Origin of the sequence: Kribbella sp. CA-245084 (assembly GCF_050942355.1) — a bacterium.
GTDB lineage: Bacteria > Actinomycetota > Actinomycetes > Propionibacteriales > Kribbellaceae > Kribbella.
In genome coordinates, this window is sequence record NZ_CP192053.1 from 7,182,168 (window position 1) to 7,295,330 (window position 113,163).

A 113,163-nucleotide genomic window follows, 5' to 3' on the forward strand; every position below is an offset into this window, starting at 1 on the left:
ACCCGGAGCCCCGGACCGGTCTCATCGACCGCTTCCTGGTCGCCGCGTACGACGCAGGCATGCGACCGCTGCTCTGTCTCACCAAAACCGACCTGGCCGACCCTGACCCGCTGCTGTCGATCTACCGCCCGCTCGGCGTCGAGTCGGTCGCCACGCACCAGGGCGGCGACCTGAGCGAGCTCCGGGAGCAGCTGCACGACCGGACCAGCGTCTTGGTCGGCCACTCCGGTGTCGGCAAGTCCACTCTGGTCAACGGCGTGATTCCCGGCGCGGACCGGGCGACAGGCATCGTCAACGTGGTCACCGGGCGCGGCCGGCACACCTCGACGAACACCGTCGTACTGCAGCTCCCTGACGGCGGCTGGCTGATCGACACCCCGGGTATCCGGTCGTTCGGTCTGGCGCATGTGGATCCGGACCGTCTGATCAACGCGTTCCCCGACCTGGCAGAGCTCACCGCCGACTGCCCGCGCGGCTGCACGCACACAGGTGACGCACCGGACTGCGCCCTCGACGAAGCCATCCGCGAGGGCCGCGCGGACCCGGCCCGAGTGGACTCGTTCCGGCGCCTGCTGGCGTCTCGCGAAGGCCGCGAACTCAGAGACGCGCCGGAGCCTACTTAGCCGGCAGCTGGCCCTCCCAGACCGCCCGCGCACCGGCGTCACCGGTACGCACGGTCTGCCAGATGACCAGCACCGCGATCACCACGACCGCCGCCTGCGTCACCAGCTCCAGTGGGCGGCTGTTCGTTGCCTTGTCCCCCTTCACGCCGGCCAGCAGCAGGAAGGCCGCGATGGCAATGACCGTGAAGATCAGGGCGTACCAGAACAGCAGGTTGCCGCGCTTCTCGTGCAGCTGGATCGCCTTCGACAGCGTCGGCACCGCCTCCACGAACGCCTGGCCGCTCTTCTTGGCCACGTAGGCGCACACCAGCACCCCGACACCCAGCACCAGCGCCGGCCAGCGCAACAGCCGGCGCCACTTCGGCACCACGGCGAAGGCGATCAAGGTCAGCGCGGCCACGGGCAGCAGCACGACCGTCAGATGGATCACGAGCACGTGCAACGGCAGGTCCCCGAAGCGCTCGAACATGGACAGCCTCCATGGGAGTCGTAACGACGTGGTCAGACACTAAGGCATGCCGCCGTGAGACCGGGTGACATGCCTCTAGCACGTTCAACGACCCTGTTCGGTTCAATTCGCGCCGCAACCGATCCGCAACAGTTCCCGGACGGCCGAGCCACGGGAGCGGGGGTCAGGTTAGCCTTCCGGCATGCCTTCGCACACGGATGACCTGCGGCTCGCCCACATCCTGGCCGACGACGCGGACTCGACCACGATGGACCGCTACAAGGCGCTCGACCTGCACGTGGCCACCAAGCCCGACCTCACCCCGGTGAGCGAATCGGACAAGAAGGTCGAGGATGTGATGCGCAAGACGCTCTCCCGGGCCCGGCCGCGGGACGCGTTCGTGGGCGAAGAGGACGGCACCAGCGGCTGGGGCGTACGCCGCTGGGTGGTCGACCCGATCGACGGCACCAAGAACTACATCCGCGGCGTCCCGGTCTGGGCGACGCTGATCAGCCTGATGATCGAGGACCAGGTCGTCGTCGGCGTAGTCTCCGCCCCGGCACTCCAGAAGCGCTGGTGGGCGTCGTACGGCGACGGCGCCTGGACCGGCCGCGCGCTGCACTCGTCGCAGCCGTGCCGGGTCAGCGACGTGAGCAAGATCGAGGACGCCTCGCTGTCGTACGCGTCGCTCAAGGGCTGGGAGAAGCTCGGCAAGAAGAACCAGTGGGCCGACCTGATGGACTCGGTCTGGCGGACCCGCGCGTACGGCGACTTCTGGTCGTACATGCTGGTCGCCGAGGGCGCGGTCGACATCGCCGCGGAGCCGGAGCTCAACCTCTACGACATGGCCGCGCTGGCGATCATCGTCGACGAGGCCGGCGGCAAGTTCACATCGGTCGAAGGCGCTCCGGGCCCGAACGGCCCCAACGCCGTAGCCACCAACGGTCGCCTGCACGACGAAGTACTCAAGCGCCTCGAGTGATCCTGCCTTGGAGGAACTCCGCCTCCACCGGATTGCTCGTGAACGCCAACGCCTCTTCGTACGCCGCCCGCGCCTCTTCTGTTCTCCCAGCGCGCCAGAGCAACTCCGCGCGGGTAGACGCCAGATACGGGTACGTCGCCAACGCCGGATCGTCCGGCAACTCGGCCAGCGCCGCCTGTGGGCCCTCGACGTAGCTCAGCGCCACGACCCGGTTCAACGCGACCACCGGCGACGGCCAACGGGCCAGCAACACGTCATAGAGGCCGAGGATCTCGCCCCAGTCGGTGTCCTCCCACCGCCGCGCCTCCGCATGGACCGCGGCAATCGCGGCCATCACGGCGAACCGCCCGACGGTCGCCGCTGGCCGGCCTGCAAGGGCCTCCGGCACCAACTCCAGCCCCTCGGCGATCAGTCCCTGATCCCACCGCGACCGGTCCTGGTCCTCCATCAGCACCAAGCGGCCGGACTCGACCCGCGCTGCCTCTCGCGCCTGCGTGAGCAACAGGAGCGCGAGCAGACCCGCCGTCTCCGCGCTGTCCGGCAGCAGCATCCGCATCATCCGCGCTAGGTCGATCCCCCGCCGGGCGAGGTCCGGCCGGGTCAGGTCATCGCCGTCGACTGCTGTGTGTCCTGCCGTGTACACGAGGTGCACCACGTCGAGCACAGCCTCGATGCGCTCCGGAAGCTCCGGCGTACGAGGAATGCGGTACGGGATACCCGAGCGCGAGATCTTCTGCTTGGCGCGGGTGATGCGGGCCTGCATCGTGGCCTCCTTCACCAGGAAGGCCTTCGCGATCTCCGCCGACGACAGGCCGCACACCAGCCGCAGAGTCAGCGCGACCTGCGCCTCCTGCGCCAGGGCCGGGTGGCAGCACGTGAACACCAGACGCAACCGGTCATCCGGAAACGTCCCGTCCGGAACGTCCTCGATCGGCACCAGCAACGGCAGCTTCCGGCGAGCAACGTCAGCTCGCCGCCTCAACTCCAGCGCCCGCCGCGTGGCGACGGTCGTCAACCACGCGCCCGGCTTGCGCGGCACACCTTGTTCCCGCCAGTGCACCAGCGCCTTCGCGTATGCGTCCTGCACGCAGTCCTCGGCCAGCTCGAGGTCTGCTGCAACGCGAGCGGTCGCGGCGAGCACGGAGGCCCACTCGCTCGAGTGCGCCTCCGCGACCGCCTGCGCTACCTCTTGGGCGTCCAGGTCAGCCGCCGTTGACCAGCGGGCGGACCTCGACACCACCCATCGGCGACGGCACCTGCTTGGCGATCGCGAGCGCCTCGTCCAGGTCGGCCGCCTCGATGATGTAGTACCCGCCCATCACTTCCTTGGTCTCGGCGAAGACGCCGTCGGTGACGACGTACCCGCCGTTGCCGTCGGAACGGATCGAGGTCGCGGTCTCGCTCCCGTCGAGCTGCCCGCCGCCGCGGATCGCGGATCCGTTGGCCTCGGCAAACGCTTGATGGTTCTTGTGGTTCTGCTCCATCACCGACCCGTCGTCCGCGGCCCACTTCGCCTCGTCGTCGTAGATCATCACCAGGTACTTGCCCACTCGGGGTCACCTCTCTCGTCCGCTGTCGGATACAGCATCTACCACTCCGATGCGCGACCCGGGCCGGAATCGACAGCACCTGCCGAGAATTTCGCGACCACGTATGGTGGCCGGTATGCCCTTGACGTACCCCATCGCGGAGCAGACGCTCGACAACGGCCTCCGGGTCGTCGTGAGCTCGGACCGTGCCGTCCCGATCGTCGCCGTCAACCTCTGGTACGACGTCGGGTCGCGCCATGAACCACCGGGTCTGACCGGGTTCGCGCACCTCTTCGAGCACCTGATGTTCCAGGGGTCGCGCAACGTCGCGTCCGGCCAGCACTTCAGCCTGCTGGAGACCGCCGGCGCCAGCCTGAACGCGAGCACGTTCTTCGATCGCACCAACTACTTCGAGTCGCTGCCCAGCGGCGGTCTCGACCTCGCGCTCTGGCTCGAGGCGGACCGGATGGGCTACCTGCTCGACGCGGTCAACCAGGAGAACCTGGACAACCAGCGCGACGTGGTGAAGGAAGAGAAGCGGCAGAGCTACGACAACCGCCCGTACGGCGATTCGTACGAGCGGCTCGTCCGGCTCGCGTTCCCCGAGGGCCACCCGTACGCGCACATGACGATCGGGTCGATGGAAGACCTCGACGCCGCTTCGCTGGAGGACGTGCACGCGTTCTTCCGCAAGTACTACGGGCCGAACAACGCCGTACTGACGATCGTCGGCGACGTGTCCGAGGACGACGCGTTCGACGCCGCCAAGCGGTACTTCGGCCACCTGCCCGCGATCCCCACGCCGCCGCCGGCGCCGGACGGGACGATCGGGCCGATGACCGACGTACAGCGTGACGACGTGGAGTCCGACGTACCGTCCGACCTGATCACGATGATGTTCCGGCTGCCGGTGGACGGTACGCCGGAGCTCGACGCGGCCGGGCTCGCGCTCGACATCCTCGCGGCCGGGCAGAGCGGCCGGCTGAACCGACGGCTGGTCCGCGACGAGCAGATCGCGCAGTCGGTGTCCGGCGGCGCGCTGCCGCTGATCGGCGGCGTCTCGTTCGGGACGCTGACCGGCATCGCGTCGGATGGCATCGACCTGCAGAAGGTCGAGGACGCGCTGCTCGAGGAGATCGAGAAGCTGGCCACCGAGGGCGTCTCCTCGGACGAGCTTGCCACTGTGCAGGCGCAGGCCGAGCGGGACTGGCTGGAGCAGCTCGCCACGTGCGCCGGCCGGGCCGACGAGATCTCGCATCATGCATTGCTGTTCGGCGATGCGAACCGGATCAACAACCGCATCGACCAGGTCAAGGCCGTGACCGTCGAGCAGGTGCAGGCGGCCGCCTCGAAGTGGGTCCGAGCGGCCGGACGGGTGCAGGTCAGCTACCGCCGTCTGGAGACCGCGGCAGAGACGGCAGGAGAGCAGGAATGAGCCAGGTTCTGACCACCCCACCGGCCGTCGGCGCACCGCGTCCGTGGAAGTTCCCGGAGGCCGTGACCACGCGGACCAGCGTCGGTGCGCCGGTGCACGTCTTCGACCGCCCCGGGCAGTACGTCGCCACTGTGCGCGTCACGATCGCGATGCCGTTGATCGCGGAGCCGCGTGAGCTCGAAGGCGTCGCGACGATCATGTCGCGGACGCTCGACGAGGGCACCGAGCTGCATTCGGCCAACGAGTTCGCGGCCGCGTTGGAGCGGCACGGAGCGGCGTACGGCGTGGATGTCAGCTCGGACGCGCTGCACGTGGAGATCTCCGTACCGGTATCGCATCTCGCGCCGGCCGTCGCGCTGCTCGCCGAGGCGATCACGCGGCCCGCGTTCAACCAGGCCGATGTCGGTCGGCACGTGACGATCCGCCTCGGCGAGATCAACCAGGAGCGCGCCAACGCCGGGTACCGGGCGCGCGAGGCGTTCGCGTCGCATCTGTTCGACTCGGCGACACGTCGTTCCCGCCCGACCGCGGGTACGCCGGACACGATCCGGCCGCTGACGAACACCGAGGTCGCGGACTTCTACCGCCGGAACATCGGGCCGGAGCGGGCCGAGATCCTCTTCGCCGGCGACGCGACCGGGGTCGACGCCGCCGCGATCATCGACGAGGCCTTCGCGGGCTGGACATCCGGCGCCGGACCGGTGGGCGAGACCCCGGAGCCGATCTACCTTCCGGGCAACCGGGTCGTGCTCGTCAACCGGCCGGGCTCGGTGCAGAGCCAGCTGCTGATCGGCTGCGCCGGTCCGGACCGGCGCGACCCGGGGTGGGGCTCGGCCGCGGTCGCGAACCACGTGGTCGGCGGGACGATCACCTCACGCGTCGACACCGTTCTGCGCGAGGAGAAGGGCTACACGTACGGCACGCGGACCAGCTTCGCCGCGCCGCGCAAGGGCGGGACCTTCAGCCTCGGCGGCGCCGTACGCACCGAGGTGACCGGCGCCGCGATCGGTGACGCGCTGCGCATCCTGCGCGAGGCCCGCGACGGCCTCACCGAGCAGGAGGTCCAGGAGGCGAAGGACAGCCTGATCCGCACCGCTCCCCTGCGCTACGAACAGGCCGATTCGGTCGCCCAGCAGGTCGGCAGCAACATCGCCAACGGCGTACCGATCGACTTCGCCGACACCTATCTGAGTCAGATCGCGGCAACCACCGCCGCCGAGGCAACCGACGCCTACCGCCGGTACGTCGGAACCAACGGCCTACTGGTCGTCGTCGTAGGAGAAGCCAAGGACGTCCGCCCCCAACTGGAGGGCCTCGACCTCGGCGACCTGATCGACCTGGGCTGAGCTTCATCCTCTGCCCCGGGAAACGTCCGGGGCAGAGGGCCTTCGGGTCAGCTGCTGATGTAGTTGGAGAGTTGTTCCTTCTCGAACTCGAGTTCGCCGATCCGGGACTTGACCACGTCGCCGATGCTGACCAGCCCGGAGAGGTTGCCGTCGACAACGACCGGGACGTGCCGGATCCGGCGGTCCGTCATCAGTCGCATCAGGTTGTCGATCAGGTCGTCCGGCGTACAGGTGTGTACCTCGGCCGTCATGATCGCGCTTACGCGCACGTCACCCGCGTCCGGCGTACCGTTCCAGAGCCGGACAACGTCACGCTCCGACACGATCCCGGACACCGTCGACCCGTCCGCACTGACCACCACCGCGCCGATGTTCTTCTCGGCCAGCAGTGCGAGCAGCTCGGTGACAGTGGCTTCTGGGGAGATGGTGACGACCTGATTGCCCTTACCGCGCAGTACGTCGTTGATCTTCACGGAGCCTCCTGCAGATCGAGGACCAATACCCCAAGGTAACGGCATTCCCCCCATCACACCCAGTGACAACGAAGGACATGTAGGTGTAGAGGATTACCTACGCAGCCTGCGTATAGTCGAGCGACGGAGGAGGCGAGCGTGGACCTACTCGAAGTCCAGCGGGTGGTTGAGCGACCGGACCAGCACTCTCTCGGCATCCGGGTGATTACGCCGTTCCGTGGCATGTTGGCCAAGCGGAACGAACTGCTCGACGAGCTGTTCGCTTGGCTTCGGACGGCGGGTGTCGACGACTCCGGCATGTTCTTCCTTCGGCTGCACGTGATCGACATGGCCGGGCCGATGGATCTCGAAGTGGGCCTGATGACGCCGGAAGCGCTGCCCGGCGACGACCGCGTCCGGCCGGCCACGCTGCCGGCCGGGCGGTACGCGACGCTCACGTACCGCAACCACTCGCTCCGCGCCAACCGCGCTCTCCTCGACTGGGCCGCCGACGAGCAGTTGGCCCTCGATCGCCGCGAGGTCCCCGAGGGCGATCTCTTCGTCTGCAGGTACGAGGCGTTCCGCACCGATCCCCGCACCGAACCGCGCAAGACCAAGTGGGAGGTCGAGCTCAACCTCCGCCTCGCCGACGCCTAGGCCGCTCTGCTCTCCGAAAACAGCAGGTCGGGCCGGCCCGCCAGACCATAGGATCGCTGGGTTCGGCATGGTGGAGGGGGCGCGGTGGGGTTCCGGCAGGATCTGGCCGTACTGCGGCATCGGGACGTGCGGGTGTTCATCTCCGCGCGGTTCATCTCGATCCTCGGGTCGACGATCGCGCCGGTGGCGCTGGTGTTCGCAGTACTAGACATCTCCGACTCCGCCGGCGCGGTCGGCACAGTGCTCGCGGCGCGCAGCATCCCGAACATCGTCTTCCTGCTGATCGGCGGCGTCATCTCCGACCGGCTCCCGCGCGACCTCGTACTGGTCGTCGCCAACACGGTCAGCGGGCTCACGCAGGGTCTCGCCGCCACGCTCGTACTCTCCGGGCACGCGACCATCTGGCAACTCGCCGCGATCGAAGCGGTGAACGGGATCGCGGCGGCGTTCGTGATGCCCGCAATGACCGGCATCCTCCCGTCGATCGTCGACCGCAGCGAACTCCCGCAGGCGAACGCGATCGCCGGCTTCGCTCGCTCGACCGCGATGATCGGCGGCGGCGCGGTCGCCGGCGTGATCGTCGGGCTGACCGGTCCGGGCGTCGGGCTCGCGGTCGACGGCGCGACGTTCCTGATCGCCGCCGCGCTGCTGTCCCGCCTGACCATCCCGCGGATCGAACGCGCCGCCACGTCGATGCTGACCGACCTGCGCGACGGCTGGAGCGAGTTCGTCTCCAGGCAGTGGGTCTGGGTGATCGTGCTCGCGTTCGGCCTGCTGAACCTGATCTTCACCGCCGCCTACCAAACCCTCGGCCCGGTGATCGCGGACCGTACGTTCGGGCGAACCGGCTGGGGCCTCGTCAGCGCCTGCTTCGGCGCCGGACTAGTTGCCAGCGGCATCATTATGCTCCGGCTCAAACCCCGCTACCCGCTGCGTACGGGCATGCTCGGCATGCTGCTCACGGTCCCGGTCATGCTGTGCCTGGCGCTCTTGCCATACACCTGGGCGATGGCGATCGCCGCGTTCCTCCTCGGCGTCGGCTTCGACATCTTCGGCATCAGCTGGGACACCGCCCTCGGCCAGCACGTCCCGATCGAGAAGCTCTCCCGCGTCTCGTCGTACGACATGCTCGGCTCGTTCATCGCCGGCCCCGCGGGTCAGCTCACTGTCGGATACGTCGCTGCGCTGGTCAGCGTCAAAGCCGTCGAACTGTACGGCGCTGCCTTGTTCGTCCTGATCACCGTGATCACGCTGGTCGTCCCATCGGTCTGGAACCTGCGTCGTGTCTCGTAAGCGCTGTAGCTCGAGCGATAGCGGTGTCGAGGTGCGTGCCTGGGCGCCGATAGCGTCGAGCTACAGCGCTTACGAGACACTAAGGTGGATGTGTGAGTTCAATCGTTCCGGGTCCGCAGAAGAAGATCGGCGAAGAGATCGACGCCGCCCGCTCCGGCGCGAAGCCGTTGAGCGCCGGCGACCTCAACGCGTCAGCGCCACCGCAGGAAGAGCTGACCGGGCTGGACGACTGGCCCGAGACCCTGCGATCGACCGTCGAGGCGGAACACGACCGCGTCACCGCGCTGGCAACCAACCGCCGCCGCACCGCCGACGGCGTACTCCCTGAGGTCGTCCAGCGCCTTGACGAGCTACTCAGCCAACTCGCCGACCGCCTCCAGGCCGACAAACCGCGCCGCTTCGGCAAGTCCTCTTCTTCTGACGACGCTGCACTCGACGACATCGCCGAGCTCCTCGGAATCCCCGCCGACGAGGTCCCCACGTCAACCGGCCGAGGCGAACACCGCGCCGCCCTCCGCACCATCAAACAACTCCGCTCCCAACTCAAAGAGCTGGAAACCACCAAGGAACACTCAAAGCTCACCCGCCTGGTCACCTTCGTGGTCCGCCTGGCCGTAGTCACCGAAAGCGCCCCCGAATCAACCGCGCCCTTGGCACCCATCGCCTTGGACCGCTACGCCCAGTCCACCCCAGACCCCCAGTGGAACTGGCCCTTCGACCAAAAACTCACCTTCTGGAAGAAAACCCGCGCCACCCTCACCACGGACTGACACTCACCCGTCCACGACCCGGCCGCACACGGGGACGTCTGAGGGGTCAACCCCCAAGCCGGTCGGTTGCCCCCTCGAATCCACACCGAACAACCGACCATCTCAAGGGTTGACCCCTGAGACGTCCCGGCTTCCGCGAGCCAACCGGTCCCGCGGCAGCACCTATCCGTGGGCGGGCCTGGGCCACTGACCAACCAACCCGCTCCGGGCCGTCGCACCCTCAAGTCCATCCCCGAGCCGGCCGAAAACCCCCGTTGATCAGTGACCCACGTCCGCTCCGCGGCTCTGGTGGTTGGGTTCAGCCCTTGATTGCTCCGCCGAGGGCGAAGGCGCCGCCGAGTTTGCGGGAGAGGAGCAGGTACAGGAGCAGGACGGGCATCGTGTAGATGAGGGAGTACGCCGCCAGTTGGCCGTAGTTCGGTTCGCCGTACTGGCCGAAGAACGTGAAGATGCTGACCGAGGCCGGCAACCGCTCAGGCGACAGCAGCAGCATGAAGGGGACGAAGAAGTTTCCCCACATGCCGATGAACGTGAAGATCAGCACCACCGCGATCCCCGGCCACATCAGCGGCAGCACGATCGCCCACAGCGCCCGCATGTTCCCGGCGCCGTCAACCCACGCCGCTTCCTCCAAAGAAAGCGGTACGCCGTCCATGAACGTCTTGGTCAGCCAGATCGCAAACGGCAACGCCGACGTCGCCATGAACATGATCGTGCCGCCCAGCGTGTCCACCAGGTTCAGCTGCACGAACAGCCCATACACAGGCACCATCACCGCAGTGATCGGCAACCCCGTGCAGAACAACACGGTCAGCAAGAACGGCCGGTTGAAGCGCGTCTTGAACCGCGACAACGGATAAGCCGCGAGCACCGCGCAGATCATCGTCAGCAACGCCGCCCCGCCACACAGCACGATCCCGTTCAGAACGGGCCGGTACGTCGTGTCGGTGTTCAGCACCGCCTTGAAGTTCCCCAACGTCGGATGCGTCGGGAATTCGACCCGCAGCCCCGCCGTCCGGTTGATCGATGCGAACAGCACCCACAGCAACGGCAGGACGAACAGTACGCCGATGGCCAACAGCACCAGGTTCGACGCGAGCTTGCTCATCCGGTCGCGGGCAATCATGCTGCCTCCGAGTTCAGTCCACGCAGGTAGATCAGCGAGAAGACCGCGCCGATCGCCAGCATCACCAGTGCGATCGCTGTGCCGTAGCCGATCTGGGAGAAGCTGAACGCCTGCTCGTACATGTACAGCGGCAACGTCTGACTCTTGGTCCCCGGGCCGCCCCGGGTCATCGCGTAGATGAGGCCGAACACGCTCAGCGTCTGCAGCGTGATCAGCATCAGGTTGGTCATGACCGCACGGGTGATCATCGGCAGCGTCACGAACAGCAGTCGCCGCCAGCCGCCGGCGCCGTCCATCTCCGCGGATTCCTCGATCTCCTTGGGGATCTCGCTCAGCGCGGCGGAGTACACCAGCATCGAGAACGCCGTACCGCGCCAGATGTTGGCCAGCGACACCGCGATGATCGGTGCCCCGTACAACCAGTCCTGGCCGGGCAGGCCGACCGCGTGCAGTATCACGTTCAGCGTGCCGTCGTCGTTGAAGAACGCGCTCAGCAGGTACGCCGCGACGATCTCGGGCAGCACCCACGCGCCGATGACCGCCGTACCGACGAAGTTGCGGACGGTCTTGGTCGACTTCCGCATCAGCAGCGCGAGTCCGAGGCCGAGCGTGTTCTGGCCGATGATCGCGGAGATCAGCGTGAACACGAGCGTCAGCCAGATCGAGTTCGTGAACGCGCCGCTGGAGAACGCCTTGCGGAAGTTGTCCAGCCCGACGAACTTCACGTTCGCGGCACCGGGTCCGGTGAGCGCCATGTTCGTGAACGCGGCGTACACGCAGTAGATGATCGGGCCGGCCAGGAAGACCAGCATCAGTCCGATGGCCGGCGACAGCGGCAGCATCTTGACTAGTTTGGCCCCCCGCGGCCGCCGGCTGGGGGTACCAGCGGCGGCCGTGGAGGACGGAGCGACAGTCGTCGTCACAGGGGAGAATCCTCCGAGCTACTGGCCAGTGCTCTTCGTCGTCGTACTGTCCTTGCCGCCGACGATGCCCTCGACCGCCTGGTCGTAGTTCTTCGCCGCCGCATCAGGCTGGGACTGACCCGTCATCACCGATTCCATCGCGGTGATGATCTCGTTCGAGACCTTCGGGTACTCCGGCAGCGCCGGCCGGTACACCGTCACCGAGACGAGGTCGGTGAAGAACTGCGTGCTCGCCGAGGAGGACTTGTACGCCGCGTCGGAGGCGACGTCCTTGCGGACCGCGATCTGCGCGCCGTCGGTGGCGTACTTGGCGGCGTTCTTCTGCGTCTGCAGGGTCTTGATGAAGTCCCAGGCCGCGTCGGGGTTCTTCGACTTGGCCGGGATCGCCCAGGTCCAGCCGCCGGAGAGGCTGACCTTGCCCTTGCCGCTGCCGTCCTGCGTCGGCATCGCGGTCTGGCCGAGCACCGTGCTCCACTGCGGCCACGGCTTGGCGCCGGACTTCAGCCAGTTGCCGTAGATCCACGAGCCGTCCAGGTCGATCGCCAGCTTCTGCTGCGGCAGCAGCTCGGTGCCGACCTTGCTGCCCATGTTCGGGCTGAGCGCGTCCTTCGGCGACGGCGCCAGGCCCTCGGAGAAGACGGTCTTGACGAAGTTCAGCGAGTCCTTGAAGCCCTGGCTGCCGACGACCCACTTCTTCTGGTCGTAGTTGTACAGGGTGTCCTTGGTGCCGTAGAGCAGCATCTCGAAGCCCTGCATGGCCGAGGCCTCACCCATCGGCTTGCCGGAGTACATGTTGAACGGGATCACGCCCGGCACCTTCTGCTTGATGGTGCGTGCCGCGCTGAGTACGTCGTCCCACGTCTTCGGCTGCCAGTCGGCGGGCAGGCCGGCCTTCGCGAAAATCTGCTTGTTGTACCACAGGGCCCGAGTGTCGGTGCCGTCCGGTACGCCGTACGTCTTGCCGTCCTGGCCACGCGCCGCGCCCTTGGCGGTGTCCTCGAACTGACCCCACTGGTCCCACTTGCCGATGTAGTCGTCGAGCGGCTTCAGGTACCCCGCGGTGATGTCGGAGTTGATCAGGAAGGTGTCCTCGTAGACGATGTCCGGCGCCGTGTTCGGCGAGCGCATCATCAACTGGATCTTGGTGTAGTAGTCGTTCTCGCTGGCAACGACCGGAACGATCTCGACCTGGGATCCCGGGTGCGCGGCTTCGTACTCGGTCTTCACGCCGGTGAGGAAGTTCTTCATCACCACGCCCGGACCCCACTGCTGGTACGCGATCTTGATGTGCGCGGGTCCGGAGCTCTGCGAGCTGCCGGCCTCCGGCTGCTTGGTCGTCGAGCCTTGACTACAGGCCGAGACCCCCAGCAGCAGCGCGCCCGCGGCGGCCGCTGCTATGAAACGTTTCCTTGTCACCATCAGGTCCACCTTCGGGCGATCGTTGTCATACCGGTACCACGGCCCAAACCCTGCGGGCTTTCCCGCGACCGTAGGAGCCTCGAGCAACCGAAGTCAATGCTTGACAGACAACGTTGTCGCAGCAGTCAGGCAGAAACGCGGTGACCAGGGTGTAACGATCCGATCACCGCGCTGTCATACCTTCACTTTGTCAGGCTGCGACGGCGGAGGCCTCATGTCGAGCCGGTACGGCGCGTCCTCGCGTGCGGAGCGATCCGAGTGCGCACAGCGCCAATCCGCCGACCAACCAGCAGGCCAGTACGACGAGTGGTCTGGCCGCTCCGGCGCCGTCGAAGAAGCTCACGGACCGTAGCGCCGTACCCGCGGCTCCGGGCGGCAGCAGCTGTCCGAGGGTGCTCCAGCCGTTCGGCAGCATCTCTGGGGCGCTCGTCATCCCGGAGAGCGGATTGCCGAGCAGCATCATCGTCGCGCTGCCGAGCGCGAGTCCCGCCGTACCGATCAGCCACTCGAGTCCGAGCAAGGTGAGGCTGATCGCGCCGATCGACAGTGCGATCACGCCCGCGTTGCCGAGGTAGCTGCCTTCGAACGAGCCGAGCCAGAACTGCAGTACGGCGGCCAGCGCGAGCCCACCGGTGATCGCGAACGCGACAGCGCCGACCACCCGCTTCGCCCCGGGCCGCACCAGCTGGGTCAGCGCGGCGGCCGCGATGATTCCGCCGAGCACGAGCGGCAGCGCACCCGCAGCCAACCCGGCGCCCCGCGGATCATCCTTCGGCAGCGGGACGATGTCCGTGACCTTGGCCCGGCCATCCAGCTGACCGGCCAGTTGGGTCAGGAGTTGCGCAACGACCGGACCGCCCGCGGACGCCGTGAGCACCTCGGGTTGGGCCGAGTCCAGCACGATCGCGCCGTACACGTCCCGGTCCTCGATCTGCTGCACGGCCGCCTGCCGGTCCGGTACGGCGGTGATGTCGAAGCCGCCCGGTACCGCCTGGTCGAGCCGGGCCCTGACCTGCTCGACCGCCGGCGTCGGACCGGACACCGCGATCGGGACGTTCCGCGGTTCGGACCGCGCGGACGGCCAGGCGAAGGCGATCAGGAACACCGTGAGGACCGCGGTCAGCAGCACGATGACGGCGATCAGGGGCGGCCGGCGACGTTCGGCCGCGTGCGCCTCAGTGGTCATGACGGGAACTCCTTCAACGAATAAAACCGAATGTCCGTTCTTTATAGACTCCCCAGGGCCCGGCGACTTGTCAAGAACGGACATTCGTTTTATGTTTCGAGCGTGCCGAAGGTCACCGAGGAGCACCGCCTGGCTCGCCGCGAGCAGATCGTCGCGGCGGCCCGTGTCTGCATGAACGCGGAGGGCTTCCACAAGACGACGATGGCCGACGTCATCCGCGAGTCCCAGCTGTCCGCAGGCGCCGTGTACGGCTACTTCAAGAGCAAGGAAGAGATCGTCGCGGCGATCGCCGAGGACGCGCTGAGCACCGTCGACGAGCTCTTCGAGAACCTGCTCGCCTCCGATGAGCCGCTGACTCCGCTGGCCGCGCTGGAAGCCACCGTCGACCAGGTGGTGCGGGTCGCGGGCGCGCCGGCTGGAGACGTCACCCGGATCGCCGTACAGGCCTGGGCCGAGGCCCTGCGCAACGAGGAGATCCGCGGCATCGCGAAGGGCAAGTACTGCAAGCTTCGCGGCCATTTCCTGGTGATCGCCCGGCGCGCGCAGGCCGACGGCACGCTCGACCCGGATGCCAACCCCGAGCATGTCGCCCAGGTCATGTTCAGCATGATCCCCGGCTTCGTCCTGCAGCGGCTGCTGATCGGCGACGTCACCCCGGCCACCTACAAGGCCGGACTGCGGGCACTACTGCGTTCATAGGGCGCTCCTGAGAGGTGGAGTTTCACCCACCCCGTACGGTGGTCCAGCACCATGGGGCGGTACGCCGTTGCTCCGTAGCGTCGACGGCATGAGAAAGCGGAAGCAGGAAGCAGTCGACGGGACCGGATACTCGGTCGTCCTGCAGGACGTACGACGGGTCTACGGCCGTGGCGGCAACACCGTCACCGCCCTCAACGGGATCTCGATGAAATTCGCCCCCGGCACCTTCACCGCGGTGATGGGTCCGTCGGGTTCGGGCAAGAGCACGTTCCTGCACTGTGCGGCCGGGCTCGACCGGCCGACGTCGGGCACGGTGCTGATCGACGGCCTGCCGCTGGCCGGGCTGAGCGAGCGCAAGCTGACCGAGCTCCGCCGCGAGCGGATCGGGTTCGTGTTCCAGTCCTTCAACCTGCTGCCCGCGCTGACCGTCTGGCAGAACGTCTGCCTACCGCAGGAGCTCGACGGCCGGCGCGTGAACAAGGCCGCCGTCCGCCAGGTCCTGGAGCGGGTTGGTCTCGCCGACAAGTACAAGAGCCGCCCGGGTGAACTGTCGGGCGGCCAGCAGCAGCGCGTCGCGATCGCCCGCGCCCTCGTCGCCCGTCCGGCCGTGATCTTCGCCGACGAGCCGACCGGCGCGCTGGACACGCAGACAGCAGCCGACGTACTCGAGCTCCTCCGCGAGCCCGTTCGTACGCAGGGACAGACAGTCGTGATGGTCACCCACGATCCGGTCGCGGCGTCGTACGCCGACCAGGTCGTCTTCCTGGCCGACGGCGTACTGGCCGGCAGCCTGTCCGAGCCGACGGCCGAGCAGGTCGCCGACCGGATGACCCACCTCGGCGCGCGGTCCAACCTGCAGGTGGTGGCGGGATGATGCGCCAAGCCATCCGCACCTTGCGCCACCGCAAGAGCGGATTCATCGCCACGTTCGTCGCGGTCGTCTTCGGTACGGCGATCGTGATGGCGTGCGGCGGCCTGATGGAAACGGGCATCCGCTCCAACGTCGAACCCCAACGCCTGGCCGGCACCGCACTGGTTGTCACCGGCAAACAATCCCACCTCCGCCCCGGCGAGGAAGACGCCACTCCCCTGCCGGAACGCGTCGGCGTCCCGGTCGACGCACTAGCGAAAATCCGTTCCACAGAAGGCGTCTCGTCCGCCATCGGCGACTACACCTTCCCCGCGGTCGGTCCGTCGGTTGCTGAAGGCCACAACTGGTCCAGCGCATCCTTGGCCCCGTATCACCTCAGCACCGGGCACGCACCAGGCTCCGGTCAGGTAGTTGTTTCGTCCGGCAAGCCCGGCGATCACCTCACCCTCATCGTCAACGGCGAACCGAAGACCTTCACGGTCAGCGGAATCGCCCCGACAGCAACCAGCAACGCCTTCTTCTCCAACCCGGACGCCGCCCAGTTCGCGCGCAACCCGGAGCGTTTCGCCGACGTCGGCGTACTGGTTGCCCCCGGCACCAACCTCGACGACGTGAAGGACCGGCTGAAGGCAATCGACAGCAACCTCACGGTCCGCGAAGGCGTCGACCGCGGCCTGGCCGAGCACCCCGACGCCGAGTCACACAAGACCGCCCTGATCGCGGTAGCCGGCTCGTTCGGCGGCATCGCAACCATGACGATGATGTTCGTCGTCGCCTCGACGCTGGCCCTGGCGGCACAGCACCGCGAGCGCGAGTTCGCTCTCCTCCGCGGCATCGGTACGACGCCAGGGCAGGTCCGCCGGATGATCCTCGGCGAAGCGCTCCTCGTCTCGCTGCCGGCCGTGGCGGTAGGCGTCATCCCAGGCACCTTCCTAGGACGATTCCTCTTCGACCAGCTCAGCACCCACGGCGTCGCGTCGTCGGTGATCGAGTTCTCGCAAGGCTGGATCCCGTTCGGCGCCGGCGCCGGTGCCGCCGTACTCGCAGCCATCGGTGCAGGACTGATCGCGGCCCGCAAGTCCGCGAAGATCCGCCCGATCGAGGCGCTGGCCGAGGCCTCGCTGCAGCGGAAGTGGTTCAGCTGGATGCGGCTGCTGTTCGGTCTGCTGTTCCTCGGCGGTGGACTCGCGCTGCTCATCGTCACCGCCACGGTGATGACCGGACCGCTCGCTGGCTCGACTGCGGGCCCATCGATCCTTTGCTGGGCAATCGGTGTCGCGCTGCTCGGCCCCTTCTGGACCAAGGCTGTGCTCGCGTTCTGGCGGTGGCCGGTGCAGGCACTGACCCGGGTCAACGGTCGGCTAGCGATCCGCAACCTGTCGGCGCGCTCGGTCGCGATGTCCGCCGCGGTGATGCCGGTAATGCTTGCCGTCGGCATCTCAACGGCCAACCTGTACATGCAGACGACGCAGGTACACGCGTCCTCTGAGGCGTTCACCCGGGATCTGCGCGCAGATGCCGTAGTGGTCTCGGATGCCGGTCTGTCGCCGGCGCTGCTCCAGCAAGTCCGCGCGGTACCGGGTGTCGCGAGTGCGTCGGCGTACGTGCGGAGCATCGGTGCGGTTGACGACCCGCGCAATTCGCCGTTCGACGAAGACGGTGCGCCGGTGATCGGCGTGGACGCCCAAGGCGCGAACGGTACGGCGCCGGTCCGGCTCACGAACGGATCGCTCGCCGGGCTGACCGGTTCGACTGTGGCGATCCCGGACTACATGGCCACGAAGACGGGGCGCGGGGTCGGGTCCGAGATCGCGATGACGTTGGGCGACGGAACGCCGGTGAAGCTGCGGGTGGTTGCGACGTTCGCTGCGGAGCGCGGGTACGAGACGATCATCATGCCCGCGTCGTTGGTGGCCGCTCACACGACGGACGGTCTGACCAAGCAGATCCTCGTCCGCGCCGCACCGGGTGCCGACGTACGGCCGGGGCTGGCCAAGCTTGCGGCGGCTCATCCGACTGTCCAGGTCGCAGACCGCAGTACATTGGTCGCCGCGAACGCGGAAGATCTGCAGACGCAGGCGTGGGTCAACTACATGCTGGTCGGAATGCTGATCGCGTACACCGCGGTATCGGTCGTCAACACGCTCGTTTCGTCGACGCTGCGCCGCCGCCGCGAGTTCGCCCTGCAACGGTTGACCGGCTCGACGCGACTACAGGTCCTGCGGATGTTGTGGACCGAAAGCACCCTGGTCACCCTCGCCGGAGTCACGCTGGGGACGGCGGTAGCCCTCGCCTGCCTGCTCCCCTTCTCCGCGAAGGTCTCAACCAGCGCGCTCCCCACCGGCCCACTGTGGATCTACGGCGTCATCGTCGCAGCCGCCACGATCCTCACCTTCGGCTCCACCCTCCTCCCCGCAACCACAACCCTCCGCCACGCCCCCACCCAACCCAGCTACAACGACTAACCCTTCACAGCAAGACAAGTCAGCAACAACGGCAGCGGATCCCCGGGCAGACGCCACAACCCATCGGCGCCCTGCACCATCCCGGGGCTCCGCTGCCGCAGATCCACCGGCAACTCATCAAGCCGCACGATCCGCAGTCCGGCACCAGCCAGCGCGTTGACCAGTCCGCCGACCGTCCAGGGCCAGGTGGTCTGGACATGCTCCGACACCGCCTGTCCGGTGTAGCTGGTGTTCACCTGTCGGTCGACGGCCCCCGTCCGGAAGTACGACGTACGCACCCGGAGCTCTCCATCGACCATCGACAGCATCGGATGGAACTCGGCAAGGAACAGCACTCCGCCGGGCCGAAGCATGCGAGCCACCACCCGCGCGAACTCGTCGAGATCCGGCAGCCAGACCAGCACCCCGTACGTCGCCACCACCACGTCGTACGACGCAGGCTCGAGTACGTCGGCCACGTCGTACACATCCGCCTGGACGAACCGCGCCGGTAGCCCGACCTCATCCGCCAACCGCCGCGCCACCGCCACCGCTTCCGCGGAGAAGTCCACGCCAGTGACCTCGGCGCCGAGCCGAGCCCACGACAATGTGTCCAGCCCGAAGTGACACATCAGGTGCAGCAGCCGCTTCCCGCGGACGTCGCCGAGCGCCTCGACCTCGAACGCCCGCAACGAACTACGCCCGTCCCGAAACCCGTCGACGTCGTAGAACTCCGACGACACGTGCACCCCGGCCCGCACGTCCCACGCGGTCCGGTTCCGCTCGACGCGCTCGCGATCGTCCATCCACCGACGATGGCACAACGCAGGGCTATCGTGCAGGCGTCGGTTCAGCCACCGGCTGCAGCGCGATCGTTGTCGCCTGGATGATGCCGGCGTTGGCGCGGATCCAGCTGGAGAGGACTACCTGCAGGTCTTCGAGGTCTCGCTCCTCCAGGATTACACCGGGGACTGGCACGCTTGCGCCGAGTTCGGCGAGGACCGGGCGGAGGTGTTGATCCGCGAGGAGCTTGTGGCTCGGGGCCGCGGAGACGGTGACCGGCACGACGACCGATCCCGCCAGCGCCGAAGGCCGGAGTACGTCGAGGAAGCTCTTCAGCAGACCGGTGTAGCTGCCTTTGTAGACCGGGGTGGCGACGACGATCACCGAGGCCGACGAGACCAGGTCGATTGCGTTCTGCAACTCCGCATGATCGTCACCTTGGAAGATCGCCGGCGCGAAGGTCACCAGGTCGATCAGCTCGTCGATCCGGTACGGCGTACCGAGCTCGGAGGCCAGCAACTCCGCGACCGACGCCGCGGCGGCCGCCGTCCGCGAACCCGCCCGTGGATTGCCGACCACCGTGACGACGGACTGCGGCCAGACCGGCGCATCCTCGGACCCGGCCTGGGGCACGACCTGCGACTCGAACGCGACTGAGGGCATCTGACCCAACTCCTGAGGCATCGGCAGTGATACCTCGAGCGTAGTCAAAGTCGAGCGCGCTACTTGACTTTCTCAGGATTTGAACGCCCGCGCAGCTTCACGACCACGAACCACACCACCGCGGCGACCGCACCGGCGATCACCAGCTTCTGGAACACCCCGACCGACGACTCGACCAGATGCCACCGCTCACCGAGCTGGTAACCGGCCAGGATCAGCAACGAGTTCCACACCAGGCTCCCGAGCGCGGTCAGTGGCAGGAACAGTGCCACCCGCATTCGCTCCACCCCGGCCGGCACCGAGATCAGGCTGCGCACGACCGGGACCAGCCGCCCGATCAGCACCGCCTTGGCGCCGTGCCGCAGGAACCACTCCTCAGCCTTGTCGATATCTGCCACCTTCACCAACGGCAGCTTCCCGGCGATCGCGCGCGTCCGATCGCGGCCGAGCACCCCGCCCACGCCGTACAGGGCGAGCGCACCGACGACCGACCCGAGGGTGGTGAACACGATCGCGCTGATCAGCCCGAGATCACCCCGGGCCGCCGCGAAGCCGGCCAGCGGCAGGATCACCTCGCTCGGCAACGGCGGGAACAGGTTCTCGAGCGCGACCGCGAGCCCGGCCCCCGCCGGCCCCATCCGCTCCATCAGATCGATCGCCCACCCGGCCACTCCACCGGTCGGCTCCTGCGTCGCCTGCAGCGCGGTCATCATCACCTGATTCGTCGTCGTCATCATGGGTGCGACGCTAGGTCCGCGAACACGCCCTACGCACTGGAGCCACCCACCGTACCGACCGGGGGAAAACCCCCGCTGTGCGAGCATTTGCCACCAATAGAAAGGGTTTTGGATGACAGTCGAGCACGCCCCCCGGACCAGCACGTACCCGTCGCGCGAAGAGCTCGGCCGGGCCGCGGCCACCGCAGCCGCCGAGCAGATCCGTACGGCGATCGCGGCGACCGGACGTGCGCGGATCATGCTTGCCGCCGCGCCGAGCCAGACCGCGACCCTTGCGGCGCTCGCCGTGCAGCCGGACATCGACTGGAGCCGGGTCGAGTGCTTCCACATGGACGAGTACGTCGACCTGTCGGCGGACGCCCCGCAGTCGTTCCGGAACTGGCTGCACCGGAGCTTCCTCGATCAGGTGCCTCAGGCAACGTTCCGTCCGCTGGCGCCGGAAGCAGGTCCGGACAGCTACGCGGATCTGATGGGCGACGAGCCGTTCGACCTCGTCCTGTTCGGGCTCGGCGTCAACGGCCACCTCGCCTTCAACGACCCACCCGCCGACTTCGACGATCCGCGGGCCGCGAAGATCGTCGCGCTGGATGAGACCAGTCGCCGCCAGCAGGTCGACGAAGGCAACTTCGCCGCGATGGACGACGTACCCACGCACGCCGTCACGGTGACGATCCCCCGCCTGCTCAACGCGCGAGCGCTGGTCGGTTCAGTCCCCGGATCGGTCAAGCGACAGGCCGTCAACGACACACTGAGCCAGCCGATCAGCCCGGACTATCCCGGTACGGCGCTGCGCATGCACGCCGACGTACAACTCTTCCTGGACAGGGAATCAGCCGACGCCGAGGTGTAGACCGCCGGAGGCATCCACGACCTGACCCGTGATCCACCGCGCCTCGGGTGAGGCGAGGAACGCGACCACGTCGGCGACATCCTCACCCGTGCCCAGCCGGCCGAGCGCGGTCTGACCGACGATCAACTCGGACAATCCCGGCGTCTCGAAGATCGCGCCGTTCGCCTCGGTCCGGGTCGCGCCGGGCGCCACCGCATTCACGGTGATGCTTCGCCGGCCGAGCTCCTGCGCCAGCGTGCGCGTCATCGTCTCGACCGCGCCCTTGGTCATGGCGAACGAGGTCTGTGTCGGGTTCGCCATCCGGGTTGCGACCGACGAGATCGAGATGATCCGGCCGCCGTCAGCCAAGATCGGCAGCAGCCGCTGGATCAGGAAGTACGGCGCGCGCACGTTCACCGCCATCAACCGATCGAACGCCTCCTCCGAGTCCGTCCCGATCGGACCAGCCGGCTGCGCGGCCGCGTTGTTCACCAACACCTCCAGCCGACGACCGGACAGCCCAGCAGTCAGTTGCTCGACCACCGCGTCGACATCGCCCGGCACCCCGAGCTCGGCGCCGATCACGAACCCACGACCGCCGATCCGCTCGAGAGTCTCCTCGGCCCCGGCCTTGTCCTGGTTGTAGTGCACCGCCACGTAGCTCCCCGCCGCGGCCAGCCGCTCCGCGATCGCCCGCCCGATGCCACGCGACGCACCCGTCACCAACGCAACCCTGTCATTCATGTTAGAAACTATCATGTTGTTAGTATCTACCACATGAGCTTGAGGGACCGCCAGCGCGCCGACACCCGGCAACGCATCCAGCGACAGGCACTCCGCCTGTTCAGCGACCAGGGGTACGACGCGACCACCGTCAACGAGGTCGCCGACGCGGCCGGCGTCTCGGCGATGACGGTCTACCGGAACTTCCCCACCAAGGAAGACCTCGTCCTGTACGACGACTTCGACGAGCAGGCCGCCGCGTCGATCGCCGAGCTCCCGTCAACCGGTTCCCTCACCGACCGCATCGGCCGCGCCGTACTGGCAACCATCGAGCGCGCGAACACGGACCTGCTCCTCGTCCGGCTCCAGCTGATGAGCTCGACCCCCGCCCTCCAGGCCCGCCACCTCGACAGCCAGTTCCGCCTGCAAGAGGCGTTCGTCCAAGCGATCTGCGCCGACGACCCGACCCTCGAGTACGCCGCCCGCGCAGCCGCAAGCGCCTGCCTAGGCGTAACCCACACCGCCCTACTCCGCTGGGCCGCCAACAACGGCAAACCCAACCTTCCCGACCTCTACAACGAGGCCTTCACCGCAGTCTTCGGCCACGCGCCTTAAGGGCGATGGGCACGAACGATCAGGTCAGCGGCCTCGTGCGCGATCCGATGCCGCTCGGCCTTCGTCAACGGCTCGGTCCCCTGCAACGTCGCCACCCGTCCTTCAGCGAGGGCCAGATAGGTCAGCTGCCGAGTAGCTAGCTCAGGATCAGGAACTCGCAGCAGACCTCTCGCGTCACACGCCCGGAGGTAGTCGGCGATCACGGCCGCGCGTTCACGCTTGCCGGTCTTGTCGCGCCACAGCCGCTGCAGTTCCGGGTGATGCGGCAGCTCGGCGATCGTCAGCCGATGCAACGCGGCGATCGGCGGCGACAGCACACCGTCGAGGACCAACTCGACGGCCCCGGTCAGATCGGCCAGCGGATCGCCGGTATCCCGCAGTACCGGGCCGAGCGCGGCATCCTGCTCCCGGCGCGTCTCCTCGATCACCGCCAGGAAGAGCTTCTCCTTGTCCCCGAAGTGCCCGTAGACGGTCTGCTTGCCGACGCCGGCCTCCGCCGCGATCGCGTCGACGCTGGTCCGCTCGTACCCCTGCGCGAGAAACAGCTTCGTGGCCGCGGCGAGGATCGCCGATCGCTTCGCCGGCGACTTGACCCGGACCGGCGGCCGCCCGGGACCGACCGGAGTCTCAGAGGAGCTCACGACCACCACCTTACTTGACTAGACGGTTCAGTCTCATCTAGCTTCAAACGAGACTGAACCGTCAAGTCTTGTTTGGAGCGCCTCCCATGCCCGTTGCAGAGACCACCCGGCTCGAACCGCGGCTGATCCGCCTCGCCTTGGTGCTGTCCCTCGGCGCGGTCGCCGCCCAGCTCGACACCACGATCGTCAGCGTCGCGATCAACCGGCTCGCGCACGAGTTCGGATCGCCGCTGTCGACGATCCAGTGGGTCACGACGGCGTACCTGCTGGCTCTGACCGCCACGCTCCCACTGACCGGCTGGGCCGTCGCCCGGTTCGGCGTACGTCGGATGTGGGCGTTCTGCCTGGTCGGCTTCGGCCTGGGTTCATTGCTGTGCGCCGGGGCCTGGTCCGCAGGTGCGCTGATCGGGTTCCGGGTGCTGCAGGGCATCGGCGGCGGAATGATGTTGCCGCTGATCCGGATCGCCCTTGCCGGCGAGGCCGATCAGGCCACCATGGGTCGGCTGATGACCTTCGTCCTCGTGCCCACCCAGCTCGCCCCGGTCGCCGGGCCGGTGCTCGGCGGTCTGATCATCGGCACGCTCGACTGGCGCTGGGCGTTCCTGATCAACGTCCCGGTCACGCTCGCGGCCCTCGTGCTCTCGCGCAACCTGGTCCAGGGCGAGGCGGCCCGCACCCGCCCGTCCCTCGATGCCCGTGGGCTTCTACTCCTCTCCCCCGGGCTCGCGATCCTGATCTACGGCCTCACGTCGTACGGCGAATCCGCCGCCGCACTGGCCGGAGTCGGTGTCGGCGTCGTCCTGCTTCTTGGGTACGCCGTGCACGCGCTGCGGAGCGCGGCGCCGCTGTTCAACTTGCGGCTGTTCCGCAACCGATCCTTCAGCGCATCCGCGGTGCTGGTGTTCATCTTCGGCGGATCGCTCTTCGGCGCCATGTTGCTGCTACCGCTGTACTACCAACGGCTGCGCGGTGCGAGCCCGCTCGAGGCCGGACTACTGCTGGCGCCGCAAGGCCTCGGCGCGATCGTCGGCACCCTGTTCGTCGGCCGGATCCTCGACCGCACCGGCGCGACCCGGATGATCATGCTCGTCGGTCTGACGCTCGCTGTCGCGGGGACGGTGCCGTTCGCGATCGCCGGCCCGAGTACGCCGCTCGTCCTGCTGGCACTCGCTCTCGTCGTACGAGGAGTCGGGCTGACCGCATCCCTTCTGCCGTCCATCACGGCGACGTACGCGACGCTGCCGAAGACGGAGTACGCCGCCGCGACGACCGGGGTCCGGATCCTGCAGCAGATCGGCGGCTCGCTCGGTACCGCCGTACTCGCGGTGATCCTGCAACGCGGATCGTTCCCGACCGCGTTCTGGACGGCGATCGGGATCACCGCCGCCGCAGCGTTCGGCGCCGCGGCGTTCCCGGGCCGGCGGGAAAAGTGAGAGGCCGGGTTATATTCCTGGTATGGCAACTACGTTCGAGGTGTTGGCGGAGCCTCGGCGGCGGGACATTCTCGATCTGTTGCGGGCCGGGGAGCGGCCGGTGGGCGAGCTTGTCGACGCGCTGTCGCTCAGTCAGCCCGCGGTGTCGAAGCACTTGAAGGTACTGCGCGACGCCGGGCTGGTGGAGGTCCGTCACGACGCCCAGCGCCGCTGGTACCGCCTCCGCCCGGCGCCACTGGCCGAGATCGACGCCTGGCTGGCGCCGTACCGCGATCTGTGGCACAACCGCCTCGACGCGCTCGAGGCCCACCTCGACCGGATGGAATGAGCGACGGCCCGGAGTTGGGTCCGGGCCGTGCTGAATCGGGACGGCGAGAGGTCAGGTGAGCTCTGGGACGCGCAGATGGGCGACGGCAAGCTCGAACTCGCAGACGTCGACGACTTCCGCGCCGGCGTCCTTGGCGGTCGCGGCCCGCATCGAGGCGGCGGCTTCGCGGTTGCTGTCCATCGCCTCCTGGCTGTCGTACGTCACCGACGAGACCGTCCGGCCGGAGGTGCGATCGACGAGCAGACTGGCGCTGCAGAAACCCGCCAGATCCTCGAGTCCCGGCAACAAGGCCAGCCGGTAGACGTCGATCGCCCGGCCGAGGTTCGCCGGATCGATCCGCACCCAGGTCGCCCGCACACGCGCGCCGTCGACCGAACGGTGGTCACGGTGCAGTACGGCGATCTCCCACTCCTCCACCTCCGGACTCCCGCCGCCGAGCGTCGCCGCGATCCGGTCCCGGACCGGCCTCAGCTGTTCGTCCGTGGCCCGCATCGCCTCCTCCGTCCGCCAGGCACTGGTCGCGATACACCGGCCGGACTCCCGGTCCGCCAGCATGGACAGCCCGATACAGCCGTCCAGCTCGGCGAGCATCGGCATGACTTCGTCGCGCATCCGGGCGATACCGGCATCGATCGACATCGGCAGAGCACGGATCGTGGTGGAACGCGCGTACACGATCCACCCCCTTACCTTCGGGGCAGCACCCCGGCGGCGCCGCCGGACGCTTCCCACAGTCCTCCGCCCGCCCGGCCCGTGCAAGGGACCCGATGATTGACTGTCCCGATGGGAAACCCGGGCAGTTCCGACGCCGAGCTCGGCCGGGCGCGCGCCGCCCGCTGGTGGGTCCGCGGACGGCGCGTCGGATCGATTGAGCGGTCCGCGCGCTTCATCGACGACGTCGGTTTCGCGCTGCTCTTTCCGGCCCCGCGAGCCGTCGTGCCGTCACTGTGGGAGGCGGTCGCGGGCGAGGACGAGGAACCGTTCGGCAGCGGCATGGGGACGAACGAGCAACGCGTCTGGACCTGGAAGGACGAGCTCCCCCGGCGGGGGCTTGCCTGGTACGGCGCCTATCTCGGCGGCCGTGGAACGTTCCTGTCGCCGGAGCTCCTGAACGCGCTGTACCCGGCAGCGGGCGACCCCAGCGACCACCTGTCCCTGGACCTGTCGCCGGCAGCTCATGAGATCGCCGATGCCATCGCCGCCGAACCGTTGCCGAGCGCGACCCTGCGATCCCTGATCGGCGATCGTGGCCGCTATCAACGGGCGATCACCGAACTGCAGCGGAACCTGCTGGTGACCACCGCGGGTGTGCACGAGTCCGCATCCGGCTGGCCGGCCGCGCTGATCGCGCTCACCTGCCGGCAGTTCGACGTCGGCGGCTCGGCGGATCACGCGCTCGCGGCCGGGCGGTTCCTGAACACGATGCTCGCGACCACGCCCGGCGAGCTGGCCCGCGCCTTCCGGTGGCCGGTGGCGCGGGCGCGAGTCCACCTCGACGAACTGGTCACTGCGGACCGCGCGACCGTCGACGGCGCCCGGTACGTCTGCTGTTAGTGCTCGGCGACGTCGAAGACGTTGCCTTCCGGGTCGGCGAGGGTGATCCAGTGGGTGCCGTACTCGTTGTGCTCGTCGACGCGCTTGGCGCCGAGTCCGACGAGGCGGTCGACCTCGGCGGCCCAGTCGGTGGCGGCGAGGTCGACGTGCAGGCGGTTCTTGCCGTTGCGCGGCTCGGGGACCTGCAGGAACATCAGCGTCGGCCCGTCCGCTGCCCGGTTCACGGTCGCGAAGAACTGGTTGCCATCAGCATCGACCTCGGTGGAGAGCACGCCGGCCCAGAAGGTGGCCAGGGCCGCAGCGTCGGTGCAGTCGAAGGCGATGTTCTCGAGGGAAATAGACACGTTTCAGCCTTTCAGTACAGGGATCCGCTGGATCGGCCAGCAGACTTCGGTTCGGTAGTCGGCCGGATCGGGCACGTCGCCCGGGCCGATGCGGTAAAGCTCTCTGATCGGGCCGGGTGCGACCTCGCAGTACTCCGCGACGTGGCTGCCGAGCCCGCCGTACGTGCGGTCGAAGTCGGTCATCGGTCCGGCGTGGACGGCGATCGCGAAGTACCCGCCGGGCAGGTCGACGAGCTCCACCCCGTCGGCCGGCGGCTGGTCGGGCGCGACCGGGAGGAACGCGACGACCTCGCCCTTGTCGTCGGTGAAGAACTCGTCGCTGTACGTCGCCCCGGACGTCGCCCGGATGTCGCCGGTGACTGCTCCGAGTCGCCCGAAGGCAAACTCGAACCACGGGCCGAAGGCGTCGCGTACGACGTCACCCCGGACGCCGTACGCACGGAACGACGGGATGAACCGGTACTCGACGTCAAGCACCGGGTGACCGGGCGTCAGCAGTTCACGCAGCGACACGACCACGTCACGGGTGTGCTGAAGCTCCTGCTCCATCCGCTCGAGATGCGCCCGCAGCCGCTCCTCCCGCGCCACGCCGTCACCGGCGTCGACCACTGCCTGTACGTCGGCCAGCGGCATCCGCAACTCACGCAGCCGCCGGATCAACTGCGCCGTGTCAACCTGCGCAGTGCTGTACCGCCGGTACCCCGACGATGCGTCAACCGAGACCGGCGCGAGCAGCCCGATCTCGTGGTAGTGGTGCAGGGTCTTCACACTCAGATGCGTCAGGCGGGAGAACTCCCCCACCGTCACCGTCGCCGTCATGCGACAAGCTTCCACCCTCCGGTAACCGGAGAGTCAAACAAAAGCCCGCCCGCGACGCTTCGCGTCGCGGGCGGGGTGAAAGACGGAATGCGCAGCGAGCCCAGACCGGCTCGGCTCAGGAGCCGACGAGCCCGCCACGCAACCGGCCGGCTGGCCGGCCCTTGGGCCGGCCAGCTCTGTGGGGGTCAGCCGCGGTAGCGGCCGATTACCTTGGTGAAGTCCCAGGGGTTTTGGGAGATGCCGGAGCAGCTGTCGGCGCTGCCGCCGGTGCAGGGGCGGTCGCGGTTGACGGACCAGTAGGTGAACCGGGCCAGGTGGTGCTGCGACGCGTAGGACAGCATCGTCTCGAAGTCGGAGACGTTGACCCGCTCGGCGTTGTCGGTGATGCCGTTCATCGACGAGATGCCGATCTTCCGGTACGCGGCGTCGTCACTCAGCCCGTACGCCGACTTCACCTGGTTCTTCAGGCCCTCGGCCGCCTGCACCGTCAACGAGCCCATGTTGTTGGTACCGCCGCCGAAGTCGAACGGCATGATCACCCAGCCGTCCAGGTTCAGCCCGGAGGCCGCACCGCGCCGGATCAGGTCCTGACCGTTCCCGTCCGGACCGGACGTGGTCGTCCCGAACGTCAGGTACGTCGTGATACCGGGGTTGTTCTGCTCGATGATCTTCAGCGCGTCGATCACCTTCTGCCGCGGACCGGCCTGCGCGATCTCCTGGTCCTCGATGTCGATGTCGATCGCCTTCAGCGACAGCGCGTTGATCACCTTCTGGTACGCCGCCGCGAGCTCACTCGCCGATCCGCAGCTCTGACCGAGCTTGTTGCCCGACCAGCCGCCGATCGACACCACGACATCGCCGCCGTTGGACCGGATCGTGTTGATCGCCTGCTGGTCCACTCCACCGGTCAGCGACCGGCCGCCGTCCCACTGCGGGTTGCAGTAACCGTTGGACAGGATGAAGGCCATCGTGAACCACTTCACCCCGGACGCGTTCATCACGGTCGCCGGGTTCGGCGGGTCACCCCAGCCTTCATACAGGTACGGCGCGGCCGCCATCGGCGCGCCACCCGCCGGCGGAGGTCCGTCGTCGCCGGCCGGAGCGTTCCACTTCTGGTTCGCCGCGCCCGTGCAACTCCACAGCTGCAGCGGCGTACTGTTCGCGGAGTTGTTGCCGGTGACATCGAGACACTTGTTCGCCTGCGGGTTCACCAGGTCCCGACCAGACGTGTACGTCCACTGCTGCGCCGCCGACCCGTTACAGGTCCACAACTGGACGCGAGCGCCGTTGGCCACCGAGCCACCCGACACATCGAGACACTTGCCGAGGGCACGCAACGTTCCGTCGCTCGACCGGCTCCACTGCTGCGCGCCACTCCCGTTGCAGTCGTACAGCTGGACCGGCGTACCGTCCGCGCTGTTCGCCGCGGCCACGTCCACGCACTTGCCGGCCAACCCCGTGATCGCGCCGGTCGCCGCCTGGGCGGCGGGAGTTGCTGTGATCAACAGACCGGCGCCGAGCACCAGGACTCCGGCTGCTGCCGTCATGCGCTTCATGACACGCTCCACTTCTGGTTCGCGGCGCCAGTGCAGCTCCACAGCTGCAGCGGCGTACCGTTCGCGGAATTGTTGCCAGTGACATCGAGACACTTGTTCGCCTGCGGATTCACCAGGTCCCGGCCGGACGTGTAGGTCCACTGCTGTGCGGCGCTGCCGTTGCAGCTGTACAGCTGTACGCGAGCACCGTTCGCGACGGAGCCGGCGTTGACGTCGAGACACTTGCCGAGGGCACGGATCGTCCCGTCCCCGGGCCGGTCCCACTGCTGCGCCGTCGTACCGTTGCAGTCGTAGAGCTGCACCGCCGTACCGTCCGCACTGTTGGCGCCGGCAATGTCCATACACTTGCCGCCCAGGCCGGTGATCTGACCCCCGCCGCCACCGCCACCGCCGCTTTGCGTGCCGGACCAGGTGAAGGTCGCCGACGTCTTGGTCGGCAGCGTGTAGGTGAAGGACTGCGAGCCCCAGTTCACCCGCACGGACTGCGAGCTGCCGGTGGTGTTGAAGGCGATCAGTGACTTCGAACCGTCCGGGTTCTTCCAGGCCACGTTCTTCACCGAGCTGTTCGCGGTCGAGTCGATCCGCAGTGCGCCCGGCTTCACGAACTTGGTCAGGTGGCCCATCGTGTAGTACTCGACGGTCTTGGTGACTTGACCGCGCTGGCTGTCGTTGCGGTGCACGGTGACGAGGCCGGTGCAGACGTTGCAGCCCGCGCCGACGAACGGCAGATGATCCTCGTCGAGCGCGATGCCCCACTTGACCCACGACTTGTCCCAGTTGCGGGTGTAGTCGATCAGGTTGTTCATGTCCTCGACCTGCTGGTTGGTGATCCACGTACCGCCCGAGTGCTCGGTCATGTACGCGTTCACGTTCGGGTACTGGTTGTGGATCTGCGTCTGCAGGTTCACGTCGCCGCCGTACCCGTGCCAGGCGATACCGCCGAAGTTCGGATCGTTGCGCAGGGCTGCGTCCGCGATCGGGACCGACCCGAGGTCGTTGTAGTTACCCCAGTTGTAGTCGAGGATCAGCACCTTGGTCGTCAGCCCGGCGGCGTGCAGCGCCGGCATCAGGTTGTTCTTGGTGAACTCCAGCAACCCGGAGCCGTTCCAGTTCATCGACGCGTAGCCGGTGTTGTCGTTACCGCAACAGGTCGGCTCGTTCTGCACCGAGATGTAGTCGATGTGGTTGCCCTGGGCCTCGTTCTGCTGCAGGTACTTGACAAAGTACTGCGCGTACGTCGGGTAGTACTGCGCCTTCAGCCAGCCGCGGTGGACGAAGTCGTTGTTGTCCTTCATCCAGGCCGGCGCACTCCACGGCGAACCCATCACCTTGACGGCCGGGTTGAGCTGCCGGGCCTGCTTGGTCAGCGGTACGACGTCCGCGAGGTCGTGCTGGATGCTGAAGTCGTTCAGGTCGCAGCACGTGTCGTCGTAGGAGTAGTTGAACCGGGCAAGGTCCGAGGCGCCCATCGGGTTGCGGATGAAGGCCAGGCCGATCCCGTCGACCGGGTCGAACAGGTCCTTCATCACCTGGTTGCGGGTCGCGGCCGAGATCGTGTTGCTGCTGTTCAGCAACCAGGCGGAACTGTCGGCGAACGACGCGCCGCCGCCTTCGAAGGACTGGTACGTCGTGTTCTCGTTGACCGTGATCGTCTGGTTGGCCGATCCGCCGGCCGGGCCGAAGCTGACCGGGGTCTGCTGCTGCAGGCCGCGGGTGACGTTCTGGCCGGCGCTGTCGTTGGTGGTGGTCAGCCAGATGTTGACCTGCTCGCCGGCGGCCTGCGCCGGTGGAGCGGTGCCGATGCCGAGGCCGGCGGCGGCCGCGCAGAGCGCAGCGACCACGAGCGGCAGGAAGCGTTTCATGGGGCGGTTCTCCCTTTGTATAAAGGAGTTTGGGGCGGTGTAGTTGCCGGCGTCTGCCCGCGCCGCAACTGGTGGTCAGCAAGAGGTAACCATCCGTGCAAACCGGTGTCAACGTCGAAGCCGAGACTTTTTTCAGATCTTTTATTTAGTCCCGGGGTTGACCTGAGAGCGTTCTCACGGCACGCTGCGGTCCAATTCCTGCCCTCATTCAGACGCCCCCGAAATGAGGTACTCATGAAGCGTCCCCGCATGCTCGCGTTCCTCGCGATCGGTGCCGCACTCGCCGGCACCGCCCTCCTCCAGCCTGCTGCCACAGCGCATCAGCAGGCCGCCGCCGCAACCACGGCAACGGTCTGGGAGGACAACTTCGACGGCCCCTCCGGCCAGGCCCCCGACCCCGCCAAGTGGCGGTACGACACCGGCGGCGGTGGCTGGGGCAACAGCGAACTCGAGTACTACACCAACAGCACGCGCAACTCTGCCCTCGACGGCAACGGCAATCTGGTCATCACGGCCCGCCAGGAGAGCGGCGGTTTCCAATGCTGGTACGGCCCGTGCCAGTACACGTCGGCCCGGCTGCTCACCTCACAGACCTTCACCCAGACGTACGGCCGGTTCGAGGCGCGGATCAAGATCCCCCGCGGCCAAGGGCTTTGGCCGGCCTTCTGGATGCTGGGCGGCGGCAACTGGCCGAACGACGGCGAGATCGACATCATGGAGAACATCGGCAAGGAGCCGGCCACCGTCCACGGCACGATCCACGGACCGGGCTACTCCGGCGCCGGCGGGATCGGTGCCGCGTACAACCATCCGAACGGCTGGTCGTTCGCCGACGACTTCCACACCTTCACCGTCGACTGGGCGCCGGACTCGATTACCTGGTACGTCGACGGCGTCCAGTACGAGCGTCGGACACCGGCCGACCTGAACGGCAACACCTGGGTCTTCAACCACCCGTTCTTCATGATCATGAATGTCGCGGTGGGCGGCGGCTGGCCGGGCAACCCGGACGGCTCCACAGTGATGCCGCAGACCATGACCGTCGACTACGTCCGCGTCTCCACGCTCGGCAGCTCGGGTGGCGGCGGCTCGCAGATCACCGGCCTGGCCGCCAAGTGCCTGGACGTCGCCGGAGCGAACGCGGCCGACGGTACGACGGTCCAGCTGTACGACTGCAACGGTACGAACGCCCAGCAGTGGAGCCGCCCCGGTGACGGCACGATCCGGGCCCTGGGCAAATGCCTCGATGTCGCGAACGCCGGAGTTGCCGACGGCACCAGAGTCCAACTGGCAACGTGCAACGGCAACGCGGCTCAGCAATGGACCTACACCGGCGGGCACGACCTGGTGAATCCGCACGCCAACAAGTGCCTCGATGTCACCGGCAACAACTCCGCCAACTCGACACCGACGCAGATCTGGACCTGCTCCGGCGGAGCGAACCAGAAGTGGACCGTCTAGCGAGGTAGTGCGCCACCGTCGCGTAACAACCGCACCACGGGAAGGGTCGCGGCGCCGAGTGCTACGGCGTCGCGGCCCAGCTCGCACAGCACGATGGACACCTGCGCGTACGGCCGCCTGAGGGCGTGCTTGCCCACCTCGACGCGCAACTCGTCCAGATGCTTCTCGCCGAGCAGCAGACCGGCCCAGCCCCCGAGCACGATGCGCTCGGGGTTCACGAGGTTGACCAGGTTCGCGAATCCCGCAGCCAGGTAGCCGATCGTGTCGGCGATGATGGTTGCTGCCGGCTCCGAAGTCGACGACAGCAGCTCGACGAAGGCAGTTTCCTCGTCACCCTCGACGACGCCACCGGCCTCTCGAAAACGATCGAGCACGCCTTCCGCGCCGACGTACGCCTCAAGGCAGCCCAGCGCGCCGCAGCGGCACTGGCGGCCGCCGTACATGATCGTCATGTGGCCCCACTCGCCGGCACTGCTGCGGGTGCCGCGGTAGCTGGATCCGCCGGCTACAAGGGCGGAGCCGACACCGGAGCCGACGAGCGCCACGACCGCATCAGTCGCGCCGCGGCCCGCGCCGAAGTACATCTCGGCCTGGCCGAGCATGTTCGCCCCGTTGTCGACGTGCACGGGGATATCGGTGCCCTCAGCAAGCATCTCGGCAAGCGGAACAGCTTCCCAGCCGAGCGTCTGCGCGTCGACGACGGCGTTGTCCTCGACCACACCGGCGACCGCGACCCCGAGCCCGAGCACCTGCTGGGGCTGTACGCCGGACGACGCGATGACGCTCGAAAGCCCTTCCAGTACGTGCTTCACGACCTCCGCCGGGGTCGGCGTGCTGATCGGGTGATCGGCGCGGGCGAGCACGTTCATCGCCAGGTCGAACAGCTCTACCCGGACGCGCGTCTCGCCGACCTCGGCGCCGACGACGTACCGGAACGTTGGGGCGACCCGCAACAACACGCGCGGCCGGCCGCCCTCGGACTCGACCGAGCCGGCCTCCTCGACCACGCCCTCGGCGATCAGCTCCGCGACCAGGTTGCTCACGCTCGCGGCGCTGAGCGACGTCCGCACGGTCAGCTCCTGGCGGCTCAGCGGGCCCTCGCGGTAGATGCTGGTGAGGATCACCGAGCGGTTGGACCGGCGCATGTCACGCACCGTGGTCCGGCGTACTTCCATCCTTACCTCACCCTGCCCGGCCCCGGGCGGGCCACTCGGACCCGAGTCCATCATGCCGCCCGGCAGCACGGAAGAGCTCCCTTCTTCCAAGTCGTGAACTAAGACTCGATTCGTTACCGCTCCGTGATTGACGGTGACTTGCGCTCTCGGCTTTGATCTACGGAACCGCTTCCGAAACCGGTTCCGACCGGCAAACCGCCCAGCAGCCCCGACCGCCCGAGGGGAGATTCAGCGTGTCCATCACCATCGCCGATGTCGCGGCCCGTGCCGGTGTCAGCAAGACGACCGTGTCGCGTGTCCTCAACGGCAAGGGCGAGCTGGACCTGCGGACGGCCGAGCGGGTCCGGCAGGTGATCGACGAGCTCGGGTACGTACCGAGCGCCCGCGCCGTCGGCCTGGCCCGCGGCCGGACCCGGATCGTCGGAATGCTGGTCCCGTCGCTCACCTGGCCCTGGATGGGCGAGGTGCTGCAGGGCGCGGTCGACGTGGTCGAGAGCGAGGGGTACGGCCTGCTGCTGTTCACCTTCAACCGGGGTGCGGAATCCATGCAGCAGTTCGCCTCCCAGGTCTCGTCGCAGTCGTTCGACGGCCTGCTGGTGATCGAGCCCGAAGGCACGCTCACCTTCATCGAGCAACTCCACGCGCGTGGTCTGCCGGTGGTCCTCATCGACGACCGCGACAAGCGCCCGCAGTTCCCGTCCGTTGCCACCACGAACTACGCCGGCGGCGAGTCCGCCGCCCGGCACCTGCTGGAGCTCGGTCGCCGCCGGCCACTGGTGATCACCGGCGTCGAGCGCTTCGGCTGTACCCACGAACGCCTGGACGGCTTCCGCGACACCTACGCGGCCGCCGGGATCGAGCTCGACCCGAGACTCGTGTTCGAAGGCGACTTCACCCATGAGAGCGGGCGCCGCGGCGTCCAGTACGCGCTCGACGAACGACTCGACTTCGACGCGGTCTTCGCGCACAACGACCTGTCCGCCGGCGGCGCCATCCAGGCCGTCCGGGAGACCGGGCGGAACGTGCCGACCGACGTGTCGGTGGTCGGGTTCGACGACATCCCGTACGCCGAACACACCGAGCCGCCGCTGACCACGGTGCATCAGCCGATGCGCCAGATGGGTCAGGCCGCGGCCCGGATGCTGATGGGCTACTTCGGCGGCACCCCGCTGCCGGACGAACCCCAAGTGCTGCCGACGACGCTGATCGTCCGCAGCTCAACCGCCCCGAAGGTCACCTCGAGGACCAGACCCGCCCCGAAACACCGGTCCCACTAAGGCTCCGGCGGCGGGGCAGCTGCCCCTGTTCCGCCGCCGGCGCACTCCCCCGATATCTATCCGTTAAGGCGTCCGCTCTTCCCATGAGAGCGTTCTCACGCCACGATGCACCTGCTCACGCGGCTCAGGCGTGAGCATCCGCCAACAGATACACAGGAGGAACCGATGCGAGCACGACGTACCGTCGCGCTGGCCCTCACGGGCTTGCTCGCGGCAGCCACCCTGGCTGCCTGCAGTAACGGGGACGGGAAGACCGAAAGCAGCGGGTCGAGCAGTGGCGCGACCGTGCTGAACATCGGTATGCCGAACGGGCCGCAGACCGAGAACCACAACCCGTTCCTCGGCTCCTCCGCCGGCGCCTCCTTGGGCTACCGCTGGATGATCTTCGAGCCGCTGGTGATGATCAACGGGATCAAGCCGGCCGAGCCGGGCAAGCCGTGGCTGGCGACCGAGTGGAAATGGGACGCCAACTTCACCAAGCTCTCGCTGACCATCCGGGACGGCGTGAAGTTCTCCGACGGCCAGCCGATGACCGCCGACGACGTCGCGTACTCGTTCCAGCTCCGCAAGGACAACGAGGCGCTGAACACCGACGCGATCCCCTACGGCACGATCACCGCCTCCGGCAACAAGGTGGACCTGACCTTCACCCGGTCGCAGTTCACCAACCAGAACAAGATCCTAACCGTGTTCGTGGTCCCGAAGCACCAGTGGTCGACGCTCAAGGACCCGACCCAGGACACGCTGAAGAACCCGATCGGCACCGGCCCGTACACGGTCAAGTCGTTCACGCCGCAGACCACCACGCTGACGCTGCGGGACTCGTACTGGCAGGACCTCCCGAAGGTCAAGGAGCTGCGGTACACGTCGTACAACGACAACAACGCGCAGACCACCGCGCTGGCCAACGGCTCGTCGGAGTGGAGCTTCGTCTTCGTCCCGAACGTGAAGGCCGTCTACCAGGACAAGGACCCGAAGAACCACAAGCTGTGGTTCCCGGCGAACCTCGGTATCCACGGTCTGTGGATCAACACCACCAAGAAGCCGTTCGACAACCCGGCGCTGCGCCGCGCGATGAACCTGGTGATCAACCGCGACGACATCTTCCAGCAGGGTGAGGCCGGGTACTTCTACCCGAAGGTCGAGTCCGTCACCGGTATCCCGACCCCGGCCGGTGACTCGTTCATCGCCCCGGAGTACAAGGACAAGAAGCACGCGGTCGACGTCGACGGCGCGAAGAAGGAGCTCACCGACGCAGGCTTCAAGCTCGAGGGCGACGTGCTGAAGGACCCGACCGGCAAGCCGGTGACCCTGACGCTGACCGACCCGGCCGGCTGGTCCGACTACCAGACCGACCTGGAGATCATCAAGGACAACCTGTCCACGATCGGCATCAAGGCCAGCATCGACAAGGCCAACCAGGACGCCTGGTTCAAGAACATCGACACCGGCAACTTCGACGCCGCGATGCACTGGACCAACGGCGGCGCGACGCCGTTCGACATCTACCAGAACATCATGGACGGCAAGATCCTGAAGCCGGTCGGCAAGGGCGGCGTGAGCGGCAACTACGGCCGGTTCAACAGCCCGGAGGCGACCAAGGCGCTGGACCAGTACGCCAATGCCGCGGACGACGCGACGCGCACGGCCGCGCTGAACACGCTGCAGAAGATCATGGTCGAGCAGATGCCGATCATCCCCACCTCGGCGTCCAACGTCGGCGGTCTCTACAGCACGAAGAACTGGGTCGGCTGGCCCGATGAGCAGAACCAGTACGGGCCGGCGCAGCCGACCCAGCAGAACGCTCTGCAGATCATCCTCAACCTGAAGCCCGCCGGCAGCCAGTGACTCACCGACCGCGGCGCCGGCTTCGGCCGGCGCCGCGGTCGCCATGAGGGGAGACTTATGACGGTCACCGAGACCGAGGTCGTTCTGGAGGCCGAGGGCCTCACCAAGCACTTCCCGGTACGACGCGGCGTCCGCGATCTGCTGTCCCGCGAGCACAAGGTCGTGCACGCGGTCGACGACATCAAGCTCACGCTGCGCCGGGGCCGGGTGACCGCGCTGGTCGGCGAGTCCGGATCGGGCAAGTCGACGGTCGCACGGCTGATGGCCCAGCTGTACGGGCGTACGGCCGGTGACATCCGCCTGCACGGCGAGTCGGTCACGGTGCACGGCGGCCGCAAGTTCCGCGCGTACGCGCGCCGCGTGCAGATGATCTTCCAGGACCCGTTCGCCTCGCTGAACCCGACGCACACCGTGCGGTACCACCTGACCCGCTCGCTCAAGATCCACGGCCGCGCGGGTGAGCTCGAGCAGAACCTCCGCGACCTGCTGGAGCGCGTCCAACTCACGCCGCCCGAGCGCTACCTCGACAAGTTCCCGCACGAGCTGTCCGGTGGCCAACGGCAACGGGTTTCGATCGCCCGCGCGCTCGGCGCCGATCCCGAGGCGCTGCTCGCGGACGAGCCCGTCTCGATGCTCGACGTGTCGATCCGCCTCGGCGTACTCAACCTGCTGCGCGACCTGAAGGAGCGGCTCAACCTCGCCATCCTCTACATCACCCACGACATCGCCTCGGCACGCTACTTCGCCGACGAGACCTTGGTGATGTACGCCGGTCGCCTGGTCGAGGGCGGCGAATCGGAGACCGTCACGCAGAACCCGGCCCACCCGTACACGCAGCTCCTGATCGACAGCGCGCCCGACCCCGACCGGCTCGGTGAGCTCAGTACGCCGGAGGACCAGGCCGGCGGCGAACCGCCCAGCCTGATCGCACCGCCGACGGGCTGCCGGTTCCACCCGCGCTGCGTGCACGCGATGCCGAAGTGCTCGACCGAGCTGCCGCCCCGCTTCGAACTGCCCGCACAAGGTCATTGGGCCGCGTGCTGGCTCTACGAAGAAGGGGCTGCTCGATGAAGTTCCTCCTGCAACGGATCGCGTTCTACGTCTTCACCGCGTGGGCCGCGCTCACCATCAACTTCTTCATCCCCCGGCTGATCCCCGGCGACCCGGTCACCTCGCTGATCAACAAGTACCAGGGCCAGATGAGCACCGACGCGATCAACTCGCTGTACGTGCTGTTCGGCCTCGACAAGAACGCGTCGCTGTGGAGTCAGTACGTCGACTACTGGGGCCAGGTGTTCCACGGCGACCTCGGATTGTCGTTCACGTTCTTCCCGACCCCGGTCGCGGACATCCTCAAGCAGAGCCTGCCCTGGACGATCGCGCTCGTCGGCATCACGACGTTCGCCAGCTTCATGATCGGTACGTCGCTCGGCGTGGTCGCCGGCTGGCGGCGCGGATCGATCATGGACGGATTGTTGCCAGTGACAACGTTCCTGTCGTCGATCCCGTACTTCTGGCTCGGTCTGCTGGCGATCACGCTACTGGCCGGTCCCGGCAGCTTCTTCCCGTCGTCCGGAGGCTATGAGCCCGGACTGGTGCCTTCGTGGAACGCCGAGTTCATCGGTAGCGCCGTACAGCACAGTCTGCTGCCGGCGCTCACGATCCTGATCTCGTCGGTCAGCGGCTGGATCCTGACCATGCGGAACATGATGGTGACGGTGGCGTCGGAGGACTACATCACCGTCGCGCATGCGAAGGGTCTGTCCGAGCGCCGGGTGATGGTCAGCTACGCCGCCCGCAACGCCCTGCTGCCGAACGTCTCCGGCTTCGCGCTGTCGCTCGGCTTCATCGTCGGCGGCACGCTGCTGGTCGAGATCGTCTTCTCCTACCCAGGCATCGGCTACAACCTGTTCCAGGCGGTCGGCGCCAAGGACTATCCGCTGATGCAGGGGGTCTTCCTGGTCATCACGCTGTCGGTCCTGGTGGCCAACCTGCTGGCCGATGTCGCGTACCTGCTTCTCGACCCGCGTACCCGGAAGGAGGGCTGACGTGTCCGCACCAACCAGCACCATCACCGCGGTCACCCCGGAAGGGCCGGAAGTCGCGGCTGCACCTGCCAAGCGCCGCCGGCTGCGGTTCATCGCCAACCCGAAGGCGGCCACCGGCCTGGTCGTGCTCGCGTTCTTCTGTCTGATCGCGATCATCGGCCCGTGGGTCGCGCCGTACGATCCGTCGGCTCGCAGCAGTGACCTCATCCAGCCGCCGTCCGGCAAACACTGGTTCGGTACGACGCACCTCGGCCAGGACATCTTCAGCCAGGTGCTCGTCGGCACGCGCGGCGTGATGTTCGTCGGCCTGCTGGCCGGCCTGGTCGCGACCGCGTTGTCGATCCTGATCGGTGTCAGCGCCGGCTTCCTCGGCGGCGCCGCGGACGACGGTCTGTCCGCGTTGTCGAACGTCTTCCTGGTGATCCCGGCCCTGCCGCTGATCATCATCGTTGCCTCGACCATCCCTTCGGCGGGCGACCTGATGGTTGCCTTGGTCATCGGCTTCACGTCATGGGCCTGGGGTGCTCGAGTGCTCCGCGCGCAGACGTTGTCGTTGCGACGGCGGGACTACGTGGAGGCCGCGCGGGCGACGGGTGAGAGCACGTGGCGGCTCATCACGTTCGAGATCATGCCGAACCTGACCGCGATCATCGCGTCCGGTTTCGTCGGCACCGTGATCTTCGCGGTCATGTCCGAGATCACGCTGGCGTTCATCGGCATCTCGACGATCTCCGAGTGGAACTGGGGCACGATCCTGTTCTGGGCGCAGTCCCAACAGGCACTGGCCCAGGGCGCCTGGTGGTGGTTCGTCCCGGCCGGCCTCGCGATCGCGGTCCTCGGTACGGCGTTGTCGCTGATCAACTTCGGGATCGACGAGTTCGTGAGCCCGCGGTTGCGCTCGAGCGGTCACACGAAGGTGAAGACGAAGGACGGCCATTCGGTGCGGATGCGGGTCGGGTTCACGCCGGTTCTGTCGTCATCGCGTGAGCCAGTGACGCCCGTCGTACAGCGTCGTGCTGAGGAGGAGGTCGCGTGAAGACGCCGGTGCTGGAGATCAAGAACTTCCATGTCGACTACGGCCTCGGCTCCGAAGCTGTCCAGGCTGTTCGCGACGTCACGCTGACGCTGCACCGCGGCGAAGTACTCGGGCTGGCCGGCGAGAGCGGTAGCGGTAAGTCGACTTTGGCGTACGGCGTGACGCGCCTGCTGCCGCCGCCCGGCGTGATCAGCGGCGGCTCGGTGGTCTACCATCCGCCGACCGGTGACTCGTACGACGTGATGGCGCTGACCGACGCGGAACTGCGGAAGTTCCGCTGGGCCGAGACGTCGATCGTGTTCCAGGGCGCGATGAACTCGCTCAACCCCGTGCACAAGATCTCCACCCAGATGATCGACGTGATCAGGGCGCACGAGCCGCAACTGCCTCCTTCGGCACGGATCGCCCGGGCGCAGGAGATGCTCAAGCTCGTCGGGATCTCGGCCGACCGGATGGACGCGTACCCGCATCAACTGTCCGGCGGCATGCGGCAGCGGGTGATGATCGGGATGGCGCTCGTCCTCGAACCACAGGTCGTGATCATGGACGAGCCGACCACCGCGCTCGACGTGGTGATGCAGCGCCAGATCCTCGCGCAACTGGTGGAGCTCCGGGAACGCCTCGGCTTCTCGGTCCTCTTCATCACGCACGACCTGTCCCTCCTGGTCGAGTTCTCCGACCGGATCGCGATCATGTACGGCGGCCGCATCGTCGAGCAGGCTCGCTCGGTCGACCTCTACAAGGACTCGCTGCACCCGTACAGCGAAGGCCTGCTCAAGTCGTTCCCGGCCCTGCGCGGGGAACGCCGGGAGCTCGCCGGGATCCCGGGCTCCCCACCGGATCTTCGTGGCATGCCTACCGGGTGTTCGTTCCATCCGCGCTGTCCGCAGGCCTTCGAGCGCTGCTCCGCGGAGATTCCTGTTCTCGGGGTCCCGGCGGCACGCAACGACCCCACCCGATCCGTCGCGTGCTGGCTCCCTGGCCGCGTTCCCGTTGTCTAGAAGGGTTGATATGAGCACAACGTCTGTCTCGGGGGCGGCCGATCTGGTCGCGGGACTTCCGTCCGGATTCCGCTGGGGCGTCGCGACATCGGCGTACCAGATCGAGGGTGCGATCACCGCGGACGGCCGCACGCCGTCGATCTGGGACACGTACTGCCAGGTGCCCGGTGCGATCGACAACGGCGACACCGGAGATGTTGCCTGCGACCACTACCACCGGATGCCGGCCGATGTTGCCTTGATCAAGGATCTCGGGTTCGACACGTATCGCTTCTCGGTCGCGTGGCCGCGGGTGCAGCCGCGCGGCAAGGGTCCGGTGAACCCGGCCGGTCTCGGTTTCTACGACCGGCTGGTCGACGAGCTGCTTGCCCAGGGCATCGACCCGTGGGTGACGCTGTACCACTGGGACCTGCCGCAGGAGCTCGAGGACGCGGGCGGCTGGCCGGTACGCGACACGGCGTACCGGTTCGCGGAGTACTCGATGCTGGTGTTCGACGCGTTGAAGGACCGGGTCGACACCTGGACCACGCTGAACGAGCCGTGGTGCTCGGCGATGCTCGGGTACGCGTACGGGGCCCATGCTCCGGGACGGCGCGAGTACCCGGCCGCGATCGCCGCCGTACACCATCTGCTGCTCGGTCATGGGCTCGCGACTTCCCAGATGCGGGCGGCGGCGCCGCGCAAGTTGGACATCGGCATCACGCTGAACGTGGCGACGGCGTACCCGGCCTCGGATGCGGAGCCGGACGTCGACGCGGCGCGGCGTGCGGACGGGATGGGGCGGCGGATCTATCTCGATCCTCTGGTCCACGGTCACTATCCGGCCGACGTCGTCGCTGATCTCGCGCGTGAGGGTGTGTCGTTGCCTGTTGTCGAAGGCGATCTGGAGATCATCTCGGCGCCGATCGATGTGCTCGGGGTGAACTACTACTTCAGCCAGAAGTTCACCGGGTACGCCGAGGACGGCAGCACTGTCGACGCAAACGGTCTGCCGGTCAGTCGCGACGTACCGCTCGGCAAGCCGCGCACTGCGATGGATTGGGAGATCGTGCCGGAGGGCTTCACGGACCTGCTGGTGAGCATCGCCCGCGACTACCCCGGTCTCCCGATGGTCATCACCGAGAACGGGTCCGCCTTCGAGGACGTCCCCGACGCCAACGGCTTCGTCGACGACACCGACCGTACGGCGTACTTCACCTCCCACCTCACCGCCGTAGCCAACGCCATCCAGCAGGGCGCCGACATCCGCGGCTACCTCGCCTGGTCCCTGATGGACAACTTCGAATGGGCCTACGGCTACGTCAAACGCTTCGGCATCGTCCGCGTCGACTACGAAACCCAGCAACGCACCCCGAAGGCCAGCGCAGCCTACCTCAAGGAGCTGGCGGCCCAGCACCGAGCGCGCTGAACATCTCGTCCCAGTGGGTGAACAGTGTGCGGCCGTGACCCTCGCCGGGGCGGAGGATCAGCGTCGCGTTCGGGATCCGTTGGGAGAACCAACGAGCATGTGAGGGCGGCACCATCCGGTCGGTGTCGCCGTACCACAACCAGGTCGGGACGGTGAGGTGCGTGGGATCCACATCCCACGCACCTCCCCACGCCACGTTGTCACGCGCATAACCGTCGTACGACGCCAGCGCCTCGCGTGCATCGGCCGCCCACACCACGCGCGCCTCCGCATCCAGCCAGCCGAGGTCCTCGCCGGGCGCTCCCTCGAAGAACGTGTCGACCATCGCGGTGTCGTCGAGCGCCAGCATCCCGTCGAAGGCCTGCGCGCCTTGTCGCCGGAAGCCGTCCAGCGCGCCGGCGACATCACCCGCGTCCACCAACGCGAGCAGCGGCAGGTCCGGGTCATTCGGATCTGCCGGATCGATCGACCGCCACGGCCCGACCCCACCCGCAAGCCCGACCGCCGTCACGCGTTGCGGATCCGCGAGCCCGGTGGCGATCGCGTACGGCCCACCACCCGAAGCACCGAGTACGGCGAACTCACCAACGCCAAGCTCATCGGCGACGAGCAGCGTGTCGTGGCCAACCGACGCCAAACTCGGTGACGCGTACGTCGACCCGCCGTACCCAGGCCGACTGACCGAGATCAACCGAACGCCGCACCGCTTGGCAGCCGCATCCCCCAACACCCCCTGCAACCGCCCGGACGGGGTCCCAGGCTGGAAGACCACCGGCGTACCGGCCGGCTCGCCGCCCTCCCACGTCTCGACGACGCGCTGGTCCGCGAGCACGATGCGTTCTGATCCAGTCAAATTGCTACCTCGCCGGTCCCGAATGGACAACCTCCGCATGACCCTACGACTACGCTAACCAGTTCAGCGGGGACTGTGGAGAAATCGTGGAGATCGCGCCTCCACCCGTCCTCCATGCCGTCTCCAAGTCATTGACCACCGTCGCGCGCAGAGTCGTCCCATCAGAACTGAGATGGGGGCGAAATGTACGACGTCGTGGTGGTGGGGGCACGGTGTGCCGGGGCGGCGACCGGGAGACTGCTGGCCGGGATGGGCCACGACGTCCTCATGGTCGACAGGACGCGGCTGCCGAGCGACACGCTGTCGACGCACGGTCTGATCCGCGGAGGCGTCGTCCAACTCTCCCGGTGGGGGCTGCTCGATCGCGTCCTGGGCAGTGGCGCGCCGCCGATCACACAGGTCCTGTTCGACATCGAGGGCGATCCGAAGGTACGGCGAATCAAGCAGCGCGCCGGTGTGGACCTGCTGGTCGCACCGCGACGCCGGGTGCTCGACAGCCTGCTCGCCGACGCCGCGGGGGAAGCCGGCGCGCGACTCCGGACCGGTGTGACCGCGACCGGTGTGCTGCGGACAGACGACGGAAGAGTCAACGGAATCGCCGGCCTTACCACGAAGGGCGATTACATTGAGCTGCTCGCCCGGATGGTCGTCGGCGCAGACGGCCGCGGGTCACGCATGGCCGGCTTCCTCGGTGCGGAGATGCTGGAGCGGTTCACCTCGCCCTGTGCAGTCTTCTACACGTATGTGACCGGTCTCCGCCCGGACACGTATGAGTTCCACATCGCATCCGACGCCTTCGCCGGGGTCTTCCCGACCAACGACGGCGAGGCGTGTGTCTGGTTGATCCGCCCGACTCCGCTGCTGGAACCGATCCGGACCGCGGGCGCCGAGCGCGCGACAGTCTTCGTCGAACAGCTGGAGCTCCTGGTCCCCGACCTCGGTCGCCGGGTGCGCGCCGGCCGCATCACCGCGCGGCTGCGCGGTACGGCGAATCTGCCGAACTACCGTCGCCAGGCGTACGGCCCGGGATGGGCGCTCGTCGGTGACGCCGGGTACCACCGGGACCCGATCACCGGTCACGGCATCACCGACGCGTTCCGGGACGCGGAACTGCTGGCGACCGCGATCGACCGGAGTCTCCGTGAGCCGACGAGTGAGCCGGCCGCACTGACGTCGTACCAGGAAAGCCGTGACGCGATGGGGCGCGAGGTATTCGACCTGACGCGTGCGCTGACCGCCTTTCCACCACCGGCGCGCTTCGTCGAACTCCAGCTCCAGCTGAGCGACGCACTCGAGCGCGAGGCCGAGCAGCTCGCCGGATTTCCCGGCCCCAGAGCAAACCTTGCTGCCTGAAAGGAAGAGCATCATGACCGCAACCACGACCGACAGCCATCGCAACGGGGTCGACACCGCCACGTTGTTCGCGACCCTCGACGCCGTCAAGGCGCAGCCGGAGATCGCCCGGTTCCAGTTCCGCGCCACGAACCGGTGGATCAGCGGCACGCACAACCGCGGCACGATCAACGCGTTCTACGGCGCGGGACAGGAGAACACCCGTCCGGCGGACTTCACCTTCGACGCCGACCACCCGCCGGTACTGGTCGGTGGCGACAACGGCCCGACGCCGGCCGAGCACCTGCTGCACGCGCTGGCCGCCTGCCTCACCAGCGGTCTCGCGAACATCGCCGCGGCCCGGGGCATCGATCTCGAGGAAGTCACCTCGACCGTCGAAGGTGACATCAACCTGCTCGGCATCCTCGGCCTCGACCCGGACGTCCGCAACGGGTACGAAGCGATCCGGGTCGTCTTCCACGTCAAGGGCGACGCCGAGGCGGAGAAGCTGAAGGGCCTGGTCGAGCAGTCGAGGAACCGCTCGGCCGTGTACGACGTGATCACCCACGGCGTCCCGGTGTCGATCGACGTGGCGACCGCCTGATCACAGCGCGCGGAACACCGCTTGCGGCTCCACGCCGCCAACCACCTGCTCGCCGGCGAGCTCGGTCACGACACCGGAGCTGGCGAGCAGGTCGCGCACCGCCGACGTCAGCCACAACGAGCCCGGCGCCGCCTGGTCGGCCAGTGCGATCGCGGTCAGTACGCCGTACGCGTCGAGCTCGGTTTCATCGCGCGGCACCTCGGCGATGGTCACACCGAGTCGGGCGGCTCCCCGAAGCTGAGCCAGTCCGGCGCGAACGGCCGTCGCGGGTCCGTCGAACAGCACCACCACCCGGCCGGCCGGACCCGAGCACGGACGACCACCGGCCGCGACCAGCCCTGCCGCCACGTCGTCGGCTCCTGGCCCGGCCGGCACCGCCACGGCGGCAAGCGCCGACGGGCGATGCTCGGGTCCAGGCAGCCCGCGCAGGAACGGCTCGATCGCATCGAGGATCTGATCGGGATCGCCGGAGACGAAGTGGTCCTCGCCCTCGATGAACTCCAGCCGGGCGCCGGGAATGCGGTCCGCGAGGAACCGGGCGCCCTCGGGATCGACGAGCGCGTCCCCGAGCCGCTGGAGCACCAGCGTCGGGACCCGCACCGCGGGCAGCGCGTCCCGGACGTCTACCAGCGCGTTCATGTCCATCAACGCCCGTACGGTCGACGGCGTCGCCGCGGCGCGCATGCGTCGCCCCCACCACTGCTGCATCTGCTCGTCGGCGGAAGGGCAGCGCATCAGCATGTCCGCCTCCCAGTCCCAGCCACCGACGAGCTCCTCGGTGTAGGCCTGCCAGTACTCCCGTTTCAGCGCCCAGGGATAGTCCTCCGACCAGATTCGCTTGGCGTACGTCCCGTACAGCACGAGCCCGGCGACCCGTTCGGGATGGGCCGCCGCGCACAGGATCGCCATCGGCCCGCCTTCGGAGTACCCGACGAGCACCGCCCGCTCCGAACCGACGGCATCCATCACGGCCAGGACGTCGTGCATCCGCGTCTCGATGTCCGGGATACCGGTCGGCCGGTCCGACATCCCCGTGCCCCGTTTGTCGAACCGGATCAACCGGCCGTACGACCCGAGCCGATCCAGGAAGTGGGCGTGCCGCGGGTCGGCCCAGTCCAGCTCGAGATGGGACACGAACCCCGAGATCAGCACGATGTCGAGCTCGCCGCCACCGGTCACCTGGTAGGCGATGTGCAGGCCGTCGCTGACGGTGTAGCGGATCGGCTCGCCCGCCCCGAGTACCGGCTGCGCCTCGACCGGCGCGACGAACCGGTAGCCCCGGCCGTGCTGGGTCCGGATCATCCGCTGACTGTGGCCGTCGTCGCCGAGCGCCCGCCGGACCTGCTTGATCCGGCTGGTGACGGCCGTCTCGCTGACGAAACGGCTGCCCCACACCCCGTCCATCAGTTCCGCTTTCGACACCACCCGATCACGGTGCGAGACGAGATAGGCCAGCACGTCGAAGGCCTGCGGCTCCAGCGGCACCGGAACACCGCCCCGGCGTACCTCGAACAAGGCCGGGTCGAACTCCAGGTCGCCGCCGAACGCGAGCACCACACATCGACTATGACGGGTCTGCCTTCCTGCGTCACCCGGTCGAGCGATGCCGGCGTGAAGGCCGCAAAGAATCCGCCGGCGCCGCGAAGTACGCTGCGGACACACATCCGCCTGACCCCGCATCCGTCAGGAGTCTCATGAACCTCCCGCTCATCCCGGCACCCGCGACGACGACCACCCACGACGGCACCTTCGTCGTGACCGACGGTCTGGGCGTCGTCGTCCAGTCTCCTGAGCTCGCCGGGCTCGCCGAGCGCTTCGTCGCCGACGTCCAGGTCGACGCCGGTATCGCGCTGTCCCCCGGATCGGCCGGCATCACCGTGCTGATCGACAGCGACGGCATCGACGGCCTGGCCCCCGCCGCGGGTCTTCGGGCCGACGGCAACGCGAGCGCCGACGAACGCTACGGGCTCGAGATCACCAGCGAAGGCGTGTTGGTCTGGGGCCCGACGGCGGAGGCGGTGCACCGTGGGCTCACCTCGCTCCGCCAGCTCATCTCGACTGCCGCCGCAGACGGTACGGCGGTGTTGCCGGCCGCCCGCGTCGTCGACGGGCCCAGGTTCGCGTGGCGTGGGTTGTCGCTTGATGTAGTTCGGACCTTTCACCGGCCGGATGAGGTACGGCGGGTGATCGACATGCTCGCGCTGTACAAGCTGAACGTGCTCCACCTGCACCTCACGGACGACCAGGGGTGGCGCGTTGAGGTACCTTCTCGGCCGCTGCTGACCGAGGTGGGCTCGATCGGCGCGATCGGTGATCGGCCGGGCGGCTACTACACGCAGGCGGAGTTGGCCGAGCTCGTCGCGTATGCGGCCGATCGGTACGTGACCGTCGTACCCGAGATCGACATGCCTGGTCACACGTCCGCGGTGTTCAAGGCGTACCCGTCGCTCGGGCCGGACGAGATCCGCAGCGTCGACCTGGGCAACGGCGACAGTCTGCAGCTGAACACGCTCGACCCCGGCCGCGACGAGACGTGGACGTTCGTCGGGGAGGTGCTGGATGCCGTGATCCCGCAGTTTCCGCAGAGCGCGTACGTGCACATCGGCGGAGACGAGACCTGGGGCATGGCCGATGAGGACCACGTGGCTTTCGTCGAGAAGGCGGCCGCGCTCGTCCGCGCGCGTGGGAAGAAGGTCGTCGGCTGGCAGGAGATCGCTCGCGCCGACCTCGACTCCGCGGATGTCGTGCAGTACTGGCTGGATCTCGACGTCGACTCGATGGTGCAGAACCCCGACCTGCCGACGCCGCCCGAGGACCTCCTGCCGATCCTGGTCGAGGGCCTGCGCAAGGCGAAGTACGACGCCCCGAAGGCGCTCGAGCAGGGCACCAAGCTGATCGTCTCGCCGGTCACCTGGCTGTACTTCGACCGCCCGCACGCCGACGCGTCCTCGGACCCGGACCAGGAGGAGGCGCGCAAGCACCTCGGTCTCGAGTTCTACGGCGCCGCCTCGATCGAGCACGGCGTCTCGTGGGACCCGGTCGACAGCATCCCCGGCATCGACTCCGCCGACCAGGTAGCCGGCGTCGAGGCCGCCATCTGGTGCGAGTCGATCGTCACCTCCGCGGACCTCGAACTCATGCTCCTCCCCCGCCTCCCCGGCGCCGCCGAAAAGGCGTGGGCCCGGCCTGGCACCGAGTGGACCGACTACGCGAACCGCCTCGGCCGCCAGTCCGCGAGCTGGCGCAACCGCACCTGGACCTGGCTTCAGTCCACCGAGGTCGACTGGACCTAGCTCCCGCAGCCCGGGCCGCTGCGGACCTGCAGCACTCACCAACCCCAGCGGAGGGCCGGCGCCGACTCGGCGCCAGGCGTGGGCCGGCGGGTCCCTCGGGCTTTGGCGAGTGGTACAGGTCCGGCGTGAGTCCGCGCCCGCAGGTGCCGGATCTGCAGGCCATCACAATCGGCTGCCCAGGACCGGGTGCGGCGGGCAGTCCCGGGAGTTCGGTGATTGTGATGGCCTGGCGATCCGCCCCTGGCCCGCGGAGGTGGGTGGACCGCTCCCGGTCCACCCACCTCGTCAGCAGGTTGCGGTCGGTGCTGCCCAGTCGGCGCGGTCGTTGTAGCCGCCGTCGCCTGCGTCGCCGACGACCAGGTCGAGGACGCGTACGCCGGTGAGGTCGACGTCGAACTGCTTCGGGGTGAAGCGGTCGACGGTGCCGCTGTCGAACAGGACCTTGCCGTCGCCGACGACCTGGAAGGTGGACGTGCCGCCTGCCGTGTCGACGTTGCTGACCACGTCGTCGATGCCGGCCACACCGGTCAGCCGCGAGCACGACTTACCGAGGTAGTAGCGAATGAGCGACGGCGAGGCCACGCCGATACCGGTCGGGTACGTCGTACCGGTGAGCTTGATCGGGTTACCGCCGCCGACACTCTCGTCGATGGTCGGCGACATCCACCCGCTGGTGGCCGTGATCCAGTCGTGGTGCGACAGCGGCACGGTCCCGCTCGGTGGCGCGGGCGCAATCACGATTGACGACAGCGCAGTCGTCTGCTTCTGCACGCCATACAATACCGTTTGGTATGCCGTCTGTGCGGTGATGGCGGCCGTGCCGGGGGTTGCGCGGGCGGGGAGCTTGACCGTGAAGGTGAAGTTCGCCTGTTGGCCACCGGCAAGGATTGCGGGTGCCTTGGACAACGGCTTAACGGTCCACCCGTTGCTACCGGCAACAGTCACGGTCGGTTGCAGCACCGGGAGCGTGCCGTCGTTGCGGACGTTGACCTGAACCGTCAGCTCGTCGCCACCGGCAACAACCGGAGCAGCATCCGCCGGCTGCGCATCCGTACCAACCTTCGTCACCTGCGGAATCCCAGCGGTCACGTGCGGGATCCCCGGTACGCCGCTAGCCGGCTCGACGCGGAAGAGCGCCGTACCGTGTGCCGGAACCGCCGCGCTGATCACGCCGCCGCTCTCGGTCACCTTGTTCGTCCATGCGTTCTTCAAGGTGAATCGCGAGCCGTGCAAACCAACTGCCGATGCGGTGGTCGTCAGAGTCTGAGCGCTGTCACCCCGGTTCAGCAGTACGACGGCGCGACTGCCGTCAGCGAGCCGCTTGACCCACGTCTCCGTCGTACCGGCCGCGCCGACCCGGACGGCCTGCACTGCGGCCTTGTCCTGGTTGATGGCGATGACATCAGGATCCGTCAGCATCCCAATGGTTGTCGCAGACAGCTTCCGTACGTCGCTACCGACAACCAGCGGAGCAGCCGCAACGGCCCACAGCGTGAGCTGCGTGCGGAACTCCTCGTCGGTCATCCCGAGCTCGGGCGCGAGGTAGTCCGGATCGCTGAACGCGCCCGGCTTCACGACCTCCGGGTGCCGCGCGTTGGCGTCGTAGTTGCGCAGTACGTCCTTGAACTTGATGTCGCCCTGGAAGCCGACATCGGTGTACGTGCGCCACGACTGCGCGATCCCCGGCGCGTACGACCAGGAGTTGATCGACTGCTGGGACTCCGGGTAGTTGCCCCAGTCCGGCGAGGTGACCGGGTTGCAGAGGTTGAAGATCATCGGCCGGTGGCTCGCGTTGTTCCGCAGCGCCTGGGCGAACTCGGTGTAGACCGTCTTCGGGTCCAGGTTGGCCGCGATGCCACACAGGTAGTCGACCTTGACCGCGTCGAATCCCCAGGCGGCGAAGGTGTCGGCGTCGTGCTGGTAGTAGCCGCCGCTGCCGAGACCGCACTTGCCCGGGATGTACGGACCGGCGTCGGTGTAGATACCGGCCTTCAGGCCCTTGCTGTGGATGTAGTCGACGAGCGGCTTCAGACCGTTCGGGAACTTGGCCGGGTTCGGGACCAGGTCGCCGGCCGCGCTGCGCGACTGGTCGGCCTGCCAGCCGCCGTCCAGCCAGACGATGTCGTAGCCGGCCTTCGCCAGCCCGCGGCTCACCAGCGAGTCCGCGACCGACTTGATCGTGTCCTCGGTGAAGTCGCCGCCGAGTCCGTAGTACGTGTTCCAGCCCATGTACGGCGTCGGGCTGAGCACTGCGGCTGGCGCAGTACCTGTAGCTGTGGCCTGAGCCGCCACAGCTGGGGTTGTGGTGGATACGACACCGCCGAGCATGAGCGCAGCGGCGATCACCCCACCGAGGAGTCGCTTCATGTGCCTTCCTTTGCTGCCGTTGAGCGGACGGTCAGTCGAGTGCCTCGACGATCAGGCACTGCGAGTCGGCCGGGCCGTCGAACGCGACCCCGACCTGCAGCAGGTAGCTGCCCGAGTAGGTCTCTGAACCCACCCGGTAGTTCTTCGCCGGATCCAGGCCGGCCAGCGGCACCCGCCGCGGCCGGGTCGGCAGCGTGCCGCGCACGTTGCCGTCGCCGGTCTCCCACAGGAACACCACGGACCGCGTCGCGCCGACGTACTGCACACCGGCCGCCAGTCCATAGACCTTGCTATCGGCAATCAACTCTCGAAAGCCCTTGTATTGCTCGATATGGCGAGTTGCCGTCTTCAACTGTTCGTCGCTCCACCGGGACAGGTCCGCGCCGATCCCGAGTACGCCGGCCATCGCGACGTGGAAGCGGAAATCGAGCGACCGCTCGCGACCGTCATGGGTGCCGATGGCATCGGTCACCCACGAACTCATCAGGTGCGGCGCGAACCCGGTCCGGAACCCCTCCTGAATCCTGAGCCGATCCAGCGGGGCCGTGTTGTCACTCGGCCACAACGTATCCACCCGAGCAGCCATCCCCAGATCCACCCGAGCCCCGCCCCCAGCGCACCCTTCGACGAAAACGTCCGGGTGCTGAGCCCTCAGCCGATCCAGAATCAGGTAGAGATTCGCCACCACGCGGCCATCCAGGTCCCGCCGCTGATCACCGGAATCCAACCGAGGCCGGTTGGCATCCCACTTCAAGTACGAGATGTCGTACGTCGACAGCAGCCGGTCGAGCGTGTCCCAGATGAACTCCGTGACGTCGTCCCGGCTGAGGTCGAGCAGCAACTGGTTCCGCACCAGCACGGGCTCCTGACCGGCCGTCCGCAGGATCCACTCCGGATGTTCCGCAGCCAGCTGCGACGACGGGCTGACCGACTCCGGCTCGATCCACAACCCGAAAGCCAGCCCAATGTCCTTCAGTTGCCCGATGAACCCGTCCAGCCCGTCGGGGAACTTGGCCGGATCAACCTCCCAGTCCCCCAGCCCGCCCGTATCGTCGGACCGGCCAACGAACCACCCGTCGTCGACCACGAACGTCTCGACCCCGATACTCGCCGCCCGCCGCGCCAACTCGAGCTGATGCTCCGCCCGGATGTCGAACTCGGTCGCAAACCAGGAGTTGTACAGGACGTGCGGCGTCCGCTTCCGGGACTGGGAGCGCTGGTAGTCGTGGAAGGCCCGCGCCAGTCCGTCGCTGCCCTCGGCGCTGCAGGCGCCGACAGCCTTCGGCGACTCCCACGTCTCCCCCGGCGCCAGTCGCAGCCCTTGGCTCGACGACGTCCGGCCGGCCTGCACGCGCAGCAGTCCAGTGGTGTCCACGTCGGCCGTCATCTCCCACGAGCCTGACCACGCCAGCTGTACTCCGTACGCGATGTCGCCGTCGGTGGCCAGGAAGGGTGAGTAGGAGTGACCGGTGATCCCCTGCGCACTCCCGATCGTGAACCGCCCGCGCGGCAGCGTCACCGAGGCCTGCTGGAACTCGCTGTTCCACTCACCCCACAGGTACTTGATGGTGTTCCCACCAGGCACCACAAACCCGGCCGAGTCGTGCCTATGAAGCGTCAGCTCGTCGGTCCCGTCATTGCGGACCGAGACCCAGCGCTCCAGCACGTCGCCAACCATCCGGTAATGCAGGACGAGCCGAATGGTGTCAACGAACTCGAGCTCGAGATGGTCGTCCTCGCGGGCGTCCACAAAGACCGGGCGGAACTCATCTGTTCTCCCAGGACCGGAGACAACCAGATCCACGCGAGCGGTGTATCGGACCCCACGGACGGCGTACTCCAATGGCTCCACGTCGGCGCGCGGCACGAAGTGTTCCGTGCCGACGATCTCGACGGGTGCGAGACCCTCATGCGGGCCCCAGGCAACCAGCTGCGCCCACTGACCATGCGCGGGGACGCCGACGACGTACGACGTCGTCGTACCGCGGAGGGTCCACGTCCTCACTTGACGGCTCCGATCGCCAGCCCGCCTACGAAGTGCTTCTGGAAACGAAGGAATACCGCCACGGTAGGCACCGCGGCGATCACAGTTCCGGCCGCGATCACGTTCCACGATGACACGAACAGGCCTTGCAGACCGAGCAGTGCCGGCGTCACCGGCATCTTCTCGCCCGAGCGGATCACGGTGATCGACCACAGCAGGTCGTTGAAGATCCACGTGAATGACAGCGCACCGAGCGCGGCCAGCGCCGGGCGCGTCAACGGCAGAATCACGCTCGAGTAGATGCGACCCGGCCCGGCGCCATCGATCGTCGCCGCCTCCTGGATCTCCCGCGGCAGGTCCCGCATGAACCCGTGCAGCACGAACGTGTAGAACCCGAGCCCGAACCCGACGTGGACGGCGATCAGTGCGATCAGCGTGTCGTAGTACCCGATCAACTCCACGAACCGGGAGATCGGGATCAGCAGGATCTGCGGCGGCAACAGGTTGCCCATCAACATCAGCAACAGGATCGTCCGCCGGAACGGGATGTTGTACCGCGCCAGCCCGTACGCCGCGATCGACGCGAGCCCGAGGCTCAGCAGCACCGCCGGGATCGTTACGAGCAGACTGTTGATCAATGCCCGGAACTCGTCCGCGTCCTCCCACGCCGACTTGTACGTCGAGAACGTGAACGAATGCGGCAACGATCCGAGCCCGTTGGCGGCGACATCGTCGAATGACCGGAACGAGATCACGATCACCCAGAGGATCGGCGCGACCCACAGGAACGACACGATCGACATCGCCACGTGGTACCCCGTACGGCGAATCACGATTCCTCCCGGAAGGCGCGGATGAGGTAGCCCAGGATCACGGCCAGGGCGAGGATGAAGATCACGACAGCGATCGCGGAGGCGTAGCCGAGCTGGGTCGACTGGAACGCCGTCGAGTACATGTAGGTGCTGAGCAGCTCGGAGGAGTGGTACGGGCCGCCCCTCGTCATCGACCAGACGATGTCGAACGATCGCAGCGAGTCGATCACGATCACCGACAGTACGACGGAGTTCACGCCCTTGAGCTGCGGGATCGTCACGTACCGCGTGCGCTGCCAGGCGGACGCGCCGTCGACCTTCGCGGCTTCGTAGAGCGCGGGGTCGACTGCCTTCAGGCCGGCCAGGTACAGCACCATCACATACCCGATCTGTCGCCAGAGCGCGGGCACGATCACGGCGTACAGCGCGGTGTCGGGGTCCGCCAGCCACGGGCGGACGAAGTTGCCCAGGCCAACGGTTCGGAACACCGTGTCGACAAGTCCATCCGGCTGGTAGAACACGCGCCAGATCAGCGCCGTGACGACCAGCGAGAACACCACCGGGGTGAACAGCGCGGCCCGGTAGATCCCGACCCCGCGGCGCTCCCGCTGCAACAGCAGCGCCATCCCGAACCCGCCGATCACACTCAACCCACCGAACAACACCAGCCAGATCGCAGTGTTCTTCAGCGCAGTCCGGAAGATCGGATCCGACACCATGTCAGAAAAGTTGCCGAACCCAACAAACCGCGGAGCCGACAACCCGTCCCAACTCGTCAACGCCAACCAGAACCCCTGCAACGCCGGCCAGAACACCCACACCGCTTCAATCAGGAACGGCACGAGAACAAAGGCGAGAATGAGAGGCGAGACTCGCCGTGGGCCGGTCCGGCGAGGACGGCGGGCTCCGCCGCTGGACCGGTCGCCGGAGCGGGCGGCCGGCTGCGCCGCCTCCGCCACGGTGGACGTCATCCGACCACCTCCGCGCATCCGGCTCCACCGGAGCCGCTCCCAGCCCACCGGCCAACGCCCCTTGGCTTCGCTCCGTCTTTAACTCCCGCCGTGCCCCGCCGGAGGCGGGGCGCGGCGGGAACAACCGCACAGGAGTTCTTGCCCAGCAACATCATGCTCACGCTTTGAAGACCTTCTGGGCTGCGGCTTGCCAGTCGGCGAGGATCTTGTCGATCTGGTCGGGCTTGTCGAGGAACTTGGTGAGGGCGGCGTCGGCGGTGGGCTGGAGGGCGTCGCTCGAGTCGCGGTTGAAGAACTGCGTGATCTCCGCAGCGCCCTCGATCATCGCCTTGCCCTTCTTCACCAGCGCGGTGTCGGCCGACTTGCCCTCCGGGTTCGCCGGGATCGCCGTGCCGGAAGAGCTTTGCACGTAGATGTTCTGCGCCTCCGGCGTCGCCAGCCAGGTGAGGAACTTCTTCGTACCCTCCGGATCCTTCGCCTTCTTCGAGGCGAAGTACCCGTCCGTCGGCGCCTCTTCGGCAACCGGTACGGCGGGATCGATGATCGGGAACTGGAAGAAGTCGATGTCGTCCAGCGCGTCCTTAGGAGCCGAGTCCGCGAAGAACGTGCCGATCAGGAACATCCCGGTCTTGCCCGCGAGCAGCGCCGACGTCGCCTCCTGGAACGGGAACGACTTGCCCTTCGGGTCGAAGTACGGCAGCACCTCGCGCCACTTGGTGAAGACCGCCTTCACCTTCGGGTCGGTGAAGTCGCCCTCGCCGGCCAGCAACTGGCGGTGGAACGGCGCGCCGTTGATCCGGATGTTCAGGTAGTCGAACCAGGCCGACGCGACCCACGGCGTGTCACCGAGCCCGATCCCGATCGGCGGGATGCCCTTGCTCTGGATCGTCTTGCACACGGCAACGAACTCGGCCCACGTCTTCGGCGGCGTCACGCCCCACTTGGCGAAGTTCGACTTCCGGTAGAACATGCCCCACCAGTAGTAGCTGGTCGGCACGAAGATCTTCTGCCCCGCGCTGCTCGTCGACAGCGACTGCATCGCCTTCGAGTAGTTGCCCATGCTGTCCCAGACGCTGGTCACGTCGAGCAGCAGGTCCTTCTTCGCGTACGAGTCCGCGACCGACCCGGCGTACCAGGTGTAGACGTCCGGCGGGTTCGCCGAGGTCAGGTACGTCGGCAGCTGGGTCCGGAAGATCTCCGCGGCGACCGTGTTCAGCTTGACCTGCGACCCGCCGGTTTTGTTGTACGCAGCAACGAGATTCTCCATCGCGGCCTTGGCCTGCTCGCTGGAGAGGTTGGACTGCAGCGACAGCGCGCTGCTCGCCCCGCCGCTACTGCCCGGACTCTTCGTCGAGGTCGCGCACCCCGGTATCAGGGTCGCTGCCCCGAGCACTCCGAGTCCCTTGAGGAAAGTCCGCCGATCTGCTGCCAGACCCGTCATGCCCACTCCTGAGTTCTGCTCGACGGTGATGCCAGTCGAGTCCGTGGTCCTTGTTGCCGACGATCTTGCGGCGAGCCGTCCCAAGTGTCAATATTAATTCGTAAATTACGAGCAAATCGCTTGACGCGACACTGGCGTCACGGTCAACTGGTGGCTCGTTCATCGTTGGAACGGGCCTGCCTGCGTGCTTGGGTAGGGGTGACTTGAGGAGGCGCGGGTGCGGCTGGCTGGGCGGGTGATCGTGGTGACCGGGGCCGCGTCGGGGATCGGCGCGGCGTGCGTCGAACGGGCGCTGACCGAGGGTGCGCAGGTCGTGCAGGTGGACATCCACCCGTGCAAGGAGCTGCCGGACAAAGCCATCAGCGTGGTCGGTGACGTCGCGTCGCCGGACACCTGGGCCGAGGTCCGGTCCCGCGGCCGCGACGAGCTCGGCCCGATCGACGGCCTGGTCAGCAACGCGGTCGTCGTCGACGTCAAGCCCGCCCACGAACTGTCGCCACCGTCCTGGCAACGCCAACTCGACGTCAACCTCACCGCGGCCTTCCTCGGATTCCAGGCGCTCTACGACGACCTCGTCGCGAATGCCGGCTCCGTCGTACTGGTCTCGTCGGTGCACGCGATCGCCGGCCTGCCCGGCCATCCGGCGTACGCCGCGACGAAGGGCGCGCTGATCTCGCTCGGACGCCAACTGGCGGTCGAGTACGGTCGCTCGATCCGGGTGAACACCGTCCTTCCGGGCCCGGTCGTGACGGCGATGTGGGACCGCGTCGACGCCGAGGGGCGCGAACGCAGCGCGCAGGCGACTGCGCTCGGGCGGCTCGGCCAGCCGGACGAGGTGGCTCAAGCGGTGGCGTTCCTGCTGTCGTCCGAGGCGTCGTTCGTGACGGCGGCAAGCCTGGTGGTCGACGGCGGATGGTCCGCGGTGAAGGACTCGGCATGAGGGAGATCGGTGTGACGGGGATTCAGCGCGGGGTGTCGCGTGGGCTGCACGGGCAGATCGTGGAGGTGATGGCCGACCGCATCCTGTCCGGGCAGATCCCGGAGGGCGCGACCATCAACGTGACCGAGCTGCAGTCCGACCTCGGCGTCAGCCTGACCGCGGTTCGTGAGGCCTTGAAGGTGCTGACCGCGAAGGGCCTGGTGGACGCGCGGCAGAAGCGCGGCACGTTCGTCCGGCCGCGGTCGGACTGGAACCTGCTGGACGCGGACATGATCCGCTGGCATTTCAAGGACGCCGACTCGCGGCCCGAGCTGCTCGAGGAGCTGCACGAGGTGCGCGGGATTGTCGAGCCGGCCGCGGCCCGACTGGCCGCGCTGCGATCCGACGATTCCGACGTCGCGGCGCTTGATGAGGCACTCGCGGGGATGGAGTCGGCCGACGACAACCTTGCCGCGGCGGCCGCGGACCTTGCGTTCCACCGGGCGTTGCTGGCGGCAACCGGCAACGAACTGCTGACGAAGATGGAAGTGATCATGGAGACCGGGCTCGCCGATCGCGACCGGCTGGTGCACACGGTCAAGCCGTCGGACGATCCGATCCCGAGCCACCGGCTGGTCGTGGACGCGATCCGCGCGCACGATCCCGAGGGCGCCGAGCTCGCGATGCGGGAACTGCTGGCGAAGGCGGCCGAGGACCTCACCGAAGTACGCGGATCGACTCGTCGGCGGCGCCGGTGAAGATCGAGAAGATCGAGACGTTCCTCGTCCCACCGCGCTGGTTGTTCTGCCGGGTCGAGACGAGCGACGGCGTCGTCGGCTGGGGCGAGCCCGTCGTCGAGGGTCGCGCTGAGGTTGTGCGCGCGGCGATCGACGTACTCGCGGAGTACCTGATCGGCCAGGACCCGTTGCAGATCGAGCGGCACTGGCAAGTGTTGACGAAGGGCGGGTTCTACCGCGGCGGGCCTGTTTTGAGCAGCGCCGTCGCCGGCCTCGACCATGCTTTGTGGGACATCGCCGGCAAGGTGTACGGCGCTCCCGTCGCGGCATTACTCGGCGGCCGCGTCCGTGATCGGGTCCGCGTGTACGCGTGGGTCGGCGGGGACGAACCGTCCTCGATCGGCGATGCCGTCGCGGAGCAGGTCGCTGCGGGTATGACGGCGGTGAAGATGAACGCCAGCGGTCAGATCCAGGCCTCGCCATCAGTTGCCGAGGTCAACGACATCGTCACCCGGCTCGCCGCTGCACGCGAGGTGCTCGGCGACTCTCGTGACGTCGCGATCGACCTGCATGGACGCGTCGGCGTTGCCGGCGCGCGGCGGATCCTGCACGCCGTCGAGGGTCTGCAGCCGATGTTCGTCGAGGAGCCGGTGCTGCCCGAGCAGATGGCGCATCTGTCCTCGGTGGTGGAGACCTCGACGATCCCGGTCGCGCTCGGAGAACGGCTGTACCACCGGGCCGAGTTCATGGCGCCGTTGAACGCGGGCGTCGCCGTCGTACAGCCGGACGTGTCGCACGCGGGCGGGATCTCCGAGTTGCGACGGATCGCCGTACTCGCTGATGCGCACGGCGCGATGCTTGCGCCGCATTGTCCGCTCGGGCCGATCTCACTGGCGGCTTCGTTGCAGGTCTCGTTCGCGACACCGAACTTCCTGATCCAGGAGCAGAGCCGCGGCATCCATTACAACGAATCGAGCGACCTCACGTCGTACGTCGTGGATCCTGCGCCATTCACCTGGGTCAACGGCCACGCGGAGTGGAATCCCCTGCCTGGCTTGGGAATCACGGTCGACGAGGAGGCCGTGCGGGCGGCCGACAAGATCGGTCACTCGTGGCGCAATCCGGTGTGGATCCACGAAGACGGCTCCTTCGCCGAATGGTGACCGAGCACGCGGCCGGCCGGTTGGTGACCGTCGACGCGACCGACGGCGGTCGTTGGACGTCCCTACAGCTGGCCGGACGGGAGTGGCTCTGGGCCGGTCCCGGCCTGATCAGCGGGCCTCGCACCGGTCTCGCCACCTTCATCGACGCCGGCGGCCTGGACGAATGCTTCCCGACTGTCCGCGGCATACCGGACCACGGCGCACTCTGGAACCAGCCGTGGGACGGTTCCGTCGAGTACGACGGCGCGGTGCTGACCCGCGCCTTCACCCCAGGCACCGATACGGTGAGCGTCGACTACCGTCTTGAAGCCTCGCCGGGCTATCGGTTCATCTGGGCCGCCCACGCGCTCCTCGATTGCGCCGCGGGCGCAGTCATCTCCGCTCCGCCCGGGACCGAGTGCAGGCTGTATCCCGAGGCGGCTGGTGAGCTTCCATGGGCCTGGCCCGACGACGCGCCCTGGGTTACGTCTAGTTGGCCGAGCCCACTCGAGTTGGATACGTTTGGCGCTTCGGACGGGACTGCTGCTGGAGCGGTTCTGGTGGACTGTCCAACGGTTTCGGTGCGGGATCGCGGCGCCGAGCTCATGATGACGTTGAGTTGCCCGGGGCAACCAGTCTCCACCGCGTTGTGGCGGAACCAGGGCGGTTTCCCGGCGGATGCGCCGTACCGGAGTCTCGGGGTCGAGCCGATGCTGGGCCGGGTGTTCGACCTCGCGGAGGCCGGGCCTGACGACGCTGCCGTCATCCCGGCGAGTGGTGAGCTGGCCTGGCGGCTCACGCTGTCCGCCAGGCCAGTGTGATGTCACCCGAGCGGCAGATCGAGTACGACGTTCGGCACCGTCGTGCTGTTGGTGGTGCGGATGCTGTCGAGCTCCGTCGCGGTCAAGGCCCGTTTGTAGAGGCGGACCTCGTCCATCGAGCCGTCGAAGTGGTGTGCGCCGTCCAGCCGCTGACCGACGTACATCTTGAACGGGCGACCGGGGCTGACCGATCCGCTCGGCGCGGTGACGCTCGCGGCTTGGGTGCCGTCGACCCAGATCGAGAGTGTGCCGGCCTTGCGTTGCAACGCGACGTGATGCCAGGCGTTGTCGTTGTAGGCCTTGGTCGTCTGCACGGCCGCGGTGTTGCCGCCGGTAGTGATCAGACCGCGGATCCGGCCGTCCGCGGGTTCTGCCCGGAGCCAGAACTGCGAGAACTCGTTGATGTTGTAGCCCCAGAAGATCGCCTGCGGTGTGGTGCTGGCGCCGTACTTGATCCAGGCCATCGCGGTGAAATCGCCTGCGCCGACCGCGAGCGACTCGGCGAAGGGGAGCTGGAGCGCATCGTCTACGCCGTCGAAGTCTCTTGCCTGGCCGAACTTGCCCGTTGTTGCGGTGGGTCCGCCGCGCAGGTAGCTGTCGTTGTGCAGGCCGCTGGTGTCCGGCGTCGTCGCGCCGAGCGGCGCATCGGGGTGGCCGATGTCGTTCTCGGTGAAGCGGGCGAAGCGGATCTGGTCGCGCGCGTCGACCGTACCGCCCTCGTAGAGCAGGCCGATCTCGCCGGTGTCGAGGATCGCCAGATCGGAGTACCCGGACCAGTCGCTGGTGATTCGGGTGCCCTCGGCAACGGTCTGCCAGGTCTTGCCCTCGTCGAAGCTGGACCGGATCGTCATGTACCTACGGCGATCGGGGTCCGCCGGGGCCGCGAACAGGATCCGGTTGTACTTGTCACCTTGGTCAACGGCTCGCAGCCTTTGCAACGAACCTTGCACGACGGGCGTCGTCAGCCCCGCGATGGTGGCAAACGGCGCTGCGAACGTCTGCCCGCCGTCGTTGCTGACCGCGGACATCCGGCTCGCTCCCGACGTACCGGCGTTGTTGCGGGCACCGGCGTACACGCCCCCGTCGACCTTCTCGACGACGCTGATCTCCTGCGGCGTCGCGTCGGAGCGGAGATCGGTCGCGCCCTTGTGCCAGGTCTCGCCGTGGTCGTCGCTGTAGACGAGTTGGCCGGCGTTCTTACCGGCGCCGTTGTCGTAGTTCGTGCCTGCAACCAGCCGGCCGGCGTGGGTGCCGCGGGTGAGCTGGATGCCGTGCACAGGACCGGTCGCGTACCAGCCCCAGGCCGGGTCATCGATCTGGTCGCCGATGTTCTTGGCGTTGCTCCACGTCTTCCCGTCGTCATCGCTGAACTGGACGTACGGCGTGCGCGGGCGACTCGTCATACCGGGATCCATCGTGCTCAGCAGGACGATACGGCCGGTCTCGTAGTCCACGATCGGGGCCGGGTTGCCGCGGGTCGCCACCGCGGTCGGGTCGGAGTCGGTGCCCGACAGTACGGTCTGGATCGCCGACCACGTGCGGCCGTCGTCCTCGGAGCGGCGCAGGACCAGGTCGATCTCCTGGGAGTCCGCGCACCACGCACGCCGGGCCTCGGCGAACGCGAGCAGCGTGCCCGCCTTGGTCTTCACGATCGCGGGGATGCGATAGCAGCCGTAGCCGGCGTCGCCTTTGTCGAACAGCACGGTCTGGGTGATGGCGGCCTGCGCTTGAGTCGGCACGGTCAGGCTTGCGGCGGTCAGAGCGAGCGCCGTGAGCAGGAGTTTGAGCTTGGGCATGGGCGGCTGCCTCCTGAAAGTAAACAACGGGGCGGTTGTTCACTCAGTAATTTAGCCACAGATCCGCCGTCTCGAACAGAGCTCATAGGACGTCCTATTTCTGCAGTCATCACTTAGGTTGGAGACCATGGACCTGCTTGCCGAACTCCGCACCCGGAAGCTGCTCGCGATCATCCGCGCCGACGGGGCGGACACCGCGCTCGCCTGCGTCGAGACGCTCGTCGAGGCCGGTGTCACCGCGCTCGAGATCTCGCTGACCACGCCCGGCGGGGTGGAGGCGATCGCCAAGGCGCGTTCGCAGTACGACCCGCACATCCTGATCGGCGCCGGCACCGTCGTGACCGCGGCCCAGGCCGACGAGGTCGCCGCGGCTCGGGCCGGCTTCATCGTCACTCCGGCGATCACGCGGGGCGCTCATCGCGCGGTTCAGCTCGGCCTGCCGCTGCTGTGCGGCGCGCTTACTCCGACCGAGGTCGTCGCTGCGCTGGACCTCGGCGCGACCGCGGTGAAGATCTTCCCAGCGAAGCTCCACGGTCCCGGGTACCTCAGCGAACTGCTCGCACCGCTCCCCGACGCGCCGCTCATCGCCGTCGGCGGGGTCGACGCCCAGTCCGCGCCGAAGTACCTGTCTGCGGGAGCGCTCGCCGTCGGCGTGAGTTCCCCGTTGCTGGGCGACGCTGGTGTTGGCGGTTCCTTGGCCGAGCTCGCCATCCGCGCCAGCACCTTCCGGACCGAGCTCGGCGTCTGACCGGCTACGCACGCCCGACGAATACTTGATGATCGACGACGCACGCTCGACCTCTCGGAGTACCTGATGACCGACCTTCTGACGTTCGGCGAGACGATGGTCTCGGTGCGGACCGCTCGCCCGATGCGCCTCGGCGGCGACGCACACCTGTCCATCGCCGGCTCCGAGAGCAACGTGGCGATCGGTGTTGCCCGGCTCGGCCACGACGCCGCCTGGTTGAGTGCCGTAGGCAACGATGAGCCGGGGCGACTGATCCAGCGCACGCTGCGCGCCGAGAACGTCGACACGACGTACTTGCGGTTCGCGGACGACTCGTTCACCGGCTTCATCGCGTTCGACCAGCCGTCGCACGACATCACCCGGGTCAGCTACCACCGCCGCGGGTCGGCCGCATCCACCCTCACCGCTTCGGAAACGACCGCGGCCGTTGAGTCGGCGAATCCGACGCTGCTGCACGTCACCGGCATCACCCCGGCGCTCTCCGATACCGCGCGGGCCGCGACGCTGGCCGCCGTACGCACGGCCTCCGCAGCGGGTGTCCAAGTCTCACTGGATGTGAACTACCGGGCTCGCCTCTGGTCGCGCGCCGACGCGGCCGCCGCGATCCGCGAACTCCTGCCCCACGTCCACACCATCTTCTCGTCGGACGACGAACTCGACCTGCTCACCGACGCGAGCGACCCAACCGCCGATCTCCTCAAGACCGTCGACACACTCGTAGTCACCGCCGGCGGGAAGGGCGCGTGGGCGCACACCAAAGGCACCGGGTCGGCATCCGACGTACACACCATCCATCGCCCGGCACTCCCGGTCACCGTGGTCGACAGCATCGGTGCCGGCGACGCGTTCGTCTCCGGCTACCTGTCAGCCACCCTCGACAAGCTCTCCACCGAGTCCTGCCTCGAGAGGGCCACGACATCCGGTGCTTTCTGCGTCACGGCGTACGGCGACTGGGAATCCCTCCCTACCCGCGAGGACCTGACCCTCCTGTCGCACTCCCAAGGCACAGCGCTCCGCTGAGGTCACGCGCTGTCCACTGAGGTCAGGGGCTGTCCACCGAGGTCACGCGCTGCCTGCGGAGGTCACGCGCTGTCGGGCGGGGGACGCCGGAACTGCGAGCGGTACTCCCCCGGCGCCTTGCCGGTGAGCCGCCGGAACAGGCGGCTGAACGAGGCCGGGTCCCGATACCCCACCTCACCGGCTATGCGAGCCACAGTCCGACCGGTCGTCTCCAGCAGTCGTCCGGCTCGGCGTACCCGAGCCGCCTGCAGATACTCGAGCGGCGTAGCGCCCGTTGCCTCACCGAACCGTCGGAGCAGTGTCCTCGAGCTGACGTGAAGCTCACTCGCCAGTCGCTCCAGGTCGTACGCAGCGTCGAGGTGCTGGTCCAGCCAGCGCTTCACGTCGTCCGCGAACGTCGAGCCCGCGGCCGGAAGGACCGACTGGTCGACGTACGGCGCCTGCGAGGTCCGGGCGTCGTCCACCAGCGCGATCCGGGCCGTGGTCCGTGCGACGGACTCGCCGCTGTGCCGGCGGATGAGGGTAAGGGCGAAGTCGTACATCGCGCTGAACGCGGCCGTCGTGGTCACCCCCTGATCGGTGACGACCAGTTGATCGGCGCGGACATCGACCGCTGGGTACCGGCGCGCCAGCTGGTCGGCGTACAGCCAGGAGGTCGTGGCCGTACGGCGATCCAGCACACCGGCCTCGGCAAGCAGGAATGCGCCGATACACAGCGAAACCACCGCACCGCCGCCCGCCGCGTACGCACGGATCGCCGCGACCTCCGGCCCGAGCCGAGACAGCACACAGTCAACATCGACTGGCGACCCGACCTCGAACCCGGGCACGACCAGCACATCCGACGGCCGCAGCGGGCCGACATCGATCCGCACACCTCCGGACGCAAGCACCCGTCGCCGCGGCGACACAATCCGCACGTCGTACGCCGGCTCAAGCATCCCGCGCACCTGCGCAACCCGCGTCGCCATCGTCAGCAGATCCGGCACCCCATGCACTTCCGACGCAAAACACCCCGGATAAGCCAGCACCGAAACCCGAAGCCCCACCACCTGGCGAGATTAACCAACACCTTGGCGATCTCGCCAGTGGTCAGTCACCGCCTCCAGCGAAATCCTCAACCATGAGCCAAGCCTCTCGCACCCCCGACAGCTCCCCCGACAGCTCCACCGGCACCCCGCCCGACCACCCGGCCGACGCCTCTCTCCCCACCTCCCACGACCACCCTGCCGACGGCTCCCGAGACGACTCCCTGGACGACTTTGAGCATCGGGTTGTGGAGATTGGTGGGGTTGCGAAGACGGTGCATGTGACAGGATCCGGGCCGGCTGTTGTGGTGATGCCGGAGATGCCTGGGATCAGCCCGGATGTGGCGCGGCTCGCGCGGTGGGTGCGGGACGCCGGGTTCACCGTGTTCGTGCCGTCGTTGTTCGGGGTGGACGGCGCCTACCCGACAGCCGAGGACGGCGAGGCGATCATCCGCAGAGCTTGCGTGAGCGCCGAGTTCAGCGCGTTCGCCGGCGGTGGGACGAGCCCGGTGAGCGCCTGGCTGCGCGGTCTCGCCCGGATCGCGCGCGACGAAGCCGGTGGACCGGGGGTGGGCGCGATCGGGCTCTGCTTCACCGGCAACTTCGCGCTCACGATGGCGCTCGAGCCGGCTGTGATCGCGCCGGTCGTCAACCACCCGTCACTTCCGCTAGACGCCCCGGGCGAGCTCGAGCTCTCGACTGCCGACGCGGACGCGCTGGCGGAGAGGTTCCAGCGCGAAGACCTGCAGGTGCTCGCGTACCGGTTCCAGGGCGACCGCTGGTGCACCGGCCAACGCTTCGCGGCGTACCAACGGCTCCTCGGTGACGCCTTCCTCGGACGCGTACTACCCGCGGACGCGGCAAACCAGGACCCACCGCCGTTCTTCCGAGACGTCGTGGGATGCGCGCACAGCGTCGTGACAGCCCACTTCGTCGACGAGACCGGTCACCCCACAGTCCGGGCCCGCGACGAGATCCTGGCCTTCCTCACCTCCAAGTTGCTTGTCACGCCCGAAGGCGCCGGCTCGTCTTAGTCCCGACGTACTGGTTCTACTGGGAGGCATGAAGTGAGCAGGTGGGACAAGCTGCCCGAGGTACGCAGCGTGGCTGAGCTCGAGCGGTTCGGTACGCCGGATCCGATCCCTCGCGACAAGGTCGAGCCGCGGCTGAGCGACGTACACCGGGAGTGGATCGAGGGCACGCCCCTGGTCTTCGTCGCCACATCCTCGCTCGACGGACGCTGCGATGTCTCACCGAAGGGCGATCCGCCCGGATTCGTGAAGGTCCTCGACGAGGTCACGCTCGCCATCCCGGAACGCTCGGGCAACCGCCGGATGGACGGCTTCCACAACATCCTCGAGAATCCACACGCCGGCCTGCTCTTCGTCATCCCCGGACGCCCCGAGACCCTCCGCGTGAACGGCTACGCCCGCATCGTCACCGACGGCCCGTTCTTCGACGACCTGATCGTGCGCTCCCATCGCCCGCCACTCGCGCTCGTCGTACACGTCGAGGAAACGTTCTTCCACTGCCCGAAGTCGTTCGCCCGGTCGCGAACCTGGAAGCCGGAGACCTGGAAAGCTCAGCTCTACCCCGCTACTCCTCGACGGGGAACAGGATCGGGCTGAGCAGGTAGCGCGATCGGCCGGGAGCGGCTTCGTTCGTCAGGGCTGGGAGGATCGCGGCGCGCATGCCCTCGATCAGTTGATGCAGCTCGTCCTCGCTCAGCCAGATGCCGTGCTGGCGGTAGCCCACGAGATCCGCCAGCGGATCCGCTCCCTCATGATCGAGGTAGGCGTTGAACTCGGCCACCAGCGCGGCCATCGCGACGGCGAACGCGCGCCGATGATCGTCGACGGTCACCCGCTCCAGGTCTGCCGGCGTGATCGAAGCGCGCTCCTGCTGCAGCCGGAACCGGCGCTCGACTGCCCCGCGCACCCTGCGTTCCTCCGCGACCTCGAGGATCCCGCCCTCGGCGAGCAGCTCGACGTGCCGGTACAGGGTCGCCTTCGAGACATCGGCGATCCGCTCCCCCAGCTCGCCGGTCGTCAACTCCCGGCCGCCGCGGAGCGCATGGACGATCCGCAACCGCACCGGATGTCCCAGCAGCTCCAACGGACCCATGGCGCAACGATCTCACGCCGTGCTACCTTTCTCAAACATTGAGAAAGGTACTGCGATGACCGCTTGGACTCCCCCGCCGTACGCCGACCCGACCGCCTTCACCGAGCAGGACCTCGTCCTCGAGGCAGCCGACCAGACCGTGCCCGGCACCCTCACGCTCCCGAGCAAGCCGAGCGGGCGGCCCTCCGTCGGCGTCGTACTGCTAGCCGGCGGCGGACCCTTCGACCGCGACGAGACCGCGGGCCCGAACAAGCCGCTCAAGGATCTCGCCTGGGGCCTGGCCACGCAGGGCATCGCCGTACTGCGCTTCGACAAGCTCACCGCGAACCGGCCCGAAGCGATGGCAGCACCCGGCTACACGATGACCGCGGAGTACGTGCCGCACGCGATCGCCGCCGTTCGCGCGCTCGCCGAATACGTCGAGCAGGTCTTCATCGTCGGCCACAGCATGGGCGGGAAGGTCGCGCCGAAGATCGCCGCGGAGGAGCCGTTGGTGGCAGGCCTGGTGATCATGGCCGGCGACACCCAGCCCATGCACCGCTCCGCCGTCCGCGTGACGCGCTATCTCGCGGAGACGGGAGCGGTTCCCCCGGAGACAGTCGCCGCATTCCAGCAGCAGGCCGAGGTCGTCGACGATCCCAGCCTGTCCGCAGAGACCCCGTCGACGCAGCTTCCGTTCGGCATGCCGGCGTCGTTCTGGCTGGATCTCCGCGAGTACGACGCAGTCGCGACCGCCGCGAAACTCGACGTACCGATCCTCGTCCTGCAAGGCGGCCGCGACTATCAGATCACCGTCGCCGACGACCTGCCCGGGTGGCGCGACGGCCTCCCCGACGCGACGATCACGATCCTCGAGGCCGACAACCACGTGTTCATCCCCGGCACCGGCCCGTCGACCATGGCCGACTATGCGGTGCCGGGGCACGTGGATCCGGATGCCCTCTCTGCGATCCTCACCTGGTTGCCGCAAGCAACCAGGTGAGCAGGGTCAGGCCAGCAGCGCCGGGTCGGACTCCAGCTCGCGTTCGGGATCGAGCGGGAGGACGATCTTGAACACTGTCCGGCCGGGCTCGGACTCGACGCGCAGATCGCCGTGGTGCTTCTTCACGACGATGCGCCACGAGATGTCGAGCCCCAGGCCGGTGCCCTCGCCGATCGGCTTGGTGGTGAAGAACGGCTCGAAGATCCGCCGCCGGATCTCCTCCGGGATACCGGGACCGGTGTCGCCGATCTCGACGACCGCGTAGGCGCCGTCCCGGCGGGTCCGGATCGTCAGCGTCCCGGATCCGCCCATCGCGCTGACCGCGTTGTCGATAATGTTCGTCCACACCTGGTTGAGCTCCGCAGCGTACGCCGGGATCTGCGGCAACTCGGGATCGAAGTCCTTCACGATCTCGTACCCCTGGAGCTTGCCCGACATCATCACCAGCGTCGACTTCAGCAACTCCCGCAGATCAACCGTCTGGTACGGCGCGCGGTCGATCTGCGAATACTGCTTGGCCGCACCAACGAGTGTCGAGATGCGGGTGACCGAATCGTCGATCTCGTTCATCAGCGACTCGGTGTCGATCGTGTACATCAACCACCGCACCGCGCCCTCGAGGTACGTCGGTCCGACTGCCGTCAGCACCTCTTCCATCCACGGCACATCCAGCCCAGCCGCGGCGAGCACCGGAGCGATGTCCCAGCTGGCCTGGACGTCGTGGTCGTCCAGCCAGTCGGTCAGCGCGTCCTCGCTGTCGGACAACTCCATCGGCGGAATGTCTTTGTCCTTGTTCTTGTCCAGCCGCTCGACCGCGTCGTCCTGGAGCGCGACGATCTGGTGCAGCTTGGTCGCGTCGAGCGTGCCGTCGGCGAGCATCGCCAGCTTCGACCGCATCCCGGAGACCCGCTGCCGCAGCGTGGCCGCGGCCCGGACCGCCGCAGCGGCCGGGTTGTTCAGCTCGTGGGTCAGACCCGCGGACAACGAACCGAGGGCGAGCAGCCGCTCCCGCTCCCCCAGCGTCTCGTTGGTCCGGCGCATGCCCATCACGAAGCCCTCGATCAGGTGCACCGCCATCGGGAACCACGTGTTCATCATCGTCGCCATCGTCTCGGCGCCGATGACGAAGAACTCGGCCGGCTGGGTCACCTGCATCGTTGCCGTGTACGACTTGTGGTCCGCGGCGCCGAAGAACGCGTTGAACGCCCCGGAGTAGACGCCGCGCTGGCTGGTCCGGTTGATCTCGACCAGTTCACCGTGGGACAGCTTGCAGAGCCGGATCTCGCCGGAGAGCAGAACGTAGCAGCAGCTAGCCTCGTCGCCCTCGTTGAAGACGATCCCGTCCTGGAAGCTCTCGGCGTACCCGGCCTCGGACAGCCACTGCAACTGCTCGTCGGAGAGGCTCTCGAAGAGGAACAGCGTGCGCAGCTCGTCGGGAGTCAGCCGCCGCGGCTCCACAGCTTGGTCAGTCATCAGAGCATCTCCAGGTATCGGTGCACCAGTGTCACGGCCATCGCTCCGTCGCCGACCGCTGAGGCAACCCGCTTCACCGACTCGGCCCGCACGTCACCCGCGGCGAACACGCCGGGCATGCTCGTCTCCAGGTGGTACGGCTCCCGCTCCAGTGGCCAGCCCGGCGGTCTGCCGGGCAGGTCTGGTCCGGTGAGGACGAAGCCTCGGTCGTCGCGGAGCAGGTCACCGGGCAGCCAGTCCGTCCGCGGGGCCGCGCCGATGAACACGAACATCCACTCCGTGTCCACCTCGCGCTTCTCCCCGGTCTCGCTGTTCAGCAGGGTGAGATGTTCCAGGTGCTCCGAGCCCATGCAGGAAACGACCTGCGTGCAGGTATGCACCTCGATGTTGTCGATCCCCTCGATCTGATCGATGAGGTACGACGACATCGTCGCGGTGAGCGATGGTCCTCTGACCAGCATATGCACGCGTTTCGCATGCCGGGCGAAATAGACCGCCGCCTGACCGGCGGAGTTGGCTCCGCCGATGATGTAGACCTCCATGCCGGCGCACGCCGGACCCTCGGTGGTCGCCGAGCCGTAGTAGATCCCGCGGCCGAACAGATCGTCGACGCCGGGCGCCTGCAGCGTCCGGTACGAGACGCCGGTCGCCAGGATCACCGAGTGCGCCGAGATCTCACTGCCGTCGGCGAACCGCAACTGCCGCGCGTTGCCGAGCGTCTCCAGCCCCACGACCTGACGGGTCGTCAGCAGCTCAGCACCGAACCGGACTGCCTGGCGCCTGGCCCGGTCCGTCAGCTGAGCACCGGACACCCCGTCCGGGAAGCCCAGGTAGTTCTCGATGCGGCTGGACTGCCCGGCCTGGCCACCGGTCGCGAGCTGCTCGACCAGCACGGTCCGCAGGCCCTCGCTAGCGCCGTACACGGCTGCTCCGAGGCCGGCCGGACCGCCGCCGACCACGACCAGGTCGTAGAAGTCCTTGGCCGGCGCCGTGGACAGGCCGACCTTGTTGGCCAGCTCGGTCTCGGACGGCGCGACCATCACCGTGCCGTCCGGGGTGATGACCACGGGCAGCTTCGAGCCGTCGAGCCCGGCCGCTTTCAGTTGCCGCTTTCCCTCCTCGTCGTCGACACTCAGCCAGCGGTAAGGCACAGCGTTGCGGGCGAGGAAGTCGCGGGCTGCGAACGACGGCGCCGACCAGCGGTGACCGATCACCCGGGTTTCATCGGCGGACGGGCCCGGGGTTTTCTTCCACAGGTCGAGCATCGCGTCGACCACCGGATACAGCTTCTCCTCCGGCGGGTTCCACGGCTTGAGCAGGTAGTGGTCGAGGTCGACCACGTTGATGGCTTGGATCGCCGCGTCCGTGTCGGCGTACGCCGTCAGCAGCACGCGGCGGGCGAGCGGGAACAGGTCCATCGCGGCCTCGAGGAACTCGATGCCGGACATCTGGGGCATCCGGTAATCGGCCAGCAGCAGGGCGACGGGCTCGCCGCGGAGCTTGAGCTCCTTCAGCGCGTCGAGCGCCTGCACCGGATTCTCCGCCCGGACGATGCGGTTCTCCTCGCCGTACCGACGGCGGAGGTCACGGGCGATTGACCGGGAAACGCCGGGATCGTCGTCCACGGTAAGGATCACCGCGCGGCTCGTTGACGCTGTCATGCCTCCTTCATACCAGCGGAAGGCCACAAACCGGGATCGGTAATCCACAGGCCCTCGTCCGGTTCGCGAGGGGCTGATTCGCGAACCGGACGAGAGGGGCGGCCTAGGGGAGGGCGTCGAGGTACGGCGCGTGGTTGTTCTGGAACTCCCAGTTGTAGTAGTGGTCCCAGTTGATCGACCACGTCATCAGCCCACGGAAGCCCGGTGAAGCGCCGCCGCGGAGGCTGTAGCCGCCGCAGGTCTGGCCCTTCACCAAGCAGTCGAGCGCTTGGTGCACGGCTGCCGGGGCGGTGTAGCCGTTGCCCGCGCTGACTGCTGCCGGGAGCCCGATACCGATCTGGTCGTCGCGCAGTCCCGGGAACGTCTGTCCGGTGTTCGCCACCGGGAAACCGGCCTTGACCATGTCGGTCATGGCGATGTGGAAGTCGGCGCCGCCCATGGTGTGGTACTGGTTGTCCAGCCCCATCACCGGACCGGAGTTGTAGTCCTGGACGTGCAGGACAGTCAGCGAGTCCCGCAGTGCGTTGATGACCGGCAGATAGGAACCAGTCCGGTTGTCGCCGCCACCTGCGCCGCCGTAGAACTGGTAGCCGACCTGTACGAAGAACGTCTCCGGCGCCATCGTCAGCACGAAGCCGGACCCGTACTTGGCTTTCAGCGTCTTCAGCGCCGAGATCAGGTTGACGATCACCGGAGTGGTCGGGTTGCGGAAGTCGGTGTCACCCGCGTTGAGGTACAGCGAGTGCCCTTCGAAGTCGATGTCGAGTCCGTCGAGCCCGTAGCGGTCGATGATCGCGCTGACAGAGCTGACGAACGCGTCGCGGGCGGCAGTGGTGGTGAGCTGCACCTGTCCGTTCGCACCGCCGATGGAGATCAGCACCTTCTTACCGGCGGCCTGTTTGGCCCGGATGGCGCTCACGAACTCCGCATCGCTCTCCACATTCGGACACTCGCTGGCAGGACACCTGTTGAACCGGATGTCTCCCGACGTGACGCTTGTCGGCTCTCCGAAGGCCAGATCGATGATGTCCCACTGGTCCGGTACGTCGGCCATCCGCACGTACCCGGACCCGTTCGCAAAGCTCGCGTGCAAGTAGCCGATCAGCGCATGCTTCGCCAGACCGGTACTGGTGCAGCCTCCCGTCGTACCGGTAGTAGCTGCTGACCTCGGGGACTCACCAACGCTGTTGTATGCCGCGACCGAGTAGCTGTGGCTACTGCACGCCTGGAGCCCGCTGATGGTGGCTGTAGTTCCGGTGACGGTCTGGACGACGCTGGTGCCTTCATAGACCCGGTAGCCGGTGACAGTGCCTGTCGCAGCCGGCCAGCTCAACGAGATGGCGGAGTTGGTCGCGCTGGTGACGGTCGGCGTACCAGGAGCGGTCGGAGCACCCGGCGTACCGCCAGGACCGTCCAGGCTGAAGTCATCGGCCTGGTACGCCGGTTGCCCGTACCAGCCATGCACGTAGATCTGTGCGGACGTCTGACTCGCTCCCGTCGTAAAGGACAGACTCAGCTGCGTGAAGCTCGCAGCCGACGGCGTCCAGGTGGACGAACCACCCGTGACCCCGAGGTACACGTACGAGCCGCGCACCCAACCCGACAACGTGTACGCCGTGTTGGGCTGCACCGACACCGTCTGACTGCACTGGGCGTAGTCAGAACTCGTCACCGCACCGTTCAATGCAAAGCCACCAGTGCGAGTCGGACTGCTGACCACCGACCCACCGGAGCAGCTCCACCCACTCAACGAGCCGGTCTCGAACCCCGGGTTGCTCAGAATATTCGCCGCCTGCGCCGGCACCGTGATCCCGGCCAGCAACACCCCAACCACCACAGCAAGCCACCGTGCACGCATGGAACCTCCTCGACGATGGATTTAGTAGAGAGCCTCCATAAATCCACGTCAATGCGTCACCCACGGCGGAAACCCGACGCTGTCGGGAACCGGCCGCTCGCTGGGTGGCGGGTTTTCGCCAGCGGCCAGTTGGAGCCAAAACCGTGTAGTCGGAGCGGCCGATTGGCAGGCTCTTCCGCGTCCGGGCTCGGGGGCGGGCGGCCGGGGCTACAGCCCACGGTCAGGACAACATGCCGTGGAGGCATCACGTGAACCATCCCACCCTGCGCAGGCGTGCCGCACTCTTGGCGGGCGCCGCGCTGATCACCACCGCCTTGGTGGCTCCACCAGGATCAGCAACACCACCTACTGCCCCACAGGGCCGGTCGAGCTTCGCGCCCGGCCGGTACGTCGTGACGCTGGCCGACAAACCGCTGGCGACGTACCAGGGCGGGGTTACCGGACTCAAGGCCACCAAGCCGACGGCCGGTCGCAAGATCGAGGTCAACACCAGCAATGCGAAGGCCTACCGGTCCTTCCTGACCGGCAAGCACACACAGGTCGCTGCAGAGGTCGGGGCCAAGGTCGACCACGACTACTCGACCACTCTGAACGGCTTCGCCGCTTCTCTGACCTCCAAGCAGGTCAACGAGCTCAGCAAGACGCCTGGTGTCGTGTCCGTCGTACCTGACCAGCTGCATGTCGCTCTGGACGACCGCAAGTCGACCGACTTCCTCAAGCTGTCCGGCAAGACCGGCGTCTGGAACACACTCGGCGGCACCGCGACCGCGGGCCAGGGTGTCGTTGTCGGCGTCGTCGACACCGGCATCTGGCCGGAGAGCGCCTCCTTGTCCGACCCGAAGCTCGGTACGAAGCCGCCGACCGCGGCAGACCCGTACCGTCCGTACCTGTCGGGCTCGACGACCATCATGGAGAAGGCTGACGGCAGCACTTTCACAGGTAGTTGCGAGGCCGGCGAGGACTTCGCCGCCGACCAGTGCAACACCAAGCTGATCAGCGCGAAGTACTTCGGCGACGGGTGGCTGAACCTGGTCCCACCGGACCAGCGGGCCGACTACGTCTCGCCGCGCGACGGTGAGGGCCACGGGACCCACACCGCGACCACCGCGGCCGGCCGGGCCAACGTGGATGTCTCGGTCGGTGGTATCGGCTTCGGTACCGTCACGGGTGTCGCTCCGGCCGCGAAGATCGCTGTGTACAAGGCGCTCTGGTCCGGCAAGGACGGACAGAACTCCGGCGGCCTCACCTCCGACATCCTCTCCGCCATCGACCAGGCGGTCGCGGACGGCGTCGACGTCATCAACTACTCGGTCGGCTCGATCTTCGAGTCCGAGCACACCGATCCGATCCAGCTGGCCTTCCTGTCCGCCGCGTCGGCCGGTGTCTTCGTCTCCGCGGCCGGTGGCAACTCCGGTCCGGACGCGTCCACGCTCGACAACACCTCCCCCTGGGTGACCACGGTCGGCGCCAGCACGGTCGCGCCGTACGAAGGGACCGTGGTGCTGGGCAACGGCCAGAAGTACGCCGGCCTCAGTACGACGGTGGCGATGCCGACCGGCAGCAAGCCGCTGGTCAGCCCGGCCGCGGTCAAGAACGCGAGTGCCAGCGACGCAGACGCACTGCTTTGTATGGCGAACACTCTGGACCCGAGCAAGACAGCCGGGACGATCGTCGCCTGCGAGCGGGGCGTCAATGCCCGGGTGGACAAGTCCACCGAGGTGAAGCGGGCGGGTGGTGTCGGCATGGTGCTGCTCAACCTGTTCCCGCAGGACGTGGTCGGCGACTCTCACGCCGTACCGACTGTGCACGTCAACGCACCAGACGCGCTGTCGGTGAAGTCCTACGCTGCGCAGGCCGGAGCAACAGCTGAGCTCGTGCCTGGCAACACCACTACTTCCAAGACGCCGTACCCCCAGATGGCCGACTTCTCGTCGCGCGGTCCTTCTCTGGCGAGCCATGGCAACCTGTTGAAGCCCGACCTCGCTGCACCCGGTGTGAACGTGCTGGCTGCGGTCGCACCGCCCACCAACAACGGACAGAGCTACGCGTTCCTCTCCGGTACGTCGATGGCCGCGCCGCACGTGGCGGGGCTGGCTGCGCTCTACCTGTCCAAGCACCCGGACTGGTCGCCGATGGCAGTCAAGTCGGCCCTGATGACCACAGCTGGAAACGTGCTCACTGCTAGCGGAGCTGTCGACACCGACCCGTTCGATGCTGGTGCCGGCGAGGTGCAGCCGTCCAAGATGCTGGACCCCGGTCTGATCTACGACTCGGGTGACGCGGACTGGCTGGGCTATCTGGAGGGCAGTGGGGTCAACACCGGCACCGGCGTACCTGCGATCAACCCGAGCGACTACAACGCTCCGTCGATCGCGGTCGGCCAGTTGCTGGGCACTCAGACCATCACCCGCCGGGTGACCGCAGTAACTCCGGGCCTGTACCGGGCGACTGTCTCCGTACCCGGGATGAAGGCAGTGGTGACACCGTCGATCCTGAACTTCACAGAGGCCGGCCAGACCAAGACCTTCACGGTGAAGCTCACTCTGGACACCGGTGACTCCGGCGCGACCACCAGCGGTTGGCTGACCTGGCAGGGCGCTGGGAAGACAGTGCGCAGCCCGATCGTCGCCGTACCGACGTCCGTGCTCGCTCCGACCGCAGTGTCCGGGTCGGGCGCTGCCGGCTCGGTGTCGTTCACTGCCACTGCTGGCAAGGCCGGCGCACCGATCCACTCGTACGGCGTGGTGTCGGCTCCTCTGGTGGCCGGCGCGGTGCCCGCAGGTGCTGCGGACGCCGATCTGCCGGACTACCCGGTGACCGCGACCGCGCAGACAAAGGCGGTGCAGTGGAACATCAAGACCGTGGATCCGGCCGGCAGCATCTGGCTGGTGCTCTACAAGGTCGTGAACGGTCAGAAGCAGTTCCTGTCGTTCGTCGGTGACGGCTCGAACCAGGCGTCTGCCAGTGTGCCTGCGCCTGCTGCTGGCGTCTGGGGTGTTCTTGCGATCACCCTGTCCAACCCGCCCGGCGCGGACACGACGGAGTACACGATGCAGACCAACGTTGTGACTGCGTCGTCGGGCAACTCGCTCAAGACGTCGCCTCCGGTTGCACCCGGCGCGTTCAAGCCCTTCCAGGTCACCACGTCATGGTCGGGGCTGCCGACCGACAAGCGCTCCACCGGCTTCGTCGAGTTCCCGAACCGAGCCGGGACCCTGGTGACAATTAACTAGATCCAGCGGCGGCGGGCAGCTTGAATGCCTGCCTGGAACCGGGTCTGCGCGCCGAGGGCATCCATCAGCGCGCGGACCCGGCGCTGGGTCGTCCGGGGACTGATCCGCAGCCGCCGGCTGATCGTGTCGTCGGTCGCTCCGCCGGCCAGCAACATCAGCACATCCCGGTCCGGTGCTCGCAGTGCCGCCACTTCACCGGTGGCCTCGAGCTCCGGCATCGGTACGGCCAGTCCCCACAGCATCTCGAACGTCGCGATCAGACCGTCGAGCAGACCGGTCGACCGGATCAGCAGATGGCACTCCGCCGGCGCCCGCTTCGTCAGCGCGACCAGCGCCATGTTGTCGTCGCCCAGCACCATCTTCATCGGCATCTGCGGCAGCACGCGGCTCTGCTCACCCGCGGCCCGCAGTTCCGGCAGCACCGACATGACGTCGGTGGACTCGAACACCTCGAACCCGTAGATCGCCCGGTACGCCAGTCCGTCGCCCAGCCGCTCCAGCTCGAGCTTCTGCTGTGACGCCGGCGGCGCCGAGTACGGCCCCCGATCGAGCGCCCGGATCTGCTCCCGGCAACTCCGCTGCATCTCCTCGTACGCCGCCAGCAGCGTCGGCCCGTCCTCGATCAGCTCGACCTGGTCCCCGCTCAGCACCGGATTCGCCCGCGCCGACCGCAACTCGTCCGCCACCAACCGAAGCCGAACCACCTGAGCATCCAACTCGTCCAGCGGATCAACCACCACCCGGATCACCCCTCACGAACCAACCCAAACCCCCTCACACTAAACCGCGTCAAGTAATTCCTGACAGCGTTGTCTCAAAGACAACGAACCTGCCGGGACACTAAGGACCGCAGCTGAGGCAGGGCCAGGGTTGGCCGCAGTGGGAGCAGAGGCCTTCTGGGGTGGAGACCGGGAGCCAGACTGTTCTTACGGGGTCGGCTGGTGGAGGGGCTGATCTTGTGACGTCTGGTGCGGTGGTGAACCAGTGGAGGGTCGTGTGGTCGGCTGTGGCGTGGACTTCCAGTAGTGCTTGGACGCCGCCGTCCCAGGTGGAGGTGCTTGGGTGAGGGGCACGCCAGCGGAGGGCTGCTGTGCCGTCGGACCACTCCACGCCTTCGGCGAGGGTGGTGGTTTGGTGGACCAGGTGGAAGAGGCGAGCCTGTCGCTGCAGTGTGTTCACCTCTTCAGATTGCCCAGAGGGGGCTGCGTACAACAGGTGTGGGCTGTGGGCTGTGGGAACAGCCCACAGCCCACATGCCCTTGTTTTTCACGGTTTTTGTCGGCGAGGGCTTGTAGCGTCGCGGCACGCACCACATGAGCTCGAAGCGTGAACGGGGTGGCCCTGTGACCGAGACATCTATTACTGAGGCAAGCAGTGCCTTCGGGACGCACTTGCGGCAGTCCAGGCAGGCGGCCGGCCTGAGCCTGCGGCAACTGGCAGCCCGCGTCGGGTACGACCACAGCTACCTGTCGCAGGTGGAGCGCGGGCAACGGCCGGGCTCTACGGACTTGGCGCGGCTCTGCGACCGTGAGCTCGGCACCGGCGACCAGCTGACCGTCGCCTTCGAGCGAAGGCCGTCCCGCACAGAGCGGCTGAGGCAAACAGCCGACCCGCTGGAGCCGACGTGGCAACAGCTGATCACAGCCGCCGGTGTTGCGGACCAGGCGATTGCGCTCGACGACTTCCGGAGTACGCCGCCGCTTGTGCTGCTGCCCGATCTGGTGAGTGAGCTGCAGCTCCTGCAGGCCCGGGGCGGTGACGAGATGCAGGCGGTCGAGCTGAGCATCCTGATCGCAGAGACCCTCACCGGGCTTGGCCAACGACGTTCGGCGAGGCGTTGGTGGTGGGCCGCCCATGCATCCGCAGCCGGCGCCGGAGAGGCGTTGGTGTGTGCGCGAGAGGCAATCAGCGGTCTCGCCGAGCGGCGTCCGTTGCCGCCATTGCTGGAGCTGGCTGACAACGCGGTGGCGCACCAGCCACCAAGCGCGGTGTCCCGTGCAGCGCGGGCGCTGGTCCTGGCCGAGCTTGGGCGGAGCGAGGAGGCACATCGAGCGCTGCAAGAGCTTGTCGGCATCGGCGACGAGGCCCTCGCTGCGCGGCCGTCGGACTGGATGCCCTACCAGTTGCACTGGGCCGAGGGACGAGTGTGCGCGCGACTCGGGTACGGCGTACCGGGCTGCATCCTCCTGGAGCGAGCGAGAGAGCTCTGCCCGGAGCGCTGGATCGGCGAACGCGCCAAGCTCGACCTCGCCCTGGCCGAGAGTCTGGCTGTCGCCGGAGAGCTCCCAGCCGGCCTGGCCATGGCGCTGCGGGTCCTGGTCGAGCTGCCGGACGAGTGGCGCGACCTCTGGGTGGACGACGCCGCCGACCGAGTGCTCCGAGTGGTGCCCGAGAGCGAGCGCGGTGCAGTGGAGCTACGCAGGCTGCTGGCGACCAGGGGCCGGAGTGTGGGCAGCGGGTCGAGCTGGAGGTGAGGGCAGGGGTAGCGTGCCGTGGGTGACAGGTGAACAGCGGACAACGGCAGTGGCAGACAAGTGGGACTTCGCAGTCGAGCTGCGCAGTGATCCGGCCGGCGCAGAAGCTCGGGCAGCGGTGCTCGCGGACCCGGCGTTCGGGCAGTCGTTCACCGACCACATGGTCGTCGCCAACTGGTCACTCGATCAGGGCTGGCACGACTCTAGGGTGACGGCGTACGCACCGCTGAAGCTGAGCCCGGCAGCTGCTGTCTTCCACTACTCGCAGGAGATCTTCGAGGGACTCAAGGCGTACCGGCACCCGGACGGCTCGGTGTGGGCCTTCCGCCCCGACCGGAACGCGGCCCGGTTCTCCGCAAGCGCGGAGCGGCTGGCGCTGCCGCAGGTGCCGGAGGACGAGTTCGTCGCGGCACTGCGCGCGCTGGTGACCGTTGACGAGGCCTGGGTGCCGTCAGCCGAAGCCAGCGAAACCAGTCTGTATCTCCGGCCGTACATGATCGCCACCGAGGCTGCACTGAGCGTCCGACCGTCGCACGAGGTGCTGTTCGGCGTCATCGCATCGCCGGCCGGCCCGTACTTCAACACCGGCCCCAAGCCGGTCTCCATCTGGCTGACGACCTCCACCATCCGCGCGACGCCGGGCGGGACGGGTGCAGCCAAGTGCGGCGGCAACTACGCGTCCAGCCTGGCCGGCCTGGCCGAGGCGGTAGCCAATGGCTGCGAGCAGGTCGCCTTCGTCGATGCGGTCGAGCACAAGTGGCTCGAGGAGATCGGCAGCATGAACATGTTCTTCGTGTACGCCGACGGCCGGATCGCGACGCCCGAGCTGAACGGCTCGATCCTCGAAGGCGTCACCCGCGCATCCGTGATCGAGCTCGCCGCCGACCTCGGCCACCCGGTCGAGGAACGCCGCATCTCCGCCGACGAGTGGCGCGACGGCGTACGGAACGGCGAGATCACCGAGGTCTTCGCCTCCGGCACCGCTGCCGTCATCACCCCGATCGGCCGCGTCGCCTGGCCCGAGGGCGACCTGACGATCGGCGACCACTCCGTCGACTACGGCGTCGGCCCGGTTACCGCGAAGATCCGGTCCACGCTGCTCGACCTCCAGTACGGCCGCACCCCGGACACCCGCGGCTGGCTCACGCGCCTGGCTTGATGCCGTTTGTCCCCGGCGCCGGTTAGGTTGGCGTCATGGCTGAGTCCAAGGGAAAGTCTCCGGCGATCGAGCTGGAGGTTGGCGAGCGGACGGTCCGGATCTCCAATCCGGACCGTGTGTACTTCCCTGCCCGCGGCGAGACCAAGCTGGACCTGGTCAAGTACTACCTGTCCGTCGGCGACGGCATCGTCAACGCGCTCCGCGAGCGCCCGTGCATGATGCACAGGTTCCCCGAGGGCGTCGCAGGCGAGAAGGTCCACCAGAAACGGCTGCCCCACGGTGCGCCGCCCTGGATGGAGACGGTCCGCGTCAAGTTCCCGCGGTACAACCGGACCGCCGACGAGCTGTGCGTCACCGAGATCGCGCACGTCGCCTGGGCGGTGCAGATGTCGACGGTCGAGTTCCACCCGTGGAACTCCCGCCGCGCCGACACCGAGAAGCCCGACGAGTGGCGCATCGACCTCGACCCGATGCCCGATTGCCCGTTCGATCGAGTCCGCCGGGTCGCACACACCGTCCACGAGGTGCTCGACGAACTCGGCGCGGTCGGCTACCCGAAGACGTCCGGCGGTTCGGGGATCCACATCTACGTTCGAGTCGAGCCGGCGTACGGCTTCTCCGACGTACGGCGTGCTGCGCTCGCGTTCGCGCGCGAGGTCGAGCGGCGCGCGCCCGAGGACGTGACGACCACCTGGTGGCGCAAGGACCGGGACCCTCGACTGGTCTTCGTGGATTTCAACCAGAATGCCCGGGACCACACGATCGCGGCGGCGTACTCCGTCCGCGGCAACCCTGAAGGCACGGTGTCGACCCCGATCCACTGGGACGAGATCGACGACGTGAACCCGAAGGACTTCACGATCGAGACGGTGCCCGCGCGGTACGCCGAGCTCGGCGACCTGCACGCCACCATCGACGACGACGTCTACTCTCTGGCCACCCTGATGGAGTGGGCCGACCGCGACGAACGCGACGGCGCCGAGGCGCCACCGGAGGAATAGCCGTCACACCGAGTCCGGTGTCAGCATCGCCGCCAGCTTGAAGATCGGCAGGGAGATCTGCCGCACGAGCCAGAACGCGATGAACGCCCCGGCCACCAGCGCGACGAGCAGGCAGCCGATCAGAATCGCCACCGCTCTCGTCGCCGAGCCGGGCAGCCAGTTCGTCGCGGATTGCAGCGAGCTCTGACCGAGGCTCCGCGTCCGCTGAAGCGACCCTTCATATTGTTTGCGAAGTTCCCGATCGGGGCCGACCGACGCCGCGATCGCCGCCTGCCTGTTCCCGGCCCGGTACGTCGCGAACTCCGTTCGGGTCGCCATCCACCAACGCTCGAATCCAGTGCTCGACTCACTCGCTGCCCGGCGTTCTTCGTCGGTCGTGGCGGCACGTACGGCGGCCGCCAGATCCCGGCGTACGGTCGCGACATGCTGGTCGGCTTCGCGCTGGTACATCGCGTCGCCAGTCAGCAAGAAGCCGCGTTGATCGTTGGCCACGGTCTTCGCGTCCAGGGACGCGGAGGCGATCGCGGTCGTGAACGGCACGTCATCCTGCAGTTGGGTGTCGCCCCTGCTCAGATTGACGATGAGCGCGATCGCGACGCCGGCCATCATCACCAGCAGCGCGAGCAGAGCGGCCAGGCCGGCCCGCACCTTGTGACCGAGCGGGATCCTGCGCGGAACGGAATCGATGTCGGCCATGAGTGCCTCCCCACCAGATGCTCACATTGTGCACATCTCAGGCCCTGCCGACGAGCCCGTGGTGCAGCAGGTTGGTGAGGGTGTCGATTGCTGCCTCGTCGGTGATGGTCTGGCCGCTCGCCGGGTTCACCACCAGCCAGGTGTAGGCGAATCCCTCCATCAACGCGTTCATCGCCGAGATCGCGACGAGCGGATCAGCCGGCGGACGGGGCAGGTGGGAGAAGTGCTCGACCATGTGCTGGTCGTCATCCGCCATGATCTGCTGCAGCCGTCGGCCCAGCTCCGGATCCACCATCGCGGCCTGTTTGACCGCGATCATCTCCGGTAGATGCGCCTGGTAGAAGCGCCAGAACGCTTCGACATGCCAGCGGACCGCTGACAGCTTGCTGAAGTCGGCGTCGTGCCCGGCGACATCGACGACTGCCTCGTCGGCCTCCGCGAGCATGTCGCGCAGCAGCGCCTCGAGCAGCTCTTCCTTGCCTGCGAAGTGGTTGTAGAACGACCCCGTCGCGCGGCCCGCGGCCGCGGTGATGTCGGTGATCTTCGTGTTCAGGTATCCGCGCTCGGCGAAGACTTCGCGCGCGGCCTGCTTGAGCGCCACCTCGGTCCCGGCCGCCCGTTGCCGGCGGCTCACCGTGTCGGTCACGACAACCTCCTTGACACCGAACCCTAGCCAGGTTCAAACTGAATCTGAATTCAGTGAATCACAATTCATCCAAGGAGACCACCATGAACGTCCTGATCGCCGGTGCCGGACCGACCGGACTGACCCTGGGAATCGAGCTGGCCCGGCGCGGGATCGCGGTCCGCGTGATCGACAAGGCGACCGAGTTCTTCGACGGCTCGCGCGGCGACGGCCTGCAGCCACGGACCCTCGAGGTCTTCGAGGACCTCGGCGTGCTGGACCAGGTGCTCGAGCAGAGCATCGCGATCCCGCTGATGAAGATCTACCTCGACGGCGAGCTGGTCGGCGAGCGCCGGATGGCCGAGCCCGTCGACCCGACCCCGGACATCCCGTACCCGAACGCCCGGATGCTCGGCCAGTCGCGGACCGAGAAGATCCTGCGGGACAAACTCGCGGAGTACGGCGTGAACGTCGAGCTGGACACCGCGATCGTCGGCTTCACCCAGTCCGACGACTCGGTCACCGCCGAGCTCTCCAGCGGCGAGACCGTCGAGGTCGACTACTTGGTCGGCGCGGACGGCGGCAAGAGCTTCGTCCGCAAGCAACTGGGGATCGCCTTCGAGGGCACCACCGACGAGTCGATCCGCACCCTGCTCGGCGATGTCGCGGCCGACGGGCTCGACCACGAGGTCGGCTACTGGTTCGCGACCAAGGACAACCCGATGGCCGGCATCGCGATGACTCCGCTGAGCGGCGGCGACCAGTTCCAGTTCGGCGCGCCGCTCGACGCGGACGACGCCGACACCTCGATCGAGGGTCTGCAGGCGCTCGTCGACAAGTACGCCGGTGCCGGTACTGCGAAGCTTCGCGACCTGACCTGGTCGACCGTCTGGCGTCCGAACGTGCGCCTCGCCGCGAAGTTCCGGGTCGGCCGTGTGTTCATCGCCGGCGATGCCGCTCACGTGCACCCGCCGACTGGTGGTCAGGGCCTGAACACCGGCGTGCAGGACGCGTACAACCTCGGCTGGAAGCTGGCGGACGGACGCGCAGAGGTGCTGGCGACCTACGAAACCGAGCGCCGGACCAACGCGATGCGAGTGCTCGGGATCAGCGAGGACCTGATGCAGAAGCACGTCGAGGGTGACGAGTCGGCTCTCGAGCGCGGCGAGAACACTCGTCAGCTGGATGTGTCGTACCGCGACCCGTCGGACACCCGTCCACTCGTCTCCGGGGACCGCGCGCCCGATGCGCCGCTCGTAGATGCCTCCGGCAACAAAGTCCGGCTGTTCGAGCTGTTCCGCGGCCCGCACGAGACCCTGCTGCGCTTCTCCCCCACCGCCCCTTCGACTCATCCGCACGCTGTCGACATCACCTCATCGGAAGCGTTCGCGATCTACCACGCGCAGCCGGGCGACGAGATCCTGATCCGGCCGGACGGTTACCTCGCTTAGGATTTTCGGGTGCAGACCCTGGATTCAGCCGCCGCCTACGACCGTGCCGTCGAGCTGGCGACACGAGAGCGGCGGCAGATCCTGGGGATCACCGGGGCGCCCGCCGCGGGCAAGTCGACGTACGCCGAGCAACTCGCCGCGAAGCTAGCCGCTGACGGTCATGAGGTCGCGCTGGTGCCGATGGACGGCTACCACCTCGCGCAATCGGTGTTGGAAGAGCTGGGGCTCGCTGACGTGAAGGGTGCGCCGCATACCTTCGACGGCGACGGTTTCGTCGCGTTGCTGAAGAGACTGAAGGAATCGCCGGACGAGCAGATCTGGGCGCCGCGCTTCGACCGCAGCATCGAGGACTCGATCGCCGCGAGCATCGGCGTCGCACCTGCGGTGACGCTCGTTCTCACCGAAGGCAACTACTTGCTCCTCGACGAGCCGCCCTGGACGACCGTCCGCACGCTGCTCGATCAGTGCTGGTACGTCGAAGTACCCGAAGCGCTCCGCCACGCACGACTCGAAGCCAGGCACCGCGCCTTCGGCAGATCCCCCGAGGAAGCGCACGAGCGGACCTATGGCTCCGACGAACGCAACGCACACCTGATCGCCGCGACCGCATCGGCGGCCGACGCGATCATTCGTCCTTGACGCACACCCGGTCGATGAACGCGGCAACGCCGTCGAGGTAGAGCTGCAGACCGAAGTCGAAGTCGGCCTCGTTGTCCTCCTCGAAGCTGCCGACCTCGTCGAACACGCCGGCGTCGACCGTCCGCGCGACCGCCGGATAGACCCGCGGATCCGCGACCCGCCGCAGCGTCGAGCCGAACCGCTGAAAAGCATCCGGGTTGTCCGCGTACCCGGCCGCCAGGTCGAACGCCATCCTGATCTGCCCCTGCACATAGGTGATCAGGCCCATCACGACGCCGACCTTCGCCTCCTCCGGCAGGCCGGTGTCCTTCAGCACGCCGAGCGCAGAGTCGAACCAGGCGAGGTTGTTCGGACCGGCAGGGGGACCCGAGATCGGCACCTTCGCGTACCACCGGTGCCGACGGATCGCCGCGAGTACGCCGTCCGCCCAGAACGTCAGCCCGGTCCGCCAGTCGACGCCCTCCGGCATCGGGTCGGGACGCTCGAGTGCGGCGTCCGACATGATCACGAGTAGCTCGTCCTTGCTCTTCACATGCCGGTAGAGCGCCATCGTCGAGTTGCCGAGCCGTTCCGCGACACGAGCCATCGAGACAGCCGCCAGATCCTCCGCGTCGGCGATCTCGATCGCGGCCGCGACGATGTCGTCGAGCGTCAGCGACGGCTTCGGGCCGCGCCGCGGGGACTCCCGCAACCGCCACATCGCCGCGACGTCGGCCGGCAGCTCATCGTTCTCCACCGGGTCAGTTTAGGGCTTGCCTCGCGATACTGCGTAGATGCTACGCTATTTAGCGTATCCGATACGCAGTAAGGAGGGGACGATGATCATCGAGGCAATCGGGCTTCGGAAGTCGTACGGTGCGAACGACGTACTGACCGGGGTCGATCTGAGCGTCGCGGAGGGGTCGGTGCTCGCCCTGCTCGGCCCGAACGGCGCCGGCAAGACCACTGCGGTACGCATCCTGACCACGCTGACCAAACCTGACTCCGGTACGGCGACCATCGCCGGGTACGACGTACTGCGCGAGCCGGCTCGCGTCCGCGGCGCGATCAGCCTCACCGGGCAGTACGCCGCGGTCGACGAGAACCAGACCGGTCGGGAGAACCTGGTGATGGTCGGTCGGCTGATGCATCTGGGCCGGCGTACTGCGCAGCGTCGTACGGCCGAGTTGCTGGAGCAGTTCGGGCTGACTGACGCGATGGACCGACGCGTGAAGACGTACTCCGGTGGCATGCGGCGGAAGCTCGATCTGGCGATGAGTCTGATCGCCCGGCCCCAGGTGATCTTCCTGGACGAGCCGACGACCGGTCTGGATCCGGCCAGCCGTTCGGCGATGTGGGACGCGATCGTCGAGCTGGTCCGGGGCGGTACGACGATCCTGCTCACAACGCAGTACCTGGAGGAGGCGGACCGGCTGGCGGATCGCGTCGTACTGCTGGACCACGGCCGGATCGTGGCGAGTGGTACGGCCGATGCGCTCAAGACCCAGATCGGTGGCGAGCGGATCGAGCTGCGGTTCGCTGACGAAGTACAGCTGCTGAAAGCGACCGGAGTACTGGACGGGGTCGCCAACGAGCTGCTGCTGAACGTGCCGTCGGACGGTACGGCGGCTCATCTGCACCACGTGCTCGACGTACTGCGGGACAACGGGCTGGAGCCGGAGCGGGTCTCGTCGCACCGGCCGACGCTCGACGACGTGTTCCTCGCTCTGACGGCCTGAGGGGTTTGCTGATGTCACACCAAGGAGTTGTCGCCGCCTGCTCGGACGCGGCGACCATGATCGACCGCAGCGTGCGGCTGGCGCGGCGCAACGTCGACACGTTGTTCGCCTCGATCCTGCTGCCGTTGCTGATGATGGCGCTGTTCGTCTACGTGTTCGGCGGCGCGATCAACACGGGCACGGAGTACGTGAACTACGTCGTACCGGGGATCCTGCTGCTCACCACTGGGTACGGCGCAGCGTCGACGGCGATGGTGGTCGCTGACGACATGAACAGCGGGATGATCGACAGGCTGCGCTCTCTGCCGATCCACAGCTTCGCCGTGCTGACCGGACATGTCGCGGCGAGCGTTGCGCGCAACGCGGCGTCGACTGCGATCGTCATCCTCGCCTCACTAGCCATGGGGTTCCGCCCTGGTGGCGGTGTGGTCGACTGGCTCGCGGCTGTTGGCCTACTGCTGCTCTACGTCGTCGCACTGTCCTGGCTGGCCGCCGGTCTCGGGGTGATCGCCAAGTCGGTGGAGTCGGCCAGCACTCTCAGCTTCTTCATGCTGTTCCTGCCGTACCTGAGTAGTGCATTCGTACCGCCCGAGTCGATGCCTTCGTGGCTGCAGCCGGTCAGCGAGCACCAGCCGATCACTCCGGTCATCGAAACGATCCGCAGCTTGCTGATCGGGACACCCATGGGCAACAGTGGACGACTCGCTCTGACATGGTGTTCTGGTCTGCTCCTCTTCTCGGTAGTACTGGCGACTTCGCTGTATCGCAGACGCAACCGCCGCTGAGCGCAGGACTTGTACCGTTCGGCGAACGGTTCGCGTGGAAACTCCCGAGCGTGACCCCTTGGTCGGGTTAACGTCAAAGTCCCCCCCAACGTGTGGTGGTCCCACTCCCCCCGGGACCCACACGGACGAGCGCCCCGATCACTGATCGGGGCGCTTTGTTTTCCAGATTTTTCTTGGCGGTGTGTCGAATCCGGCCCTCCCGGTCCGACGTATCAGTAAGAGCGACCAAGGGAGAGGGTCAGAATGAACATCACCACCGACACCCGGAACATGATCATCAACATGCTGGCCGAGGGCAGCCCGGTCTGGTACGTCGCCGGCATGGTCAAGATGCGCAACCACGACGTCTATGCAGTCGGTCGAGAAGCCGGCTATCCGGACAAAGCGCAACTGCGGCGAGCCGTCTGGGCCGCCCGGAACCGCGCCCTGCAAGCAGCCTGACCACCTGTCCCAGGCCGCTCGAGCCGCCGTCAGCCCCTCCACTAGGGGGCGGACGGCGGCTTTCGCTTGTTTAAGGTATTCGCGTGGATGATGTCAGCGTTGTGGACTATCACACGGCCGGCGAGCCGTTCCGGATCGTGACGTCCGTGGAGATCCCGGGCGCGTCAGTGGCCGAGCGTCGGGTCGCGGCGCAGTCGACCGACACGATCGACGCAGTACGACGGTTGCTGGTGAATGAGCCGCGTGGTCATGCGGATATGTACGGTGGATTCGTCGTACCGGGTGATGACGACGGCGCTGACTTCGGCGTGGTGTTCTGGCACAAGGACGGGTACTCGACGGCGTGCGGGCACGGGACGATCGCGCTGGCGACGTGGGCGGTCGACACCGGTCTGGTCCAAGCTAACGACGTCGTGATCGATGTGCCGTCCGGGCGGGTCACGGCGCGGGTGGATGGTTCAGGCGTTGCCTTCCGCAACGTTCCGTCGTACGTGCTGAAACGAGACGTGCCGGTGTCGACCGCTCGCGGGGACGTGCTGGCGGACATCAGTTACGGCGGCGCGTTCTATGCCTCGGTGCCCGCCTCGTCGGTCGGCTTGTCGGTGACGCCGGACTACTACGCGGACCTGATCGCCGTCGGCCGCGAGATCAAGTGGGCGCTGGACCCGGTCGCTGTCCATCCCAACGATCCTCGACTGAGCGGTCTGTACGGCACGATCTTGTACGACGATCTCGGGACAGTCGACGGCGGTCCGCACCAGCGCAACCTCGCGGTCTTCGCCGATGGTGAGGCAGACCGCTCCCCCTGCGGCTCAGGTACGTCGGCACGCCTGGCGCTCCTGCACGACGAGCGACGCCTCGGCCCCGGTCAGGTCCTCCGCCATGACTCCATCGTCGGCACGACGTTCCTCGGCCGGGTCGTGGAGCAGACAGAGGCCGGCGTCATCACCGAGGTCACCGGCAGCGCGTATCGCACCGGCACGGCCACCTTCACTCTCGATCCCCGCGACACGCTGGGCACCGGCTTCACTCTCCGCTGATCTCAGATTGCGACCGCCCACCGGCGACGCGACCGCTAGTGTGCCGTAAGCGATGCGGCTTGAGCGATAGCGGTGTTCAGGTGCGTGCATCGGGGTGCTTGGTCAGTGGCCTCGATGCGGAGCATCGTGGGCGCTGGGCAAGTGCCGCGAGGTGCGTGCCTGGGCGCCGATAGCGTCAAGCCACATCGCTTACGGGACACTGACATCGGTCCCGGTCCCAACGATCCAGCGGAGGAAGCCTGATGATCTTCATCACCGCCAAGTTCCGGGTGAAGCCTGAACACGCCGACAACTGGCCGTCCATCACCGCCGACTTCACCAGCGCGACCCGCTCCGAGCCGGGTTGCCTGTGGTTCGACTGGTCCCGCTCCCTCGACGACCCGAACGAATACGTCCTGGTCGAGGCCTTCGCGGACGACGAAGCCGCCACCCACCACGTCACCTCGGCCCACTTCAAGGGCGCGCAGCAACACCTCCCGCCCCACCTCGTCGAAACACCCCGAATCGTCAACTTCAAGGTCCCCCAGGACGACTGGTCCGAGCTCGGCGAACTCGCCGTAAAGTAACCTCTCGACCCCGTAGGGTGATCGAGACGGTCACTCATACGGAGAGAGATCTTGGTCAGGACTGTTGCTGCGCTGGCCGGTTGTGCGGCCGTAGCACTCATCGGCGTGGCGCCGGAGCCACAAGTCACAGGCACCTCACACATTCAGGTGTGGCTCGCGCCGGACCTGGTTGGTGCTGAGCAGTTCGCCGCTGCGGTCTCCACGCCAGGCAATCCTCGGTTCCACCACTACCTGAGCCCAGACACGTACACGGCCCAGTTCGGCCCATCCGCCTCGCAAGCCGCGGCAGTGTCCGATTGGCTGACCTCCGCAGGTATGTCCGACGTGCGGATCAGCAGCGGGCGTGACTACGTCTCCGCCTCCGGGCCGGCGTCGGCGCTTGACGCACCGAAGTCGCTCGAGGCAGCTGTACTCGGCGTGACCGGGCTCGGGACGTCGACCGAGTCTTCCGCGTCTGCCGCGTCTTTCGCGCAGACAACGGCCGCTCACCCGGCCACGTGCTCCCGCTACTGGGCGGAGCACGTGCGTACCTTCAGTCCGGCGTACCGGGGACTCACCAAGGGCTCGTTGCCGATCTGCGGGTACTCCGCTCGGCAACTGCGCGCTGCCTATGGGGCGAACTGGGCCTTCACCGGTCGAGGTCAGACGATCGCGCTGACCGAGAGCGAAGCCCCGACCGCGATGCTCCAGACACTGCGCAAGTACGCGCGGCGCAATCACCTTCCGGCGCCGAAGCCCAGCCAGTACCGGGAGCTCGACCTCGGCGGCGGCGACTGTACTGCCCGGAGCGCGTCGCAGTACAACGACGAAGCCGAGATGGATTCCGAGGCGGTCTACGCCATGGCGCCCAGCGCCGATCAGCTGATGGTCGTGGGTGCCGGTTGCGACGAAGACCAGGCGCTGCTCAACGCAGTACTCGCGGTATTGAAAGGCGACGGACATCGGCCGAGCGCCTCGATCGTCTCCAACTCCTGGCAGATCCCGATCGGCGACCTGCCTCCGCACACAGTGCATGCGATCACCGTCCGGGCGGCGGCCGAAGGTGTCGGCCTGTACTTCTCGTCCGGTGACACACCCGGCCTCACGACGACCGCCTCGGATCCGTTCGTGACGGCAGTCGGCGGTACGACGCTGGGCCTCGGCGCCGGGAACAACCGGATCTTCGAAACGGGCTGGTCGAACAACAGCGCGATGGCTGACGCGGGCAAATGGAGCGACATCGGCATCACCGGTGCCGGCGGCGGGACAAGCACGGTCTACGCACAACCGGCGTACCAGAAGGGCGTCGTTCCACCGTCGATGTCTCACGTGCGAGTCGGCGGCCGGACAGCTGTCAACCGAGCAGTGCCGGACATCGCGGCCGTCGCCGACCTCGACACCGGCATGCTCACTGGCTACACGGCCGACGGGCGCTATCAGACACAGGTGAATGCAGGGACCAGCCTCGCCGCCCCGCTGGTCGCCGGCATGGTGGCCGACGCACAGCAGGGGCAACGGTCCAGCTTCGGCTTCATCAACCCACTGATCTACAAACTGTCCGGCACACGAGCACTCCGCGACGTACTTCCAGTCACGCCGACAATGCCTCAGCAGAACAGAGCCGCCTACACGCCTGCTACCGCCGAGGACAGCGCGACCGTCGACGTGTTCGACTCCAGAGGTCCGGACACCGACCAGGTAACCGCCAAGGGCTACGACACCATCACTGGCGTTGGTACGCCCAACGGTCTCGCGTTCATCCTCGGTCTACGCATAGCCTCCTAGCTACCGCACCAGCGGCTGTCCGAGCGGAAGCGCTTTGCCGCCGGTCGCCTGCGAACCCGAACTGAAGAACAAGTAGACACCGACCGCGGCGAAGACGAACACGACCACGCCGGCCACTTTCAGCACGCCGGCTGACTGCTGCAGCGTGCCGATCAGGACCAGCACCAACGCGATCTCGATGAGCGCGAACAGCACCGTGTACGCGGCCGGCAGCCGGAGTGTCGCCAGGGTCAGCATTCCGATCACCACGATCCAGGAGATCAGGTACAAGCCCTGTGTATGAAGGACGTCCGCGGCAACGATGCCGAACCAGTTGTGCGTCAGACCCAGGACGAGCATTCCGTAGCTCCACCAGAATCCCGCGAAGATACCGAACACTCCCGCCACCGCACTCTGGCCGACGGCTGCCGCCCAGATGGCCGCGATCGCCAGGCCGAGGCCGGTCGCTGCGACGATGATCGGGAGCGAGGCCCCGACGGCCGCGGCAGGCACGTAGCCGACAAGTACGAGACCGAGTGCGACCGATCCCACGATGAAGCTCGGGAGACCGATCAGGGCTGGATCTCCGGTCACCGCTGGGGCCGCAGCAGCAGGTTGGGCGAGTTCCTCTTGAGCGCTGTGGGCGTCGATAGTCGTCATGGTGAACTCCCTCTTCGGGGTGCATCCCCGGCTGTGATCAGTCTCACCACTTGACACCCGGCAGCATGTCTCGATTTGAGAGACGCCGCATGGCGCGCGCTCAACGGAGCTGTCTCAAGATGGGATCCGCGCCCGCGCGCGGCGGTGTGACCATCCGTTAGGTGCCGGTGCGCGCTCCACGGTGCCGATCGCGTCACCCGCGTGGCCGACGAGAATGGGAGTACAGATGAAGGCTCTCGTGTACCACGGACCTGGCCAGAAGGCTTGGGAAGAGGTCCCGAACCCCACGATCAAGGACCCGACCGACGCGATCGTGAAGGTCGAGGCCACCACCATCTGCGGCACCGACCTACACATCCTCAAGGGCGACGTACCCGCCGTGACGGATGGCCGGATCCTCGGCCACGAAGGCGTCGGAGTGGTCACCGAGGTCGGTTCCGGCTGCAAGAACGTCAAGGTCGGCGACCGGGTGATCATCTCCTGCATCAGCAAGTGCGGGACGTGTGACTACTGCAAGGCCGGGCTGACCTCACACTGCAAGACACTCGGCGGCATCGGCTGGATCTTCGGGCACCTCATCGACGGGACCCAGGCCGAGTTCGTCCGTGTGCCGTTCGCCGACAACGGCCTGATCCCGCTGCCCGAGGGAGTCTCTGCCGAAGCAGGGACCATGCTGAGCGACATCCTGCCTACCGGCTACGAGATCGGCGTCCTGAACGGCGCCGTGAAGAGCGGGGACCTCGTCGCCGTCATCGGCGCCGGACCCGTCGGCCTCGCCGCGATCATGACCGCCCGCACAGCCGGCGCCGCGGCCGTCATCGCCGTCGACACCAACAAGTTCCGGCTCGACCAGTCACGTGATTTCGGAGCGACCGAGACTCTCGAGGTGAGCTCCGGCCAGGACGTCGCAGCCGCACTACGGGAGCTCAGTCCCGACGGGCTGGGCGTCGACGTCGCCATCGAGGCGGTCGGCCTGCCCACAACCTTCGGCTCGGCCCTGGAGTCGGTCCGCCCCGGCGGCCACGTCGCCAACGTCGGCGTACACGGCGAGAGCGTGGAGTTCCCGATCGAGCGCCACTGGATCAACAACCTCACCATCACCACCGGACTCGTCAACGCCACCACCGCCCCCGAACTCCTCGAAAGCATCAAGACGGGCGCCATCGCCCCAGAGAAGTTCGTCACCCACCGATTCACCTACGACCAGTTCGACCAGGCCTACGACACCTTCTCCAACGCCGCCGAACAAGAAGCCCTCAAGGTCATCATCACCAACACCCAGTGACCTCAGGACAAAGGCGAAGGCCCGGACCGTATGGTCCGGGCCTTCTGTGGTAGCGGGGGCAGGATTTGAACCTGCGACCTCTGGGTTATGAGCCCAGCGAGCTACCGAGCTGCTCCACCCCGCGCCGTTGTGTCTTTAGTTTAGAGGATCTGGGCTGAGCAACCAAATCGGTTCCCGGAGTGCCCAAATCCCGTGTTCGTCGGAGGCGGATCGGCGTACCTTCCGAGTATGTCCCGACACGTCATCCGTCCGTTCGAGGAGGCGGATCTGGCAGCCGCCGCCAGTCTGCTCGCCCAGCGGCACCGGGTGCACCGCAAGCGTCACCCTTTGCTTCCGGCGGACTACGAGGACGAGCGACTTGCTCTCGTCGAGGTGACCGCGGCCTGGGAGACCGAGGGCGCGTCCGGCGCAGTCATGCTCGAAGGCGGCGAAGTCACCGGCTACCTCCTCGCCGCGCCCAAGTCGTCGACAGCCTGGGGTCCGAACATCTGGGTCGAAGCGGCCGGCCACGCCGTCCGTGAGCCCGAGCACATTCGTGACCTGTACGGCGCCGCTGCCGCGCAGTGGGTCGAGAACGGCCGCATCGCGCACTACGTGCTGGTGCCCGACGACGCCGAGCTGATCGACGCATGGTTCCGGCTGGCCTTCGGCTCGCAGCATGCGCACGCGGTCCGCCCGGTGCCCGACGCTCCGTTGCCCCCAGCACCCGATCTCGTCGTACGTCGTGCTGCCCGCGCGGACATCCCCGTACTCGCGGAGCTCGATCTCGTACTGCCTCAGCACCAGGGTCTGTCGCCAGTGTTCTCGTCCGGGGGGATCCCGACGCTCGAGGAGGCAGTGGCGGACTGGGAGGAGTCGATCGACGACCAGGACTACGCGACCTTCGTTGCCGAGTACAACAGTCAGGTCATCGGGTCGGCGATCGGTTGCTCGCTGGACAAGTCGAGCGCGCACAACGGGCTGGCCAAGCCCGACAACGCCGGCTTCCTCGGGTTCGCGGCCGTCCTGCCCTCGGCGCGCGGGCTCGGCGCCGGACGCGCGCTGGGCGAGACGGTGCTCGAATGGTCGGCTGACACCGGCTACACATCGGTTGTGACCGACTGGAGAGTGACCAACCTGTTGTCGTCACGGACGTGGCCGCGGCTCGGGTTCCGACAGACGTTCCATCGGCTGCACCGGCTGGTCGGTCACTGATTCCCGGTTGTCCACAGGATCGAATTCGCGTGTTCCGGCGCGTGCCGATCGCTGCATCTTCTTGGGTGTAAGGCGTCTCGCAGCAGGCGAGGCGCCCCCTTCCCCAGGAGGCAGTCATGTCGCGTTCACCGCTTCGTTCCCGAGTCGTGCCGTCCGCCCGTCGTATCGTGATCGGGAGCGCGGTCGTCCTGGCCTCACTCGGGCTCTCGGCGACCGTCCCTGCCTCAGCAACTTCGACGTATTCGATGGCATCTCCATCGACCGAGCAGAGGGCTGGCACCTTGGACGGCTTCGTGATCGAGAACCTCCCCGACGGCATCGGCACGCCGAGCGACTTCGCGTACGAGTGGGAGGACGTGTCCTTCCACAGCCGGGTCTGGGAGACCGGCCCGGATCCGGACGGGGCATACAAGGTCGACCTCACCGTCAAGACGATCCGCGGCGAGAAGCTGACCGACCTCGAGGCCCTGCACAACTTCCTCGTCGAGTACGAGGAGAAGGAACCGGGATCGTGGCAGCTGACCCCGGTCAAGGTCGGTGGGTACGACGGTCTGTTCGCCGGCGACGAGGTGTTCTACTTCATCGCGCCGGGTGTCGCGGCGGAGGTGACGATCGACCACGACCGCTTCACCGACGAAGACGTGCTCGACACCGCCGCAGGCTTCCACCCGGAGTCCACGACCTGATGCCCTAGGCAACGGGCTGGCGGCAACGGAACGGGGCGGCGACGCCGACTGGTGTCGGTGTCGCCGCCCCGGGAAGCTCCCTGCGACTCAGCCTGTCGGTGAGCTCGGTGGGCTCGACGGTGTCGTCGAGGTTGCCGGTGTCGACGGAGCGCTGGTAGGCGACCCCGAGGGCTTCGGCGTCGGAGTCGGTGTCACCACCGCGCCGGCTGCCACGGCCTTGTCGATTGCCGCCTTCATCTTGTTGACGTTGGTCTGGTAACCGGTGAGGTCGCCCTTCTTCAAGGCGTCCTGCGCGGCCGTGTACGCGGCCTGCGCGTCCGCGAGCGCCTGCTTGACTGTCTGGTTCTGCTCGCTTGCCGGTGGGGTCTTGGTGCCTGGAGGATTCTCACCCGTGTCGACGTTGGTATTGAAGACCTTGTTCAGGGCGTCTTGCAGCGTGGACCCGTAGGCGACCCCATCACCGAAGGACACCAGGACGTATCTCAGGACGGGATAGCTACCGGGCCCGCTCGTCCGCACCGAGTAGACCGGCTGGACATACAGCAGACCACCGCCGAGCGGCAGCGTCAGCAGGTTGCCGTACTGGGCTCTGGCGCCGCTGCTCGGCTGGTTGATCGGGAGCAGCGCCTGTCTGATGCCTTCGTCGGTCTGGAACTTGTTGTAGACCTGCCCCGGCCCAGGTATCTGCAGGTTGCCGGGTAGTCGCAGTATTCGGAACTTGCCGTAGTCCGGAGATGTCGCCTCGGAATCGACGGCCATGAAGGCAGTGAGGTTCTCCCGTTCGGCGTTCGGGACATAGACCGACGTCAGCGAGAACTTCGGATCGCTCTGATCGGGCATCCGCAACGAAAGATAGAAGGGAGGCTGACTGATATGAGTCGTCGAGTCGCCGCCGGACGAGACCGCGGTCGGGTCGTCCGGGACGCGCCACAGATCGCTGTTCTGGTACCAGGTGCCGGCGTCGGTGACGTGGTACTTCGCCAGCAGATCGCGCTGGACCTTGAACATGTCCTCCGGGTACCGCAGGTGCGACATCAAGGCCGGCGAGATCGCCGAGCGCGGCTTGACTGTGCCGGGGAAGGCCTTCATCCAGGTCTTGAGGACCGGGTCGCTCTCGTCCCACGCGTACAGCTCGACCGAGCCGTCGTAGGCGTTGACCACGGCCTTGACCGAGTTGCGGATGTAGTTGATCTTCTCGCTCGGCTGCTGCGCGATCGTGCCGCGGCCGGTGGTGGTGTCGCGGGTGCTGACGTCCAGTGCGACCTTCTCGGAGTACGGGTAGTTGTCCGAGGTGGTGTAGCCGTCGACGATCCAGACGACCTGGCCGTCGACGATCGCCGGGTACGGGTCACCGTCCGGTGTCAGCCACGGAGCCGCCTTCTCGACCCGCTCGCGCGGGGTGCGGTCGTAGAGGATCTTCGAGTCGGAGTTCACCCGGCTCGACAGCAGGATGTTCGCGTCCCGGAACTTGGTTGCGTAGAGCAACTTGTTGCCGAACGACCCGATCGAGACACCGCCCTTGCCGTGGTAGGTGTTCAGCGTCGGGTCGCCGCCGGTCTTGCCTTCCGGCGTGTCGAGCTCGACCGGCTGGCCACCTTCCGGGCCACCGACGATCGAGTAATCCGGGGAGTTCTCGCCGAAGTAGATCCGTGGTTCGTAGTCACCCAGCTGACCGGTCGGCGGCAGGTCCTTCTCGGTCCAGACCGGCGTACCGTCCGCGGCACGCTGGTTGCCGTTCGCGGCGACGACGCCGTATCCGTGGGTGTAGACGGTGTGGTCGTTGTTCCAGTTGCGCTGGCCGGCCGGAAGCCGGTCGACCTGGACCTCGCGGACCGCGATGACGGTGTCGTTGACCTTGTCACCGATCTTGTACCGGTCGACATCCAGATCGGTCGGGAACGAGTAGAACCCGCGCACCTGCTGGAGCTGCTCGAATGTCGGTCCGACCACACTCGGGTCGATCAGCCGGATGCCGGGCAGCACCTCGGTGTCCTGCAGCAGTTCCGTCGGCGTCGCCGTCGTCTTGGCCTGGTAGTCGGTCACCTCGGTGCCCGCGAGCCCGTAGGCATCACGCGTGGCCTCGATGTTCTTGGTGATGTACGGCCCTTCCTTCACCGGCTCGCTCGGCCGCACCCGCAACTGCTGGAGGGCGGCGGGCCAGAGGGCGCCGAGGAGGATTGCCGACAGGATCAGCACGACCGTGCCGACGCCGGGCAGCAGCCAGGTCCGACGGACCACATTGGCGAAGAACAGACAGGCACACAGGACCGCTATGACGGCCAGGATCTCTTTGCTGGGCAGGATCGCGTTGTCGCCCGTATAGGAGATACCGGTGAAGAGCCGACTGTCCGAGGTTGTGAGGCCGAAGCGGTCGAGCCAGTAGCTGAAGGCCTTGAGCAGGACGAGCAGACCGAGCAGGACGGAGAACTGCACCTGCGCCGCGCCGGAGGCCTTCTGCCCCTTCGCGGACGGACGGAAGCCGCCGTACAGGTAGTGCGTGATGATCGCGGCGACCAGCGACAGCAGGACGATCGAGTAGCCGAAGCCGAGCAGGACGCGCAGCCACGGGTAGTCGAAGACGAAGAACGCGATGTCCTTGTTGAAGTGTTTGTCAGTGACGCCGAAGGGGGTCCGGTTCTTCCAGGCCAGGAAGACCTTCCACTCCCCCGACGCGGCCGAGCCGCCGAAGACCAGCATGAGGGTCGCGACCACGCCGACCGCGATCTTCCCGTGCTGCTGCAGCAGGTCGCCGTACCGCTCGAAGCCGGGGCTGGGCGACGGCGCCAGGGCGACGCGGGGACGGGTGCGGAACGCGACGATGATGTTCGCGACGACAGCGCCCGCCATCAGCAGGCCGACGATCACAAAGAGCAACACCCGGGTCCCGAGCACGGTGCTGAAGACCGAGCCGAGGTCGACCGAGCGGTACCAGAGCCGTTGGGTCCAGACATCGGTGAAGACGCTGAAGAGGATCAAGAGGACGATCAGGGTTGCGATCGTCGGCAGCAGGGCCCGAGGACGTCCGCCTGGTCGCCGCGATCTGCGGGCCGGCGGCTCCTCCGGCATGTCGTAGACGCCGTCGCTCATCGTCGCTTCTCCTCGTCGTCACTCATGCCGTCGACCCCAGGACCGCCGGCCGGCCGGCTGCCGACCGAAGGTTCGAATGTCAAAGACAGTACTTCGCACAGCGTGGGGACCAAGTCGACGCCGGAAAGCACCGCGCCGTCCTCGTCGTGCTCACGGAGCCGGACGGCGCCGAACCGCCCGCCGTCCCGCAGCACCGCTGCGACCATCCGGACCTCGTGCCGGCGCGGATCGCTGCCGGCCAGCTGGGCCAGTTGGGAGTCGGACTCGACGCTGGACAGACCCGCTTCGGCCGAAGCCGGGAGCACGATCCGCTCGATCGCCAGCGCGCAGCCGGCGACTCCGTCGGGCCATTCGATCCGGCCGAGCGCATCGGCCAAGTTGTCGTCCTCGAGACCGCCGGGAAGCTCACCCTGCGCAACCGGGGTGAGCGGCTGGGAGGCGTCATCGGCGCCGAGCTGCGCGGCCAGCTGCGGTTCGGCGCGGAGCAGCTCCTCGGTCGGGACCAGCGCGAACAACTGCGCGGGCTGGTCCCAGCCCGCGCTGCTCACGTGCTTCTCGATCTCGATCACCGCGCGGTTGAGCGCGTCAGGAGGCAGCGTGCCTACGGATTCCATGCCGGCAGGTCTTCCCTTCGGGTCACCGGGACGTACGGGTCCCTCATCAACTGCACGACGGGACATCTCCCTTGCCGCTGGCGACAGCCTGCAGCGCGCTGATCGCGCCGGTCAGCGTGCTGATCTTCACCAGCCGGATGTCCTTCACGCCGGCATGCAGTGCGGCTTCGCAGTTCGGCGCCGGGACCAGGAAGACCGTGGCGCCGTCGTTCCTGGCGCCGGCGATCTTCTGCTGGATGCCGCCGATCGCACCGACCTCGCCGAGCGCGTCGATCGTGCCCGTGCCGGCGACGTGCTTGCCGTCCAGCAGCGGGCCCGGGGTCAGCTTGTCGTAGATGGCCAGGGCGAACGCAGTACCGGCGCTCGGGCCGCCGATGTCCTGGCCGAGGTTGACCGTGACCTTGACCTGCGATTCGACGCCGATCGAGATCCCGACCATCGGGCGGGTCGCGTCACCGGGAGTCGCAGCGGTCTTCAGTTGGACGGTCTGCTCTTCGGTGCCGCGGCGGATCAGGAAGACGACGTTTTCGCCGACCTTGTGCTTACGGACGAAGTCACCGACCTGCGGGACCTGGGTCACCGCCTGACCGTCGACAGCCAGCACGATGTCGCCGGGCTTCAACTTGCCCTGGGCCGGCGTCTTGTCCGCGACCGTCGACACCTTCGTGTGGAACGGGACCTTCGCCGCCTGCAGCGCGGCCGCGACCGCGCTGTCCTGCGAGCCGGTCATCTCGGCGGTGTTCTGCTCCTGGACCTGGTCGGCGCTCTGGTCCGGCGGATAGATGATGTCGCGCGGGAACAGGTCGTGGTGCGGGTCGAGCCAGTTGCGCATCGCCTGCGGCAGGGTCAGCTGGCGGTCCGGCGAGGTGACGGACACAGTGGTCAGGTCGAGCTGCCCGGTGGTCGGGAACGTCTCGTGCCCGGTGATCTCGATGACGGGCTTGTTCTTCGCCGATCCCAGGGTGTCCTTGACCGGACCGGGGCTGAACGAGACGAACGGCACCGGGAACGCGGTCACCAGCCCGAGCGAGACGAGAAGCACGACGATCGAGGTGACCAATGTGGCGGTACGACGTGTCACGAACCCTGCCCTGCGATCTTGGTGGAGGCCTGCTGATGATTACGACGACCCAGGCCCCTGCGACGTTCCGGAGTGGCCCGCGGACCGGGCGCGGCGATTGCGGCGTTGAAGCGCCGGAAGTCCTCGACCGAGGCGAAGGCGCCGCCGGACCGGGGCCGCTCGCGGCTGCGCCAGCCGCGCCAGGCGGCCCAGCACATCGCCAGCAGCGTGGCGATCAGCGGGAACGCCAGCCACGCCAAAACCTTCATCCGGCCACCTTCATGCGCCCAGCGTACGGGTCAGTGAGCGCCGACCCACTCGCTGCCACCGTCGATGAAGTGCTGGTGTTTCCAAATCGGGACCTCGGCCTTGAGATCGTCGATCAGCCGCCGGCAGGCGGCAAAGGCGACATCCCGGTGCGATGCCGCCACCGCGACGATCACGGCCGCGTCGCCGATCTTCAGGTCCCCGGTGCGGTGTACGGCGGCCAGCGCGGTCACCGCGGGGTCGTCACAGATACGCTGCGCAACCTTCCGCAGGTGCTCCAGCGCGTCGGGATGCGCCTCGTAGGCCAGATTGTCGACCGGCTTCTCGTGGTCGTGGTTGCGCACAGTGCCGATGAAGATCGCGGTTCCACCCGCCGTCGGATCAGCAACTGCAGCCAGCACCTCGTCGCTGGACAACGGACTGTCCCGTATGTCCAGCAGCCTGATCGCGTCGCTCATCCGTCCCTCATTCCCGCTGGTCCCCCGTGCTCACACGCACACCATCCCATCCCCTGTCGCACAATTCTCCCTCCTGACTCCCTCTCTCCACACATCCCCTCCCCTTGTTACCGGCATTTCGGCGTACCGGAGGCTGCGGTGCGTGGTGCGCTGCGCACCCGGAGAGACTGTTGCCTTCCTCACCTACCGGCGAACACGAGCGGTGATGCGTTCGCCGGTGGAGGAACTGATGGACGGAACCAGTACGTTGGAGTTGTACGCCCCACCCGCACAGGAAGGCCCTCCGATGAGCGACGAACCGGACAACCCGGACAACCCGTTCAAGGGAACGCCGTTCGAGGCCATGTTCCAGCAGTTCTCCGGTGCGGCCGGCGCGGGCGGCACCCCGGACCTGAACGCGATCTTCGCCCAGGTCCAGCAGTTGCTGAGCGGTTCGACCGACGGCAAGCCGGTGAACTGGGACCTGGCCAAGGACATCGCCCGCAAGACTGTCGCCACCGCCGGGGACCGGTCGATGACGTCTGCCGACGGCGATCGCGTCGCGGACGCGGTCCGGCTCGCCGAGCACTGGCTGGACGAGGCGACCACGCTGCCCGAGGTGTCCGCCACCTCCGCGGCCTGGAGCCGCGCCGAGTGGGTCGAGAACACGCTGCCGGTGTGGCAGACCGTGGTCGACCCGGTCGCCGAGCACGTCGCGGGTGCGATGGGCAACGCGCTGCCGGCCGAGGCGCAGCAGTTCGCGGGCCCGATGGCCGGGATGCTGCGGCAGTTGGGCGGTTCTGTCTTCGGGGCCCAGGTCGGCCAGGGGCTCGGGGAGCTCGCCAGCGAGGTGGTGAGCTCGTCCGACATCGGGCTGCCGCTCGGGCCGACCGGCCAGGCGATCCTGCTGCCCGACAACGTCGCGAAGTTCGCCGAAGGACTTGGACTCACCGACGAGGACGTTCGGCTGTACCTGGCCCTGCGCGAGGTGGCGCACCAGCGGCTGTACGCAGGGGTGCCGTGGCTGCGGCAGCACCTGCTGGCCGCGGTCGCCGACTACGCGGCCGGTATCGAGGTCGACACCGGCAAGATCGAGCGCGCGATGGCCGACATCGACCCGCAGAACCCGGAGGCCATGCAGGAGGCGCTTGCGGGCGGCCTGTTCGAGCCCGAGGACTCCGAGCAGCAGAAGGCAGCGCTCGTCCGGCTCGAGACGACGCTCGCGCTGGTCGAGGGCTGGGTGGACGACGTCGTACGCGAGGCGACCAGGGACCGGATGCCGTCGGCGATCCAGCTCTCCGAGACGGTACGGCGCCGTCGGGCGGCTGGCGGTCCGGCCGAGCAGACATTCGCGACTCTTGTCGGTCTTCAGCTTCGACCGCGGCGGCTGCGCGACGCGGCCAACCTGTGGGCGGCCGTTCGTGACGCTCGCGGAGTCGACGGTCGCGACAACCTGTGGTCGCACCCTGATCTGATGCCGAGCACTGCTGACCTCGATGACCCCATCGGGTTCGCGCAGCACGCGGGTGAACTCTCCAACATCGACATCTCCGACTTCCTGACCGATGAAGACAAGCCGACCGACTCCACCTCGGACGACGACGGCGACAACCCCACCAAGTAGTCGTTCCCGGGTCGCGGGGAGACTTGCGGGGTGCTTCATGGGAATGCGGTTGAGGTCTTAGACGGCTGGAGTGCGCCCGACGCGGAGCAGGAGGAGCTGCGGGCGCACTACCTGCGGCATCTCGCGTCGCATGCAGACGGGATGTGGCGGAGCTGTCGGCCGGAGCATGTGACGGCTAGTGCGCTGGTGGTTGACGGTGCGGGGCAGAACACGCTGCTGACGCTGCACAAGACCGTCGGGCGGTGGCTTCAGCTCGGCGGGCATTGCGAGCCCGGCGACACGACGCTGCCGGGTGCGGCGCTGCGGGAGGCGACGGAGGAATCCGGGCTGTCGGGTCTGACGATCGGGCGGGAGCCGTTGCAGCTTTCGCGGCACCTGCTTCTTGGTGGCGGGTGCGCGGGGGCGTATCACCTCGACGTGCAGTTCCTCGTGACCGCGACGACCGACACGGAGTACGTCGTGAGCGAGGAGTCACATGATCTTGCGTGGTTCCCGCTCGATGGGCTGCCCGCGGACACGGATTCCTCTGTGCAGGAGCTCGCGGCCCGGGCGCGGCACCAGCTCTCGCGCGCCTGACGGTCTTTCGCGCGGCTGAACTGCGGTAGGCCCGCAGAACTGTGGGCCGACCCGAATGGCCGGCCCACCTCCCCACAGCAGGACATCAACGTTCCCCAGCCCTGCTATCCCTCGTCCCACACCCCGTAATCCCCGCTGGTACTGCGATCCCCGTTCCCCGTTGGTCCTGCGTCCCCGTTGTCGTGCGTCCCCGTTGTCGTGCGTCCCCGTTGTCGTGCGATCCCGTTGTCGTGCGATCCCGTTGTCGTGCGATCCCCGTTGTACTGCGGTCCCGTTGGTCCTGCGTCCGCGTTGTCCTGCGATCCCCGTTGTACTGCGGTCCCGTCGGTGCTGCGCCCCGTTCGCAACGCCCCCGTTGTACTGCGTCGCTGCGATCCCCCGTGATCCCCCGTGATCACCGGCCTGCGAATCCCCCGTTGTACAGCTGATCCCCGTGATCCCCCGGGCCTTGCGAATCCCCCGCTGCTAGAGCTGTTCCCCCGGAGTCCCCCGGCCCTGCGAAAACCCGCTGGTACAGCTGTTCCCCGTGAGCCCCCCGGCCTTGCGACCCCCGTCGGTACAGCTGTTCCCCCGGAGTCCCCCGGCCCTGCGAATAACCCGCTGGTACAGCTGTTCCCCGTGAGCCCCCCGGCTCCGTGGGTACGGCTGTCCCCGTGTCCCACATGATCCCCCGGCCGGTGGGTGCAGCTGTTCCCCCGTGATTTGTGTTGCTGTGTTCGTCCCCCGTGCGATCCCCGTCGTACTGCTGCACCCGCTGCCGAGGCTGGCCGCATCCCCCCGGGTGCGGCTGGCAGTGGGCTGATGTCGGGTGCCGCCCCTGAACGGCATCGGCTATCAGCTGGACTTCCCCCGAAGTCCCCCGCCGCATGATGAAACGAGCCGCGAGCAAGAAGGTGACGGGTCAGACATGAAGAAGTTTCGAAAGACTCACGACTTCGGCTCGATCAGCCCGCGCTGGAGGGCCGTCATGATCGCCTGCGCCCGGTTCGACACCTCGAGCTTCTCGTACAGGCGCTCGACGTACGTCTTCGCCGTGGACACGCTCACCGACAGCGCCACCGCGATCGCCCGGACCGACAGGCCTTGCCCGAGCAACTCGAGCACCTGCGACTCACGTGGACTCAGCAGCGCCTGCGCAGACGACTGGTCGCGCCGAGCCATCGCAGGCCCGAGCCCCGTCGCCGTGAAGGAGGTCGGCGCGACGGCGGCATGCCGGATCGCCGCCAGGATCTCCTCCGTCGGCGCAGTTCTCGCGACGAACGCGGACACTCCCGACTCGAGGGCCTCGAACAGAACACCGTCCTGCCCCTCCGGCGCCAGCAGGACGATTCCGAGCTCGGCGTACCGGTTGCGGAGTTCGCGAGCGATCCGCAGACCGTCCTGGTCGGGCGGAGTCGCATCGAGTACGACGACGTTCGCGCGGGTCGACAGCACTATGCCGACCGCGTCGGCGCGCTGGCCGGTGTCGCCGACGATCTCCAGATCCGGTTCATGGTCCACCAGACCGGTCAGGCCGTAACGGACCAACGTGTGATCGTCGATCACGACGACCCTGACGAAATCATGCATGGCTCCCCCCGCGGACCAAACTACGCAGCGTGACGCAGTTGCGATAGGGACTGTCGCCTCTACCGCCTGAAGATCTGGTCGCACCAGATACAACCCCATCAGCCCGGCCGCCACCATCCGAGCACCGTCACTGCACGCCGCCCCGCGACAGGCGAGGACGGATCGGCGTCGACGAGCCCGATCCTCGCCTGCAGCGCGGGCCGCCCGCCGGCCGGGCAGATCAAACCGCCGGGGCAGATGTACGCCGTGAGTTGCACCCCGAAGGTGAAGGCGGGCGAATCAACGGGCAGATCGATCGCCACACCGGACAAAGCCCCAACGGCAGTGAGGCGCAACGCGCGAACCACCGCACCAGCTCCCACTACCGGCGTCCCCGCACCAACGCTCAGATCAAGGACCGCAGCAGGCGCGTATACCGTGCCCAAAACCGACAACCGACCCGAGACCATCGCGCAAGCGCTTGTATTACTGGGATATGGCCCCTCGACCACACATCCGTCCGCAGCGCGCAGAGCAGGCGGCGTGTAGCTGAGCTCCAGCCGCACCGCATCGATGTCCTCGGTATCGCCCTTGACCGGCAGCCCCGCGGTGAGGGCCAGGCTCGCTCCGGTGAAAGTCCCCGCATAGACGGCCTGCGCCAGCGATCCCGTGTGGCTCGCGTCAAGTGGCACGGTCTCGGTCTGGTACGACGTTCCGCCCGCGGCACCGGTCAGCGACGCGGTCAACGGCGCACCAGATCCGACGTCGAGCGACACGTCCAGCTTGTCCGTCGACGCGACGTCGCTGTGCCGATGGGTGATCTTCAGCGCAGCCGACCGCAGCACCGAGCCGGCCGGAATCGGAGCAGGCGGAGCGAAGCCGTTGATCGTGACCGGAGCGGTGTCGTTGGCCACCGTGCTCTTCCAGGTGGCCGCGACGCCGTCGACCGTGGACAGGCGGGACGGCGTCGCGGTCAGCCCGAACTTGCTCACCAGCGAGACCGCGGTCGGCTTCAACGCGCTCGCCCCGCTCGAGTCGACCGAAGAGTCGGCCCCGCTGGTGAGTCCTCGGAGGGCGATCGGCGGCTCCGTGGCGGAATAACTGCCGCACAGCTCTGCCTTTCCCGATTTCACGTCCAGGCGGCTGTCGCCACCGAAGATGAACTGCACCCCGGCGGTCGCGCCGTCGAGCGGACTCGCACACGAACTGCCCGACAGCGTGCCACCGACCAGGTTGCCGCCGTCGACCGTCCAGACGTTGTCGCCGCTGTCGAGCAAGGGGTTCGACTCGTTGTGGAAGTCGAAGTAGTAGATGCCCGGCTTGAACCACCAGGTGCTCCCATGGCACGGGCTGTCGCTCTTCATCATCGCGCTCAGCCCGACCGCGTCGTCGTAGTAGCCAGGCAGAAACGCGACGACCGAGCCCGGCGTCGTACACGCGGGTAAGGCTCGCAGCGGAGGCACACTGGTCAGCGGAGATCGGTACGCCGGATCATCGCCGCCCGGGAGATCGCCAAGGTTGCAGAGCGGATTCCCCAGCAGGTCCCCAGAGCATCCGCCACTCGCGGACAGCGCGCCGGCGCTCAGCTTTCCAGCCGGCACGGCGACGGACGAATGAGATACGACCTTGCCGTGGATCTGCAGGGTTGAGCCCGCCGGCTGTTGGACCGTCAGACCGTCCTCGCCGGGTATCTGCCCGAGAGTGAGCAGCGCGTTGTCCGGCCGATTGCACTCGCTCGCGTCCTGGCAGTGCACCACTACCTGCTTCGGATCTGGCTTGCACGTCACCGTGGCGGAGTCGAGTCCGTTGAAGAGGATGAGCGACAAAGTGTCGGACAGTCCGAAGCATCGCTGGCCCGAGTTCCCGTTGTACCCGCTGTTGCGCAGGTTGTTGATCGCGGCCTCCATGGCGCCATCAGCCGCGTACGACGCGACGGTCTGGTCCCGGAGACTCTTCGACACCCGTTCGGCGGTGTCGGTCCGGGACAGCAGAGCCGACAGCGCCAGTCCGATCACGGTGATCACCACCAAGACCAGCAGCAACGAGGACCCACGTTCGTCCCGGCGCCTCACGACTGTCTCCGCAGACCGCTCAGTGCGACCTCGTAGTCGCCGGTGGACGGCCTGGACATCACTAGTCGCAAGGTGATGTCCTCTGGCAGCTCAGCAGAGTCACACCCAGTCGAGCAGGTGACCGTAAGGCTGCCCGACTTCACATTCGACGCAAGCCGTAGGTCAGAAGACGGTGTCGTACTCGGACCCAGGCAACGCGCCCGGTGCAGCTCCCCGGCCTCATTCACGTAGTACGCGACGACCGCCGTGCGTCGGACTGCCGGAGTGACCGACGTGTCCCAGTAGTCCGACAGCAGCCGAACCGCAGCACCCGGCAAGGGACCGCAGACCACGCCACCGGCCGAGTCCACGGCGTTGAGCTGCACCGATGGTTCGAACGGCAGCGATCCGTCCAGGGCGACGGCTCCGTAGTCGCGCAGGCCAACCGCGGCGACGTCGCGGGCGAAGTACGTCGCGCCGAGCTGGGCATCTTGCGCCATGTCCAGCCGGTCCGACGTCGCACTCATCTGGTGCAGAGCGTTCACCACGAGATCAGCCAGGCCGACCGTGACGACCCCCATCAGGGTCATCGTGATCAGCAGCTCGATCAGCGTGAAGCCTTGCTCGGTACGTCTCAGCCGCACGGCGGATCCCCGAGCCGGCACGGCTTCCGCAGTACGACGTCCAGCGTCTCGGCCGCACGCCCGTCGGTACTCGCCACTGACACCCGCAACCGCTGCAGCCCGCGGTCCGGTAGGCAGAGCGGCAACCACAGCACACCGGTCCAGTACTGCACCGACCCGCTCACCACTCGAGCCGTGAACCCGGCCGGCGGAGTGAAGCCGGGTACGGCGTATGACGAGGCGCACGGGACGTAGTGGCCATCGGCGACGTACTGCTGCAGCGCCTCGGCGTAATTGCGTACCGTCGTCACAGCCGTCGCCTGTTTGCGCTGGGTGTCCGACATCAGCACGGTCGTCGTCAGACCCGCCATCACTGCGACGACCGCGACGCCCATCAGGGCGATCGCGACCACCAGTTCCAGCAGGCTCTCCCCGCGTTCCCGCATCAGCCCTGCACCTGCCGGAAGATCCCGTACATCGCGGACACCAGCGCGATCGCGACGAAGCCGACCACACCGCCCATCAGCACGATCACGGCCGGCTCGAACAGGCCGATCAGCTTCTTCAGCTTGTAGTCCAGCTCGCCCTCGTAGTACTGCGCGGTGACCTCGAGTTGGGCGTCCATCGTTCCGGTGTCCTCACCGACCCGGATCATCTGGGCGGCCGTGGCCGGGAACAGCTTGGTGGCCGCGAGCGGGCGGGCCAGCCCCTCGCCCTGCAGCATCGCCTCCATCACGCCCGCGAGCGACCGGCGATAAACGCGGTTCGGCAGGGAGCCGGTCGCGACCCGCAGCGCCTGGGGCAGCTGGACGCCCGCGCTGACCATGGACGAGAGGATCCGGCAGAAACGCTCGACCAGCGCGAACTGGACGGTCGGCCCGATCACCGGCACCGCGAGGACCAGGCGGTCCCGCAGGTAGCGGCCGGGTGTCGTGCTCAGCACGTAGACGAGCAAAAGCGTGAGCACACCCAAGCCGATCATCAGCATCCACCACCAGCCGGTGAGGAAGTTCGTGATCGCGAGCAGGATCCGGGTCGGCAACGGCAACCGGGCTCCGAGGCTGTCGAAGAACGCCTGGAACCGGGGCAGCACGAAGCCGGCGAGGACGACCAGCGTCACCACGGACATCGCCGCGACGACCGCCGGGTAGATGGTGGCCTGCTTGATCCGCCGGCGAGCTTCGAGATCGCGCTCCAGGTATCGGGCGAGCTGGCCGAGCGCGGTGTCGAGACGGCCGCTCAGCTCGGCCGAGCGGAGGATGCCGCGGTAGAACTCGGGGAAGATCCGCGGATGCCGGTCGAAGCAGTCCGACAGGCGCTCGCCGTCGCGTAGGCCGTCCTCGACCTCGAGCATCATCCGGCGTACGGACGAGTTCTCCGCCTCGCGCCCCAGGCTGTGAACGGACTCGGTCAGCGGCAGCCCAGCCCCCACGAACGCACCGAGCTGCCTGGTCAGGTGCATCACCTCTTCCCGCTTGACCCGTCGCGCGGTGATCTCCAGCTGGAGCAGGCCGGGCTTCTCGGACAGCCGGATGTTCCGCAGCTCCCGCTCGTACAGGGCCAGCTCGGCCTCCTCCCGGCTCTCGGCCCGCGTAGTACCGCGCTTGGTACTCCCGTCGGGCTTGGCCGCGACGTACGCATATCTGGTCATCGCATCCCCACCGTGTAGATCGACCGGAGCACCTCGGCGACCGTGGTGACCCCTGTCTGCGCGAGCCGGGCGCCCTCCTCGTGCAGCGTCCGCATGCCCTCGTAGCAGGCGACTTTGCGGATCTCGGCCAGCGGCGCGCGATCGACGATCAGCTCGCGGATCGGATCGGTCACCGGCAGCAGCTCGTACACGCCGGTCCGTTCGAGGTAGCCGGTGTGCGCGCAGAAGTTGCACCCCGCGCCGCGGATCAAGCCGCCGACCGGGATCTCGGCGCCGGCACTGCGCAGGAACGCCAGCTCCGCGGCCGGCGGCTCGTAGTACTCGCGGCAGTTCTCGCAGACCTTGCGGATCAGCCGCTGTGAGATCACTGCGCTCACCGACGACGCGACGAGGAAGTTCTCGATTCCCATGTCCAGCAGGCGATGCAGAGCCGTCGCGGTGTCGGTGGCGTGCACCGACGACAGCACGAGATGCCCGGTCAGGGCGGACTGTACGGCGATGCGCGCGGTCTCCGCGTCCCGGATCTCACCGACCAGGATGACGTCGGGGTCCTGCCGCAGGATCGACCGCAGCCCGGTGGCGAAGGTGATCCCGGCCGCCTCGTTGATCTGGATCTGGTTGATCGAGGCATAGCTGTACTCGACCGGGTCCTCGATCGTCATGATGTTGCGCTCGGGGCTGTCGATCTCGCCGAGCGACCCGTAGAGCGTCGTGGTCTTGCCGCTCCCGGTCGGCCCCGCGCAGATGACCATCCCGTACGGCGTCCGCAGCAACGCGGCGTACCGTTCCGCCAGCTCGGGAGGCATTCCGAGCTGCTCGAGCCGGAACAGCGGCCTGCTCTTGTCGAGAAGCCGCAGGACGACCTTCTCGCCGCCGACGACAGCTGCGGTCGAGACCCGGATGTCGACATCGCGGCCCTCGACCTGCATCCGGATCTGGCCGTCCTGCGAGCGGCGTCGCTCGACGATGTTCAGGTCGGCCAGCACCTTGATCCGGCTGGCCACCGCAGGCCCGATCGCGCCGGGCAGGTCGAGCTGGTCACGCAGTGCCCCGTCCACCCGGAACCGCACCCGGACCCGGTCGTCGTGCGGCTCGATGTGGATGTCTGAGGCCCGGTCGCGCAGGCCCTGGGTGATGATCAGCTGGACCACCTGGACGACGGGCGAATCCTCCTTCACCACGAGCTCGTCGGACTCGAGCGCCGTACCGCGGGCCTGGAACTGCTTGAGCGGCTCGTCGATCCCGGCCAGTGCACGGAAGCTGTTGTCGATCGCGCGGACGATGTCGGGAGCCGCCGCGAGAGCGAGCCGCACCGGTCGGCCGAGCGCCTCCTGGACTTGCAGACCCAGCGCCGGGTCGGCGAGTACGACGAGTACCTCGCCCTCGCGGATCGCCAGCGGTAGCGCGGTCAGCCGTCGGGCCGTCTGCTCGTCGATCAGCGCGGTCGCACCTGCCTGCGGGGTGACGGTCCACAGGTCCACCAGCGGGATGCCGTGCCGCTCGGCCACCTGCGCTGCTCGGCGTCGTTCCGCTGGAAGATCGACGGACACCGGCTGCTTCCCCTCTCCGCGGTGCCTCACGCCTGCACCGCCCCGGAGCGGATCCTCGGCCGGAGCTCGATCTCGTTCGGGTGGGAGGTGCGGGAGTAGGCATCCTCCGGCCGGATCTCGCCGGCGACGATCAGCTCCGAGAGGGACTGCTCGAGCGTGATCATGCCTTCGCGCCGACCGGTGACCAGGGCGTTGCGCAACTGGTGCGTCTTGCCTTCCTTGATCAGGTTGCGGATGCCGGCGTTCGCGACCATCACCTCGAACGCCGCCACCAGTCCGCCGCCGACCCGCGGGATCAGCCGCTGATGTACGACGCCGCTGAGCGCCGCAGCCAGCTGAACCCGTACCTGCGACTGCTGCTCGGGCGGGAACACGTCGATGATCCGGGCCAGCGACTGGGCCGTGTCGTTGGTGTGCAGAGTCGCGAAGACCAGGTGGCCCGTCTCGGCGATGGTCAGAGCGAACCGGATCGACTCCAGGTCTCTCATCTCACCGACCAGCAGTACGTCGGGGTCCTCGCGCAGGGCGGCCCGCAAGGCGTCGGGGAACGACGCCGTGTCGCTGCCGACCTCGCGCTGGTTCACCGCCGAACGGCGATGTTCGTGCACGTACTCGATCGGGTCCTCGATCGTGATGATGTGGCAGGCCCGATCGGTGTTGATCTGGTGGATGACCGAGGCCAGCGTGGTCGACTTGCCGGATCCGGTCGGCCCGGTGACCAGGACGAGGCCCTGATGCAGCCGGGCAAACGTTTCGACCACCGGCGGCAGCCCCAGTTCCGACATCGTCGGGATGCTGCGCGGGATGACGCGGAGCGCGAGCGCGGTGTCGCCGCGCTGGGTGAAGGCGTTCGCGCGGATCCGCGCGTCGTCCCGCCAGGAGAACGAGAAGTCGTGCTCGTACGTCGTCTGCCAGACGTTCGAGCGGTGTGGGTTGAGGATCTCCGCGAGCATCGCGTCGGTGTCCCGCCGGGTCAGCGGGGTCTTGTCCGCCGCCGGTCGCAGGACACCGTGGACACGCAACTGCGGCGCCATTCCGACGGTGAGGAGCAGGTCGGTGCCGCCGGCGTTCCAGAGTTCTTCGAGCAACAGATCCACCCGGCTGCCAGGCACGGGAATTCTCATGACGTCCCTTCGGCATGATCGTCTGACCGGAAACGACGCGCCATGGACGGGCCGGTCCTCCTCCGACCGGTCCGTCCTCGCGGTGCGGGGTTACGTGCAGGCGCCGGCCGCGGTGACCAGACCGTTGACGCCGAGGGTGATGGTGTAGCCGTCACCGACCGGACGGCTGCGCAGCAGTTGGTTGACGCCGACGGTGAGCTCCAGCCAGCCCGGGTCACCGGCGGGTGGGTAGGCGCCGTTCTTCGCGTAGTACGCCTCGACGGCGACCTCAACGCTCTTCTTGTCGGTCTTGCAGGCGGCCGCGTTACCGCGGTCCTGGATACCGGAGACCGCGAAGACGACGACCCCGGACAGCACGCCCAGGATGACGATCACGACGAGCAGTTCGATCAGGGTGAAGCCGGACTGGTTTCTGGTGCGGGTCCGAGTCGTGTGGTTGCGGGCACGCCGGACTGTTCGGGCGACAAGGGCCCGAAGCGGGTAATTCATGCTGCTTTCCTTTACAGATGCTCCGGCAAGCGACGGAGACGGGGTCTTCCAGGCGCGGCAGCCGCGAACGAAGACTCAGCTCGACCCCTGTAAATCCAGCCGGATCCGCCTCACACATCCCCCCGGATGATGCTTGCTGCCGCGTCAAAGACTCGCCTCTGCAAGCCCCGCGTCACAGCGGGTGAACGCCCGACGTCCCTGGCCACCCGACCGACAGCTGTCGGTCGTTCTACCGACAAGCCTCAGGCTCGGCGCAACAGCGACCTGGTCGCGTCCCAGCCCTCCAGACCGGGATCCAGCCGCGCTATGTCAGCCGCCGATCGCAGCCGATGCCAGCCAGGGCCGATCGCGACAGCGTGACGGCGTGGTTTGCGTGCTTCCAGGACCGACAGTTCCGTGTCGAACGTTGGCGCGACCTCGGCGACCCAGTCCGCGACCGGAGTCTTGGTCCCGATCGCCGCGAGGGTGCCGTCCTCGGCTGGAGTGACAGCGATGTCGGCGGTGCTGAGGGCGCGGAAGAGCTTGCCGATCAGCAGGCCCGGCAGGTCCGGTACGTCGTGCGACACCGCGACGACCGCGGCCGCCGGACCGGCGAGCTCTACCGCGTGCAGGACCGGCCGGGCGGCGTCGACGGCGTACGTCGGGGTGCCGGGCCAGGTCAGTGCACTGACCTCGGCGACAGCCTCCTCGTCTCCGCCTGCGACAGCGACCGCTACGTCGACGCGATCCAGGCCGGCGAGTACTTCGTAGGTGTCCTCGGCCAGCGCCAATCGCCAGGCGTCGGCGTCCCGCCCGGGCGGCGCCCAGGTCCCGGCAGCCGGCACGACGACGACCACAACGCGCCGGTCGGAGGCAGCCGCGCGGGCGTCAGGTGCCTCGTGGTCGGTCATGCGGGGGTGCTCACGTTGTCGTAGCAGGTGCGGGCTGCGTTCACCTGAGGCATGTGGTCTTCGGCCCACGTCTTGATGGAGGCGATGAGCGGCATCAGCGTTTCGCCGAGCGACGTGAGTTCGTAGTCGACGCGGACCGGCACGGACGGCGTGACCGAGCGAGTGAGTAGGCCGTCGCGTTCGAGGGAGCGGAGGGTCTGGGTCAGCATCTTCTGGCTGACGCCGGCGATGCGGCGGGACAGGTCGGAGTACCGCTGTGGGCCGTCGGCGAGGGCCGTGAGGATGAGGGTCACCCACTTGTCGCTGATGCGGTCGAGAAGTTGCCGGGCCGGGCAGGTCGCCAGGAAGGCGTCGTACTCGCGGGCTGCCTCTTCGCGGAGCTGGGCGGCGGCGCGGGTGGGCATGGCTCTCCTTGTCGTACGGTAGGCACCCTTAAGTGCGTACTTCCCGATAGAGAGTAACTCTCCCACAGTGATTGAAAACCCAATTCTCAAGGAGAGCAACGATATGCGCGCACTAGTCGCCCGCCGCCTCGACGGGCCGGACGCGATCGAGCTGATCGAGACCGCCGTACCCGAGCCCGCCGAGGGCCAGCTCCGGATCAAGGTGGCAGCCGCCGCAGTCAACCCGGTGGACCTCGCAGTCAGCGCGGGAGTGCTGGTGGAGGTCGGGCTGACGGCTGCTCGGGAGCAGTTCGGCCTCGGCTGGGACGTAGCCGGAACCGTGGACGCCGTCGGACCCAACACGTCAGCACCAGCGCAGACCGTGGTCGGAGTGGCGGACTTGCTCGGCCGAGCGCTCAAGACGCACGCGGAGTACGTCGTACTGGACGCGGACGCGGTGGTGCGTGCGCCGGAAGGTGTGGACCTGGCCAACGCAGCAACGTTTGGGCTCAACGGGCTGACAGCACTGCAGGCCGTCAACGCCCTACAGGGACAGACAGTGCTCGTCACCGGAGCCGCAGGAGGTGTCGGTGGGTACGCCGTCGAGCTGGCCAAGCACCGTGGCCTGACGGTGATCGCGAGCGCCGGAGCAGGTGACCAGCGGACCCTTGGCGCGGACCACTTCATCGACCGCGACGACGACCTGGCTGCAGCCGTACGACGGATCGTGCCAGCCGGCGTGGACGGCGTGATCGACGCCGCGATCGTCGGAATCGCGGCGCAAGAAGCGGTACGCAACGGCGGCCGGCACGTACATCTGCAAGGAGGCCCACGACCACCCCAGCTTCGCGGGATCACCGTGGAGCAGCTCTTCGTACACGTCAGCCGAACCGATCTCGACGAGTTGGTCGAGCTGGTTGAGGCGGGCGCCGTCTCGACGCGCGTGGCCGACAGCTATCCGTTGGAGCAGGCAGCCGTCGCGTACAAGCGGCTTGCCGGGGGTGGCATCCGCGGACGGCTGGTCCTGACTCCTTAGGCCGGGACGCCGAGCTCGAGCTCGATCAGGCCGAGGCGCATCGCGGTCATGATCGCGTTGGCGCGGTTGGTGGCGCCGAGCTTCTCGTACAGGCGGGAGACGTAGGTCTTCGCCGTCGACAGGCTGACGAACATCGTGGTCGCCATCGCCGGCACGGACAGGCCGGTCGACAGCAGCGACAGCACCTCGAGCTCACGCGGACTCAGCGTGATGGCCGACTCAAGCGCCGAGGCTGCAGAGCCGACCGAGGTCAGCGGGGTCGGCATGACGACAGTACGGCGAGCCAGCGCGGCACCGAGCCCGGTCGCGGTGAACGAGGAGGCGGCGACCGCGGCATGGCGGATCGCGCAGAGCACCTCGGTGGTCGGCGCGGTCTTGCCGACGAACGCGGAGACACCGGTCTCGAGCGCCCGGAACAGTACGTCGTCCTCTGCCTGCGCCGTGAGT

106 protein-coding genes and 1 tRNA gene (2 of these 107 running past the window's edge) are annotated in these 113,163 nt (G+C 67.6%); 53 read left to right on the forward strand and 54 right to left on the reverse strand.

What is annotated here, in order from left to right; all coding sequences use genetic code 11:
* Positions 1–623: the 3' portion of a ribosome small subunit-dependent GTPase A gene (gene rsgA, locus ACQPYH_RS34040; protein ID WP_432879894.1), read on the forward strand. 388 nt of this gene lie to the left of the window's left edge; 623 of the gene's 1,011 nt are visible here — the last part of the coding sequence; the start codon falls outside the window, past its left edge; it ends in the stop codon at positions 621–623.
* Here the strand turns inward: rsgA and ACQPYH_RS34045 are convergent.
* A complete protein-coding gene (locus ACQPYH_RS34045; RefSeq protein WP_432879896.1) occupies positions 616–1,092 on the reverse strand; it encodes a DUF2231 domain-containing protein in 477 nt (158 codons plus the stop codon). The two genes, rsgA and ACQPYH_RS34045, sit on opposite strands and share 8 nt — an antisense overlap.
* A 181-nt stretch (positions 1,093–1,273) precedes the next feature.
* On the opposite strand from ACQPYH_RS34045, the gene hisN reads away from it, so the two are divergent.
* A complete protein-coding gene (gene hisN / locus ACQPYH_RS34050; RefSeq protein WP_130439678.1) occupies positions 1,274–2,053 on the forward strand; it encodes a histidinol-phosphatase in 780 nt (259 codons plus the stop codon).
* On the opposite strand, the gene ACQPYH_RS34055 is transcribed toward hisN, so the two are convergent.
* Complete coding sequence (locus ACQPYH_RS34055; RefSeq protein WP_432879899.1) at positions 2,037–3,290, reverse strand: RNA polymerase sigma factor; 1,254 nt, start codon at positions 3,288–3,290, stop codon at positions 2,037–2,039. The two genes, hisN and ACQPYH_RS34055, sit on opposite strands and share 17 nt — an antisense overlap.
* Positions 3,256–3,603: a YciI family protein gene (locus ACQPYH_RS34060; RefSeq protein WP_396408022.1), complete on the reverse strand. Its 348-nt coding sequence runs from the start codon at positions 3,601–3,603 to the stop codon at positions 3,256–3,258. Before ACQPYH_RS34060 ends, ACQPYH_RS34055 begins: the two co-directional genes overlap by 35 nt.
* A 115-nt stretch (positions 3,604–3,718) precedes the next feature.
* Here ACQPYH_RS34060 and ACQPYH_RS34065 point away from each other — a divergent pair, with 115 nt between their 5' ends.
* Together ACQPYH_RS34065 and ACQPYH_RS34070 are read left to right on the forward strand one after the other, a co-directional pair.
* Entirely contained in the window at positions 3,719–5,017 is a 1,299-nt protein-coding gene (locus ACQPYH_RS34065; RefSeq protein WP_432879902.1) for a M16 family metallopeptidase, read from the forward strand.
* Positions 5,014–6,363, forward strand: a complete 1,350-nt coding sequence (locus tag ACQPYH_RS34070; RefSeq protein WP_432879904.1) for a M16 family metallopeptidase — start codon at positions 5,014–5,016, stop codon at positions 6,361–6,363. Before ACQPYH_RS34065 ends, ACQPYH_RS34070 begins: the two co-directional genes overlap by 4 nt.
* 47 nt (positions 6,364–6,410) lie before the next feature.
* Here ACQPYH_RS34070 and ACQPYH_RS34075 read toward each other — a convergent pair whose 3' ends face one another.
* Positions 6,411–6,836 carry a CBS domain-containing protein gene (locus ACQPYH_RS34075; RefSeq protein ID WP_432879906.1) on the reverse strand — a complete coding sequence of 142 codons (426 nt, stop codon included), beginning with the start codon at positions 6,834–6,836 and terminating at the stop codon, positions 6,411–6,413.
* A gap of 138 nt (positions 6,837–6,974) precedes the next feature.
* Between ACQPYH_RS34075 and ACQPYH_RS34080 the strand changes: the two genes are divergently transcribed.
* The 3 genes from ACQPYH_RS34080 to ACQPYH_RS34090 all read left to right on the forward strand — a co-directional run bounded on the left by ACQPYH_RS34080 (position 6,975) and on the right by ACQPYH_RS34090 (position 9,535).
* The gene (locus ACQPYH_RS34080; protein WP_432879909.1) at positions 6,975–7,472 is read left to right on the forward strand and encodes a GyrI-like domain-containing protein; all 498 of its coding nucleotides are present in this window, start codon (positions 6,975–6,977) and stop codon (positions 7,470–7,472) included.
* Between the two features lie 84 nt (positions 7,473–7,556).
* Entirely contained in the window at positions 7,557–8,765 is a 1,209-nt protein-coding gene (locus ACQPYH_RS34085; RefSeq protein ID WP_432879912.1) for an MFS transporter, read from the forward strand.
* 92 nt (positions 8,766–8,857) lie between these two features.
* Positions 8,858–9,535, forward strand: coding sequence for a hypothetical protein (locus tag ACQPYH_RS34090; protein WP_432879914.1), 678 nt, complete (start codon positions 8,858–8,860; stop codon positions 9,533–9,535).
* A gap of 298 nt (positions 9,536–9,833) precedes the next feature.
* Here the strand turns inward: ACQPYH_RS34090 and ACQPYH_RS34095 are convergent, their stop codons facing one another.
* The 4 genes from ACQPYH_RS34095 to ACQPYH_RS34110 all read right to left on the reverse strand — a co-directional run bounded on the left by ACQPYH_RS34095 (position 9,834) and on the right by ACQPYH_RS34110 (position 14,189).
* Positions 9,834–10,661, reverse strand: coding sequence for a carbohydrate ABC transporter permease (locus ACQPYH_RS34095; protein WP_432879917.1), 828 nt, complete (start codon positions 10,659–10,661; stop codon positions 9,834–9,836).
* Entirely contained in the window at positions 10,658–11,503 is an 846-nt protein-coding gene (locus ACQPYH_RS34100; protein ID WP_432879920.1) for a carbohydrate ABC transporter permease, read from the reverse strand. Before ACQPYH_RS34100 ends, ACQPYH_RS34095 begins: the two co-directional genes overlap by 4 nt.
* Positions 11,504–11,602: 99 nt before the next feature.
* The gene (locus tag ACQPYH_RS34105) at positions 11,603–13,003 is read right to left on the reverse strand and encodes an extracellular solute-binding protein (protein ID WP_432879923.1); all 1,401 of its coding nucleotides are present in this window, start codon (positions 13,001–13,003) and stop codon (positions 11,603–11,605) included.
* Positions 13,004–13,193: 190 nt separating this feature from the next.
* Complete coding sequence (locus tag ACQPYH_RS34110) at positions 13,194–14,189, reverse strand: hypothetical protein (RefSeq protein WP_432879925.1); 996 nt, start codon at positions 14,187–14,189, stop codon at positions 13,194–13,196.
* A 102-nt stretch (positions 14,190–14,291) separates the two neighbouring features.
* Between ACQPYH_RS34110 and ACQPYH_RS34115 the strand changes: the two genes are divergently transcribed.
* The 3 genes from ACQPYH_RS34115 (at position 14,292) to ACQPYH_RS34125 (ending at position 18,224) form a co-directional block, all read left to right on the forward strand.
* Positions 14,292–14,888, forward strand: coding sequence for a TetR/AcrR family transcriptional regulator (locus tag ACQPYH_RS34115; RefSeq protein WP_432879927.1), 597 nt, complete (start codon positions 14,292–14,294; stop codon positions 14,886–14,888).
* A gap of 88 nt (positions 14,889–14,976) precedes the next feature.
* Entirely contained in the window at positions 14,977–15,762 is a 786-nt protein-coding gene (locus tag ACQPYH_RS34120; RefSeq protein WP_432879930.1) for an ABC transporter ATP-binding protein, read from the forward strand.
* Positions 15,759–18,224, forward strand: coding sequence for an ABC transporter permease (locus tag ACQPYH_RS34125; protein WP_432879933.1), 2,466 nt, complete (start codon positions 15,759–15,761; stop codon positions 18,222–18,224). The genes ACQPYH_RS34120 and ACQPYH_RS34125 overlap by 4 nt, the downstream gene beginning before the upstream one ends.
* On the opposite strand, the gene ACQPYH_RS34130 is transcribed toward ACQPYH_RS34125, so the two are convergent.
* Genes ACQPYH_RS34130 through ACQPYH_RS34140 form a run of 3 tightly spaced genes read right to left on the reverse strand, consistent with a single transcriptional unit; the run spans position 18,221 to position 20,386 of the window.
* Positions 18,221–19,009: a class I SAM-dependent methyltransferase gene (locus tag ACQPYH_RS34130; RefSeq protein ID WP_432879935.1), complete on the reverse strand. Its 789-nt coding sequence runs from the start codon at positions 19,007–19,009 to the stop codon at positions 18,221–18,223. The two genes, ACQPYH_RS34125 and ACQPYH_RS34130, sit on opposite strands and share 4 nt — an antisense overlap.
* 25 nt (positions 19,010–19,034) lie before the next feature.
* A complete protein-coding gene (locus tag ACQPYH_RS34135; RefSeq protein WP_432879938.1) occupies positions 19,035–19,649 on the reverse strand; it encodes an NADPH-dependent FMN reductase in 615 nt (204 codons plus the stop codon).
* Between the two features lie 59 nt (positions 19,650–19,708).
* Entirely contained in the window at positions 19,709–20,386 is a 678-nt protein-coding gene (locus ACQPYH_RS34140; RefSeq protein ID WP_432879941.1) for a DedA family protein, read from the reverse strand.
* A 112-nt stretch (positions 20,387–20,498) separates the two neighbouring features.
* On the opposite strand from ACQPYH_RS34140, the gene ACQPYH_RS34145 reads away from it, so the two are divergent.
* Positions 20,499–21,236 (forward strand): 6-phosphogluconolactonase, encoded by a 738-nt coding sequence (locus tag ACQPYH_RS34145; protein WP_432879944.1) that lies wholly within the window; start codon positions 20,499–20,501, stop codon positions 21,234–21,236.
* Here the strand turns inward: ACQPYH_RS34145 and ACQPYH_RS34150 are convergent.
* Entirely contained in the window at positions 21,216–21,959 is a 744-nt protein-coding gene (locus ACQPYH_RS34150) for an SDR family NAD(P)-dependent oxidoreductase (RefSeq protein ID WP_432879946.1), read from the reverse strand. The genes ACQPYH_RS34145 and ACQPYH_RS34150 overlap by 21 nt on opposite strands.
* Before the next feature lie 33 nt (positions 21,960–21,992).
* Here ACQPYH_RS34150 and ACQPYH_RS34155 point away from each other — a divergent pair, with 33 nt between their 5' ends.
* Positions 21,993–22,553 (forward strand): TetR/AcrR family transcriptional regulator, encoded by a 561-nt coding sequence (locus ACQPYH_RS34155; protein ID WP_432879948.1) that lies wholly within the window; start codon positions 21,993–21,995, stop codon positions 22,551–22,553.
* Here the strand turns inward: ACQPYH_RS34155 and ACQPYH_RS34160 are convergent.
* On the reverse strand, positions 22,550–23,194 hold the full coding sequence (locus ACQPYH_RS34160; RefSeq protein WP_432879951.1) for a TetR/AcrR family transcriptional regulator: 645 nt from the start codon (positions 23,192–23,194) through the stop codon (positions 22,550–22,552). The two genes, ACQPYH_RS34155 and ACQPYH_RS34160, sit on opposite strands and share 4 nt — an antisense overlap.
* Positions 23,195–23,280: 86 nt before the next feature.
* Here ACQPYH_RS34160 and ACQPYH_RS34165 point away from each other — a divergent pair, with 86 nt between their 5' ends.
* The gene (locus tag ACQPYH_RS34165) at positions 23,281–24,627 is read left to right on the forward strand and encodes a DHA2 family efflux MFS transporter permease subunit (RefSeq protein ID WP_432879954.1); all 1,347 of its coding nucleotides are present in this window, start codon (positions 23,281–23,283) and stop codon (positions 24,625–24,627) included.
* A 22-nt stretch (positions 24,628–24,649) separates the two neighbouring features.
* On the forward strand, positions 24,650–24,955 hold the full coding sequence (locus tag ACQPYH_RS34170) for an ArsR/SmtB family transcription factor (protein ID WP_432879956.1): 306 nt from the start codon (positions 24,650–24,652) through the stop codon (positions 24,953–24,955).
* A gap of 51 nt (positions 24,956–25,006) precedes the next feature.
* On the opposite strand, the gene ACQPYH_RS34175 is transcribed toward ACQPYH_RS34170, so the two are convergent.
* Positions 25,007–25,630, reverse strand: coding sequence for a hypothetical protein (locus ACQPYH_RS34175; protein ID WP_432879958.1), 624 nt, complete (start codon positions 25,628–25,630; stop codon positions 25,007–25,009).
* Between the two features lie 108 nt (positions 25,631–25,738).
* Between ACQPYH_RS34175 and ACQPYH_RS34180 the strand changes: the two genes are divergently transcribed.
* A complete protein-coding gene (locus ACQPYH_RS34180; RefSeq protein ID WP_432879960.1) occupies positions 25,739–26,509 on the forward strand; it encodes an AlkZ-related protein in 771 nt (256 codons plus the stop codon).
* Here the strand turns inward: ACQPYH_RS34180 and ACQPYH_RS34185 are convergent.
* From ACQPYH_RS34185 to ACQPYH_RS34200, 4 genes are all read right to left on the reverse strand, one after another.
* On the reverse strand, positions 26,506–26,853 hold the full coding sequence (locus ACQPYH_RS34185; RefSeq protein ID WP_432879963.1) for a VOC family protein: 348 nt from the start codon (positions 26,851–26,853) through the stop codon (positions 26,506–26,508). The two genes, ACQPYH_RS34180 and ACQPYH_RS34185, sit on opposite strands and share 4 nt — an antisense overlap.
* 3 nt (positions 26,854–26,856) lie before the next feature.
* Positions 26,857–27,672: a MerR family transcriptional regulator gene (locus ACQPYH_RS34190; RefSeq protein WP_432879964.1), complete on the reverse strand. Its 816-nt coding sequence runs from the start codon at positions 27,670–27,672 to the stop codon at positions 26,857–26,859.
* 185 nt (positions 27,673–27,857) lie between these two features.
* Entirely contained in the window at positions 27,858–29,228 is a 1,371-nt protein-coding gene (locus ACQPYH_RS34195; protein WP_432879965.1) for a ricin-type beta-trefoil lectin domain protein, read from the reverse strand.
* Positions 29,225–31,090 carry a lectin gene (locus tag ACQPYH_RS34200; RefSeq protein ID WP_432879966.1) on the reverse strand — a complete coding sequence of 622 codons (1,866 nt, stop codon included), beginning with the start codon at positions 31,088–31,090 and terminating at the stop codon, positions 29,225–29,227. Before ACQPYH_RS34200 ends, ACQPYH_RS34195 begins: the two co-directional genes overlap by 4 nt.
* Positions 31,091–31,324: 234 nt before the next feature.
* On the opposite strand from ACQPYH_RS34200, the gene ACQPYH_RS34205 reads away from it, so the two are divergent.
* On the forward strand, positions 31,325–32,551 hold the full coding sequence (locus tag ACQPYH_RS34205; protein WP_432879967.1) for a family 16 glycosylhydrolase: 1,227 nt from the start codon (positions 31,325–31,327) through the stop codon (positions 32,549–32,551).
* Here the strand turns inward: ACQPYH_RS34205 and ACQPYH_RS34210 are convergent.
* A complete protein-coding gene (locus ACQPYH_RS34210) occupies positions 32,548–33,726 on the reverse strand; it encodes an ROK family transcriptional regulator (RefSeq protein WP_432879968.1) in 1,179 nt (392 codons plus the stop codon). The genes ACQPYH_RS34205 and ACQPYH_RS34210 overlap by 4 nt on opposite strands.
* Positions 33,727–33,959: 233 nt before the next feature.
* On the opposite strand from ACQPYH_RS34210, the gene ACQPYH_RS34215 reads away from it, so the two are divergent.
* From ACQPYH_RS34215 to ACQPYH_RS34245, 7 genes are all read left to right on the forward strand, one after another.
* On the forward strand, positions 33,960–35,003 hold the full coding sequence (locus tag ACQPYH_RS34215) for a LacI family DNA-binding transcriptional regulator (RefSeq protein ID WP_432879969.1): 1,044 nt from the start codon (positions 33,960–33,962) through the stop codon (positions 35,001–35,003).
* 165 nt (positions 35,004–35,168) lie between these two features.
* The gene (locus tag ACQPYH_RS34220; RefSeq protein ID WP_432879971.1) at positions 35,169–36,851 is read left to right on the forward strand and encodes an ABC transporter substrate-binding protein; all 1,683 of its coding nucleotides are present in this window, start codon (positions 35,169–35,171) and stop codon (positions 36,849–36,851) included.
* Positions 36,852–36,908: 57 nt separating this feature from the next.
* Positions 36,909–37,922, forward strand: a complete 1,014-nt coding sequence (locus ACQPYH_RS34225) for an ABC transporter ATP-binding protein (RefSeq protein WP_432879972.1) — start codon at positions 36,909–36,911, stop codon at positions 37,920–37,922.
* Positions 37,919–38,899 (forward strand): ABC transporter permease, encoded by a 981-nt coding sequence (locus tag ACQPYH_RS34230; protein ID WP_432879974.1) that lies wholly within the window; start codon positions 37,919–37,921, stop codon positions 38,897–38,899. The genes ACQPYH_RS34225 and ACQPYH_RS34230 overlap by 4 nt, the downstream gene beginning before the upstream one ends.
* Position 38,900: 1 nt before the next feature.
* Complete coding sequence (locus tag ACQPYH_RS34235) at positions 38,901–39,935, forward strand: ABC transporter permease (RefSeq protein WP_432879977.1); 1,035 nt, start codon at positions 38,901–38,903, stop codon at positions 39,933–39,935.
* A complete protein-coding gene (locus ACQPYH_RS34240) occupies positions 39,932–40,936 on the forward strand; it encodes an ABC transporter ATP-binding protein (RefSeq protein ID WP_432879980.1) in 1,005 nt (334 codons plus the stop codon). The genes ACQPYH_RS34235 and ACQPYH_RS34240 overlap by 4 nt, the downstream gene beginning before the upstream one ends.
* Before the next feature lie 10 nt (positions 40,937–40,946).
* Complete coding sequence (locus tag ACQPYH_RS34245; RefSeq protein ID WP_432879983.1) at positions 40,947–42,344, forward strand: GH1 family beta-glucosidase; 1,398 nt, start codon at positions 40,947–40,949, stop codon at positions 42,342–42,344.
* Here the strand turns inward: ACQPYH_RS34245 and ACQPYH_RS34250 are convergent.
* Positions 42,310–43,197 carry an alpha/beta fold hydrolase gene (locus ACQPYH_RS34250; protein ID WP_432879986.1) on the reverse strand — a complete coding sequence of 296 codons (888 nt, stop codon included), beginning with the start codon at positions 43,195–43,197 and terminating at the stop codon, positions 42,310–42,312. The genes ACQPYH_RS34245 and ACQPYH_RS34250 overlap by 35 nt on opposite strands.
* 183 nt (positions 43,198–43,380) lie before the next feature.
* Here ACQPYH_RS34250 and ACQPYH_RS34255 point away from each other — a divergent pair, with 183 nt between their 5' ends.
* The gene (locus ACQPYH_RS34255; RefSeq protein ID WP_432879989.1) at positions 43,381–44,550 is read left to right on the forward strand and encodes an NAD(P)/FAD-dependent oxidoreductase; all 1,170 of its coding nucleotides are present in this window, start codon (positions 43,381–43,383) and stop codon (positions 44,548–44,550) included.
* Positions 44,551–44,563: 13 nt separating this feature from the next.
* Positions 44,564–45,133, forward strand: coding sequence for an OsmC family protein (locus ACQPYH_RS34260; RefSeq protein WP_432879991.1), 570 nt, complete (start codon positions 44,564–44,566; stop codon positions 45,131–45,133).
* On the opposite strand, the gene ACQPYH_RS34265 is transcribed toward ACQPYH_RS34260, so the two are convergent.
* The gene (locus ACQPYH_RS34265; RefSeq protein WP_432879994.1) at positions 45,134–46,690 is read right to left on the reverse strand and encodes an alpha/beta fold hydrolase; all 1,557 of its coding nucleotides are present in this window, start codon (positions 46,688–46,690) and stop codon (positions 45,134–45,136) included. It lies immediately after the preceding gene.
* Positions 46,691–46,827: 137 nt separating this feature from the next.
* On the opposite strand from ACQPYH_RS34265, the gene ACQPYH_RS34270 reads away from it, so the two are divergent.
* Entirely contained in the window at positions 46,828–48,426 is a 1,599-nt protein-coding gene (locus ACQPYH_RS34270) for a beta-N-acetylhexosaminidase (RefSeq protein ID WP_432879996.1), read from the forward strand.
* Between the two features lie 285 nt (positions 48,427–48,711).
* Here the strand turns inward: ACQPYH_RS34270 and ACQPYH_RS34275 are convergent, their stop codons facing one another.
* The 5 genes from ACQPYH_RS34275 to ACQPYH_RS34295 form a co-directional block, all read right to left on the reverse strand.
* The gene (locus tag ACQPYH_RS34275; RefSeq protein WP_432879999.1) at positions 48,712–50,793 is read right to left on the reverse strand and encodes an NPCBM/NEW2 domain-containing protein; all 2,082 of its coding nucleotides are present in this window, start codon (positions 50,791–50,793) and stop codon (positions 48,712–48,714) included.
* Between the two features lie 31 nt (positions 50,794–50,824).
* A complete protein-coding gene (locus ACQPYH_RS34280) occupies positions 50,825–52,798 on the reverse strand; it encodes an alpha-galactosidase (RefSeq protein ID WP_432880002.1) in 1,974 nt (657 codons plus the stop codon).
* On the reverse strand, positions 52,795–53,610 hold the full coding sequence (locus tag ACQPYH_RS34285) for a carbohydrate ABC transporter permease (protein WP_233715073.1): 816 nt from the start codon (positions 53,608–53,610) through the stop codon (positions 52,795–52,797). Before ACQPYH_RS34285 ends, ACQPYH_RS34280 begins: the two co-directional genes overlap by 4 nt.
* Complete coding sequence (locus tag ACQPYH_RS34290; protein ID WP_432880005.1) at positions 53,607–54,560, reverse strand: carbohydrate ABC transporter permease; 954 nt, start codon at positions 54,558–54,560, stop codon at positions 53,607–53,609. Before ACQPYH_RS34290 ends, ACQPYH_RS34285 begins: the two co-directional genes overlap by 4 nt.
* A 157-nt stretch (positions 54,561–54,717) precedes the next feature.
* Complete coding sequence (locus tag ACQPYH_RS34295) at positions 54,718–56,001, reverse strand: ABC transporter substrate-binding protein (RefSeq protein ID WP_432880008.1); 1,284 nt, start codon at positions 55,999–56,001, stop codon at positions 54,718–54,720.
* 217 nt (positions 56,002–56,218) lie between these two features.
* Between ACQPYH_RS34295 and ACQPYH_RS34300 the strand changes: the two genes are divergently transcribed.
* From ACQPYH_RS34300 to ACQPYH_RS34315, 4 genes are read left to right on the forward strand one after another with little or no spacing between them, the layout of a single operon-like run.
* Complete coding sequence (locus tag ACQPYH_RS34300) at positions 56,219–56,941, forward strand: SDR family NAD(P)-dependent oxidoreductase (protein ID WP_432880010.1); 723 nt, start codon at positions 56,219–56,221, stop codon at positions 56,939–56,941.
* Complete coding sequence (locus tag ACQPYH_RS34305) at positions 56,938–57,678, forward strand: FadR/GntR family transcriptional regulator (RefSeq protein WP_432880013.1); 741 nt, start codon at positions 56,938–56,940, stop codon at positions 57,676–57,678. Before ACQPYH_RS34300 ends, ACQPYH_RS34305 begins: the two co-directional genes overlap by 4 nt.
* A complete protein-coding gene (gene dgoD / locus ACQPYH_RS34310) occupies positions 57,675–58,820 on the forward strand; it encodes a galactonate dehydratase (RefSeq protein WP_432880015.1) in 1,146 nt (381 codons plus the stop codon). The genes ACQPYH_RS34305 and dgoD overlap by 4 nt, the downstream gene beginning before the upstream one ends.
* The gene (locus ACQPYH_RS34315; RefSeq protein ID WP_432880018.1) at positions 58,814–59,620 is read left to right on the forward strand and encodes a hypothetical protein; all 807 of its coding nucleotides are present in this window, start codon (positions 58,814–58,816) and stop codon (positions 59,618–59,620) included. The genes dgoD and ACQPYH_RS34315 overlap by 7 nt, the downstream gene beginning before the upstream one ends.
* Before the next feature lie 2 nt (positions 59,621–59,622).
* Here ACQPYH_RS34315 and ACQPYH_RS34320 read toward each other — a convergent pair whose 3' ends face one another.
* On the reverse strand, positions 59,623–61,416 hold the full coding sequence (locus ACQPYH_RS34320; protein ID WP_432880021.1) for an exo-alpha-sialidase: 1,794 nt from the start codon (positions 61,414–61,416) through the stop codon (positions 59,623–59,625).
* A gap of 127 nt (positions 61,417–61,543) precedes the next feature.
* On the opposite strand from ACQPYH_RS34320, the gene ACQPYH_RS34325 reads away from it, so the two are divergent.
* Together ACQPYH_RS34325 and ACQPYH_RS34330 are read left to right on the forward strand one after the other, a co-directional pair.
* A complete protein-coding gene (locus ACQPYH_RS34325) occupies positions 61,544–62,164 on the forward strand; it encodes a bifunctional 4-hydroxy-2-oxoglutarate aldolase/2-dehydro-3-deoxy-phosphogluconate aldolase (RefSeq protein WP_432880024.1) in 621 nt (206 codons plus the stop codon).
* A gap of 66 nt (positions 62,165–62,230) precedes the next feature.
* Complete coding sequence (locus ACQPYH_RS34330; protein ID WP_432880026.1) at positions 62,231–63,184, forward strand: sugar kinase; 954 nt, start codon at positions 62,231–62,233, stop codon at positions 63,182–63,184.
* Between the two features lie 62 nt (positions 63,185–63,246).
* Here the strand turns inward: ACQPYH_RS34330 and ACQPYH_RS34335 are convergent, their stop codons facing one another.
* Positions 63,247–64,173: a GlxA family transcriptional regulator gene (locus tag ACQPYH_RS34335; protein WP_432880029.1), complete on the reverse strand. Its 927-nt coding sequence runs from the start codon at positions 64,171–64,173 to the stop codon at positions 63,247–63,249.
* Between the two features lie 287 nt (positions 64,174–64,460).
* Here ACQPYH_RS34335 and ACQPYH_RS34340 point away from each other — a divergent pair, with 287 nt between their 5' ends.
* Positions 64,461–65,246 (forward strand): dienelactone hydrolase family protein, encoded by a 786-nt coding sequence (locus ACQPYH_RS34340; RefSeq protein WP_432880031.1) that lies wholly within the window; start codon positions 64,461–64,463, stop codon positions 65,244–65,246.
* 33 nt (positions 65,247–65,279) lie between these two features.
* Positions 65,280–65,840: an MSMEG_1061 family FMN-dependent PPOX-type flavoprotein gene (locus ACQPYH_RS34345; protein ID WP_432880034.1), complete on the forward strand. Its 561-nt coding sequence runs from the start codon at positions 65,280–65,282 to the stop codon at positions 65,838–65,840.
* Here ACQPYH_RS34345 and ACQPYH_RS34350 read toward each other — a convergent pair.
* The gene (locus ACQPYH_RS34350) at positions 65,809–66,336 is read right to left on the reverse strand and encodes a helix-turn-helix domain-containing protein (protein WP_432880037.1); all 528 of its coding nucleotides are present in this window, start codon (positions 66,334–66,336) and stop codon (positions 65,809–65,811) included. The two genes, ACQPYH_RS34345 and ACQPYH_RS34350, sit on opposite strands and share 32 nt — an antisense overlap.
* A gap of 55 nt (positions 66,337–66,391) precedes the next feature.
* Between ACQPYH_RS34350 and ACQPYH_RS34355 the strand changes: the two genes are divergently transcribed.
* Positions 66,392–67,318, forward strand: a complete 927-nt coding sequence (locus ACQPYH_RS34355; protein WP_432880039.1) for an alpha/beta hydrolase family protein — start codon at positions 66,392–66,394, stop codon at positions 67,316–67,318.
* Positions 67,319–67,324: 6 nt separating this feature from the next.
* On the opposite strand, the gene ACQPYH_RS34360 is transcribed toward ACQPYH_RS34355, so the two are convergent.
* From ACQPYH_RS34360 to ACQPYH_RS34370, 3 genes are all read right to left on the reverse strand, one after another.
* Positions 67,325–68,791 carry an ATP-binding protein gene (locus tag ACQPYH_RS34360; RefSeq protein WP_432880041.1) on the reverse strand — a complete coding sequence of 489 codons (1,467 nt, stop codon included), beginning with the start codon at positions 68,789–68,791 and terminating at the stop codon, positions 67,325–67,327.
* Positions 68,791–70,452: an FAD-dependent oxidoreductase gene (locus tag ACQPYH_RS34365; protein WP_432880044.1), complete on the reverse strand. Its 1,662-nt coding sequence runs from the start codon at positions 70,450–70,452 to the stop codon at positions 68,791–68,793. Before ACQPYH_RS34365 ends, ACQPYH_RS34360 begins: the two co-directional genes overlap by 1 nt.
* Positions 70,453–70,555: 103 nt before the next feature.
* The gene (locus ACQPYH_RS34370; protein ID WP_432880046.1) at positions 70,556–72,310 is read right to left on the reverse strand and encodes a chitinase; all 1,755 of its coding nucleotides are present in this window, start codon (positions 72,308–72,310) and stop codon (positions 70,556–70,558) included.
* A 248-nt stretch (positions 72,311–72,558) separates the two neighbouring features.
* On the opposite strand from ACQPYH_RS34370, the gene ACQPYH_RS34375 reads away from it, so the two are divergent.
* Positions 72,559–75,543, forward strand: coding sequence for a S8 family peptidase (locus ACQPYH_RS34375; RefSeq protein WP_432880049.1), 2,985 nt, complete (start codon positions 72,559–72,561; stop codon positions 75,541–75,543).
* On the opposite strand, the gene ACQPYH_RS34380 is transcribed toward ACQPYH_RS34375, so the two are convergent.
* Positions 75,540–76,283 (reverse strand): hypothetical protein, encoded by a 744-nt coding sequence (locus ACQPYH_RS34380; protein ID WP_432880051.1) that lies wholly within the window; start codon positions 76,281–76,283, stop codon positions 75,540–75,542. The genes ACQPYH_RS34375 and ACQPYH_RS34380 overlap by 4 nt on opposite strands.
* A 603-nt stretch (positions 76,284–76,886) precedes the next feature.
* Between ACQPYH_RS34380 and ACQPYH_RS34385 the strand changes: the two genes are divergently transcribed.
* The 3 genes from ACQPYH_RS34385 to ligD are packed head-to-tail and all read left to right on the forward strand — an operon-like array spanning position 76,887 to position 80,177.
* Positions 76,887–78,017 carry a helix-turn-helix domain-containing protein gene (locus ACQPYH_RS34385; RefSeq protein ID WP_432880054.1) on the forward strand — a complete coding sequence of 377 codons (1,131 nt, stop codon included), beginning with the start codon at positions 76,887–76,889 and terminating at the stop codon, positions 78,015–78,017.
* Positions 78,018–78,030: 13 nt separating this feature from the next.
* Positions 78,031–79,176 carry a branched-chain amino acid aminotransferase gene (locus tag ACQPYH_RS34390; protein ID WP_432880056.1) on the forward strand — a complete coding sequence of 382 codons (1,146 nt, stop codon included), beginning with the start codon at positions 78,031–78,033 and terminating at the stop codon, positions 79,174–79,176.
* 35 nt (positions 79,177–79,211) lie between these two features.
* Positions 79,212–80,177 carry a non-homologous end-joining DNA ligase gene (gene ligD / locus ACQPYH_RS34395; RefSeq protein WP_432880059.1) on the forward strand — a complete coding sequence of 322 codons (966 nt, stop codon included), beginning with the start codon at positions 79,212–79,214 and terminating at the stop codon, positions 80,175–80,177.
* 3 nt (positions 80,178–80,180) lie between these two features.
* Here ligD and ACQPYH_RS34400 read toward each other — a convergent pair whose 3' ends face one another.
* Positions 80,181–80,873, reverse strand: a complete 693-nt coding sequence (locus tag ACQPYH_RS34400; protein WP_432880061.1) for a hypothetical protein — start codon at positions 80,871–80,873, stop codon at positions 80,181–80,183.
* Positions 80,874–80,910: 37 nt separating this feature from the next.
* Positions 80,911–81,519, reverse strand: a complete 609-nt coding sequence (locus ACQPYH_RS34405; protein WP_432880063.1) for a TetR/AcrR family transcriptional regulator — start codon at positions 81,517–81,519, stop codon at positions 80,911–80,913.
* Between the two features lie 83 nt (positions 81,520–81,602).
* On the opposite strand from ACQPYH_RS34405, the gene ACQPYH_RS34410 reads away from it, so the two are divergent.
* Together ACQPYH_RS34410 and ACQPYH_RS34415 are read left to right on the forward strand one after the other, a co-directional pair.
* Entirely contained in the window at positions 81,603–82,949 is a 1,347-nt protein-coding gene (locus ACQPYH_RS34410) for an FAD-dependent monooxygenase (RefSeq protein ID WP_432880066.1), read from the forward strand.
* 9 nt (positions 82,950–82,958) lie between these two features.
* On the forward strand, positions 82,959–83,588 hold the full coding sequence (locus ACQPYH_RS34415) for a nucleoside/nucleotide kinase family protein (protein WP_432880068.1): 630 nt from the start codon (positions 82,959–82,961) through the stop codon (positions 83,586–83,588).
* On the opposite strand, the gene ACQPYH_RS34420 is transcribed toward ACQPYH_RS34415, so the two are convergent.
* On the reverse strand, positions 83,575–84,324 hold the full coding sequence (locus ACQPYH_RS34420) for a TetR/AcrR family transcriptional regulator C-terminal domain-containing protein (protein WP_432880070.1): 750 nt from the start codon (positions 84,322–84,324) through the stop codon (positions 83,575–83,577). The genes ACQPYH_RS34415 and ACQPYH_RS34420 overlap by 14 nt on opposite strands.
* A gap of 82 nt (positions 84,325–84,406) precedes the next feature.
* Between ACQPYH_RS34420 and ACQPYH_RS34425 the strand changes: the two genes are divergently transcribed.
* The 6 genes from ACQPYH_RS34425 to ACQPYH_RS34450 all read left to right on the forward strand — a co-directional run bounded on the left by ACQPYH_RS34425 (position 84,407) and on the right by ACQPYH_RS34450 (position 89,902).
* Positions 84,407–85,306, forward strand: coding sequence for an ATP-binding cassette domain-containing protein (locus ACQPYH_RS34425; protein ID WP_432880073.1), 900 nt, complete (start codon positions 84,407–84,409; stop codon positions 85,304–85,306).
* Between the two features lie 11 nt (positions 85,307–85,317).
* The gene (locus ACQPYH_RS34430) at positions 85,318–86,091 is read left to right on the forward strand and encodes an ABC transporter permease (protein WP_432880075.1); all 774 of its coding nucleotides are present in this window, start codon (positions 85,318–85,320) and stop codon (positions 86,089–86,091) included.
* Positions 86,092–86,334: 243 nt separating this feature from the next.
* Entirely contained in the window at positions 86,335–86,532 is a 198-nt protein-coding gene (locus ACQPYH_RS34435; protein ID WP_134108795.1) for a hypothetical protein, read from the forward strand.
* A gap of 83 nt (positions 86,533–86,615) precedes the next feature.
* Entirely contained in the window at positions 86,616–87,572 is a 957-nt protein-coding gene (locus tag ACQPYH_RS34440; RefSeq protein ID WP_432880078.1) for a proline racemase family protein, read from the forward strand.
* Positions 87,573–87,814: 242 nt separating this feature from the next.
* Positions 87,815–88,138, forward strand: a complete 324-nt coding sequence (locus ACQPYH_RS34445) for a putative quinol monooxygenase (RefSeq protein WP_432880080.1) — start codon at positions 87,815–87,817, stop codon at positions 88,136–88,138.
* A 51-nt stretch (positions 88,139–88,189) separates the two neighbouring features.
* Positions 88,190–89,902, forward strand: a complete 1,713-nt coding sequence (locus tag ACQPYH_RS34450; protein WP_432880083.1) for a S53 family peptidase — start codon at positions 88,190–88,192, stop codon at positions 89,900–89,902.
* On the opposite strand, the gene ACQPYH_RS34455 is transcribed toward ACQPYH_RS34450, so the two are convergent.
* A complete protein-coding gene (locus tag ACQPYH_RS34455) occupies positions 89,903–90,541 on the reverse strand; it encodes a GPR1/FUN34/YaaH family transporter (RefSeq protein WP_432880084.1) in 639 nt (212 codons plus the stop codon).
* A gap of 226 nt (positions 90,542–90,767) precedes the next feature.
* Here ACQPYH_RS34455 and ACQPYH_RS34460 point away from each other — a divergent pair, with 226 nt between their 5' ends.
* Entirely contained in the window at positions 90,768–91,826 is a 1,059-nt protein-coding gene (locus ACQPYH_RS34460; RefSeq protein ID WP_432880087.1) for a zinc-dependent alcohol dehydrogenase family protein, read from the forward strand.
* A gap of 47 nt (positions 91,827–91,873) precedes the next feature.
* Here ACQPYH_RS34460 and ACQPYH_RS34465 read toward each other — a convergent pair.
* A tRNA-Met gene (locus tag ACQPYH_RS34465) sits at positions 91,874–91,950 on the reverse strand.
* A 104-nt stretch (positions 91,951–92,054) separates the two neighbouring features.
* On the opposite strand from ACQPYH_RS34465, the gene ACQPYH_RS34470 reads away from it, so the two are divergent.
* Together ACQPYH_RS34470 and ACQPYH_RS34475 are read left to right on the forward strand one after the other, a co-directional pair.
* Positions 92,055–93,020 (forward strand): GNAT family N-acetyltransferase, encoded by a 966-nt coding sequence (locus tag ACQPYH_RS34470; protein WP_432880089.1) that lies wholly within the window; start codon positions 92,055–92,057, stop codon positions 93,018–93,020.
* Positions 93,021–93,136: 116 nt separating this feature from the next.
* Entirely contained in the window at positions 93,137–93,706 is a 570-nt protein-coding gene (locus ACQPYH_RS34475; protein ID WP_432880090.1) for a hypothetical protein, read from the forward strand.
* An 87-nt stretch (positions 93,707–93,793) separates the two neighbouring features.
* Here the strand turns inward: ACQPYH_RS34475 and ACQPYH_RS34480 are convergent, their stop codons facing one another.
* The 5 genes from ACQPYH_RS34480 to ACQPYH_RS34500 are packed head-to-tail and all read right to left on the reverse strand — an operon-like array spanning position 93,794 to position 99,192.
* On the reverse strand, positions 93,794–96,793 hold the full coding sequence (locus ACQPYH_RS34480; protein ID WP_432880093.1) for a UPF0182 family membrane protein: 3,000 nt from the start codon (positions 96,791–96,793) through the stop codon (positions 93,794–93,796).
* Positions 96,790–97,407, reverse strand: coding sequence for a PPA1309 family protein (locus tag ACQPYH_RS34485; protein ID WP_432880095.1), 618 nt, complete (start codon positions 97,405–97,407; stop codon positions 96,790–96,792). Before ACQPYH_RS34485 ends, ACQPYH_RS34480 begins: the two co-directional genes overlap by 4 nt.
* Before the next feature lie 46 nt (positions 97,408–97,453).
* Positions 97,454–98,488 carry a YlbL family protein gene (locus ACQPYH_RS34490; protein ID WP_130439824.1) on the reverse strand — a complete coding sequence of 345 codons (1,035 nt, stop codon included), beginning with the start codon at positions 98,486–98,488 and terminating at the stop codon, positions 97,454–97,456.
* A complete protein-coding gene (locus ACQPYH_RS34495; RefSeq protein ID WP_350861870.1) occupies positions 98,485–98,736 on the reverse strand; it encodes a hypothetical protein in 252 nt (83 codons plus the stop codon). The genes ACQPYH_RS34490 and ACQPYH_RS34495 overlap by 4 nt, the downstream gene beginning before the upstream one ends.
* A gap of 30 nt (positions 98,737–98,766) precedes the next feature.
* Positions 98,767–99,192 carry a molybdenum cofactor biosynthesis protein MoaE gene (locus ACQPYH_RS34500; RefSeq protein ID WP_432880100.1) on the reverse strand — a complete coding sequence of 142 codons (426 nt, stop codon included), beginning with the start codon at positions 99,190–99,192 and terminating at the stop codon, positions 98,767–98,769.
* Positions 99,193–99,421: 229 nt separating this feature from the next.
* On the opposite strand from ACQPYH_RS34500, the gene ACQPYH_RS34505 reads away from it, so the two are divergent.
* Both ACQPYH_RS34505 and ACQPYH_RS34510 read left to right on the forward strand, forming a co-directional pair.
* Positions 99,422–100,795 (forward strand): zinc-dependent metalloprotease, encoded by a 1,374-nt coding sequence (locus ACQPYH_RS34505; RefSeq protein WP_432880102.1) that lies wholly within the window; start codon positions 99,422–99,424, stop codon positions 100,793–100,795.
* A 30-nt stretch (positions 100,796–100,825) separates the two neighbouring features.
* On the forward strand, positions 100,826–101,371 hold the full coding sequence (locus tag ACQPYH_RS34510; RefSeq protein WP_432880104.1) for an NUDIX hydrolase: 546 nt from the start codon (positions 100,826–100,828) through the stop codon (positions 101,369–101,371).
* 927 nt (positions 101,372–102,298) lie between these two features.
* On the opposite strand, the gene ACQPYH_RS34515 is transcribed toward ACQPYH_RS34510, so the two are convergent.
* The 10 genes from ACQPYH_RS34515 to ACQPYH_RS34560 form a co-directional block, all read right to left on the reverse strand.
* Complete coding sequence (locus ACQPYH_RS34515) at positions 102,299–102,940, reverse strand: LuxR C-terminal-related transcriptional regulator (RefSeq protein ID WP_432880106.1); 642 nt, start codon at positions 102,938–102,940, stop codon at positions 102,299–102,301.
* Positions 102,941–103,038: 98 nt separating this feature from the next.
* Positions 103,039–104,991 carry a hypothetical protein gene (locus ACQPYH_RS34520; RefSeq protein ID WP_432880108.1) on the reverse strand — a complete coding sequence of 651 codons (1,953 nt, stop codon included), beginning with the start codon at positions 104,989–104,991 and terminating at the stop codon, positions 103,039–103,041.
* Entirely contained in the window at positions 104,988–105,614 is a 627-nt protein-coding gene (locus ACQPYH_RS34525) for a PulJ/GspJ family protein (protein WP_432880110.1), read from the reverse strand. Before ACQPYH_RS34525 ends, ACQPYH_RS34520 begins: the two co-directional genes overlap by 4 nt.
* Positions 105,605–106,039 (reverse strand): type II secretion system protein, encoded by a 435-nt coding sequence (locus ACQPYH_RS34530; protein ID WP_130439838.1) that lies wholly within the window; start codon positions 106,037–106,039, stop codon positions 105,605–105,607. The genes ACQPYH_RS34525 and ACQPYH_RS34530 overlap by 10 nt, the downstream gene beginning before the upstream one ends.
* A complete protein-coding gene (locus ACQPYH_RS34535) occupies positions 106,039–107,244 on the reverse strand; it encodes a type II secretion system F family protein (protein WP_432880113.1) in 1,206 nt (401 codons plus the stop codon). The genes ACQPYH_RS34530 and ACQPYH_RS34535 overlap by 1 nt, the downstream gene beginning before the upstream one ends.
* A complete protein-coding gene (locus ACQPYH_RS34540; RefSeq protein ID WP_432880116.1) occupies positions 107,241–108,752 on the reverse strand; it encodes a GspE/PulE family protein in 1,512 nt (503 codons plus the stop codon). Before ACQPYH_RS34540 ends, ACQPYH_RS34535 begins: the two co-directional genes overlap by 4 nt.
* 68 nt (positions 108,753–108,820) lie before the next feature.
* Positions 108,821–109,918, reverse strand: coding sequence for a type IV pilus twitching motility protein PilT (locus tag ACQPYH_RS34545; RefSeq protein ID WP_432880119.1), 1,098 nt, complete (start codon positions 109,916–109,918; stop codon positions 108,821–108,823).
* Positions 109,919–110,008: 90 nt separating this feature from the next.
* A complete protein-coding gene (locus ACQPYH_RS34550; protein WP_432880121.1) occupies positions 110,009–110,407 on the reverse strand; it encodes a type II secretion system protein in 399 nt (132 codons plus the stop codon).
* 242 nt (positions 110,408–110,649) lie between these two features.
* Complete coding sequence (locus ACQPYH_RS34555; protein WP_432880123.1) at positions 110,650–111,297, reverse strand: DUF2064 domain-containing protein; 648 nt, start codon at positions 111,295–111,297, stop codon at positions 110,650–110,652.
* Positions 111,294–111,701 carry a winged helix-turn-helix transcriptional regulator gene (locus tag ACQPYH_RS34560; protein WP_432880125.1) on the reverse strand — a complete coding sequence of 136 codons (408 nt, stop codon included), beginning with the start codon at positions 111,699–111,701 and terminating at the stop codon, positions 111,294–111,296. Before ACQPYH_RS34560 ends, ACQPYH_RS34555 begins: the two co-directional genes overlap by 4 nt.
* A 103-nt stretch (positions 111,702–111,804) precedes the next feature.
* On the opposite strand from ACQPYH_RS34560, the gene ACQPYH_RS34565 reads away from it, so the two are divergent.
* On the forward strand, positions 111,805–112,716 hold the full coding sequence (locus ACQPYH_RS34565; protein WP_432880127.1) for an NADP-dependent oxidoreductase: 912 nt from the start codon (positions 111,805–111,807) through the stop codon (positions 112,714–112,716).
* Here ACQPYH_RS34565 and ACQPYH_RS34570 read toward each other — a convergent pair.
* On the reverse strand, positions 112,713–113,163 hold the 3' portion of the coding sequence (locus ACQPYH_RS34570) for a response regulator (protein ID WP_432880129.1). It continues 248 nt past the right edge of the window; 451 of the gene's 699 nt are visible here — the last part of the coding sequence; its start codon lies beyond the right edge, outside the window — the gene reads right to left on this strand; it ends in the stop codon at positions 112,713–112,715. The two genes, ACQPYH_RS34565 and ACQPYH_RS34570, sit on opposite strands and share 4 nt — an antisense overlap.

Excerpts from the sequence above, each read along its gene's own strand:
- ACQPYH_RS34045 (WP_432879896.1), bottom strand. The coding sequence starts at position 1,092 with ATGTTCGAGCGCTTCGGGGACCTGCCGTTGCACGTGCTCGTGATCCAT.
- hisN (WP_130439678.1), top strand. The coding sequence starts at position 1,274 with ATGCCTTCGCACACGGATGACCTGCGGCTCGCCCACATCCTGGCCGAC.
- ACQPYH_RS34065 (WP_432879902.1), top strand. The coding sequence starts at position 3,719 with ATGCCCTTGACGTACCCCATCGCGGAGCAGACGCTCGACAACGGCCTC.
- ACQPYH_RS34070 (WP_432879904.1), top strand. The coding sequence starts at position 5,014 with ATGAGCCAGGTTCTGACCACCCCACCGGCCGTCGGCGCACCGCGTCCG.
- ACQPYH_RS34095 (WP_432879917.1), bottom strand. The coding sequence starts at position 10,661 with ATGATTGCCCGCGACCGGATGAGCAAGCTCGCGTCGAACCTGGTGCTG.
- ACQPYH_RS34100 (WP_432879920.1), bottom strand. The coding sequence starts at position 11,503 with ATGCTGCCGCTGTCGCCGGCCATCGGACTGATGCTGGTCTTCCTGGCC.
- ACQPYH_RS34105 (WP_432879923.1), bottom strand. The coding sequence starts at position 13,003 with ATGGTGACAAGGAAACGTTTCATAGCAGCGGCCGCCGCGGGCGCGCTG.
- ACQPYH_RS34110 (WP_432879925.1), bottom strand. The coding sequence starts at position 14,189 with ATGACCACTGAGGCGCACGCGGCCGAACGTCGCCGGCCGCCCCTGATC.
- ACQPYH_RS34120 (WP_432879930.1), top strand. The coding sequence starts at position 14,977 with ATGAGAAAGCGGAAGCAGGAAGCAGTCGACGGGACCGGATACTCGGTC.
- ACQPYH_RS34125 (WP_432879933.1), top strand. The coding sequence starts at position 15,759 with ATGATGCGCCAAGCCATCCGCACCTTGCGCCACCGCAAGAGCGGATTC.
- ACQPYH_RS34130 (WP_432879935.1), bottom strand. The coding sequence starts at position 19,009 with ATGGACGATCGCGAGCGCGTCGAGCGGAACCGGACCGCGTGGGACGTG.
- ACQPYH_RS34135 (WP_432879938.1), bottom strand. The coding sequence starts at position 19,649 with ATGCCCTCAGTCGCGTTCGAGTCGCAGGTCGTGCCCCAGGCCGGGTCC.
- ACQPYH_RS34140 (WP_432879941.1), bottom strand. The coding sequence starts at position 20,386 with ATGATGACGACGACGAATCAGGTGATGATGACCGCGCTGCAGGCGACG.
- ACQPYH_RS34145 (WP_432879944.1), top strand. The coding sequence starts at position 20,499 with ATGACAGTCGAGCACGCCCCCCGGACCAGCACGTACCCGTCGCGCGAA.
- ACQPYH_RS34150 (WP_432879946.1), bottom strand. The coding sequence starts at position 21,959 with ATGAATGACAGGGTTGCGTTGGTGACGGGTGCGTCGCGTGGCATCGGG.
- ACQPYH_RS34155 (WP_432879948.1), top strand. The coding sequence starts at position 21,993 with ATGAGCTTGAGGGACCGCCAGCGCGCCGACACCCGGCAACGCATCCAG.
- ACQPYH_RS34165 (WP_432879954.1), top strand. The coding sequence starts at position 23,281 with ATGCCCGTTGCAGAGACCACCCGGCTCGAACCGCGGCTGATCCGCCTC.
- ACQPYH_RS34170 (WP_432879956.1), top strand. The coding sequence starts at position 24,650 with ATGGCAACTACGTTCGAGGTGTTGGCGGAGCCTCGGCGGCGGGACATT.
- ACQPYH_RS34180 (WP_432879960.1), top strand. The coding sequence starts at position 25,739 with ATGGGAAACCCGGGCAGTTCCGACGCCGAGCTCGGCCGGGCGCGCGCC.
- ACQPYH_RS34190 (WP_432879964.1), bottom strand. The coding sequence starts at position 27,672 with ATGACGGCGACGGTGACGGTGGGGGAGTTCTCCCGCCTGACGCATCTG.
- ACQPYH_RS34195 (WP_432879965.1), bottom strand. The coding sequence starts at position 29,228 with ATGAAGCGCATGACGGCAGCAGCCGGAGTCCTGGTGCTCGGCGCCGGT.
- ACQPYH_RS34200 (WP_432879966.1), bottom strand. The coding sequence starts at position 31,090 with ATGAAACGCTTCCTGCCGCTCGTGGTCGCTGCGCTCTGCGCGGCCGCC.
- ACQPYH_RS34205 (WP_432879967.1), top strand. The coding sequence starts at position 31,325 with ATGAAGCGTCCCCGCATGCTCGCGTTCCTCGCGATCGGTGCCGCACTC.
- ACQPYH_RS34210 (WP_432879968.1), bottom strand. The coding sequence starts at position 33,726 with ATGGAAGTACGCCGGACCACGGTGCGTGACATGCGCCGGTCCAACCGC.
- ACQPYH_RS34220 (WP_432879971.1), top strand. The coding sequence starts at position 35,169 with ATGCGAGCACGACGTACCGTCGCGCTGGCCCTCACGGGCTTGCTCGCG.
- ACQPYH_RS34225 (WP_432879972.1), top strand. The coding sequence starts at position 36,909 with ATGACGGTCACCGAGACCGAGGTCGTTCTGGAGGCCGAGGGCCTCACC.
- ACQPYH_RS34230 (WP_432879974.1), top strand. The coding sequence starts at position 37,919 with ATGAAGTTCCTCCTGCAACGGATCGCGTTCTACGTCTTCACCGCGTGG.
- ACQPYH_RS34245 (WP_432879983.1), top strand. The coding sequence starts at position 40,947 with ATGAGCACAACGTCTGTCTCGGGGGCGGCCGATCTGGTCGCGGGACTT.
- ACQPYH_RS34255 (WP_432879989.1), top strand. The coding sequence starts at position 43,381 with ATGTACGACGTCGTGGTGGTGGGGGCACGGTGTGCCGGGGCGGCGACC.
- ACQPYH_RS34260 (WP_432879991.1), top strand. The coding sequence starts at position 44,564 with ATGACCGCAACCACGACCGACAGCCATCGCAACGGGGTCGACACCGCC.
- ACQPYH_RS34270 (WP_432879996.1), top strand. The coding sequence starts at position 46,828 with ATGAACCTCCCGCTCATCCCGGCACCCGCGACGACGACCACCCACGAC.
- ACQPYH_RS34275 (WP_432879999.1), bottom strand. The coding sequence starts at position 50,793 with ATGAAGCGACTCCTCGGTGGGGTGATCGCCGCTGCGCTCATGCTCGGC.
- ACQPYH_RS34290 (WP_432880005.1), bottom strand. The coding sequence starts at position 54,560 with ATGACGTCCACCGTGGCGGAGGCGGCGCAGCCGGCCGCCCGCTCCGGC.
- ACQPYH_RS34295 (WP_432880008.1), bottom strand. The coding sequence starts at position 56,001 with ATGACGGGTCTGGCAGCAGATCGGCGGACTTTCCTCAAGGGACTCGGA.
- ACQPYH_RS34305 (WP_432880013.1), top strand. The coding sequence starts at position 56,938 with ATGAGGGAGATCGGTGTGACGGGGATTCAGCGCGGGGTGTCGCGTGGG.
- ACQPYH_RS34315 (WP_432880018.1), top strand. The coding sequence starts at position 58,814 with ATGGTGACCGAGCACGCGGCCGGCCGGTTGGTGACCGTCGACGCGACC.
- ACQPYH_RS34320 (WP_432880021.1), bottom strand. The coding sequence starts at position 61,416 with ATGCCCAAGCTCAAACTCCTGCTCACGGCGCTCGCTCTGACCGCCGCA.
- ACQPYH_RS34325 (WP_432880024.1), top strand. The coding sequence starts at position 61,544 with ATGGACCTGCTTGCCGAACTCCGCACCCGGAAGCTGCTCGCGATCATC.
- ACQPYH_RS34330 (WP_432880026.1), top strand. The coding sequence starts at position 62,231 with ATGACCGACCTTCTGACGTTCGGCGAGACGATGGTCTCGGTGCGGACC.
- ACQPYH_RS34350 (WP_432880037.1), bottom strand. The coding sequence starts at position 66,336 with ATGGGTCCGTTGGAGCTGCTGGGACATCCGGTGCGGTTGCGGATCGTC.
- ACQPYH_RS34355 (WP_432880039.1), top strand. The coding sequence starts at position 66,392 with ATGACCGCTTGGACTCCCCCGCCGTACGCCGACCCGACCGCCTTCACC.
- ACQPYH_RS34360 (WP_432880041.1), bottom strand. The coding sequence starts at position 68,791 with ATGACTGACCAAGCTGTGGAGCCGCGGCGGCTGACTCCCGACGAGCTG.
- ACQPYH_RS34365 (WP_432880044.1), bottom strand. The coding sequence starts at position 70,452 with ATGACAGCGTCAACGAGCCGCGCGGTGATCCTTACCGTGGACGACGAT.
- ACQPYH_RS34370 (WP_432880046.1), bottom strand. The coding sequence starts at position 72,310 with ATGCGTGCACGGTGGCTTGCTGTGGTGGTTGGGGTGTTGCTGGCCGGG.
- ligD (WP_432880059.1), top strand. The coding sequence starts at position 79,212 with ATGGCTGAGTCCAAGGGAAAGTCTCCGGCGATCGAGCTGGAGGTTGGC.
- ACQPYH_RS34400 (WP_432880061.1), bottom strand. The coding sequence starts at position 80,873 with ATGGCCGACATCGATTCCGTTCCGCGCAGGATCCCGCTCGGTCACAAG.
- ACQPYH_RS34410 (WP_432880066.1), top strand. The coding sequence starts at position 81,603 with ATGAACGTCCTGATCGCCGGTGCCGGACCGACCGGACTGACCCTGGGA.
- ACQPYH_RS34425 (WP_432880073.1), top strand. The coding sequence starts at position 84,407 with ATGATCATCGAGGCAATCGGGCTTCGGAAGTCGTACGGTGCGAACGAC.
- ACQPYH_RS34430 (WP_432880075.1), top strand. The coding sequence starts at position 85,318 with ATGTCACACCAAGGAGTTGTCGCCGCCTGCTCGGACGCGGCGACCATG.
- ACQPYH_RS34435 (WP_134108795.1), top strand. The coding sequence starts at position 86,335 with ATGAACATCACCACCGACACCCGGAACATGATCATCAACATGCTGGCC.
- ACQPYH_RS34445 (WP_432880080.1), top strand. The coding sequence starts at position 87,815 with ATGATCTTCATCACCGCCAAGTTCCGGGTGAAGCCTGAACACGCCGAC.
- ACQPYH_RS34455 (WP_432880084.1), bottom strand. The coding sequence starts at position 90,541 with ATGACGACTATCGACGCCCACAGCGCTCAAGAGGAACTCGCCCAACCT.
- ACQPYH_RS34460 (WP_432880087.1), top strand. The coding sequence starts at position 90,768 with ATGAAGGCTCTCGTGTACCACGGACCTGGCCAGAAGGCTTGGGAAGAG.
- ACQPYH_RS34470 (WP_432880089.1), top strand. The coding sequence starts at position 92,055 with ATGTCCCGACACGTCATCCGTCCGTTCGAGGAGGCGGATCTGGCAGCC.
- ACQPYH_RS34475 (WP_432880090.1), top strand. The coding sequence starts at position 93,137 with ATGTCGCGTTCACCGCTTCGTTCCCGAGTCGTGCCGTCCGCCCGTCGT.
- ACQPYH_RS34480 (WP_432880093.1), bottom strand. The coding sequence starts at position 96,793 with ATGAGCGACGGCGTCTACGACATGCCGGAGGAGCCGCCGGCCCGCAGA.
- ACQPYH_RS34485 (WP_432880095.1), bottom strand. The coding sequence starts at position 97,407 with ATGGAATCCGTAGGCACGCTGCCTCCTGACGCGCTCAACCGCGCGGTG.
- ACQPYH_RS34495 (WP_350861870.1), bottom strand. The coding sequence starts at position 98,736 with ATGAAGGTTTTGGCGTGGCTGGCGTTCCCGCTGATCGCCACGCTGCTG.
- ACQPYH_RS34500 (WP_432880100.1), bottom strand. The coding sequence starts at position 99,192 with ATGAGCGACGCGATCAGGCTGCTGGACATACGGGACAGTCCGTTGTCC.
- ACQPYH_RS34505 (WP_432880102.1), top strand. The coding sequence starts at position 99,422 with ATGGACGGAACCAGTACGTTGGAGTTGTACGCCCCACCCGCACAGGAA.
- ACQPYH_RS34515 (WP_432880106.1), bottom strand. The coding sequence starts at position 102,940 with ATGCATGATTTCGTCAGGGTCGTCGTGATCGACGATCACACGTTGGTC.
- ACQPYH_RS34530 (WP_130439838.1), bottom strand. The coding sequence starts at position 106,039 with ATGCGGGAACGCGGGGAGAGCCTGCTGGAACTGGTGGTCGCGATCGCC.
- ACQPYH_RS34535 (WP_432880113.1), bottom strand. The coding sequence starts at position 107,244 with ATGACCAGATATGCGTACGTCGCGGCCAAGCCCGACGGGAGTACCAAG.
- ACQPYH_RS34545 (WP_432880119.1), bottom strand. The coding sequence starts at position 109,918 with ATGAGAATTCCCGTGCCTGGCAGCCGGGTGGATCTGTTGCTCGAAGAA.
- ACQPYH_RS34550 (WP_432880121.1), bottom strand. The coding sequence starts at position 110,407 with ATGAATTACCCGCTTCGGGCCCTTGTCGCCCGAACAGTCCGGCGTGCC.
- ACQPYH_RS34555 (WP_432880123.1), bottom strand. The coding sequence starts at position 111,297 with ATGACCGACCACGAGGCACCTGACGCCCGCGCGGCTGCCTCCGACCGG.
- ACQPYH_RS34560 (WP_432880125.1), bottom strand. The coding sequence starts at position 111,701 with ATGCCCACCCGCGCCGCCGCCCAGCTCCGCGAAGAGGCAGCCCGCGAG.
- ACQPYH_RS34565 (WP_432880127.1), top strand. The coding sequence starts at position 111,805 with ATGCGCGCACTAGTCGCCCGCCGCCTCGACGGGCCGGACGCGATCGAG.